This window comes from Kocuria rosea subsp. polaris (assembly GCF_001483755.1).
Classification (GTDB): Bacteria; Actinomycetota; Actinomycetes; order Actinomycetales; family Micrococcaceae; genus Kocuria; species Kocuria cellulosilytica.
On record NZ_LQBK01000004.1, the window covers coordinates 224453 to 337966 of the forward strand.

At 73.1% G+C, this 113514-nt stretch carries 100 protein-coding genes and 1 tRNA gene (2 of these 101 only partly in view); 57 read left to right on the forward strand and 44 right to left on the reverse strand.

The genetic code is table 11. From position 1 onward, the window contains the following. Positions 1–642 carry the 5' portion of an urea carboxylase-associated family protein gene (locus tag AVL61_RS03465; RefSeq protein ID WP_058872952.1) on the reverse strand. Its footprint begins 213 nt before the window's first position, so the window shows 642 of its 855 coding nt (coding positions 1–642); it begins with the start codon at positions 640–642; its stop codon lies beyond the left edge, outside the window. Positions 643–810: 168 nt separating this feature from the next. Between AVL61_RS03465 and AVL61_RS03470 the strand changes: the two genes are divergently transcribed. Next, positions 811–1653 (forward strand): creatininase family protein, encoded by an 843-nt coding sequence (locus AVL61_RS03470; RefSeq protein WP_058872953.1) that lies wholly within the window; start codon positions 811–813, stop codon positions 1651–1653. 127 nt (positions 1654–1780) lie between these two features. On the opposite strand, the gene AVL61_RS03475 is transcribed toward AVL61_RS03470, so the two are convergent. The 5 genes from AVL61_RS03475 to AVL61_RS03495 form a co-directional block, all read right to left on the reverse strand. Continuing rightward, positions 1781–2746: a 5-oxoprolinase subunit C family protein gene (locus AVL61_RS03475; protein ID WP_058872954.1), complete on the reverse strand. Its 966-nt coding sequence runs from the start codon at positions 2744–2746 to the stop codon at positions 1781–1783. Next, positions 2730–3638, reverse strand: a complete 909-nt coding sequence (locus AVL61_RS03480) for a 5-oxoprolinase subunit B family protein (protein WP_058872955.1) — start codon at positions 3636–3638, stop codon at positions 2730–2732. Before AVL61_RS03480 ends, AVL61_RS03475 begins: the two co-directional genes overlap by 17 nt. After that, positions 3635–5035 carry an acetyl-CoA carboxylase biotin carboxylase subunit gene (locus AVL61_RS03485; RefSeq protein WP_058872956.1) on the reverse strand — a complete coding sequence of 467 codons (1401 nt, stop codon included), beginning with the start codon at positions 5033–5035 and terminating at the stop codon, positions 3635–3637. The genes AVL61_RS03480 and AVL61_RS03485 overlap by 4 nt, the downstream gene beginning before the upstream one ends. Positions 5036–5038: 3 nt before the next feature. Next, positions 5039–5278, reverse strand: a complete 240-nt coding sequence (locus AVL61_RS03490) for an acetyl-CoA carboxylase (protein ID WP_058872957.1) — start codon at positions 5276–5278, stop codon at positions 5039–5041. 66 nt (positions 5279–5344) lie between these two features. After that, positions 5345–6100: a 5-oxoprolinase subunit PxpA gene (locus AVL61_RS03495; protein ID WP_058873221.1), complete on the reverse strand. Its 756-nt coding sequence runs from the start codon at positions 6098–6100 to the stop codon at positions 5345–5347. Between the two features lie 268 nt (positions 6101–6368). On the opposite strand from AVL61_RS03495, the gene cspE reads away from it, so the two are divergent. The 6 genes from cspE to AVL61_RS03525 all read left to right on the forward strand — a co-directional run bounded on the left by cspE (position 6369) and on the right by AVL61_RS03525 (position 10781). Further along, positions 6369–6575, forward strand: coding sequence for a transcription antiterminator/RNA stability regulator CspE (gene cspE / locus AVL61_RS03500; protein WP_058872958.1), 207 nt, complete (start codon positions 6369–6371; stop codon positions 6573–6575). A 250-nt stretch (positions 6576–6825) separates the two neighbouring features. After that, positions 6826–7737: a phosphotransferase gene (locus tag AVL61_RS03505; RefSeq protein WP_058872959.1), complete on the forward strand. Its 912-nt coding sequence runs from the start codon at positions 6826–6828 to the stop codon at positions 7735–7737. A gap of 68 nt (positions 7738–7805) precedes the next feature. Next, on the forward strand, positions 7806–8606 hold the full coding sequence (nagB, locus tag AVL61_RS03510) for a glucosamine-6-phosphate deaminase (protein ID WP_058872960.1): 801 nt from the start codon (positions 7806–7808) through the stop codon (positions 8604–8606). Between the two features lie 158 nt (positions 8607–8764). Continuing rightward, complete coding sequence (locus AVL61_RS03515; protein ID WP_157571277.1) at positions 8765–9274, forward strand: excalibur calcium-binding domain-containing protein; 510 nt, start codon at positions 8765–8767, stop codon at positions 9272–9274. A gap of 256 nt (positions 9275–9530) precedes the next feature. Continuing rightward, the gene (locus tag AVL61_RS03520; protein ID WP_231738267.1) at positions 9531–9989 is read left to right on the forward strand and encodes a class F sortase; all 459 of its coding nucleotides are present in this window, start codon (positions 9531–9533) and stop codon (positions 9987–9989) included. 204 nt (positions 9990–10193) lie between these two features. Continuing rightward, positions 10194–10781 (forward strand): hypothetical protein, encoded by a 588-nt coding sequence (locus tag AVL61_RS03525; protein ID WP_058872962.1) that lies wholly within the window; start codon positions 10194–10196, stop codon positions 10779–10781. Between the two features lie 192 nt (positions 10782–10973). Here AVL61_RS03525 and AVL61_RS03530 read toward each other — a convergent pair whose 3' ends face one another. The 5 genes from AVL61_RS03530 to AVL61_RS03550 form a co-directional block, all read right to left on the reverse strand. Beyond that, on the reverse strand, positions 10974–12491 hold the full coding sequence (locus AVL61_RS03530) for a tripartite tricarboxylate transporter permease (protein WP_058872963.1): 1518 nt from the start codon (positions 12489–12491) through the stop codon (positions 10974–10976). Positions 12492–12497: 6 nt separating this feature from the next. Next, positions 12498–13013, reverse strand: a complete 516-nt coding sequence (locus AVL61_RS03535) for a tripartite tricarboxylate transporter TctB family protein (RefSeq protein WP_058872964.1) — start codon at positions 13011–13013, stop codon at positions 12498–12500. Further along, a complete protein-coding gene (locus AVL61_RS03540; protein WP_058872965.1) occupies positions 13010–14032 on the reverse strand; it encodes a Bug family tripartite tricarboxylate transporter substrate binding protein in 1023 nt (340 codons plus the stop codon). Before AVL61_RS03540 ends, AVL61_RS03535 begins: the two co-directional genes overlap by 4 nt. 190 nt (positions 14033–14222) lie before the next feature. Then, complete coding sequence (locus AVL61_RS03545; RefSeq protein ID WP_058872966.1) at positions 14223–15428, reverse strand: CynX/NimT family MFS transporter; 1206 nt, start codon at positions 15426–15428, stop codon at positions 14223–14225. 121 nt (positions 15429–15549) lie between these two features. Further along, positions 15550–17055: a GntP family permease gene (locus AVL61_RS03550; RefSeq protein ID WP_058872967.1), complete on the reverse strand. Its 1506-nt coding sequence runs from the start codon at positions 17053–17055 to the stop codon at positions 15550–15552. A gap of 189 nt (positions 17056–17244) precedes the next feature. Here AVL61_RS03550 and AVL61_RS03555 point away from each other — a divergent pair, with 189 nt between their 5' ends. Both AVL61_RS03555 and AVL61_RS03560 read left to right on the forward strand, forming a co-directional pair. Beyond that, positions 17245–18030 carry a FadR/GntR family transcriptional regulator gene (locus AVL61_RS03555; protein WP_058872968.1) on the forward strand — a complete coding sequence of 262 codons (786 nt, stop codon included), beginning with the start codon at positions 17245–17247 and terminating at the stop codon, positions 18028–18030. 1 nt (position 18031) lies between these two features. Next, entirely contained in the window at positions 18032–18808 is a 777-nt protein-coding gene (locus tag AVL61_RS03560; RefSeq protein ID WP_058872969.1) for an SDR family NAD(P)-dependent oxidoreductase, read from the forward strand. On the opposite strand, the gene AVL61_RS03565 is transcribed toward AVL61_RS03560, so the two are convergent. The 5 genes from AVL61_RS03565 to AVL61_RS03580 all read right to left on the reverse strand — a co-directional run bounded on the left by AVL61_RS03565 (position 18783) and on the right by AVL61_RS03580 (position 22005). Further along, on the reverse strand, positions 18783–19004 hold the full coding sequence (locus tag AVL61_RS03565) for a hypothetical protein (protein ID WP_058872970.1): 222 nt from the start codon (positions 19002–19004) through the stop codon (positions 18783–18785). The two genes, AVL61_RS03560 and AVL61_RS03565, sit on opposite strands and share 26 nt — an antisense overlap. Next, positions 19001–19477 carry a MarR family winged helix-turn-helix transcriptional regulator gene (locus tag AVL61_RS03570; RefSeq protein WP_058872971.1) on the reverse strand — a complete coding sequence of 159 codons (477 nt, stop codon included), beginning with the start codon at positions 19475–19477 and terminating at the stop codon, positions 19001–19003. The genes AVL61_RS03565 and AVL61_RS03570 overlap by 4 nt, the downstream gene beginning before the upstream one ends. An 81-nt stretch (positions 19478–19558) precedes the next feature. Further along, on the reverse strand, positions 19559–20542 hold the full coding sequence (locus AVL61_RS03575; RefSeq protein WP_058872972.1) for an aldo/keto reductase: 984 nt from the start codon (positions 20540–20542) through the stop codon (positions 19559–19561). Positions 20543–20651: 109 nt separating this feature from the next. Further along, positions 20652–20786: a hypothetical protein gene (locus tag AVL61_RS18575; RefSeq protein ID WP_269433305.1), complete on the reverse strand. Its 135-nt coding sequence runs from the start codon at positions 20784–20786 to the stop codon at positions 20652–20654. Positions 20787–20793: 7 nt separating this feature from the next. Beyond that, the gene (locus tag AVL61_RS03580; protein WP_058872973.1) at positions 20794–22005 is read right to left on the reverse strand and encodes an alcohol dehydrogenase catalytic domain-containing protein; all 1212 of its coding nucleotides are present in this window, start codon (positions 22003–22005) and stop codon (positions 20794–20796) included. Between the two features lie 296 nt (positions 22006–22301). On the opposite strand from AVL61_RS03580, the gene AVL61_RS03585 reads away from it, so the two are divergent. Further along, positions 22302–22814: a hypothetical protein gene (locus tag AVL61_RS03585; RefSeq protein WP_058872974.1), complete on the forward strand. Its 513-nt coding sequence runs from the start codon at positions 22302–22304 to the stop codon at positions 22812–22814. 62 nt (positions 22815–22876) lie between these two features. On the opposite strand, the gene AVL61_RS03590 is transcribed toward AVL61_RS03585, so the two are convergent. Continuing rightward, positions 22877–23743, reverse strand: a complete 867-nt coding sequence (locus AVL61_RS03590; RefSeq protein WP_058872975.1) for an alpha/beta fold hydrolase — start codon at positions 23741–23743, stop codon at positions 22877–22879. Positions 23744–23924: 181 nt separating this feature from the next. Here AVL61_RS03590 and rocD point away from each other — a divergent pair, with 181 nt between their 5' ends. After that, positions 23925–25190, forward strand: coding sequence for an ornithine--oxo-acid transaminase (gene rocD, locus AVL61_RS03595; protein WP_197412629.1), 1266 nt, complete (start codon positions 23925–23927; stop codon positions 25188–25190). A gap of 28 nt (positions 25191–25218) precedes the next feature. On the opposite strand, the gene AVL61_RS03600 is transcribed toward rocD, so the two are convergent. Together AVL61_RS03600 and AVL61_RS03605 are read right to left on the reverse strand one after the other, a co-directional pair. Further along, positions 25219–25725, reverse strand: a complete 507-nt coding sequence (locus AVL61_RS03600) for a glutathione peroxidase (protein WP_058872976.1) — start codon at positions 25723–25725, stop codon at positions 25219–25221. Between the two features lie 185 nt (positions 25726–25910). Next, complete coding sequence (locus AVL61_RS03605; protein ID WP_058872977.1) at positions 25911–26633, reverse strand: GntR family transcriptional regulator; 723 nt, start codon at positions 26631–26633, stop codon at positions 25911–25913. 149 nt (positions 26634–26782) lie between these two features. Between AVL61_RS03605 and AVL61_RS03610 the strand changes: the two genes are divergently transcribed. The 12 genes from AVL61_RS03610 (at position 26783) to AVL61_RS03665 (ending at position 39709) form a co-directional block, all read left to right on the forward strand. After that, positions 26783–28111, forward strand: a complete 1329-nt coding sequence (locus AVL61_RS03610) for an ABC transporter substrate-binding protein (RefSeq protein WP_058872978.1) — start codon at positions 26783–26785, stop codon at positions 28109–28111. Positions 28112–28165: 54 nt separating this feature from the next. Continuing rightward, positions 28166–29140 (forward strand): carbohydrate ABC transporter permease, encoded by a 975-nt coding sequence (locus AVL61_RS03615; RefSeq protein WP_058872979.1) that lies wholly within the window; start codon positions 28166–28168, stop codon positions 29138–29140. 1 nt (position 29141) lies between these two features. Next, positions 29142–30008, forward strand: coding sequence for a carbohydrate ABC transporter permease (locus AVL61_RS03620; protein ID WP_058872980.1), 867 nt, complete (start codon positions 29142–29144; stop codon positions 30006–30008). Between the two features lie 50 nt (positions 30009–30058). Beyond that, a complete protein-coding gene (gene nagB / locus AVL61_RS03625; protein WP_058872981.1) occupies positions 30059–30847 on the forward strand; it encodes a glucosamine-6-phosphate deaminase in 789 nt (262 codons plus the stop codon). Then, positions 30844–31824 (forward strand): family 43 glycosylhydrolase, encoded by a 981-nt coding sequence (locus AVL61_RS03630; RefSeq protein ID WP_058872982.1) that lies wholly within the window; start codon positions 30844–30846, stop codon positions 31822–31824. The genes nagB (AVL61_RS03625) and AVL61_RS03630 overlap by 4 nt, the downstream gene beginning before the upstream one ends. Continuing rightward, complete coding sequence (locus tag AVL61_RS03635; protein WP_058872983.1) at positions 31821–32696, forward strand: endonuclease/exonuclease/phosphatase family protein; 876 nt, start codon at positions 31821–31823, stop codon at positions 32694–32696. The genes AVL61_RS03630 and AVL61_RS03635 overlap by 4 nt, the downstream gene beginning before the upstream one ends. A 39-nt stretch (positions 32697–32735) precedes the next feature. Next, positions 32736–34034, forward strand: a complete 1299-nt coding sequence (locus AVL61_RS03640; protein ID WP_475584058.1) for an amidohydrolase family protein — start codon at positions 32736–32738, stop codon at positions 34032–34034. Between the two features lie 159 nt (positions 34035–34193). Further along, positions 34194–34976, forward strand: a complete 783-nt coding sequence (locus AVL61_RS03645; RefSeq protein ID WP_058872984.1) for a VOC family protein — start codon at positions 34194–34196, stop codon at positions 34974–34976. Between the two features lie 139 nt (positions 34977–35115). Continuing rightward, positions 35116–36822 carry a carbon starvation CstA family protein gene (locus AVL61_RS03650; RefSeq protein WP_058872985.1) on the forward strand — a complete coding sequence of 569 codons (1707 nt, stop codon included), beginning with the start codon at positions 35116–35118 and terminating at the stop codon, positions 36820–36822. Positions 36823–36826: 4 nt separating this feature from the next. Next, positions 36827–37102 (forward strand): cory-CC-star protein, encoded by a 276-nt coding sequence (locus AVL61_RS03655; protein WP_058872986.1) that lies wholly within the window; start codon positions 36827–36829, stop codon positions 37100–37102. Continuing rightward, positions 37093–38133 carry an ArsA family ATPase gene (locus AVL61_RS03660; protein ID WP_058872987.1) on the forward strand — a complete coding sequence of 347 codons (1041 nt, stop codon included), beginning with the start codon at positions 37093–37095 and terminating at the stop codon, positions 38131–38133. The genes AVL61_RS03655 and AVL61_RS03660 overlap by 10 nt, the downstream gene beginning before the upstream one ends. Before the next feature lie 13 nt (positions 38134–38146). Further along, positions 38147–39709 (forward strand): molybdopterin-dependent oxidoreductase, encoded by a 1563-nt coding sequence (locus AVL61_RS03665; protein ID WP_082696932.1) that lies wholly within the window; start codon positions 38147–38149, stop codon positions 39707–39709. A gap of 147 nt (positions 39710–39856) precedes the next feature. Here AVL61_RS03665 and AVL61_RS03670 read toward each other — a convergent pair whose 3' ends face one another. Both AVL61_RS03670 and AVL61_RS03675 read right to left on the reverse strand, forming a co-directional pair. Beyond that, positions 39857–40918 (reverse strand): LacI family DNA-binding transcriptional regulator, encoded by a 1062-nt coding sequence (locus tag AVL61_RS03670; RefSeq protein WP_231738268.1) that lies wholly within the window; start codon positions 40916–40918, stop codon positions 39857–39859. Next, positions 40879–42606, reverse strand: coding sequence for a glycoside hydrolase family 13 protein (locus tag AVL61_RS03675; RefSeq protein ID WP_058872989.1), 1728 nt, complete (start codon positions 42604–42606; stop codon positions 40879–40881). Before AVL61_RS03675 ends, AVL61_RS03670 begins: the two co-directional genes overlap by 40 nt. Before the next feature lie 239 nt (positions 42607–42845). On the opposite strand from AVL61_RS03675, the gene AVL61_RS03680 reads away from it, so the two are divergent. The 5 genes from AVL61_RS03680 to AVL61_RS03700 all read left to right on the forward strand — a co-directional run bounded on the left by AVL61_RS03680 (position 42846) and on the right by AVL61_RS03700 (position 49167). Next, complete coding sequence (locus AVL61_RS03680; RefSeq protein WP_058872990.1) at positions 42846–43982, forward strand: ABC transporter ATP-binding protein; 1137 nt, start codon at positions 42846–42848, stop codon at positions 43980–43982. A gap of 58 nt (positions 43983–44040) precedes the next feature. Next, positions 44041–45261 (forward strand): sugar ABC transporter substrate-binding protein, encoded by a 1221-nt coding sequence (locus AVL61_RS03685; protein ID WP_082696933.1) that lies wholly within the window; start codon positions 44041–44043, stop codon positions 45259–45261. Continuing rightward, a complete protein-coding gene (locus tag AVL61_RS03690; RefSeq protein WP_058872992.1) occupies positions 45261–46895 on the forward strand; it encodes an ABC transporter permease subunit in 1635 nt (544 codons plus the stop codon). Before AVL61_RS03685 ends, AVL61_RS03690 begins: the two co-directional genes overlap by 1 nt. 1 nt (position 46896) lies before the next feature. Next, positions 46897–47919, forward strand: coding sequence for a sugar ABC transporter permease (locus tag AVL61_RS03695; protein WP_197412630.1), 1023 nt, complete (start codon positions 46897–46899; stop codon positions 47917–47919). A 231-nt stretch (positions 47920–48150) separates the two neighbouring features. Continuing rightward, positions 48151–49167, forward strand: a complete 1017-nt coding sequence (locus AVL61_RS03700) for a magnesium and cobalt transport protein CorA (RefSeq protein WP_058872993.1) — start codon at positions 48151–48153, stop codon at positions 49165–49167. Between the two features lie 9 nt (positions 49168–49176). On the opposite strand, the gene AVL61_RS03705 is transcribed toward AVL61_RS03700, so the two are convergent. Both AVL61_RS03705 and AVL61_RS03710 read right to left on the reverse strand, forming a co-directional pair. Next, positions 49177–49998 (reverse strand): ABC transporter permease, encoded by an 822-nt coding sequence (locus tag AVL61_RS03705; protein WP_082696934.1) that lies wholly within the window; start codon positions 49996–49998, stop codon positions 49177–49179. Further along, on the reverse strand, positions 49995–51044 hold the full coding sequence (locus AVL61_RS03710; protein WP_197412631.1) for an ABC transporter ATP-binding protein: 1050 nt from the start codon (positions 51042–51044) through the stop codon (positions 49995–49997). The genes AVL61_RS03705 and AVL61_RS03710 overlap by 4 nt, the downstream gene beginning before the upstream one ends. 210 nt (positions 51045–51254) lie before the next feature. Here AVL61_RS03710 and AVL61_RS03715 point away from each other — a divergent pair, with 210 nt between their 5' ends. The 3 genes from AVL61_RS03715 to AVL61_RS03725 all read left to right on the forward strand — a co-directional run bounded on the left by AVL61_RS03715 (position 51255) and on the right by AVL61_RS03725 (position 55897). After that, positions 51255–52583, forward strand: a complete 1329-nt coding sequence (locus AVL61_RS03715; protein ID WP_058873228.1) for an MFS transporter — start codon at positions 51255–51257, stop codon at positions 52581–52583. A 445-nt stretch (positions 52584–53028) separates the two neighbouring features. Next, entirely contained in the window at positions 53029–54663 is a 1635-nt protein-coding gene (locus AVL61_RS03720) for an ATP-binding cassette domain-containing protein (protein WP_058872994.1), read from the forward strand. A gap of 118 nt (positions 54664–54781) precedes the next feature. Next, on the forward strand, positions 54782–55897 hold the full coding sequence (locus AVL61_RS03725) for an NAD(P)-dependent alcohol dehydrogenase (protein ID WP_058872995.1): 1116 nt from the start codon (positions 54782–54784) through the stop codon (positions 55895–55897). 49 nt (positions 55898–55946) lie between these two features. Here the strand turns inward: AVL61_RS03725 and AVL61_RS03730 are convergent, their stop codons facing one another. Beyond that, a complete protein-coding gene (locus tag AVL61_RS03730) occupies positions 55947–56621 on the reverse strand; it encodes an SDR family NAD(P)-dependent oxidoreductase (protein WP_058872996.1) in 675 nt (224 codons plus the stop codon). Positions 56622–56841: 220 nt separating this feature from the next. On the opposite strand from AVL61_RS03730, the gene AVL61_RS03735 reads away from it, so the two are divergent. Further along, positions 56842–57756, forward strand: a complete 915-nt coding sequence (locus tag AVL61_RS03735) for a hypothetical protein (protein ID WP_058872997.1) — start codon at positions 56842–56844, stop codon at positions 57754–57756. 131 nt (positions 57757–57887) lie between these two features. On the opposite strand, the gene AVL61_RS03740 is transcribed toward AVL61_RS03735, so the two are convergent. The 4 genes from AVL61_RS03740 to AVL61_RS03755 all read right to left on the reverse strand — a co-directional run bounded on the left by AVL61_RS03740 (position 57888) and on the right by AVL61_RS03755 (position 63204). Then, entirely contained in the window at positions 57888–58745 is an 858-nt protein-coding gene (locus AVL61_RS03740; RefSeq protein ID WP_231738269.1) for an IclR family transcriptional regulator, read from the reverse strand. A gap of 87 nt (positions 58746–58832) precedes the next feature. After that, positions 58833–60776, reverse strand: coding sequence for a BCCT family transporter (locus tag AVL61_RS03745; RefSeq protein WP_058872998.1), 1944 nt, complete (start codon positions 60774–60776; stop codon positions 58833–58835). Then, on the reverse strand, positions 60773–61936 hold the full coding sequence (locus tag AVL61_RS03750) for an aromatic ring-hydroxylating oxygenase subunit alpha (RefSeq protein WP_058872999.1): 1164 nt from the start codon (positions 61934–61936) through the stop codon (positions 60773–60775). The genes AVL61_RS03745 and AVL61_RS03750 overlap by 4 nt, the downstream gene beginning before the upstream one ends. Before the next feature lie 77 nt (positions 61937–62013). Further along, entirely contained in the window at positions 62014–63204 is a 1191-nt protein-coding gene (locus AVL61_RS03755) for an NAD(P)/FAD-dependent oxidoreductase (protein WP_058873000.1), read from the reverse strand. Positions 63205–63559: 355 nt separating this feature from the next. Here AVL61_RS03755 and AVL61_RS03760 point away from each other — a divergent pair, with 355 nt between their 5' ends. From AVL61_RS03760 to AVL61_RS03775, 4 genes are all read left to right on the forward strand, one after another. Beyond that, positions 63560–63922, forward strand: coding sequence for a bifunctional 3-phenylpropionate/cinnamic acid dioxygenase ferredoxin subunit (locus tag AVL61_RS03760; RefSeq protein WP_058873001.1), 363 nt, complete (start codon positions 63560–63562; stop codon positions 63920–63922). Positions 63923–63969: 47 nt separating this feature from the next. Beyond that, a complete protein-coding gene (locus AVL61_RS03765; RefSeq protein ID WP_058873002.1) occupies positions 63970–66438 on the forward strand; it encodes a GcvT family protein in 2469 nt (822 codons plus the stop codon). Between the two features lie 133 nt (positions 66439–66571). Next, a complete protein-coding gene (locus tag AVL61_RS03770) occupies positions 66572–67735 on the forward strand; it encodes an S-(hydroxymethyl)mycothiol dehydrogenase (protein WP_058873003.1) in 1164 nt (387 codons plus the stop codon). After that, on the forward strand, positions 67732–68412 hold the full coding sequence (locus AVL61_RS03775) for an MBL fold metallo-hydrolase (protein ID WP_058873004.1): 681 nt from the start codon (positions 67732–67734) through the stop codon (positions 68410–68412). The genes AVL61_RS03770 and AVL61_RS03775 overlap by 4 nt, the downstream gene beginning before the upstream one ends. Before the next feature lie 105 nt (positions 68413–68517). Here AVL61_RS03775 and purU read toward each other — a convergent pair whose 3' ends face one another. The 7 genes from purU to glyA are packed head-to-tail and all read right to left on the reverse strand — an operon-like array spanning position 68518 to position 77221. After that, the gene (gene purU, locus AVL61_RS03780; RefSeq protein ID WP_058873005.1) at positions 68518–69390 is read right to left on the reverse strand and encodes a formyltetrahydrofolate deformylase; all 873 of its coding nucleotides are present in this window, start codon (positions 69388–69390) and stop codon (positions 68518–68520) included. Between the two features lie 22 nt (positions 69391–69412). After that, entirely contained in the window at positions 69413–70813 is a 1401-nt protein-coding gene (locus AVL61_RS03785; protein ID WP_058873006.1) for an L-serine ammonia-lyase, read from the reverse strand. After that, positions 70813–71490 (reverse strand): sarcosine oxidase subunit gamma, encoded by a 678-nt coding sequence (locus AVL61_RS03790; protein WP_058873007.1) that lies wholly within the window; start codon positions 71488–71490, stop codon positions 70813–70815. The genes AVL61_RS03785 and AVL61_RS03790 overlap by 1 nt, the downstream gene beginning before the upstream one ends. Next, on the reverse strand, positions 71483–74398 hold the full coding sequence (locus AVL61_RS03795) for a sarcosine oxidase subunit alpha family protein (RefSeq protein ID WP_058873008.1): 2916 nt from the start codon (positions 74396–74398) through the stop codon (positions 71483–71485). Before AVL61_RS03795 ends, AVL61_RS03790 begins: the two co-directional genes overlap by 8 nt. Further along, positions 74395–74682 carry a sarcosine oxidase subunit delta gene (locus tag AVL61_RS03800; RefSeq protein ID WP_058873009.1) on the reverse strand — a complete coding sequence of 96 codons (288 nt, stop codon included), beginning with the start codon at positions 74680–74682 and terminating at the stop codon, positions 74395–74397. Before AVL61_RS03800 ends, AVL61_RS03795 begins: the two co-directional genes overlap by 4 nt. Positions 74683–74696: 14 nt before the next feature. Continuing rightward, positions 74697–75914: a sarcosine oxidase subunit beta family protein gene (locus AVL61_RS03805; RefSeq protein WP_058873010.1), complete on the reverse strand. Its 1218-nt coding sequence runs from the start codon at positions 75912–75914 to the stop codon at positions 74697–74699. Next, positions 75914–77221, reverse strand: a complete 1308-nt coding sequence (glyA, locus tag AVL61_RS03810) for a serine hydroxymethyltransferase (RefSeq protein ID WP_058873011.1) — start codon at positions 77219–77221, stop codon at positions 75914–75916. The genes AVL61_RS03805 and glyA overlap by 1 nt, the downstream gene beginning before the upstream one ends. A 152-nt stretch (positions 77222–77373) precedes the next feature. Between glyA and AVL61_RS03815 the strand changes: the two genes are divergently transcribed. From AVL61_RS03815 to AVL61_RS03835, 5 genes are all read left to right on the forward strand, one after another. After that, entirely contained in the window at positions 77374–78033 is a 660-nt protein-coding gene (locus tag AVL61_RS03815) for a GntR family transcriptional regulator (RefSeq protein ID WP_058873012.1), read from the forward strand. Between the two features lie 178 nt (positions 78034–78211). Further along, positions 78212–79477 carry a M24 family metallopeptidase gene (locus AVL61_RS03820; protein WP_058873013.1) on the forward strand — a complete coding sequence of 422 codons (1266 nt, stop codon included), beginning with the start codon at positions 78212–78214 and terminating at the stop codon, positions 79475–79477. 133 nt (positions 79478–79610) lie between these two features. Continuing rightward, a complete protein-coding gene (locus AVL61_RS03825; protein WP_058873014.1) occupies positions 79611–80387 on the forward strand; it encodes a creatininase in 777 nt (258 codons plus the stop codon). A 7-nt stretch (positions 80388–80394) separates the two neighbouring features. After that, positions 80395–82143, forward strand: a complete 1749-nt coding sequence (locus AVL61_RS03830) for a BCCT family transporter (RefSeq protein WP_058873015.1) — start codon at positions 80395–80397, stop codon at positions 82141–82143. Positions 82144–82299: 156 nt separating this feature from the next. After that, on the forward strand, positions 82300–83130 hold the full coding sequence (locus AVL61_RS03835; protein WP_082696936.1) for an IclR family transcriptional regulator: 831 nt from the start codon (positions 82300–82302) through the stop codon (positions 83128–83130). 12 nt (positions 83131–83142) lie between these two features. Here the strand turns inward: AVL61_RS03835 and AVL61_RS03840 are convergent, their stop codons facing one another. Both AVL61_RS03840 and AVL61_RS03845 read right to left on the reverse strand, forming a co-directional pair. Next, the gene (locus AVL61_RS03840) at positions 83143–84336 is read right to left on the reverse strand and encodes an acyl-CoA dehydrogenase family protein (RefSeq protein ID WP_058873017.1); all 1194 of its coding nucleotides are present in this window, start codon (positions 84334–84336) and stop codon (positions 83143–83145) included. Beyond that, entirely contained in the window at positions 84333–85007 is a 675-nt protein-coding gene (locus AVL61_RS03845) for a TetR/AcrR family transcriptional regulator (protein ID WP_231738270.1), read from the reverse strand. Before AVL61_RS03845 ends, AVL61_RS03840 begins: the two co-directional genes overlap by 4 nt. Positions 85008–85128: 121 nt before the next feature. Between AVL61_RS03845 and AVL61_RS03850 the strand changes: the two genes are divergently transcribed. The 7 genes from AVL61_RS03850 (at position 85129) to AVL61_RS03880 (ending at position 93563) form a co-directional block, all read left to right on the forward strand. Next, positions 85129–86736, forward strand: a complete 1608-nt coding sequence (locus AVL61_RS03850; RefSeq protein ID WP_058873019.1) for a carboxyl transferase domain-containing protein — start codon at positions 85129–85131, stop codon at positions 86734–86736. Beyond that, positions 86733–88787, forward strand: coding sequence for an ATP-binding protein (locus AVL61_RS03855; protein ID WP_157571278.1), 2055 nt, complete (start codon positions 86733–86735; stop codon positions 88785–88787). Before AVL61_RS03850 ends, AVL61_RS03855 begins: the two co-directional genes overlap by 4 nt. Continuing rightward, entirely contained in the window at positions 88784–89944 is a 1161-nt protein-coding gene (locus AVL61_RS03860) for an acyl-CoA dehydrogenase family protein (RefSeq protein WP_058873020.1), read from the forward strand. The genes AVL61_RS03855 and AVL61_RS03860 overlap by 4 nt, the downstream gene beginning before the upstream one ends. Before the next feature lie 10 nt (positions 89945–89954). Beyond that, positions 89955–90443, forward strand: a complete 489-nt coding sequence (locus AVL61_RS03865; RefSeq protein ID WP_058873021.1) for a MaoC family dehydratase — start codon at positions 89955–89957, stop codon at positions 90441–90443. An 88-nt stretch (positions 90444–90531) separates the two neighbouring features. After that, positions 90532–91353, forward strand: coding sequence for an HpcH/HpaI aldolase/citrate lyase family protein (locus AVL61_RS03870; protein ID WP_058873022.1), 822 nt, complete (start codon positions 90532–90534; stop codon positions 91351–91353). 169 nt (positions 91354–91522) lie between these two features. Further along, positions 91523–92347 (forward strand): electron transfer flavoprotein subunit beta/FixA family protein, encoded by an 825-nt coding sequence (locus AVL61_RS03875; RefSeq protein ID WP_197412632.1) that lies wholly within the window; start codon positions 91523–91525, stop codon positions 92345–92347. Positions 92348–92414: 67 nt separating this feature from the next. Then, positions 92415–93563, forward strand: coding sequence for an electron transfer flavoprotein subunit alpha/FixB family protein (locus AVL61_RS03880; RefSeq protein ID WP_058873023.1), 1149 nt, complete (start codon positions 92415–92417; stop codon positions 93561–93563). A 120-nt stretch (positions 93564–93683) separates the two neighbouring features. Here the strand turns inward: AVL61_RS03880 and selB are convergent, their stop codons facing one another. From selB to AVL61_RS03895, 3 genes are all read right to left on the reverse strand, one after another. Further along, positions 93684–95480 carry a selenocysteine-specific translation elongation factor gene (gene selB / locus AVL61_RS03885; protein WP_058873024.1) on the reverse strand — a complete coding sequence of 599 codons (1797 nt, stop codon included), beginning with the start codon at positions 95478–95480 and terminating at the stop codon, positions 93684–93686. Next, on the reverse strand, positions 95477–96823 hold the full coding sequence (gene selA / locus AVL61_RS03890) for an L-seryl-tRNA(Sec) selenium transferase (protein WP_082696937.1): 1347 nt from the start codon (positions 96821–96823) through the stop codon (positions 95477–95479). Before selA ends, selB begins: the two co-directional genes overlap by 4 nt. Before the next feature lie 44 nt (positions 96824–96867). Next, positions 96868–96962 (reverse strand) — tRNA-Sec (locus AVL61_RS03895). A 68-nt stretch (positions 96963–97030) separates the two neighbouring features. Between AVL61_RS03895 and selD the strand changes: the two genes are divergently transcribed. After that, complete coding sequence (gene selD, locus AVL61_RS03900) at positions 97031–98020, forward strand: selenide, water dikinase SelD (protein ID WP_408669408.1); 990 nt, start codon at positions 97031–97033, stop codon at positions 98018–98020. Positions 98021–98047: 27 nt separating this feature from the next. On the opposite strand, the gene nrfD is transcribed toward selD, so the two are convergent. The 4 genes from nrfD to AVL61_RS03925 form a co-directional block, all read right to left on the reverse strand. After that, complete coding sequence (gene nrfD / locus AVL61_RS03905) at positions 98048–99139, reverse strand: NrfD/PsrC family molybdoenzyme membrane anchor subunit (RefSeq protein ID WP_058873026.1); 1092 nt, start codon at positions 99137–99139, stop codon at positions 98048–98050. Then, positions 99136–100146, reverse strand: a complete 1011-nt coding sequence (locus AVL61_RS03910) for a 4Fe-4S dicluster domain-containing protein (protein ID WP_058873027.1) — start codon at positions 100144–100146, stop codon at positions 99136–99138. The genes nrfD and AVL61_RS03910 overlap by 4 nt, the downstream gene beginning before the upstream one ends. Next, positions 100147–103518: a formate dehydrogenase gene (gene fdh, locus AVL61_RS03915; RefSeq protein ID WP_231738271.1), complete on the reverse strand. Its 3372-nt coding sequence runs from the start codon at positions 103516–103518 to the stop codon at positions 100147–100149. It abuts the gene before it with no gap. A gap of 124 nt (positions 103519–103642) precedes the next feature. Beyond that, complete coding sequence (locus AVL61_RS03925; RefSeq protein WP_058873030.1) at positions 103643–104902, reverse strand: heparan-alpha-glucosaminide N-acetyltransferase domain-containing protein; 1260 nt, start codon at positions 104900–104902, stop codon at positions 103643–103645. A 439-nt stretch (positions 104903–105341) separates the two neighbouring features. On the opposite strand from AVL61_RS03925, the gene AVL61_RS03930 reads away from it, so the two are divergent. From AVL61_RS03930 to AVL61_RS03965, 8 genes are all read left to right on the forward strand, one after another. Further along, entirely contained in the window at positions 105342–105839 is a 498-nt protein-coding gene (locus tag AVL61_RS03930; protein ID WP_058873031.1) for a hypothetical protein, read from the forward strand. Between the two features lie 364 nt (positions 105840–106203). Continuing rightward, the gene (locus AVL61_RS03935; protein WP_058873032.1) at positions 106204–107838 is read left to right on the forward strand and encodes a peptide ABC transporter substrate-binding protein; all 1635 of its coding nucleotides are present in this window, start codon (positions 106204–106206) and stop codon (positions 107836–107838) included. A gap of 101 nt (positions 107839–107939) precedes the next feature. Beyond that, the gene (locus tag AVL61_RS03940) at positions 107940–108863 is read left to right on the forward strand and encodes an ABC transporter permease (protein ID WP_058873033.1); all 924 of its coding nucleotides are present in this window, start codon (positions 107940–107942) and stop codon (positions 108861–108863) included. Beyond that, complete coding sequence (locus AVL61_RS03945) at positions 108856–109833, forward strand: ABC transporter permease (RefSeq protein ID WP_082696939.1); 978 nt, start codon at positions 108856–108858, stop codon at positions 109831–109833. Before AVL61_RS03940 ends, AVL61_RS03945 begins: the two co-directional genes overlap by 8 nt. Next, complete coding sequence (locus AVL61_RS03950; RefSeq protein ID WP_058873034.1) at positions 109830–110888, forward strand: ABC transporter ATP-binding protein; 1059 nt, start codon at positions 109830–109832, stop codon at positions 110886–110888. Before AVL61_RS03945 ends, AVL61_RS03950 begins: the two co-directional genes overlap by 4 nt. Next, positions 110881–111927 (forward strand): ABC transporter ATP-binding protein, encoded by a 1047-nt coding sequence (locus tag AVL61_RS03955; protein ID WP_058873035.1) that lies wholly within the window; start codon positions 110881–110883, stop codon positions 111925–111927. Before AVL61_RS03950 ends, AVL61_RS03955 begins: the two co-directional genes overlap by 8 nt. A 214-nt stretch (positions 111928–112141) precedes the next feature. Then, positions 112142–113395, forward strand: coding sequence for an NRAMP family divalent metal transporter (locus AVL61_RS03960; RefSeq protein WP_197412633.1), 1254 nt, complete (start codon positions 112142–112144; stop codon positions 113393–113395). Next, a protein-coding gene (locus AVL61_RS03965; protein ID WP_058873235.1) for a putative hydro-lyase crosses the window boundary here: on the forward strand, positions 113392–113514 show its 5' portion. The gene runs 687 nt beyond the window's last position; only the first 123 of its 810 coding nucleotides appear in the window; the start codon lies at positions 113392–113394; the stop codon falls past the right edge of the window. The genes AVL61_RS03960 and AVL61_RS03965 overlap by 4 nt, the downstream gene beginning before the upstream one ends.

Genomic DNA, 113514 nt, shown 5'->3' on the forward strand with positions numbered 1-113514 from the left:
CTGCTCGGCGAAGAACTCGAAGTGGTCGCCGGGAGCGGCCGGGCAGGTCTTCATGAAGTACTGGTCGTCGGCGTTGAGCCCGGTGCACTGGAAGACGTTGAGCACGTCGTGGACGTCGAACTCGGTGAGGCCCCAGGGCAGCACGGCCCGGACGAGGTTGGAGTGGCAGTGGTAGTCGAAGTCCACGCCGTTGAGCATGCTCGAGACGTAGGGATCGCACCGGGTGCCGAGGGTGTCGTGCACGCGCCCGCCCTCGGCGTCGACCCCGTAGCCGGCCAGGGTGTCGCCCACGATCGTGGCCATCGGGCGCAGGAACGGCAGGGTGGACCACAGCCGGTCGAAGGTGCTCACGTGGGCGGCCTGCAGCTGCCGGGTGCGGGAGGCCCAGAACCGTTCCCGGGGGTCGTGCCGGTTCCAGAGATTCAGGTCCCCCACCTGGGGGCCCTCCACGGTGGCGATGCGGCACACGTGCCCGGCCGGCACCTCCCACGCCGCGCCCGAGCGGATGGGCACGGTCAGCTCCCGGACCAGGGTGCGCCGGTCCGTCTCGGCGCCGATGCGCCCGTAGAAGTCCCGGTCGACCTCGAGGGCCGCGCCCTGGTAGGCGGCCTGGGTGAGTCGCGGGTCGGGGTTCGGTGCCATGGGGTGTCCTTGCCTGCCGGGTGGGGATCGCCGGGGCGTGACGACGACGGCCGTGCTCGCCGGGGCGCTGTCCGTTCTGCTCCGACCCTAGCAACCGTGACCCCGGCGCCCGAGAGGCCTACAGTCGGCCCCAGGGGCACAGCGGTGCCCGCAGCGGAGGAGGCCACCATGACCGAGTCGTCGGAGACCGCCGGCGGACTGCCGTCCGTCTGGATGCAGGACCTCACCTGGGAGGAGGTCGCCGGCTACCTCGAGCGGGAGCGGATCGCGCTCGTGCCCGTGGGCAGCACCGAGCAGCACGGGCCCGCGGGCGTGCTGGGCGTCGACTCCTACGTGGCCATCACCCTGGCCGAGGACGTCGCCCAGCGCACCGGCGTCCTGTGCACGCCGCCGATCTGGTACGGGGACTCCACCCACCACGCCGGGTTCCCCGGGACGCTCAGCATCTCGGCCGGGACGCTCTCGCTGCTGGTCCGCGACATCTGCCGGAGCCTGGCCCGGCACGGGTTCGACCGGATCGTGCTGATCAACGGGCACAAGGGCTCCAACCTGCCCGCGCTGACCACCTCGCTGCGCGAGCTGCACGAGGAGCAGCTGCCCGGTGTGCTGTTCGCCGTGGCCGACCCGCTGCACCTGGCCCGCTCCGCCGCGCCCTCCATCAAGGAGGTGAACGAGCACCACGCCGGGGAGCTCGAGCTCTCCCACGTCCACCACCGGATCCCGGGCTCCGTGCGGACCGACCGGCTCACCGGCGCGGGCGTGGACTTCCAGCAGGTCTTCGGCGGCTTCGTGGGCGACGACCTGTTCGGGCCCGCCCCCGACGGGGTGGACATCATCTGGTCCGGCGACGAGCAGCGGCGCTTCACCCCGACCGGCAGCTTCAGCTCCTCCCTGGGCCTGGACGAGGACAAGGGGCGCCGCTACCACGACCACATCGTGGCCCGCCTCTGCGAGCTCGTCGACTGGCTGCGGAGCTACGACGGGCCCGTCGGCGCCGGCCCGGCCGCCTGACCGCTCTCGCCGCCGGGGCGGGCACCGGCCGGCGCCCACCCCGCTGAGCGGGAGCGGTCCGCTCCAGAACTTCCGGAGCAGCCCGCGAGTCCTTCCTCCGGGACGGCACGATCGGCCCGGAGAGCGGTCACAGCGCCCAGATCTCCTCCAGCCGTTCGGCCCGCTCCCGGCGCGCCTGCAGCGCCTCCTCCATCGGCACCGCCCGGAACCGGGTCACCGTGCCCGGGGCGGCCCGGGCCAGCAGGTCCATGTCCGCGGAGATCACGGTGCCCACCATGGCGTAGCCGCCGCCGGAGACCGCGTCCCGGTGCAGCACGATCGGCTGGGTGCCGCCGGGGACCTGGATGGAGCCCACGGCGTAGCCGGCGTCCACGATGTTGGAGGGGTCCGAGCCGGCGCCGAAGGGCTGCTCCCGCTGGATCCACTCCACGCCGGGGCCCTCGAAGCGCAGGCCCATGCGGTCGGCCACGGGGGTGAGCCGCCACTCCTCCTCGACCAGCCGGCGCCGGCCCTCCTCGGTGAGCAGGTGGTCGTAGAGGCCCCACATGATCCGCAGCTCCAACGACCTCCCGAAGGCGGGCCGGAGGCGCTCCGGGATCTCCTCGACCTCGGGCAGCAGACCGGTGGGCTCGCCCACGGGCACCACGTCCCCGGCCTCCAGCTTCCGGCCCTCCACCCCGCCCAGCCGCCCGATCGCGTAGGTGGAGCGTGAGCCGAGCACCTCCGGCACGTCGATGCCGCCGCGGACCGCCAGGTAGAAGCGGGCGCCGCCGCGGAGCACCCCGAACCGCACGGCGTCCCCCGCCACGAGCTCGAGCCGCCGCCACGCCGGGTGCTCCTCGCCGTTGACCAGCACGGGGACGTCCGCGCCGGTCACCGCGACCGTCGTCGGGGCGTCCACGGTGAAGGAGGGTCCCGTGTAGGTGCACTCGAGCACGGCCTCGGCCGCGGTGTTGCCGACCAGCTTGTTCGCCGCCTGCGCGGACTCCTGGTCCATGGCCCCGCCCTGCGGGATGCCCACGTGGTAGTACCCGATCCGCCCCTGGTCCTGGACGGTGGTCAGCAGTCCGGGCTGCTCAATCGTCAGCGCCATCGAGGGCCTCCAGGAGGGTGCGGTTGTAGCGGTCGGGATCGGCCAGCGCGGCCTCGACGTCGAGGGTCACGGGCGCCTGCCGGTACCGCCAGGTGCCGTCCTCGACCTGCTGCTGGATGGAGCGGTACTCGGCCTCGTCGACGGGCCGGAACTTCACGAGGTCCCCGGGTCTGAACAGGATGAGGAAGTCCCGGAAGTCGTGCAGGACCTGTCCGGGGTCGTAGATGGGGGCGGCGGCGATGCCGAACATCTGGTAGCCGCCGGCCCCGCGGACCGAGTAGATGCAGGCGAAGCAGCCGCCGTGCCCCACGGTCAGCGGAGGGGTGTCGGTGCGGGGGCTGAGGTACTTGGGCACCTCGAGCTGCCGGTCACGGGGCACGAGCTGGTACATGAACGGCAGCCCGGCCACGAACCCTACCATGGACACCAGCCACGGGGACTCGTGGTGGCGCCGGATGAACTCGGCGGCGTCCGCGAGCCCGTTCACCTTCGCGGCGTAGTCGAGGTCGGTGCCGGAGGGATCCTGGTGGTAGCCCTCCCGGAAGCGCGCCACGACCTCGGCGGTGTAGGGGTCCTGGTACCAGACGGGGACCTCGATGATCCGGGTCTCGACGGTGTACTGCGTGGACTCGCGGGCCCGGCCCTCGAGCTCCTGGGTGCGGCGCTTCAGGTCCGCGGCCTCGAGGACGTCCGGGTCGAAGCGCACCAGCAGGGACGCGTTGGCGGGGCAGACGTCCACCACGCCGGGCAGGTCCAGCGCGGTGAGCCCCTGCGCCACAGTGGTGGCCAGGTAGTTGGCGGTGAGGTTCATGGCTTCGTCGAACTCCACGAACAGGAACTCGTCACCGCCCCACGTGTACCGGGCGGTGGGCAGGTACAGGGTCTCGGTCATGGTGCGCTCCCCTCGTCGGGTGTGTCGCCGGGAACGCCGCTGGGCCGGTCGCCCAGCAGCTCGGTCTCGATCCAGGTGGTGTGGTGCGCCACGGCTGCGAACTCCGGGTCCAGGACGAGCCGCCGCAGCAGCGGCACCGTGGTCCTGATCCCCTCCACGTGCGTGGCGGCCAGGGCCGCGCCCATCCGCTGCACGGCCGTCTCCCGGTCCTCGGCGTGCACGATCAGCTTGGCCAGCAGGGAGTCGTAGTACGGGGCCACGACGTCCCCGGCGCGCACACCGGTGTCCACGCGGTACTCGGGTCCCTCCGGCCAGTCGAGGCGGCTGATGGTGCCCGGGCTCGGCATGAACTTCTTCTCCGGGTCCTCGGCGTTGATCCGGCACTCCACGGAGTGCCCGTCGAGGACGACGTCCTCCTGCCGCAGCCGCGTCCGCCCGGTGGAGGCGATCGTGAGCTGCTCGGCGACCAGGTCCACGCCCGTGACGAACTCGGTGACCGGGTGCTCCACCTGCAGGCGGGTGTTCATCTCGATGAACGCCGCCTCGTGCCGGACGGGGTCGTAGAGGTACTCGACCGTGCCCACCCCCGTGTAGGAGCAGAGCCGGGCCAGGTTCACGGCGGAGTCCCGGATGCGCTCGCGGACCTCGTCCGGCAGGTCCGGGGCGGGGGCCTCCTCCACGATCTTCTGGGAGCGGCGCTGCAGGGAGCAGTCGCGGTCGCCCAGGTGCAGGAACGTGTGCCCGTCGCCGAGGACCTGGACCTCCACGTGCCGGGCCCGCTCCACGAACCGCTCCAGGTACACCGTGGGGTCCCCGAAGCTCGCCCCGGCCTCGGAGCGGGCGGTGTCGACGGTCCGCAGCAGGTCCTCCTCGGCGCGGACCAGCCGGATGCCGCGCCCGCCACCGCCGGCCGAGGCCTTGACGACGAGCGGGTAGCCGACCTCCCGGGCCAGCGCCAGGACGGCGTCGTCGTCGCCCTCGAGGGGACCGTTCGAGCCGGCGAGGACGGGCACTCCGGCCGCGATCGCGGCCTCGAGCGCCCGGGTCTTGTGACCCATGAGGTCGATGACGTCGGGGGACGGGCCCACCCACGTCAGCCCGGCCTCCTGCACGCGCCGGGCGAAGGCGGCGTTCTCGGAGAGGAACCCGTAGCCGGGGTGCACCGCGTCGCAGCCGTGCTCCAGGGCGGCGGCCACGAGCGCCTCCGCGTCCAGGTAGGACTTCTGCGCCGGGGCGGGCCCCACCACGGCCACCTCGTCGGCGAGCTCCGCCGCCAGCGACTCCCGGTCCGCCTCGCTCACCGCCAGGACGGTGCGCAGGCCCAGCTCCCGGGCCGAGCGCAGGATCCGGACCGCGATCTCGCCCCGGTTGGGCACCAGGAGCGTGGCGATCGGCACGGCTCAGCTCTCCGTGACGACGGCGATGACGTCCCCCGGGTTCACCATGTCGCCGTCCTCCACCTCGAAGGCCCGGAGCGTGCCGGCGGTGTCCGCCTGGACCTCCGAGAACTGCTTCATCACCTCGATGAGGCCGATGACCTGCCCGGTCTCCACCGGGTCGCCGTCCCGTACGAACGGGTCCTTGTCGGGGGAGGGGCGGCGGTAGAAGACGCCGGGCAGCGGGGACTGGATCTCGGCCATGGTGCGGGTCCTTTCGGTCGGGTCGGGTGACGAGGGTCGGGGAGCAGCGGGTCCGGGCGGGTCGGGTCAGGCGCCCGGTGCCGGGTGGGCGTCGATCGCCTCGCGGACGGCGCGGGCCACCGCGGGCGCGCCCGGGGCGTCGGAGTGCACGCAGACGGACTCGAAGCGCATCGGCAGCTCCGTGCCGTCCTCGGCCCGCACCACCCCCTCGGTCAGGGCCTGCGTCACCCGGTCGGCGGCGGCGCGCGGATCGGTGGCGTGGGGCGTGCGCTGGATGATCAGCCCGCCCTCGGCGTTGTAGTCGAGGTCCACGTAGAGCTCGGCCACGAACGGCACGCCCCGCTCGGCGCACACGGACTCGTGCGCGGTGCCGGCCATCCCGAGCACGTCCACGCCGTAGTCGGCGGCCACCGCCGCGACCGCCTCCATCAGCGCCGGGTCCTTGGCGACCATCCCGTAGAGCGAGCCGTGCGGCTTGAGATGGTGCAGGTCCGCCCCGTGCTGGAGCAGGAAGCCGGTGAGGGCGCCCACCTGGTAGCGGACCAGCGACTCGACCTCCTCCGCCGTGAGCACCATGGCGCGGCGGCCGAAGCCCCACTGGTCCGGCAGGGAGGGGTGGGCGCCGATCGCGACGTCGTGGGCCACGGCGGCGGCCACGGTCGCGGACATGATGTCCGGGTCCCCGGCGTGGAAGCCGCAGGCGACGTTGGCGAGGTCCACGATCTGCAGCAGCTCCGGGTCGTTGCCGAAGCGGTGCAGGCCGATCCCCTCGCCCATGTCCGAGTTGACGGTGGGCCGGGTGCGGGTCTCTGGTGTGGCCATGGTCACAGCCTAGGGACGCGGGGCGCCGGAGGGAACGATTCCGGAGCGCTCCCGGTGCGGGCGCGGGGCACGTGGGGGCCGTCACTGTGCTTTTCACCGAACACCTGTACAGTCATGACCAGTTGTTGAAGTTTCGTTCTTGCAGTTCAAGCAGTTCGCCCGACTCCGGGCGCAGCAGTTTTTCTGAGAAGACGTTTTGGCAGGCATCGCAACGCCCGAGCACCCCGATCGCCGGGGACGCTCCGTTTCCCAGAAAGACAGGTTCCCCATGACTACTGGCACCGTGAAGTGGTTCAACGCCGACAAGGGCTTCGGCTTCATCACCCCCGAGGACGGCTCCAAGGACGTGTTCGCGCACTTCTCCGCGATCAACTCCGGCGGCTTCCGCTCCCTCGAGGAGAACCAGCGCGTCGAGTTCGAGACCCAGGACGGCCCCAAGGGCCCCCAGGCCGCGAACATCACCGTCATTGCGTGATGACGCCCTGATCTCCTCGTGAGATCTCCGGCACGGGGCTGAGCGCCCCGCCGCCGACCTGACATCGCCACCCGGCTCCGGCCGGGTGGCGATGTTGCTGTCCGCCCCGTTCCGGCGCCGGGCCCCGGTCCCGCGACGTGGTTCCCGCGACCCGTTCCGACGACCCGTTCCGGCGCTCGTTCCGGCTGCCCGTTCCGGCGCTCCGGAGTAGGGTGCGCTCGAGCCGACGCAGCCGGGAGGAGGGGCCAGCATGCCCGAGGTCGAGGTGCAGCCGACCGCTGCCCAGGTCCGCCGCCTGCTCGAGGCCCAGCTGCCGCAGGAGCTGCGCGGGCTCCTGGACCGGTCCCTGACGCCGGTGGCGCAGGGCTGGGACAACGCGCTGTTCCGGCTCGGCCCGGCGCACGCGGTGCGCCTGCCGGTGCGCCGTGCCGCCGTCCCGTGCCTGCTGCACGAGGCGCGGTGGACGGCCGTGGCGGGCGCGCCGCTGGCCGCGCTGGGGATCGCCGTGCCCCGGCCGGTGTTCCGCGGCCGGCCCGGGGCCGGGTACCCGTGGCCCTGGGCGGTGGTCCGCTGGATCGACGGCGAGGCCGTGGCCACCCTCCCGGTGGCGCGCCGCGGCCGGCTCGCGGCGGACCTGGCGCACGCCCTGGCCGCGGTGCACCGGCCGGCTCCGGCGGAAGCTCCGCGCAACCCCCACCGGGGCGTCCCGCTCGGCGCACGGCTCCGCACCGCGCCGCCACCGTGGCCGGCGGCGGCCGCAGCCCTCGGGGACCGGCGGACCGAACGGCTCCGCGGCTTCGTCGACGACGGCCTGCGCGCCGCCCCGTGGCCCGGGCCGCCGGTCTGGCTGCACGGTGATCCCCACCCGTGGAACCTCGTGCACCGGGACGGGCGGCTGGCAGGTCTGCTCGACTTCGGGGACGTCTGCGCCGGGGACCCCGCGTCCGACCTCGCCGGCGCGTGGCTGGCCTTCGACGCGCCCCAGCGCGCCGCCTTCCGCAGGATCGCCGACACGACCGGCCGGTACGACGACGACGTGTGGCGCCGCGCCGCCGCCTGGGCCGCCCTCTACACGGCGGCGGTGGCCGCGAACCCCGGCGCCGGCCCGGACTTCGGCGCCGTGGTCCGGCACGCGGTGTCCCAGCTGGACCCGGACGCCTGAACCCCGCTGGATCCCCGGGCAGGGGTCCGAGCAGAATGGACGTCCCAGCCCACAGGGGGAGGTGCTCGATGGACGTGGTCATCGTGCCGACCGCGGCGGACGTCGGCAGGCACGCTGCCGACGTCGTCGCCGCCCGGATCGCCGCGCAGCCGGACACCGTGCTGGGGGTGGCCACCGGCTCGTCGCCGGTCGGGATCTACCGCGAACTGGCCCGGCGGCGGGCGGAGGGCTCGCTCGAGCTGGGACGGCTCACGTGCTTCGCGCTCGACGAGTACGTCGGCCTGGCGCCCGGCCACCCGCGCAGCTACGCCGCCTACCTGGACCGGGAGATCGCCCGCCCCTGGGGCCTGCCGTCCTCGCGGGTGCGGGTGCCCGAGGCCTCCCGCCCGGACCTGGCGGAGGCCGCCGAGGAGTACGAGCAGGCCATCGCCGCGGCCGGCGGCATCGACCTCCAGATCCTCGGGATCGGCACCAACGGTCACATCGGGTTCAACGAGCCGATCTCGTCGCTGTCCTCCCGCACCCGCGTCACGGCCCTGTCCGCGCAGACGCGTGCCGACAACGCGCGCTTCTTCGACGGCCCCGACGCCGTGCCCACCCACTGCCTCACCCAGGGGCTGGGCACGATCCTCGACGCCCGCCGGGTGCTCCTGGTCGCCCAGGGCGAGCGCAAGGCGGCGGCCGTCGCCGCGGCCGTGGAGGGGCCGGTGGCCGCCCGGTGCCCGGCGTCGGTGCTGCAGTTCCACCCGCACGCCACGCTGGTCCTCGACGAGGCCGCCGCGAGCGCGCTGACGCTCCCGCACCACCACCGTCCTGTCCCGGACCGGGGGGATGGGGCCGTGCCGGGGAGTCCCGCGGCCGCGTCATGAAGCCGGCCGGCGGCGTCACGATGCCGCCGGCCGGCCCCGGACGGCCGGTACCTCGGCGGTTCGCCCGGGCGAACATCACGATTCGGCCACTGACGGCGCGGCCGTGCCCGGCCTACGATGCGCTTGCAAACCAGCACTTCCAGAATCGAGGGGACACCATGAAGCACAGTGCAGCGGGCGCGGCAGTGGCGACGGCGATCGGGCTCGCGGCCCTGACCGCAGCACCGGCGGCGGCCGCACCGGGTGATCCGATGGTCTTCACCGACTGCGCCACGGCGGCCGGCTACGGAGTCCACAACATCCCCGTCGGCTCGGTCAGCTACAGCGCGAGCCTCGTCGACGACGACGGGGACGGCATCGTGTGCGAGAGCGCCGAGTGGACCTACGACCCGACCCGCATCCCCGTGGAGAACGAGTCGGGGGGATACACCCACACCATCGTCGACTGGATCCCCGGCGCGGGCCCCGGACCGGACGCCCAGCCCGGCGAGGTGCCCGGGGCGGACCCGTACACCCAGGTGGGCGAGGTCCCCGTGGGCGGCGCCGACACCGGTGCCGCCGTGCAGGACGGCGCCGCGACCGGTGGTCCCGCCGCCGCCGGCCTCCTGGTCCTGGGGGCCGCCGGCGCGGCGGTGGCCGTGCGCCGGCGCCGCGCCGGCCGGGCGTAGGGCGGCGGGGCCGGTCCTCGTGACGGTTCCGACCGCCGGCCGTCGCAGGGACCGCCTGGTCCCTGCGGCGGCCGCCCTCCTGCTGCTCAGCGGCTGCGCGGGCGGGTCCCCCGCGCAGCCCGCCGCCCCGCCGTCGTCCGCGTCCTCGTCGGTGTCCGCCCCACCGACGCAGACGCCGGCGCCCGCCCCGACGGCCGCTCCCGGCACGGCGGCTCCCGGCCCGGACGCCGCTCCGGCGCCGGAGGCCCAGCCGCCGGTGCTCGCGCAATCCGCGCCCGTGGCGGTGCGGATCCCCGCCGTGGGCGCCTCCTCCGGGCTGCTGCACCTGGGCCTGCGTCCGGACGGCTCCCTGGAGGTGCCGCCCACCCATCCCGGGGCCCCGGCCTCCTGGTACACTTCGTCGCCCACGCCGGGGGAGCGGGGGCCGGCCGTGCTGCTCGGCCACGTCAACGCCACCGGGGGCGGGTCCGGCGTCTTCGCGGGGCTGCGCGGCCTCGTCCCCGGCGACACCGTGGAGATCGACCGGGAGGACGGCAGCACGGCGGTGTTCGTCGTCGAGCGCGGGGAGCAGTACGCCAAGAACGCCTTCCCCACCCGGGCCGTGTACGGCAACACGGCGGGAGCGGAGCTGCGCCTGATCACGTGCGATGGCTACGACCCCGCCACCGGCCTGTTCGACGACAACTACGTGGTCTACGCACGGCTCGCCGCCTGATCCTCCCTCGATCTTTTCCGCGAGATCGCACCTGTCGGCGACCGCGGGCACCGAGGTCGCCGACAGGTGCAATCTCGCGGGTCCGTGGGCCTCGGACGGGACACGCCTCGTCCTCCCGGCGGAGGTGCGATCGCACACCGTGGGAGAGGATGGGAGGGCGCTCCCTGTGCCCTGTCCGTACCCCTTTTCCCGAAGGAGATCTCCATGAGCAACCCGTATCCCCAGCAGCCCGAGGACCCCCGCGGCGGCCCGCCGCAGTACCAGGCGTCCGGCGACCAGTACGGAGCCGGCCAGTACGGCGGCGGCCAGTACGGCGGCGGGCGCCCCGGCGCCGCCCCGCCCGAGGTCAAGCGGCTCCTGACCCTGACCCTCGTCTCGGCCGCGATCTACCTGGTCAACCAGGTGCTGGGGCTGATCACGACCTCGAGCGCGGACATGTCCGCCACGTACGAGCAGTCGGGCCTGACCCCGGAACAGATCGCCCAGACCCAGAGCGTGGGGGTGATCTTCTCCGTGGTCGTCATCGTGGTCGCCCTGGCCCTCTACGCCCTGGTCTACGTGTTCCTCAAGAAGGGCAAGAACTGGGCGCGCGTGCTGGGCATCGTCCTGGCGATCCTCAGCACGCTCGGGGTGCTCCTCGGGCTGCTGACGACCGCCATGGTCGGCCTCAGCGGCACGGGGATCATCGGGGCGGTCCTCGGGCTGCTGCTGGTCGTGGTCAACGTGCTGTGGCTCGTCACCGCGTTCAAGGCCCCGGTCAAGCACTGGTTCGCGCCGCCGCGCATGGCCTGATCCGCCCCGGCGCCCGCCGGGCGCCCCGCAGGACCCACCGCCACGCCGCCCGGCCCTCGGGGCCGGGCGGCGTGGCGCCGTCCACCGTCGGTCGTCCCCGGGGCCTGCGGGGGACGCCCTCCAGCGGTGCCGTGGTCCTTCGGGGGCCGGAGCCGGTCGGCGAGGGGCGGAAGCAGCCGCGGAGCGTCAGACCTATTCCGCGCCCACCTCGTCGGCGTTGCGGCGCTTTCCCAGGATCTTGGGCAGCACCGAGGGCAGGACGAGGACCGCCAGGGCCACGAGCAGCAGACCCACGGTCAGCGGACGGGTGAAGAAGACGGAGAAGTCGTTCTGGCTGATCGACAGGGCCCGCCGCATCTGGGTCTCCATCATGGGTCCCAGGATGGAGCCGATGATCGCCGGGGCCACCGGGAAGTCGTACACCCGCATGAAGAACCCGGCCACCCCGATCACGCAGACGATGAGCACCTCGACCAGACTGCCGGAGATCGAGTAGACGCCCAGCACGCCGAAGACGAGGATCCCGGTGTACAGCAGGGTCTTCGGGATCGAGAGCAGCTTCACCCACAGCTTCACCAGCGGCAGGTTGATCGCCAGCAGCATGAGGTTGCCGATGAACAGGCTCGCGATCAGGGTCCACACCAGGTCCGGGGAGTTCTCGAACAGCTGTGGGCCGGGCTGGATGTTGTAGATCTGGAAGGCGCTCAGGATGATCGCCGCGGTGGCCGAGGTGGGAATGCCCAGGGTCAGCAGCGGCACCAGCACCCCGGAGAAGGAGGCGTTGTTCGCGGCCTCGGGGCCGGCGACGCCTTCGATGGCGCCCTTGCCGAACTCGTGGCGGTGCTTGGAGAGCCGCTTCTCCAGGTTGTAGGACAGGAACGTGGGAACCTCGGAGCCGCCGGTCGGCATCGAGCCGAAGACGAATCCGAGCAGACCGCCCCGGATCCACGGTTTCCAGACCCGCTTGCGCTCCCCCTTGTCCAGCCAGACGCGTCCGGAGAACTCGACGGCCGCCTCGGCCTTGGCCAGCCGCAGCTGGGCCAGCCCGTAGAGCGCCTCCCCGACGGCGAACAGGCCGATCACCACGATGACGATGTCCACCCCGCCCAGCAGCTCGGGCATGCCGAACGTGAAGCGCTGCTGGCCGGTGAGGAAGTCGAGGCCGATGAGGCCGATGAACAGCCCGGCGAAGAGGCTGACCATGCCACGGATGATCGAGTTGCCCACCAGGGCGGTGACCGAGACGAACGCCAGCACCATCAGGGCGAAGTAGTCGGTGGCCTGGAAGGACTTGGCCAGGTTGGCCACGAGCGGGGCCAGGAAGGTCAGGCCCAGCGTCGAGATGATCCCCGCGAAGAAGGAGCCCATGACGGCGGTGGCCAGGGCGGGCCCCGCGCGGCCGGCCTTGGCCATGGGGTAGCCGTCGATGGCCGTGGCCACGGACCCGGCCTCGCCCGGGGTGTTCAACAGGATCGAGGTGATCGCGCCGCCGTACAGGGAGCCGTAGTAGATGCCCGCGAAGATGATCAGCGCGCCGGTGGGGTCGAAGCCGTAGGTCAGCGGCAGCAGCAGGGCCAGCGCCAGGGCCGGACCGATGCCCGGCAGCACGCCCACCAGCGTGCCGATGGTGACGCCGACGGCCGCGAAGAGCAGGTACTGCGGCTCCAGCGCGTTGGCGAAGCCGTTGAGCAGTTCGGAGAAAGCGTCCATGGGTTCCTAGAGCACCGGTTCCAGCAGGCCGGCCGGCAGGCGCACGCCGAGCAGCTCGGTGAAACCGAAGTAGACGGCGGCGGAGAACAGCACGGCGACGACGACGTCGCGCAGCAGGTGGCGGCTGCCCGCCAACCGGGCGACGACCGCGAAGAAGGCCGCCGTGGCGATGACGTAGCCCAGCGGCTCGAGCAGGAAGGCGTAGACGACGAGCACGCCGATGACGGCCCACAGGGTCCGCCAGTGCGTGCGCGCGTGCTCCTCCGCGGCCTGCTCCAGCAGGGCGCGGTCCGGAGCCGCCGTGGCGCGCACCAGGAACGCGACCCCGAAGACCACCAGCCCGATCCCGACGATCAGCGGGAAGAAGCCGGGCTGCTGCGGGCCGAACCCGCCCGAGCTCGCGATGCGGATCGCGTCGACCAGGACCACCGCCGCGCCGAGCACGACGACGACGGCGGCGATCCTGGTCCCGAGCCTGCCCCCGGAGGGGCCGGCCTCGGCGCGCGCGGGCCTGGAGCTCACCCGACGATCCCGAGATCGGTCAGGGTCTGGGTGATGGCCGCGTCCTCCTCCTCGATGTAGTCCGCGAACTCCTCGCCGGTGAGCAGGTAGTCGTCCCAGTTGTTGGACTCCAGGGTCTGCTGCCACTCCTCGGTGCCGTGCATCTCCTCGACCATGCCCACGACTGCGTCGCGCTGCTCGTCACTGATCTCCGGCGGCGCCACGATCCCCCGCCAGTTGGCGATGGAGACGTCGTAGCCGGCGTCCATGATGGTCGGGGCGTCGATGCCCTCGATGGGCTCCTCGCTGGAGACCGCGAGCAGCCGCATCTCGCCGGCGTCGATCTGGTCCTGGAACTCCGCGAGCCCGGAGGCCGCCGCGGTCACGTCCCCGGAGAGGATGGCCGGGGTCAGCTCACCGCCGCCGGAGTAGGGGATGTAGTTGATCTCGGACGGTTCGATGCCGGCGGCCTCCGCCAGCTGGGCCACGAGGATCTGGTCCACGCCGCCGACCGAACCGCCGCCCCACGCGACGCCGCCCGGATCCGCCCGGAAGGCCTCCATGAGCTGCTCGAGGGTCTCGTACTCGGAGTCCGCGGGCACCACGATCGCGTCGTACTCGGCGGTGAGCCGGGCGATGGGGGTGGTGTCGGCCAGGGAGACCTGGGCGTCGGTCTGCTCGATGGCGCCGACCAGGATCTTGCCGATGACCATCAGCTGGTGCGGATCGCCGGCGTTCTCGCCGACGAACTGGGTCAGGCCGATGGTGCCCGAGCCGCCGGAGACGTTGTAGACCTCGGCGCCGGTGTCGATGACACCGCCCTCGGTCAGCGCCCTGCCGATCGACCGGGCCGTCTGGTCGTAGCCGCCGCCCGGGTCCGCCGGGGCCATGATCTGGATGGCCTCGCTCGGATAGTCGACGGCCTCGCCGCCGCCTCCGCCGCTGTCACCGCAGCCGGTCAGGGCCAGGAGCCCTGCCGCGAGCAGCGCACACCCTCGGGCCGTGCGCCGGGTTCGGGAGACGTTTCTCGGTGATCTCATGCGGACCGTCCTCAGCGGTAGGGCCGCGGCGTGCGTCCGCCGCGGGGAGCGGAACAGCGTCGGCCTCGTCGCCGATCGCAGAAGCAACCAGGTGCCTCGGAGTCGACCCTATCGTGATCCGCATCACTTGTGCGAAGTGTTCCGGTGAGTCCCGGGCCGCGTCGGAGCCGGTCGCCGATCCGGGCCGGCGTCAGCGGCCCTGCCCGATGACGCGGTCGCGGCCGGCGAGGAGGGCGACGGCGCACAGCGCCACCATGAGTCCCGCCATGAGCAGCAGCGGCGGTTCCCACCGCCCTCCGGCGTCGTAGAGGGCGCCGAAGACGGCGGGGGCGATCGCCGCCAGCGCGTAGCCCACCGACTGGGCCATCCCGGACAGGGCCGCCGCCTGGCGGTGGTCGGCGGAGCGGAGGCTGAACAGGGACAGCGCGACGACGATGAGGCTGCCGCAGCCGATCGACCCGAGCACGATCCACAGCAGCGTCAGCTCCGGCGCGGCGGCCAGCCCCACGAAGGTGGCCAGGGCCAGGGCGCCGCCCGCGAAGGCCACCGGCCGCTGGTCGCCGAGCCGGTGCATCAGCGCCCCGGTGCCCAGGCTGGAGCCCATCCCGATCAGCAGGAACAGTGCCATGTGCGTGCCGGCGGCGGCCGCCGGGACGCCGTGGCTGCGCTCGATGCTCGGCAGCCACGCCATGAGCACGTAGAACGCCACCGACTGCAGACCCATGAACAGGGTGACCTGCCAGCCCAGCGCCGACCGCCACGGGGACCGGTAGGGGCCCGCCTCCGCCACGGGGGCGCCGGTCCCGGGGGGATCGGACCGCAGGCCGGGGGAGAGCACCACCAGGGCCGCGACGGCGAGCACCGCCCACACCCCCAGGGCCAGGCGCCACCCGGCCGGACCGGCGTGGGCGATCGGGACCACCAGGGCGGAGCCGGCCGCGGCCACCGCGCCCTGGATCGAGGTGTACACGCCGGTCACCTGGCTCACGCGCAGGGGGAACTCCCGCTTCACCAGCGAGGGCAGCAGCACGTTGAGGAACGCGATGCCGATCCCGATCACCGCGGTGCCCACCCACACGGCGCCCTCGACCGGCGCGGAGCGGCCGCCGATCCCGGCCGCGAGCAGCAGCAGCGACAGCCACAGGGCCCGGTCCAGGCCCGTCCGGGCGGCCACGGCGGGGGCCACGGGGGAGAACAGGGCGAACATGGCCAGCGGCAGCCCGGTCAGCAGTCCGGCCTGGCCCGCCGAGATGCCGAGGTCGCGGCTGATCTCCTCGAGCAGCGGCCCCACGGTCACGAAGCCGACGCGCAGGTTCACGGCGATCAGCACCACGCCGAGGAAGCCGAAGCCGAGACGGGCCCGCCGGCCCGTGGCCGATGACGCGTTGGTGAGCACGGCACACCCTTTCCGGAGGACAGGACGGAGGATCTCCGGACAGCGTAGACGGGGCGGCGCGCCCTCCGGCGCGCCGCCCCGTTCCACCAGCTTCCGCGGCGCTGCCGCAGGAGTCCTGGAGTCAGCCGAGGATGAGGTTGAGCACGAACAGCAGGGGGATGGAGCCGGCCCAGACCGCGGTGGTGATGCCGGACCAGCCGCGCAGCGCGTCCAGGCCCTGCAGGCCCGTGAAGCGGGTGACCACCCAGAAGTAGGAGTCGTTGAAGTAGCTGAAGCACATCGAGCCGGCGGTGCACGCCAGGACGGCGACCACGGGGTCGATGCCCAGGCTGCCCACCAGCGGGGCGGTCACGGAGGCCGCGGTGATCATCGCGACCGTGCCGGAGCCCTGGGCGATGCGCACGAGGGTGGCGATGAGGAACGGGACCAGGAAGGCCGGGAGCGGCGTCGCGGCCACGGCCTCGGCGAGGGCGTCGCCCACGCCGGAGGTGCGCAGCACCTGGCCGAACGCGCCGCCGGCGCCGGTGATCAGCAGGATCAGACCGGCCGAGGCCGCCGCCTCGGCGAACCAGCCGTGCGCCTTGTTCCGCGGGCTCCACCGGGGCAGGAGCACGTAGAGGGCCAGGATCATGCCGATGACCAGGGCGACGACGGGGTTGCCGACGAAGGCGAAGGGCACGGCCCAGGCGGAGGGCTCGTACTCGTCCCCGCCGATCACGCCCTGGGCGTTCTGGTCGATGGCGCCGGTGACCGTGTTGGTGATGATCAGCAGCAGGGGAACGAGCAGCGGCAGGGACGCGGTGAACGCCCCGACCCGGTGCGGTGCGGCGCCCTCCGGCGGCCGGCCGAGATCCGCCGACGGGTCGGCGGCGGGGGACTGTCCCGCCTCGGCGTCGAGGTCGTCCCGGGGGCCCTCGTCGAGGGCCGTGCCCGCGGCGTGGGCGCCGCCGCCGCCGACGCCGGCGGTCGCGACGGTGCCGTAGACGGCCTCGCGCACGTGCTCCTCCACCTTGGGCTCGAGCGTGGGGCCGATCCACCGGGCGTAGAAGACCACGATCGGCAGCAGGAGCACGGTGAACACCAGGCCGGCGAGGATGACCGCACCGAGGTCCGCGCCGAGGATGCCGGTCACGGCCAGCGGGCCGGGCGTGGGCGGGACGAGGTGGTGGGTGAGCGTCATGCCGCAGCCCAGGGCGAGGGCGAGCGTCACGTAGCCGGCCCGTTCGACGCGGGCGATCGAGCGGGCGAGCGGGTTCATGATCACGTAGCCCGAGTCGCAGAACACGGGGATGGAGACCAGGGCGCCCACGCTGCCCAGGGCCCACGGTTCCCGGCCCTTGCCGAAGGCGCGCAGAAAGGCGTGCGCCAGGGAGTTGGCGGCGCCGGAGACCTCGAGGATCTTGCCGATCCCGACGCCGAGGCCGATCACGATGCCGATCGAGGCGAGGGTGTTGCCGAAGCCGGTCGTGATGGCGTCGACGATCTCGAGCGGGGCCTGACCGGCGACGGCGCCGGTCAGCAGGGCCGCGATGAGCAGCGCCACGAACGCGTCGAGCCGTGTGCGCAGCACCAGGACGATGATGGTGGCGATGCCCAGCAGGAGTGCCAGGAGTAGTTGCAGATCCACGGTGTACGGCTCCTCGGGGACGTGGGACGGCCGTGTGTGCGGCCCGGGCGCGGGAATTGACGAGATCGGCGCTGCATGTGAGGCTAGCCACACATATGACGTCTGACAAGAGGCAGGTACGGGCCGTGAACCCTGACCCCGACGTGCGCACCGTTCCGCCCGCGGGAACCGCTGTGGGACGCCGCGCCGATGGCTAGGAAGTCCCTGGTCGAGGCGGTCGCGGAGGAGCTGCTCGAGCGCATCCTCCAGGGCGAGGTGGGTCCGCACGAGGCGCTGCCCCCCGAGGCCGAGATCGCCCGGGAGTCCGACGTCAGCCGGCTCACCGTGCGCGAGGCCCTCAAGGCCCTCCAGGCGCAGAACATCGTCTACGTCCGGCGCGGGCTCGGGACCTATGTGAACCCGCCCGAGGCGTGGACCGGCCTCGAGGCGATCCTCAAGGCCGCCTCCCGGGGCACGGCCTCCCACCAGGTGGCGCTGCGGCTGCTGGAGGTCCGGCGCATGGTGGAGACCGGCTCCGCGGCGCTGGCCGCCGTGCACGTCACCCCGGAGGACCTCGCCGCGATGGAGGACGCCGTCCAGGACCTCGAGCGCGCGCACGGCGCGGGGGACCTGGACGAGGTCACCCGTGCCGACATGGCCTTCCACGACGCCGTGCTGCGGGGCTCGGGCAATCCGTTCGTCCCGGTGCTGCTGGCCCAGCTCTCCCAGCTGCTCTACGCCGAGCGCCGGGCGACCTCCGCGTTCCCCGAGGTCCAGCGGCACGCCATCGAGCACCACCGGCTGATCCTGGCGGCCATCGGCACCCGGGACCCCGAGACGGCGCGCAAGGCCATGGAGGCCCACATCGATCAGACCTACGCCGACTACGAGCACTACATCGGCTACGGGACCGCCGCCGGCGGCCCCGGCCCGGCGCAGGGCCGGGAACCCGGACCCGCACCCGGACACGCTCTCAACAGCACAGGAGATGACTGATATGACCGAGACCACTGCCTTCCCCGCCGAGCGCACCGCCGTGCTCACCGGCGCCGCCTCCGAGCGCGGCATCGGCCGCGCCACCGCGGACCTGCTCGCGAGCCAGGGCTGGAGCGTCGCCATCCTCGACATCGACGGCGACGCCGCCGCCGAGGCCGCGCGCGAGATCGCCGACCGGCACGGGGTGCAGGCCCTCGGGCTGCGCACGGACGTCTCCGACGACGGCTCCGTGGACGAGTCCGTGGCCCGCGTCGAGGCCGAGCTCCCCCCGATCGTGGCCCTGGTGAACTGCGCCGGGATCAGCTCGCCCACCGACTTCATGGACGAGACCCGCGAGACCTGGGACCGGGTCTTCGCCATCAACATGACCGGCACGTTCATGGTCACCCAGCGGGTGCTGACCGGGATGATCGAGCGGAGGCTGGGCCGCGTGGTGAGCATCTCCTCGATCTCCGCCCAGCGCGGCGGCGGCACCTACTCCAAGTCCGCCTACAGCGCCTCCAAGGCCGCGATCATCGGCTTCACCCGCGCGGTGGCGCGCGAGATGGGCGAGCACGGGATCACCGTGAACTGCATCGCCCCCGGCCCCGTGGACACCGACATCATGGGCGGCACCCTGAGCGACGAGCGCAAGGCGGACATGTCCAAGGACATCCTCGTCGGCCGGGTGGGCACCGTGCGGGACATGGCCGCGCTGCTGGCGTTCCTCGTCGGCGAGGACGCCGGGTTCATCACCGCCGCGACCTACGACATCAACGGCGGGCTGCAGATCTCCTGAGCCGCGTCCCGGGGTCCTCGACGACGGTGTGCCGGCGCTCGATGACGGCCGGCAGGGTCTGCGGGACCAGATCGGCCTGCACGGCCGCGAGGGTGTCCAGCTGGTCCTGGACGGCCGTCTCCAGCGCCCATCCGGTCCCGGCGTAGGACGACGACGCGACGGCGTGGCCCCGGCCGATCAGTTCCTGCACCGTCACAGGGCGAGCCGGCGCAGCAGGCGCGCCAGGTCCTCCCGGTCCTGCGGCGGGAGGGCGGCGAGCGACGTCTCGGCGGCGCGGTCGACGGCGGCCTTGGCGCGCGCGTAGAGCTCCCGCCCCGGGCCGGTGGGGACCACGGTCTTGGAGCGGCGATCCCGCGGATCGGTCCGGCGCTCCACCAGGCCGCGCCGCTCCAGCTCGTCGAGGATGGCCACGGTCTGGCTGGGTCTCATCCGCAGCAGGTCACCGAGCTCGCGCTGCGTCGGCCCCGTGCCGCTGCAGGCCACCGCCAGGATGGAGTAGCTGCGGACCTTCAGCCCGAGCGGCGCGAGCCCCTGGTTGGCGGTCGAGGAGCCCAGTGCCGCCGCCCGGACCATCAGGAAGACGGGCTCCGCGGCCAGGTCGATCCCCGTCAGCCGCGCGAGACCGTCGGGTGCGGGCTCGGGGTGGTCCGCGGTGGGGCTGGAGGTCATCGGGGCGGCTCGCTTTCACGGGTGGATCCGGACCATCCTACGAGCTGGAGCCGCCCCGGACGGGCCCTCCCGGGGCGGGGGTCACCAGCGGGGGTGGACGTCCTCCCGGAAGAAGGCGTCGTAGATCCTGCGGACCCCGGCGTCGATCTCGCGGCCCAGGTCCCCGGTGTCCGCCGCCGAGGCGTTGGCGCGGACCTGCTCCACGCTGCGCGCCCCGGGGATCACGGTGCTCACGCCGTCCTGGGCGATGATCCACGCGAGCGCGGCCTGGGCCGTGCTCACCCCGTCCGGGAGCAGCCCGGCGAACTCGCGGACGGCCTCGAGGCCGCGCTCGAAGTCCACCCCGGAGAAGGTCTCCCCGACGTCGAAGGCCTCACCGCCGCGGTTGTAGCTGCGGTGGTCGTCCGCGGCGAACCGGGTGTCCGGGGTGTACTTCCCGGACAGCAGCCCGGAGGCCAGCGGCACCCGGGCGATGATCCCCACCCCGGCCTCCTTCGCGGCCGGGAGCACGGCGTCCAGCGGCTTGAGCCGGAAGGCGTTGAGGATGATCTGGACGGTGGCGGTGCTGCCGCGGGCGATGGCCGCGAGCGCCTCGTCGGTGCGCTCCACGCTGACGCCGTAGTGGCGGACCGCGCCCTCCTCGACCAGGGTGTCCAGGGCGTCGTAGACCTCCTGGTCGCTGTAGACCGGCGTGGGCGGGCAGTGCAGCTGGACCAGGTCGAGGGTGTCGGTGCCCAGGTTCCGGCGCGAGCGGTCCACCCACTGCCGGAAGTTCGCGAGCGAGTAGTTCTCCGGGACCTGGTCCGCGCGGCGGCCCATCTTCGTGGCCACGGTGATGTCCAGGTCGGGCCGCTCGTGCAGGAATGCCCCGATGGTCTGCTCGCTGCGGCCGTCGCCGTAGACGTCGGCGGTGTCGAAGAACGTCACCCCCGACTCCACGGCGGCCTCCAGCACGGCGGTGGCCTCGGCGGGATCGACGTCCCCCCAGTCCGCGCCCAGCTGCCACGTGCCCAGGCCCACGGTGGAGACCTTCCGTCCGGTCCTGCCGAGTGTGCGTTGTTCCATGTGCTCCTCGTTCGTCTCGTGCTCGATGTAGCCCTCGGGCGCGCTGATGCCCTGGGCGTGCTGGTGTTCCGGTGCGCCGAGAACTCCCCCGGCGGTCCTCGACGGACGGCTAGCGGCCGCCGGCCTTCTTCTCGCGCCGCTTCGCCATGATGCGGCCGAAGACCGCGCTGCCGACCATGAAGAGGATCTTGCGCATGTGGTGCTCCTTTTGTTGGGTGGACTGCCGGGCTGCGGGATGAGTCACCGCCCGGCTACTCCGTGGTGAGGACCGTCTTGAGCCAGCCCTCGTCGCGGCGGTCGAAGCTGAGGTAGGCGTCGACCACGTCGTCGATGGGTTCGTGCTGGGTGATGAAGGGCGCGGGATCGAACAGGCCGGCGGCCACGAGGTCCAGCAGCGGCGGGGTCACCGAGCGGTGGTCGCAGTTGCCGGCGCGGATGGTGAGGTTCTTGTTGGTGGCGGCCCCGATCGGGAAGGACGTCAGGTCCGGGGAGAACACGCCGATCATGCCGATCCGCCCGTACTTCGCCACGGACTCCACGGCCCACTGGGCCGACAGCGACGGGGCGTTCCCCGGCACCCAGTTCTCACCCTGCACGTTGGTCTCCGGGGCGGTCTGGGCCACCTCGGCGTCGAACTGCTCGGCCTGGGCGGCGTACTTCTCGGCCGCGGGCCCGTCGGCCGGGCGCTGGGCGTCGACCCCGACGGCCTCGATCACGGCGTCCACGCCTACGCCCATGGTGGCGTCCATGATCGCCTCGACAGGGTCCTCGGCGTTGAAGTCGACGACCTCGGCGTTCTGCTCCAGGGCCTTGACCAGGCGCGTCTGCACGCCGTCGACCGCCCAGACCCGGCCCGCGCCCTGGCGGTAGGCGGAGGCGATCGCGAGCTGTCCCACGATCCCGGCGCCGTAGACGGCCACCGTGTCCCCGCGGCGGATGCCGGCCAGCTGGGCGCCGAACCAGGCGGTGGGGAAGATGTCGGAGAGCAGGATCGCGTCGTCGTCGGAGACGCCGTCCGGGATCGGGATCAGGGTGTTCGAGGCCCACGGGACGCGGGCGTACTCGGCCTGCAGCCCGTCCACGGGTCCGGTGGGTGCCGGTCCGCCGAAGAAGCAGGTGCCGGCCGCCGGGCCGTTGGGGTTCGCCATGTCGCACTGGGCGGTCTGGCCCATCCGGCAGTAGCGGCAGACACCGCAGGACATCGTGGAGCACACGATCACCCGGTCGCCCGGGGACAGGCCCCGCACCGCGGCGCCCACGTCCTCGACCACGCCGACGGCCTCGTGGCCCAGGATCGTGCCCTCGTGCATGCCGGCCATGGTGCCGCGGATGAAGTGCAGGTCCGTGCCGCAGATGGCGCTGCGCGTGATGCGCACGATCGCGTCGTTCGGGTCCCGGATCGAGGGATCGGCCACGTTGTCGAGGCGGATGTCGCCCTCGCCGTGCCACACCAGAGCCTTCATGGGTCGCGCTCCTCATCGGTCGGGGATGACGTGCCCGTCCCACGCTACGGGGTGCCGCGGCGAAAGGTAAGTGAGCTGAAGGAATTGACCGCGCTCCCTCGCGGTGGACACCGCGGCGGTCCGCCGGTGCCCGGACGGCAGTACTCCCGGGGATGGAGGCCGGAAGTACCTCCGGAGGTGGACTCGCAGCGCGGGACGGCCTGCCACGCTGTGGGCATGCCGAGAGCTCGACGGGGCGGTCGGACCGCCCCGGGTCGAACCGGCAGAGACCACATCCTCCGGAGGAGGGAACTGTCATGTCCCACAGCGCGATGCGATGGCGGAATGCCCGATCCGCCGCCGCCGTCTCCCTGATCGCCACGATCCTGGCCGCCCTGGCCATCGTCTTCGTCGGCACCACGGTGACCGCGGCACCGGCTCAGGCCCTGTGCGTCGGCCCCGACACCATCTCGGGCACCTGGCGCAACACCGATCCGAACACCCGGTCCGTCACCCGGGTGAACGTGAACTGGGGGTGCGCGGACCAGGTGCTGTGTCCGGTCGGCGGCAGCTGCGTCACCCCCGGGGGCTCCGTCCGGGTGTACGGCAAGTGCCACCCGACCGACTGCGACTGGGGAACGCGGACGATCTACGTGCAGAAGGACGGCTGGCGCAAGGCCACCTACCACCACAGCTGGGCGACCAAGCACGTGTGGCTCAAGCCCTACACGTTCTCCGGGCGCGAGTACCTGAGGGTGTGGGTGCACACCGACTTCACCCCGGCCGACGGGCGGCAGGACTACACGTCCGACCAGTGGATGCGGAAGTAGGTCCTCCGCGCGGTGATCGGGAGGCGCGACCGCGCCTCCCGATCACCGCGCCGGGGCCGCGGTCACGGCCGTGCCGCCCGCAGGTGCGCCAGGACCGCCGCGCCGACCTCCTCCGGCCGCTCCTCGGCGAGGAAGTGGCCAGCGTCCACGGCCCGGCCCTCGGCCCGCGGGAAGTGCCGCCGCCACAGCGCGAGCGGGTCCTCCCGGGCGCCGACCCGGCCCCGGGCGCCCCACAGGACGAGGGCTGGGAGGTCCCGCTGCTCGTGCTCGTCCGACTCGTCGATCGCCACGTCGGGGCCGGCGGCCGCGCGGTAGTCGCGGCACCAGGCGTCGACGACGGCGGGATCCCGGGCCGCCTCCTCGTAGGCGGCGACCGCGGCCGCGTCGAAGGGCACCGAGGTGCCGCTGAGCCCCTGGAGCGTCCGGCGCACGAAGTACGCGGGGTCGTGGCCGATCAGGGTCTGCGGCAGCCCCTCGCCCTGGGCGAGGAAGGACCAGTGGTAGTACTGCCGGGCCAGCCACGCGTCCATCGACCGCCACACCTCCAGGGTGGGCAGGATGTCGAGCAGCGCCACGGAGGCCACCGCACCGGGGGCGTCGAACGCCATCCGGTGGGCGGTCCGGGCGCCGCGGTCGTGCCCGACGACGGCGAACCGGTCGTGGCCCAGCGCCCGCCTGAGCTGCACCTGGTCGGCGGCCATCGCCCGGAAGGTGTAGTCCTCGCTGCTCGTGCGGGAGCGGCCGTAGCCGCGCAGGTCGGCCGCGACCATCGTGAACTCCTCCGCCAGCACGGGGGCGAGGAGGTGCCACATGGCGTGGGTCTGCGGGAAGCCGTGCAGCAGCAGCACGGGCGGGCCGTCGCCGCCCGTGCGGGCATGGACAGTGCCGTCGGCCACGGGGACGTCATGGGTGGTGAAGCCGGGGAACACGGTTCCTCCTGGGGATCGGGGTCGGGATCATGCTCGGGCTCGGGCTCGGGCCGGTGCAGGGGGCGGGAACGGGACGGGCCGCGCGGGGCCGGGACTGGAATGCGGGCCCCGCGGTGTTGTACGTGATGTGGTGGGACGCACACGTCCCAGACAACACCAGCGAGGAACCGGGAGAAACCCCATGAACCACGCCCCGACACAGTTCGCCGGCCCCGCGGCCGCGGCCGGCCACGACGCGAGCTCGCGGGAGCTGGTGGAGACCACCGAGCGGTACACCGCGCGCACCTACTCCCCGCTGGACGTGGTGGTGGCCCGCGCCCAGGGCACCACCGTGACGGACGTGGAGGGACGGGAGTACCTCGACTTCCTCGCCGGCTACTCGGCGCTGAACTTCGGCCACGGCCACCCGGCGGTCCTCGAGGCGGCCCGGACCCAGCTGGAGCGCGTGACGCTGACCAGCCGAGCGGTCCACAACGACCAGCTCGGCCCCTTCGCCCGGGAGCTGTGCGAGCTGCTCGGCCAGGACATGATGCTGCCGATGAACACCGGCGCCGAGGCCGTGGAGTCGGCGATCAAGGTGGCCCGGAAGTGGGGCTACGAGCGCAAGGGTGTGGCCCCGGACCGGGCGCAGATCGTCGTGGCGGCGGGGAACTTCCACGGCCGCACCACCACGGTCATCAGCTTCTCCGACGACGACGACGCGCACCGCAACTACGGCCCCTACACGCCGGGCTTCGTGACCGTCCCGTTCGGGGACCTCGCCGCCCTCGAGGCGGCCGTCACCGAGGACACGGTGGCGGTGCTGCTGGAGCCCATCCAGGGCGAGGCCGGCGTGATCGTGCCGCCTCCGGGGTACCTGCAGGGCGTGCGGCGGTGCACGGCCGAGCGCGGCGTCCTGCTCGTCGCGGACGAGATCCAGTCCGGCCTGGGCCGCACCGGCCGGACGCTGGCGTGCGAGCACGAGGACGTCGAGGCGGACCTCTACCTGCTGGGCAAGGCCCTGGGCGGGGGCGTCCTGCCGGTGTCCGCGGTGGTGGGCCGCGCGGACGTCCTCTCGGTGCTGCGGCCCGGCCAGCACGGCAGCACGTTCGGCGGGAATCCGCTGGCCGGCGCCGTCGGCCGCGCCGTCGTCGCCCTCCTCGCCACCGGGGAGCCCCAGGAGCGGGCCCGGGCCATGGGGGAGAAGCTGCACGCCGGCCTGGCGGAACTGGTGCCGCTGGGCCTGTCCGAGGTGCGCGGGCGCGGGCTGTGGGCCGGGATCGACATCGATCCGCGGCTCGGCACCGGCCGGGAGTGCTGCGAGCGGCTGGCGGCCCACGGGGTTCTCGCGAAGGACACCCACGGCTCCACCATCCGGCTGAGCCCGCCGCTGGTGATCACCGACCGGGAGCTGGAGCGCGGACTGTCCGCCCTCGCGGACGTGCTGCGGGAGATGGCGCGCGGCTGAGCCGTCCCCGGCACGCCCCCGGCCCGGCTCAGCTCGCCCCGGCGGGCGCTTCCCCGTGGGCCAGCGCGGACTCGATGCTGCCGGCGAGCTGCGCCGGGGCGGTCTTCGGGGCGAAGCGGCGGATCACCCGCCCGTCCCGGCCCACGAGGAACTTGGTGAAGTTCCACTTGACGGCGTCGCCCATGATCCCGCCCTTCTCCTCGCGCAGCCACGACCAGAGCGGGTGGGCGCCGGGGCCGTTGACGTCGACCTTCTCGAACATCGGGAACGTGACCCCGTAGTTGCGGCTGCAGAACTCGGCGATCTCCTCCTCCGTGCCCGGCTCCTGGCCCCCGAACTGGTCGCAGGGGAAGCCCAGGACCACGAGACCGTCCTGCCGGAAGTCCCGCCACAGCTGCTCGAGCCCCTCGTACTGCGGCGTGAACCCGCACTCGCTCGCGGTGTTGACCACGAGCACCACCTTCCCGGCGTACTCGGACAGCGGCTGCTCGCGCCCGTCGAGGGTCCTGGCGGTGAAGTCGTGCAGCGTGGTCATCGGGGCCTCCGGTTCGGTCGAGGAAAGGTGGTCTGCCCCCATTCTGCCGCCCGGACCCCCCGCCCGGCTCCCCGCCCAGGACGCCGAGATTGCGGCTGACGGCTACGCAGCCGCGCGCGGTGGCCGACGGCCGCAACCTCGCGGACCAGGGCTGGGGGCCCGCGGGTCAGGGCTGGGCCCGCGGGTCAGGGCTGCGGGCCCTTCATGCGGGCCAGGAAGCGGAACCGGTCCCCGCGGAACACCGACCGGGTCCACTCCACGGGCGAGTCGTCCGACGTGAACCCGAGCCGGTAAATCAGCAGCAGGGGCGCCCCCATCTCGATGCCCAGGAGCCGGACGTCCTCCGGGCCGGCGAGCCGGGTCTCCACGGTGTCCTCCGCCGCGACGATGTCGATGCCGTAGTCCTCCCGCAGCGCTGTGTACAGGGACCCGGTCCGATCCAGGTGCTCCGCGAGGTCGGACAGCGGTCCGGTGAGCAGGGCGACCTCGTGGGCCAGCGGCTCGCCGTTGATGAGCCGGATCCGCTCCACCCGCGCGAGCTCGGCCCCGGCGGGCACGCGCAGCCGCGCCGCGGTGTCGTCGTCGGCGGCCGTGCGGCCCACGTCGAGGACGGTGGAGGAGCTCGTGAGGCCCTGGGCGGCGGCGTCGTCGCTGAACGAGGTGAGCTGGCGGACGTAGGTGAACCGCGGCGGGGCCACGAAGGTGCCCCGGCCCTGGGCGCGTCCGAGCACTCCTTCCGCCACGAGCTCGCCGATGGCCTGGCGGACGGTGGTGCGGGAGGTGGAGTACTGCTCGGCGAGCGCGCGCTCCGTGGGGATGAGCGTGCCGGGGGCGGCGTCCCGCACGAGCGCCCGGAGCTGTTCCTTGAGCAGGTAGTACTTCGGGACGTTCCGCGGCTCCGCGCTCATCGGTCCAGCATATCGGCCGCCCCGTCCGGGCCGCCGGGGCCCGTCCGCCCGGCTGTGACCATTGACACACAAATTGGTCTAGTCCAAGCTGGGGGCAACGAAGGCAGTGACGATCGCGAACACTGCGGCGGAGAGAAGGGGAACTGCTCATGAGTGCACGAACGAGGCGCCGGTCCCGGGCCGCGGTGCTGGGAGCCGGCCTGTCGACGGCCGTGCTGCTGTCCGCCTGCGGCGGCGGGGAGAGCGCGAGCGCGGAGGGCGACGGCGTCGTGGAGGTCTGGGCGCACAGCGGCCAGGCGGCCGAGGCCGAGGCGCTCGAGGCCCTCGTCGCCGAGTACAACGACTCGCAGGAGGACGTCAGCGTCGAGCTGACCCTCATCCCGGAGGCCGACTACACCAGCACCGTCCAGGCGACCGCCGCGGAGGACCTGCCCGACGTGATGGAGATGGACGCCCCGACGATGGCGTCCTTCGTCTACGACCGCAAGCTCGTGCCCCTCGACGACGTGGTGTCGCAGGAGACCCTCGACAACCGGATCGAGGGCGTGCGGGAGAGCGGCACGTACCGGGACCAGACCTACGCCGTCGGCATGTTCGACGTCGGTCTGGGCCTGTGGGGCAACCAGCAGCTCCTCGACGCCGCCGGGGTGGAGGCCCCGGCCACCGCCGAGGAGGCGTGGACGGCGGAGGAGTTCGAGCAGAACCTGCAGAAGCTGGCGGAGGTCAGCCCGTCGGGCAACGCGATCGACCTGGGCGAGGCCAACGGCTTCGCCGCCGAGTGGGGCACCTTCACCACCACCCCGGTCCTGTGGTCCAACGGCGGCACGCTCCTCCGGGACGGCTCGGCGGAGGGGGTGCTCAACAGCGCCGAGAACGTCGAGGCGCTCGAGGAGTGGGCCTCGTGGAAGGAGCACACGGACCCGAACACCAGCGGCACCGCCTTTCCCGACGGCGACATCGCCCTGACCTGGACCGGCAACTGGATGTACCCCACGTTCAGCGAGGCCCTCGGCGAGGACCTGGTGCTCATGCCCCTGCCCGATCTCGGCAACGGCACCAAGGCGGGGCACGGCTCCTGGCAGTGGGGCGTGACGCCGGCGGCCGGAGGGGACGAGGCCGCGGCCGGCGCCTTCCTCGACTTCCTGCACTCCGACGAGAGCATCGCCCGGATGGTCGAGGCCAACGCGGCGGTGCCCGGCACCACGAGCGCGCTCGAGGGCAGCGAGCTCTACGGCGAGGGAGGCCCGCTGGAGCTGTTCGCGACCAACCTGGCCTCCGCCTGCGGCTCGGAGGACGTCACGCAGGAGTGCATCGCGGTGGCACGGCCCATCACCCCGGGCTACCCCACGGTCACGAGCTCCTACGGCAGCGCCCTCGCGGCGATCTGGGGCGGGGCGGACCCGCAGGCCGAGCTCGACACCGCGGCGCGGGCCATCGACGCCGACTTCGAGGACAACAACGGCTACCAGGACGAGTGACGGGCACGGCGGGACCGACCAGCGGTCCCGCCGCGCACCGGCGAGGAGTGCACCATGACCACCACCCCGGGCCTCGCGGCCCCCGCGTCCGCCCCGGAGGACGTGCCCGAGGCGCCGCCCCGGAGAGGGCTCCGGCGGGACAGCCTCGCCGGGCCCCTCATGGCGGCCCCCGCCGTGCTGCTGCTCGTGCTGTTCGTCGCGGTCCCGTTCTTCGCGGCCGTCGGCTTCTCCTTCTACAACGTCCGGCTCGGCGACCCGCGCGACCCCACCTTCATGGGGATCACCCAGTACGCCCGGATCTTCACCGACCCGGACGTGTCGAGCCGCTTCCTCAGCGCGCTGCTCCACAACCTGGTCTTCGCGGCCGTGGTGGTCCCGGTGCAGACCGCCCTCGCGCTCGCGCTGGCCATGCTGGTGCAGAAGAGCATCCCGGGGATCGGGATCTTCCGGTCCGTCTACTTCCTCCCCGTCGTCTTCCCCATCGCCCTGGTGGCCCTCATCTGGCGGCTGATCCTCGCCCGCGGGGACGACGGACTGCTCAACTCCCTGCTCGGCTTCTTCTCGGGCGGGAGCTTCGGGGCCCAGGACTGGCTGGGCTCCGAGCTCACGGCGCTGGCCTCGGTCATCGTCCTGTCGATCTGGCAGGGCGTCGGCTTCCAGATGGTCATCCTGCTGGCGGCCCTGCAGCAGGTGCCCGGCGACCTCTACGAGGCGGCCCGCCTGGACCGGGCCAACGCGTGGCAGCGCTTCGTGCACGTCACCCTGCCGGGGATCAACACCACCCTCGTCTTCGTGGCCCTGTACACGATGATCCTGTCGCTGCGCGTGTTCGACCAGATCTACGTCCTGGCGCGCTCCGGCGGAGGGCTCAACGAGGACGCCACCCGCACCGTGATGTTCGAGGCCGTGACGTCCGCCTTCGACGAGAACAACATCGGGCGCGCGAGCGCCATCTCCGTGGTGTTCTTCGTGATCGTGGTGGTCCTGTCCCTCATCCAGCGCCGCGCCACCCGCGAACGGGAGGACTGACATGACGCAGAACGGTTCCGCCGCCCCCACCGACCGCCGCCGGCGCAGGACGGACGCCCCCCGCTACGCGGTGCTCGTCGTCACGAGCATCCTGTTCTTCGCCCCGGTCGCCTATATGGCGGCCGCCTCCCTGGCCCCCGCCTCCCGCACGCTCGCCGGCTTCGAGGTCTTCGATCCGCGCGGGTGGGGCCTGCACAACTACACCGGGGTGGCCTCGAGCCTGTCCTCGGACAGCACCGGCCACCTGTGGCGGTTCTTCTTCGTGTCCGTCACCGTCACCGTCTCCGTGGTGGGGCTGGGGCTGATCGTGAACTCGATGGCGGCCTTCGCCCTGTCCCGGCTGCGCTGGCGCGGCAAGGAGCTGGTGCTCCTGGGGATCCTGCTGCTGCTCATCGTCCCGTTCGAGGCTGTGGCCGTACCCATGTTCTACCTCTACAACGACGCCCGGAACACGCTGTGGATCCAGATCGCGCCCTTCATCGGCAACGCCCTGTCGATCTTCCTCTTCTACTCGTTCTTCTCCGGCATCCCCCGCAGCATCGACGAGGCCGCCCGGATGGACGGCGCCGGACCGCTGCGGGTGTTCTGGCAGATCATCGCGCCCATGAGCAAACCCGTCTACGCGTCGGTGGCGGTGCTGACCTTCCTGACGCAGTGGGGCGCGTTCCTGTGGCCGGTCCTGATGATCTCCGAGCCGAACCTGCGCCCCCTGCCCCTCCAGATCAGCGTCTTCGCGGGCCAGCTCCCCCCGGCGTGGGGAGAGGTCATGGCCTTCGGGGTGCTGCTGGTCGTGCCCGTGGTCGTCGTGTTCCTCGTCTTCCAGCGCTGGTTCATCGAGGGCGTGGCGAGCTCGGCCGTCAAGGGCTGACCCCGCCCGCCCGGCGCTGTCCCGTTCCACCGACCGTCCGGAAGGACCCCATGGAAGTGCTCGTCCTGCCCACGGCCGACGACGTCGCCGCGCGCGCGGCCGACGTCGTCGGCGACCAGGTCTCGCGCCGGCAGGACACCGTGCTGGGCGTGGCCACGGGCTCCTCGCCCCTGGGCACGTACCGGGAGCTCGCCCGCCGGCAGGCCCACGGCCTGCTGGACCTCACGCGGCTCAGCTGCTTCGCCCTCGACGAGTACGTCGGGCTGCCCGCCGGCCACCCGGCCGGCTACGCCGCCGTCCTGGAGCGCGAGCTGGCCCGGCCCCTCGGCCTGCCGCCCTCGCGGGTGCGCGTGCCGGACGGCTCCCGGGAGGATCTCGAGGCGGCCTGCCACGACTACGAGGAGGACGTCGCCGGAGCCGGCGGCATCGACCTCCAGATCCTCGGGATCGGTGCCAACGGCCACATCGGCTTCAACGAGCCCGGGTCCTCGCTGTCCTCCCGCACGCGGGTCAAGGCGCTGGCCGCGAGGACGCGCGCCGACAACGCGCGGTTCTTCGAGACGCCCGACGACGTCCCCACCCACTGCGTCACCCAGGGACTGGGCACGATCCTCGACGCCCGACGCGTGCTCCTGGTCGCCCAGGGCGAGCGCAAGGCCACCGCCGTCGCGGCCGCCGTGGAGGGGCCCGTCTCCGCGATGTGCCCGGGATCCGTCCTGCAGTTCCACCGGTCGGTCACCGTCGTGGTGGACGAGGCGGCGGCGGGGCGGCTCGCCCTGACCGACTACTACCGGTTCGTGGCCGAGGCCGGGCACCGGCCGCCCCGGGAGCAGCGATGACGTTCCGCCTCGCGGACTCCTGGGTCTGGGACAGCTGGCTGGCCGACGACGGACAGGACTACCACCTGTTCTTCCTGCGGGCCAGCCGCGCCCTGCGGGACCCCGACAAGCGCCACCGCCGGGCCTCGATCGGGCACGCCGTCTCGTCCGACCTGGAGACCTGGACCCTGCTGCCGGACGCCCTCGTGGCCGGCGACGAACCGTCCTGGGACGACATGGCGACCTGGACGGGCAGCACCGTGCAGGGCCACGACGGCCGGTGGCACCTCTTCTACACCGGCATCAGCCGCGCCGAGGACGGTCTGCGGCAGCGCATCGGCTCGGCCGTCTCGGACGACCTGATCAGCTGGGAGCGCACGGGCGCGGGCCCGCTCGAGGCCGATCCCCGCTGGTACGAGAAGCTGGGGGAGGGCACCTGGGCCGACGAGGCGTGGCGGGACCCCTTCGTCTTCTACGACGACGACTCCCGGCAGTGGCAGATGCTCGTCACCGCGCGCGCCGCCGCCGGGGATCCGGCCGCCCGCGGCGTGGTCGGCCACGCCGTGAGCGACGACCTGGAGCACTGGACCGTCCGGCCCCCGCTGACCGCGCCGGCCGGCTTCGGGGAGATGGAGGTCGTCCAGGCGCAGGTCGTGGACGGCGCCGGGGTGCTGATCTTCTCCTGCCTCCCGCGGCTGGCCCCCGGCATCCCGTTCTCGGCGGCGAGCACCGGCACCTGGATCGCCCCCGGGGCCGGCCGGCTCGGCCCGTGGGAGCTCGAGCGGAGCGCCAGCTTCTTCGTGCCCGGCGTCTACGCCGCCCAGCTGTTCCGCAGGCGCGACGGCCAGTGGGTCGTGTTCGGCTTCCAGAACAGCGTGGACGGCCGCTTCATCGGTGAGATCGCGAGCCCCGTGCCGCTGACGGACCTGCTGACGGACGGCCGGCTCTTCCCCGTCCACGACCTACCACCCATCCCCACCCCCAGGAGCACCTCGTGAAAAAGACCCTGATGGTCGCCGCCTCCGCGGCCGCCCTGCTCGTGACCACCGGCGTGCTCGCCGCGGCCCCCGTCGCGGCGGCCCCGGAGCGCACCACCGACCTCCGCGTCATGTCCTTCAACATCCACCACGGCGCGGACGGGAACGACGTGCTGGACCTCGAGCGCACCGCCGCGGTGATCGAGGCGTCGGGGGCGGAGGTGATCGGCCTGCAGGAGGTCGACGACGCCTGGTCCTCGCGCAGCGACTTCGAGGACCAGGCCGCCCGTCTCGCGGAGCTCCTGGGGATGCACTACGTGTACGGCGCGAACCTGGACGTGGCGCCCGCCGAGGGCCGGACGGAGAACAGCCGGTACGGCAACGCGATCCTCAGCGAGCACCCGATCATCGACTCCGAGAACCACCTGCTGACCAGCATCGAGTACCCGGAGCGGCCCACCGAGCAGCGCGGCCTGCTGGAGGCGGTGATCAACGTGAAGGGTCACCACGTGGGGTTCTACAGCACCCACCTCGACCACCAGCGCGCCGAGCAGCGCGAGCTGCAGGCCCGGGAGATCGTGGAGATCACCGGTGAGAGCCGGCGCCCGGCAGTGGTCGTCGGGGACCTCAACGCCGAACCCGGCGCTCCGGAGCTGCAGGGTCTCCTCTCGGTGTTCACGGACACCTTCGCGGCCCTGGGCCAGGACGACGCCCACACCTTCGCCCCGGACGGCGCCCCGGTCCTGGACGCGAGCCTGCGCATCGACTACGTGCTGGTGTCCGAGGGCGTGCGGCCGCAGGAGGCGCACGTGGTGCGCACGTCGGCGTCGGACCACCTGCCGATCGTCGCCGACCTCGAGATCCCGCGGTCCCCGAACGGGCTGGTCCGGTAGTCCCGGACCGGTCCGACGCCCCGCACGACCAGTCAGGAGGTGAGACCCTTGGTCTCCGAGGACTCCCCGCGCAGGACGGTGCTCTCCGGCCGCGTGCACACCGGGTACGCCGAGCACCGGGACGGCCTGGTGGTCGTCGAGGGCGACCGCGTCCTCCACGCCGGGCCCCGGTCCGGGCATCCCGGCGGCGACCCGGGGGAGCACCTCGTCCTGGGCCCCGGCCAGATGATCCTGCCGGGGCTCGTGGACGTGCACTGCCACGGCGGCTTCGGCGCGGACTTCTCCTCCTCGGCGGAGGGACCGGTCCGGGCCACCCTCGACGCCTTCCACCGACAGGGCACGACGACGCTCGTGGCCAGCCTGGTCACCGCCTCGCGGGCGGACATGCTGGCCGCCGAGCCGCTGCTGGCGGCGCTCACCGAGGACGGGCTGGTCGCCGGGATCCACCTCGAGGGCCCGTTCCTGTCCACGGCACGGTGCGGGGCACAGGATCCCGCGGAGATGCGGGAGCCGGACCTCGGGCTGGCGTCCGAGCTCATCGCCGCCGCGGCGGGGACGCTCCGGACCATGACCTTCGCCCCGGAGCTGCCCGGCGCGCAGGAGCTGGCCGAGCTGCTCGTCGCCCACGGCGTGGTCCCCTCGCTGGGGCACACCGACGCGGACACCACGACGGTCGACACCGCGCTGCGCCGGGTGCAGGAGATGCTCCGCGACGCCGCCGTGGACGGTGCTCCCCGGCTGCCCACGGTGACGCACCTGTTCAACGCCATGCCCGCGATCCACCACCGCTCGCCCGGGCCGGTGCCGGCCTGCCTGCGCGCCGCGGCGCAGGGCCGGGCCGTCGTCGAGCTCATCGCGGACGGCACCCACCTGGATCCCGGCATCGTGCAGTGGGTGTTCGAGCTGGCGGGGGCGGACAGCATCGCGCTGGTCACCGACGGGATGGCCGCGACCGGGCTGACGGACGGCACCTACACGCTCGGCGCGGCGGAGGTCCGGGTGGAGGACGGAGTGGCCTCGCTGGTCTCCAACGGATCGATCGCCGGTGGCACGGCCACGATGCTGGAGGTCCTGCGCCGGACGGTCGCGGCGGGCGTTCCTCTCGGGGACGCGCTGCGCTCGGCCACCGTGGTCCCCGCCCGGGTCCTCGGCCTGGCGGGTGAGGCCGGGAGCTTGACGACGGGCGCGCTGGCGGACCTCCTGGTCGTGGGGGAGGACCTGCGGCCGGCCGCCGTGATGCGCCGGGGCCGGTGGATCTCCGGAACCCCTCCCCGCCCCCCGGAGCACCCCCTGGAGCATCCCTCGGAGCGCCCGCCGGGACGCCGAGGTTGCGGCTGACGGCTGCGCAACCCCGCGCGGTGGCCGACAGCCGCAATCTCGCGGAAGGGAGGAGCGGAAGGGAGGGAGCAGGGGGCACAGGTGGGTGACGATCCCCCGGGCCGGTCCTGCGGGGCGGGGAGGCGCGGCGTACGCTGGCCGTGTCGGAAGGAGCCCGTCATGACACAGCGCACCGAACCGTGGCCCGCCGGGACGCCCTGCTGGGCGGATCTCACCGTGTCCGATCCCGGCCGCACGCAGGAGTTCTACCGGACAGTGCTCGGGTGGGAGTACAGCGAGCCGCGGCCGGAGCACGGCGGATACCGCAACGCCCTGGTCGGCGGCGCCCCCGTGGCCGGGCTCTCCCCAGCGGCCCCGGACCTGGAGGGCGTGCCGCACGTGTGGCAGGTCTACCTCGCCACGGAGCGCCTCGACGTCTGCGCCGAGCGGGTGCACGCGGCCGGCGGCACGCAGCTGATGGAGCCGGTGGAGGTGGGCCGGTTCGGCTGGATGGGCGTCTGGCAGGACCCCACCGGGGCGGCCTTCGGGATGTGGCAGGCCGGGGAGCACATCGGGTTCGCGCTGGTCGACGTGCCCGGCAGCGTCGCCTGGTGCGACCTCATGACCCCCGACCACCACACCGCCCGCGACTTCTACGCCCACGTCTTCGGCTACCACTACGAGGACATCGGCGAGGAGGGCGTCTCCTACGCCACGTTCACGGTGCCGCACGGGGAGCGCCCGGCCGGCGGGATCGGCGGGACCGACCCCGGGGCCGAGAACGCCCCCGCGGTCTGGTCGGTCTGCTTCCAGGTGGACGACGTCGACGCCGCCGTCCAGCGCGTGCGCGAGGCCGGGGGATCGGTCGTGGAGAACCCGTTCGACTTCGCCTACGGGCGGCTCGCGGTCGTGGCCGGCCCGGACCGGGAGTCCTTCGCGATCATGACGCCCGCGGGCACGTAACCGGCTCCGTCCCCACTGCGCGCTGCGCTCTGCGCGGGGGCCGGGGCACGTGCCCGGTGCCCGTCGTGACGGCAGTCACCCGGCGGTAGCATGGTGACCCAGCGACCACCACCGCCACTTCCGCAGAGATCGGAGCAGCATGAACTCCATCGTCCTCGCCGTGGTCGGCGTCGCCATGATGATCCTCGGGTACGTCCTGTACTCGAAGTTCGTGGCCCGCCGGATCTACAAGCTCCAGGACTCCTTCGTCACCCCCGCCCACGAGATGGGGGACGGTGTGGACTACGTGCCCACCAACAAGTACGTGCTGTGGGGCCACCACTTCACCTCCGTGGCCGGCGCGGCCCCCATCGTGGGACCCGCCATCGCGGTCATCTGGGGCTGGCTCCCGGCGTTCCTCTGGGTGACTCTCGGCACCGTCTTCTTCGCCGGCGTCCACGACCTCGGCGCCCTGTGGGCGTCCAACCGGCACCAGGGGCGGTCCATCGGATCGCTGTCCGGGAAGTACATCGGCCACCGCGGCCGGAACCTCTTCCTGGTCGTGATCTTCCTCGTGCTGCTCATGGTCAACGCCGCGTTCGCCGTGGTGATCTCCAACCTGCTGGTCGGCACGCCCACCTCGGTCATCCCCACGTGGGGCGCCATCGTCGTCGCGCTGCTGATCGGCCAGGCGGTCTACCGCTACAAGTGGAACCTCGCCGTCGTCTCCGTCGTCGGCGTCGTGGCCCTCTACGCCCTCATCCTGCTGGGCGACCGCTTCCCGGTGGTCCTGCCGGAGACGGTCCTGGGCCTGCCGGCCAACGCGTTCTGGATCGTGGTGCTCTTCGTCTACGCGGGCATCGCGTCCGTGCTCCCCGTGTGGATGCTGCTGCAACCGCGCGACTACATCAACGGCCTGCAGCTGTTCATCGCCCTGGGCATCCTCTACGGCGCGGTCCTGATCTCCGCCCCGACCGTGGTGGCCCCCGCGTTCAACGACTCCGTGCCCGAGGGCACGCCGAGCCTCGTGCCGCTGCTGTTCGTGACCATCGCGTGCGGTGCGATCTCCGGGTTCCACGGGATCGTGGCCTCGGGGACGTCCTCCAAGCAGCTGGACAAGGAGACCGACGCCCGCTTCGTCGGCTACTTCGGCGCGGTCGGCGAGGGCCTGCTCGCGCTCGGCGCGATCATCGCCACGACCGCCGGCTTCCGCACCCTCGCCGACTGGGAGGCCGTGTACAGCGCGTTCGGCCAGGGCGGCGTGGGCGCGTTCGTCCAGGGCGGCGCCTCGGTGGTCAACTCCGGGCTGGGCATCCCCCCGTCGCTGAGCGCGACCATCCTCGCGACCATGGCAGTGCTCTTCGCGGCCACGACCATGGACACCGGCATCCGCCTGCAGCGCTTCGTGGTGCAGGAGGCCGGACACATCATGGGCGTCAACATCGGCAAGGCGATCGCCACGCTCATCGTGCTCGCGGTGGCCATGGGGCTGACCTTCAGCGCCGGCGCGGACGGCTCCGGCGGCATGCTCATCTGGCCGCTGTTCGGCACCTCGAACCAGTTGCTGGCCGGCCTGACGCTGTCGATGATCGCGGTGATCCTGCTGCGCAAGGGCCGCCCGGTGCTGCCCGTGCTGGTGCCCCTCGTGTTCCTGCTCCTGATGTCGGTCTACGCGCTGGTCGTCCAGCTGGGACAGTTCTGGGCCGCCGAGAACTGGTTCCTGCTCGTCCTCGACGTCATCATCCTGATCGCCGCCCTGTGGGTGATCGTCGAGTCCGTGTCGGCGATGACCGCGGCCCGGAAGAACCCGCCGGAGCTCGACGAGGAGCCGCTGCCCAGCACGGCCGGGGAGAAGCGCTCCCTGTGAGCCGGTGACGCTCCTCGACCGGCTGCGCACCGTGCAGGCCCGCCTCGGGGCGGGCCTGCACGAGTTCTACGTGGCGCCCTACCGGCGCACCTTCGCCCGCGCCCAGCGCGACGAGGAGGACCTGTTCATGATGCTGGTCCTCTCCGAGGCCCTGGGCGTGCCCAATCCCGCCAGCTACTACACCGTGGAGCTGCTGCCCGTGGTCTACGACCGGTTCCACGACTGGCACCGGCGGATGGGCATGGAGCGATCGCCCCTGGAGCACATCTCATGCTGCTAGAGCTCGCCGCCGCCCGCCGGGTCCTGTTCGTCGGCGGCAAGGGCGGCGTCGGCAAGACCGCCGTCGCCTCGGCCACCGCCCTCGCCCAGGCCCGCGCCGGCCGCCGGGTGCTGGTCGTCTCGACCGACCCGGCGCACAACCTCGGGCACCTGTGGGAGCGCCCGGTCGGGGACCGGATCACCCCGCTCGCCCGGGACCTGGACGGCCCCGGGCCGGGGGGCGGCCTCCTCGACGGCATCGAGGTGGACCCGGTCGCCACGACCGACGCCCACCTCGTCGCCGTGGGCGCCACGATCCGCCGGCTCATGCCCGAGCACCTCGCCGGCGAGGTCGACAAGCACATGGAGCTCGCCCGCGACTCCCCGGGAACCCACGAGTCGGCGGTGCTCGAGCGGATCGCCGAGCTCGTGGACACGGGCCTGCACGACTACGACCTCATCGTCTTCGACACCGCACCGTCCGGGCACACCGCCCGGCTCATGGCCCTGCCCGAGATCATGTCCGCCTGGACCGAGGGGCTGCTGCGCCGCCGCGGCAGGGCGGAGAAGTTCGGCGCCGCGCTGCGGGGCCTCGAGGACCGGGACGCCGCGGCCGAGAGCATCGTGGGCACCGAGCGGCCCCGGGACCCGCGCGAGGAGCGCGACCTCGAGATCCGGCGGATCCTGCTGCGCCGCCGCGAGCGCTTCGAGGCCCTGCGCGAGGTGCTGGTGGACGCCGGGCGCTGCAGCTTCGTCATCGTCCTCGCGGCCGAGCGGCTGCCCGTCCTCGAGACCGTCGAGCTGCACGGGCAGCTGGTCCGCGCCGGCGTGCACGTGGGGGCCCTCGTGATCAACAAGCGCTCCCCGGCGGACGCCGGGGACTTCCTCGCCGAGCGCCGCGCGCTGGAGGAGGTGCACGTCGCCACCCTGCGCGGCGCCCTCCCGGACGTCCCGCTGCTGCAGGTCCCCCTGCTGCCGGGGGACGTGGTGGGCCAGGAGGCGCTCGAGCGGTTCGGGGACGCGCTCGCCCAGGCTGATCTCAGGGCCACGTGACACGCTGACGCGCATGACCTCCACCGCGCACCGCCCGGACGCCGGGCGACGACGACGGACCCCCGCCGACCTCGGCCCGTGGATCCTCGCCGGTGTCGCCGCGACCGCCCTCGCCGTGGGCCTGGCCGAGCTCCTGGCCTGGGTGACCGGGCCCGTCGGCGCGCCGCTCACGGCGGTGGGCGGGGTGATCGTGGACGGGATCCCCGCCCCGGTCAAGGACGCGGCGATCGCCCTCTTCGGCACCGCGGACAAGCTCGTGCTGCTCCTCGTCATGGCCGCGGGACTCGTGGCGGTCGGCGCGGGGATCGGGGCGGCCCAGCGCGCCAACCCGCCGATGGGCACGGTGCTGCTCGGCGTGCTGGGTCTCCTCGGGCTGCTGGCGGTGCTGACGCGGGCGGGGCCGGCCGTGGCGGACACGGTCCCCGTCGTCGTCGGCACGGCGGCCGGGGCGCTGTTCCTGACGGTGCTCACCCGCCGGGCCGGTCCCTCCCCCCGGCCCGGGGCGGGGCTCGACCGCCGCGGCTTCGTCCGGGCCTCCGCGGCCGCCGCCGTGCTGGGCGCCGCCGCCGGCGTCGCGGGCCGCTGGGCCTCCGCCGCGGCCGCGCGGGTGCCCGCGGCGCGCGAGATGCTCCGGATCCCCCCGCCCGCGGTGCGCGACCCGATCCCGGCGGGCGCCGACCTCGGCATCGAGGGCGTGCAGCCCTGGCTCACCCCCGCCGACGACTTCTACCGCATCGACACCGCCCTGAGCGTGCCCCGCATCGACGTGGCGGACTGGCGGCTGCGGATCCACGGCATGGTGGACCGCGAGCTCGAGCTGAGCTTCGAGGACCTCGTGGCGCGCCCGCTCGCCGAGCACGTGGTGACGCTGGCCTGCGTGTCCAACACCGTGGGCGGGGACCTCGTGGGCAACGCCGTGTGGACGGGGGTGCCGATCCGGGAGCTGCTCGCCGAAGCCGGGGTGCAGGCGGACGCGGACATGGTGCTCTCGACCTCCGAGGACGGGTTCACCGCCGGCACGCCCCTCGACGCGCTGCTGGACCCGGGCCGCGACTCCCTGCTGGCGGTGACCATGAACGGGGAGCCGCTGCCGTTCGAGCACGGCTACCCGGTGCGCATGGTGGTGTCCGGGCTCTACGGCTACGTCTCCGCGACCAAGTGGCTGGTGGACCTGGAGGTCACGCGGTTCGACCGCGACGAGGGCTACTGGACCCCGCGCGGGTGGTCGGCGCTCGGGCCCGTCAAGACGGCGTCCCGGATCGAGGTCCCGCGCGCCGGGGGCCGCGTGGACGCCGGGGAGGTCGTGCTCGCGGGCACCGCGTGGGCCCAGGACACGGGGATCGCCGCGGTGCAGGTCAGCGTGGACGGGGGACCGTGGCAGGAGGCCGACCTCGGGGAGGTGCCCTCCGACGACACGTGGCGGCAGTGGGTGCTGCGCACCGAGCTCCCCGGCGGCCGGCACACGGCGCGGGTGCGGGCCGTCGACCGGGACGGGGCCGTCCAGACCGCCGAGCAGGCCCCGCCGGCCCCGGACGGTGCCTCCGGGTGGCACGAGCGCACGTTCACGGTGGCCTGACCGGCCTCTGCACGCGCCGCTCCCCGGCCCCTCCGCCGAACCCACCGGTTCCGCCCGGGACCACGGCACTGGTGTGCCGCTCTCGGGCGGAACCGGTGGGTTCACGGGGCGGTGACGCCGACGGGGCGGGGCAGGGTCAGGGGTGGGTCAGGTGCCGTGCGGGGCCGCGACCGGTCCGGTGGAGGACCGGACGACGAAGTGGGCCGGGAGCACCTCGTTCGACGGCTCGTCGGAGCCTCCGGACAGGTGCTCGAGGAGCCGCTCGACGGCACGGGTGCCCTGCTGCCGGGCGTGCTGGTCCAGAGTCGTCAGGCCGAAGGCCTCCCCGATGGGATGGGCGTCGATGCCGATGACGGACAGATCGCCGGGCACGGTGAGACCGAGGTCCCGCGCCGCGAGGATCGTGCCGGCCGCCATCTCGTCGGACGAGGCGAAGACCGCCGTCGGGCGGTGGAAGGGGTCCGCCAGGAGGTTCTTGGCCTGCTGGTAGGCGCCGGTGAAGGTGTAGTCCGCGATGAGCGACCACGCGGGGTCAACGGGCAGCCCGGCGCCCGCCATCGCCTGTTCCCAGCCGTCCCGGCGGTCGCTGGACATGGGGAAGTAGCGTCTGCCCTCCTCGGCCCCGCCGAGATGTGCGATCCGCCGGTGGCCCAGTCCGATCAGGTGCTGCGTGGCGCGGCGCCCGACGTCGAGGTCATCGATGCTGACGGTGGACGCGCCTACCAGCGGGCCCCCGACCCCGACGAGGGGGATACCGGCGGAGAACATCTGCTCCGTGTCGGCTGGGTCCAGGTGCAGGGACACCGCCACGGCCGCGTCCAGCCGCTTGCGCAGGAGGAAGTCCGTCAGCACGGTCTCCCGGTACCGGTCCCCCTCGAAGTTGTAGAGTGTCAGGTCGTACCCGGCCTCCACGAGTGCGGCGGCCACGCCCTCGAGGACGGTGGAGAAGTACCACCGGTCGACGTGGGGGAGGACCACCCCGATATTGCGGCTCCGACCGCTCGCCAGGCTCGACGCGTGGTAGGACACGACGAAGCCCAGTTCCTGCGCCGCCTCCTGGACCCGGGCCCGGGCGCGCGGCGAGACGGGCCCCTTTCCGCTGAGCGCCCGGGAGACGGTCGCGGTGGAGACTCCCGCCCGGGCGGCGACGTCCTGGAGCCGGGGTGGGTTCATCGTCCGGTGGTCCCGGGGTCCTCCGTCTGCAGCCATGCGCACTCCTCCGGGTCCAGGATATGCGGCGCGGAGACCGGGGACCCGCTGCGCAGCAGCACCGGCAGGTCCGGCAGCTCGACCGGGGCGGAGCCCGTGTTCAGCAGCACCAGGACGCCGTTGTTGACGAGGCCGAGGCAGTCGGGTCCGGTGCGGTCCTCCGCCCACGCGAGCGAGCCCGAGCCGAGCCCGTGCTCCCGCCGCAGCGCCAGCGCGGCGCGGTAGAGGGACAGCGTGGATGCCGGGTCGTGGCGCTGTGCCTCGCGCGAGAGCTCTGCCCAGCCCGGAGGCTGCGGGAGCCAGGCCTCGTCCGTGTCGCTGTAGCCCAGGGAGACCCCGGTGCTGGTCCAGGGCAGCGGCACGCGGCAGCCGTCACGGCCGAGCCGGTCCCCGCCGGTGCGGTGGTAGGTCGGGTCTTGGCGGACGTCGTGCGGGAGGGTTGTGTGGTCCGGCAGGCCCAGCTCCTCCCCCTGGTACAGGTACACGCCGCCCGGCAGGCCGAGCATGAGCAAGGACGCGGCGCGCGCCCGCCGCGTGCCCAGCACGTGGTCCGGCTGCTCGTCATCGGGCCCCCGGCCGTCGCCCGGGCGCGGGGACTCCGCCGTCAGCGCCAGGCGGGTCGCGTGCCGCACGACGTCGTGGTTGGACAGCACCCAGGTGGTCGGTGCCCCGACCGCGTCGAACGCTTCGAGGGAGGAGGTGATGATCCGGCGCAGCTCTGCGGCGTCCCACGGGGCGGCGAGGTAGGAGAAGTTGAAGGCCTGGTGCATCTGGTCGGGACGCACCCAGTCGGCCAGGCGGTCCAGCGGGTCCACGCTTGCCTCGGCGCAGAGGATCCGCTCGCCGTCGTACTCCGCGAGCACCTCGCGCCAGCGCCGGTAGATGTCGTGGATCTGCGGCTGCCCGAACATCGGGGCGTCCGTGAACGGGTAGCCCGGGACGCTCCCCCCGTCGGCGCGCCCGCCCCAGTCGGGGAGCCCCTCGGCCTTGACGAGGGCGTGCGCCACGTCCACCCGGAAGCCGGCGACGCCGCGGTCGAGCCAGAAGCGCAGCACGCGCTCGAACTCCTGGCGGACCAGCTCGTTGTCCCAGTTGAAGTCGGGCTGCGACGAGTCGAACAGGTGCAGGTACCACTGGCCGGGCTGCCCGTCGGGCTCGGTCACCCGGGTCCAGGCCGGGCCCCCGAAGTGGGACTGCCAGTTGTTGGGGGGCAGCTGCCCGGACGCGCCGCGGCCGTCCCGGAAGACGAACAGGTCGCGCTCCGGGGCGCCGGGACCCGCCGCGAGGGCCTGCCGGAACAGGAGATGCTCCTGCGAGCAGTGGTTGGGCACCAGGTCGATGATCACCCGGATCGACAGCGCGTCCGCGGCCGAGACCAGCGCGTCGAAGTCCGCGAGGGTGCCGAAGGCGGGGTCGACGTCGCAGTAGTCGCTCACGTCGTAGCCGCCGTCGCGCTGCGGGGAGGGGTAGAAGGGGGAGAGCCAGATCGCGTCGATTTCCAGCTCCGCCAGCTGTCCCAGCTCGGCAGTGATGCCGGCGAGGTCGCCGACGCCGTCCCCGTCGAGGTCCCGGAACGAGCGGGGATACACCTGGTAGATCACCGAGGAGCGCCACCACTTCGGCTCCTGGTCGCGGTCGTGGACGGGTGTGAGGCGCAGGGACTGCAGCGCGGGGGAGGTCGTGGACATGCGCTCCATCGTAGGTCGGATCGCCGCGTACTGGAAGCGCTATCACCATGCGATGACCAAAGCGCCTAGGTTCTCCTGGGGTATGGACAGTGTTTGTGATAGCACTTACAGTAGTGAGCCAACTCACCTCCCGGTGTATAGCCCTCCCGGCCGGACCGTCCGAGCTCCGGCCACGTTCTCCCTCTCCGGGTTCCGCCGGCGCGGGAGCGGCCGCGGGACCTTGAAAGGAATCACCCACCATGTCCTCTGTGCGCTACGCCAACGTGACCTGTCAGTACCCCGGGGCCGAGCGCCCCTCGGTCACCGACCTGAACCTGGACATCGCCGACGGGGAGTTCCTCGTCCTGGTGGGCCCCTCCGGGTGCGGGAAGTCCACCACCCTGCGGATGCTCGCCGGCCTCGAAGAGGTCACCGGCGGCAACATCTACATCGGCGACCGCGACGTCACCGACGTCCCCTCCCGGGACCGCGACATCGCCATGGTCTTCCAGAACTACGCCCTCTACCCGCACATGACCGTGGCCGAGAACATGGGCTTCGCCCTGAAGATCGCCAAGATCTCCGCCGAGGAGCGCCGCCGGCGCGTCGAGGACGCGGCCAAGATCCTGGATCTGACCGACTACCTGGACCGCAAGCCCAAGGCCCTGTCCGGCGGGCAGCGCCAGCGGGTGGCGATGGGGAGGGCCATCGTCCGGTCCCCGCAGGTGTTCCTGATGGACGAGCCGCTGTCGAACCTGGACGCGAAGCTGCGGGTGCAGACCCGCACCCAGATCGCGTCGCTGACCCGCCGGCTGGGGGTCACCACGGTCTACGTGACCCACGACCAGGTCGAGGCGATGACGATGGGCGACCGGGTGGCCGTGCTCAAGGACGGGCTGCTGATGCAGGTCGACACCCCGCGCAGGCTTTACGACCGGCCGGCCACGGAGTTCGTGGCCGGGTTCATCGGGTCGCCTGCGATGAACCTCTTCCGGGTGCCGCTCACCGAGGCCGGGGCCCAGTTGGGCACGGTGCGGATTCCGCTGACAGGCGCCCAGCGGTCGGCCGTGACCGGGTCCCAGGTGTCAGTGGGGATCCGCCCCGAGGACCTGCACCGGGCCAGTGAGGGCACCGGGCTGCCGATCGTCGCCGACGTCGTCGAGGAACTGGGAGCGGACGCCTTCGTCTACGGCCACCTGGCCCCGGTCACCGCCGCCAACACGATCGTGCCCGTGGACGCCACCACCGGGACCGCCGACGACCCCGCCACCCACGAGTTCATCGTCCGGGTCGAGGGCCGCACTCCGCCGCGGGCCGGGACCACCATCTGGGTCGCCCCGGACCTGGAGCACGTGCACCTCTTCGACGCCGCCACCGGCCGACGCCTGCCCGACTGACTCCGGATCCCACGCTCACGCCGCCGACTGACTACGGACAATGATGAGGAATCCCACCATGAAACAGACTCACCGGGCGGCCGGAGCCGTCGGTGCCGCGATCCTGCTCGCCGGCTGCGCGTCGGCACCCACGGCCGGCCTGGCCGGCGGACCGGGCAGCATCAAGATCCAGGCGGGCGAGGACGAGATCCCGGCCTTGGAGCAGGTCGCTGACAGCTTCACCGCCGACACCGGGGTGGAGGTGGAGTTCGTCCAGCGGGAGATCAACGCGCAGGCGATCTCCAACTTCATCTCCCAGTCCCCCACGGGGCAGGCCCCGGACATCATCGTCTCCCCGCACGACAACCTCGGCCAGCTCGCCGCCAACGGGGTGGTGGCCCCCGTGGAGATGGGAGACCGGGCGGAGGATTTCACCGAGAACGCCCGTGAGGCCGTCGTCTACAACGGGGTGAGCTACGGGGTGCCGTACGCGATCGAGAACGTGGCGATGCTGCGCAACAACGAGCTCACCGCCCAGGACCCCGCCACGTTCGACGAGCTGCGCGCGATCGGGCACCGGCTCATGGAGGAGCGGGGGATCGAGTACCCCTTCACGGTGAGCCAGTCGCCCGAGGCCGGCGACCCCTACCACCTCTACGCCCTGCAGACCTCCTTCGGGGCCGAGGTCTTCGAGCGCACCGCGGAAGGGGAGTACACCAGCAACCTCACCATGGGGGGCGAGGACGGCCACGAGTTCGCCCGCTACCTGCAGGACCTCGGACAGACCGGGGACCTGCAGACCTCCATGACCCCGGACATCGCCAAGGAGTCCTTCCTCAACGGCGAGTCCGCCTTCCACCTGGGCGGGCCGTGGGAGCTGACCGACGTCGAGGCCGCCGGGATGGACGTGAGCGTCCTGCCCGTGCCGCCGGCCGGGGACGAGGAAGCACGCCCGTTCGTGGGCGTCCAGGCGTTCTTCGTCAATGCCAACGCCCCCAACCCGGTCGCGGCCCAGGACTTCGCCGCCAACTACCTGACCCGCCCGGAGTCGCAGACGGCCATGTATGAGAGCACGGGCCGGCCCCCGGCCAGCCAGGTGGCGATCGACCGCATGCAGGGCGACCCGCTGCGCGCCGCCTACGCCGAGATCGCCGAGACCGGCCTGCCCATGCCGGCCATCCCCGAGATGGGCGCGGTGTGGAGCTTCTGGGGCACCACGGAGAACGCCATCATCAACGGCCGCGGAAACCCCGTGGAGCTGTGGGACCGCATGATCGACAACATCGAAGGACAGATCTGATGAGCACGCACATCACCGCACGGGGCACCACCGCCGCCCCCGGCGAGGCGGGGGGCGGTGCCGGGCTCGGCGCGCCCCTGGACCTGCGCAACTCGCACTCCCGGGGATTCGGCCTGGGCTTCGTGGTCAAGCTGGTCCTGATGGCGCTGATCAACGCGTTCGGCCTCTACGGCATCCTCGCGGCCTGGGCCGCCGGCAGCTGGGGCATCCTGGCCTTCCTGGCGTTGGCCCTGATCGTGGCCGACCTCGTCTACTTCCTGCCCGGCCGGAAGATCCTGCCCGCCAAGTACCTCTACCCGGGGCTGATCTTCCTGCTGATCTTCCAGATCTTCGTGGTGCTCTACACCGCCGCCACGGCGTTCACCAACTACGGTGACGGACACAACGCCACCAAGACGGCGGCGATCAGCCAGCTCACCACCACCTACGAGCAGCGGGTCGAGGGCTCCCAGGCGTACCCCGTCACGGTCCTCGAGGGCGATGACGGACTTGCGCTGGCCACCGTGCAGGACGACCAGGTGCTCGTGGGCGCCGCCGATCAGCCGCTGGCCCCGCTCGAGGACGCCACGGTCACGGACGGCCGCGTCGTCGAGGCGCCCGGCTACGAGGTGCTCGACTACGGCGGCGTCGTGGCGGCCGCCGACGAGCTGACCGACCTCCGGGTGCCCGTGAGCGGACAGGAGGCCGACGACGCCGCACTGCGCACCGACGACGGCCGGACCGCCTACGTGTACGAGTCCACGCTCGTCCACGACGAGGCGGCCGACGCGATGGTCGCCGACGACGGCACCGTGTACGCGAACAACGGGGAGGGCGCCTTCGTCGGACCCGAGGGCGAGGCCCTGCGGCCGGGCTGGCGGGTCTTCGTGGGACTGGACAACTTCGCGGCGATCTTCGACCCGGCGATCCTGGGCGGCCCGTTCGTCTCCGTGACCCTGTGGACCTTCGCTTTCGCCATCCTCTCGGTGGCCCTGACCTTCTTCCTGGGCCTGCTCCTGGCGATCCTGTTCAACGACGAGAAGCTGAGGTTCCGGAACGTCTACCGGGCCATCATCTTCCTGCCGTACGCCTTCCCCGCGTTCCTGTCCATCCTGATCTGGGCAGGTCTGCTCAACACCGACTACGGCTTCGTCAACGAGATCCTGCTGGGCGGCGCCGGAGTTCCCTGGCTGGACAACCCCTGGCTGGCCAGGATCTCGCTGCTGCTGGTCAACCTCTGGCTGGGCTTCCCGTACATGTTCCTCGTGACCACCGGCGCCCTGCAGTCGATCCCGAGCGAGATCTACGAGTCCTCCGAGATGGACGGGGCCGGACCGGTCCGCCAGTTCGGGTCGATCACCCTGCCCATGCTCATGGTGGCGGTCGGCCCGATGCTCATCGCGTCCTTCGCCATGAACTTCAACAACTTCAACGTGATCTACCTTCTCACCGGAGGCGGGCCCCAGGACGTGGAGTCCACCACCGGGGTGGGCGCCACGGACATCCTCATCTCGTTCGTCTACAAGATCGCGTTCGCCGGCGGCACCAATGACTACGGCCTGGCCTCGGCCCTGTCCATCCTCATCTTCATCATGGTGGCCGTCATCTCCGGACTGACGTTCCGCCGCAGCAAGGCTCTCGAGGAGATCAGCTGACATGTCCACTCCCACCACGCCCACCCCGGGCGACCGCCCCGGCTCCGATGGCGCCCACGACGCCCCGTGGGCCGCGGCCACGGCCGCTCCGTCCACCGGCACCTCGAACACCGTCCAGCCCACCGACACGCTGCGGCCCCCGGACGCCCCGACCGGGGCTCCCCGGCCCCGTCGGCGCCGTCGTTCCGCCCGCGGCGGATGGAAGCACCTCGCCGCGATCACCGCGTGCGTCTTTGCGCTCTTCCCGCTCGTCTATGCCCTCTCGGCGTCCCTGTCGGCCTCCGGGTCCCTCCTGGGATCCAACCGGCTCTTCTCCGACGTAACCGGTGCCAACTACACCAACCTGCTCAACGACCCGCAGAACCCGTACCTCACCTGGTTCGCCAACTCGATGTTCGTCTCCGTGACCACGGCCGTGGGCACCGTGCTCATGGGCGCGGCGGCGGCCTACGCCTTCTCCCGCTTCCGGTTCAAGTCCCGCAAGAGCGGGCTCATGTCCCTGCTGATCATCCAGATGTTCCCGCAGCTGCTGGCCTTCGTGGCGATCTTCCTGCTGCTGTTCGCGATCTCCGAGATCTATCCCTTCCTGGGCCTGAACTCCCGGCTCGGCCTCGTCGCCGTCTACCTGGGCGGGGCACTGGGGGCGAACACGTTCCTCATGTACGGCTTCTTCAACACCATCCCCAAGGACCTGGACGAAGCCGCGGAGATCGACGGCGCCTCGCACGCCCAGATCTACTGGACCATGATCCTGCCGCTGGTGACCCCCATCCTCGTGGTCGTCGGGATGCTGTCCTTCATCGCGTCCTTCTCGGACTTCCTGCTCGCCCAGATCGTGCTGCAGGACCCGGACAAGTACACGCTGGCCGTGGGGCTGTACCAGTTCGTCTCCGTGCAGTTCGGGGAGAACTGGGGCGTCTTCACGGCCGGGGCGATCCTGGCGGCGATCCCGGTGGTCGCGCTGTTCCTCTTCCTGCAGCGCTACATCGTCTCGGGCCTGACCGGCGGCGCGGTGAAGGGCTGACCGCCAGCCTGCCTGCCTGCACCACCGCCCGGCCACCTCTGCGCCCAACTCACCGGTTCCGCCCGGGACCAGAGCATCGATGCTCTGGTCCCGGGCGGAACCGGTGAGTTCACGAGGAGGCGAAGCGGGCACGTGCGGGAGGTGAGCGTGCGCGGGAAGGGGCCGGGCGGGCAGCGGGGCCTGTCATGATGGGGCGGAACGCACGACGGACCGGACGGGAGGTGGCACGCGGTGCCGCTGGTGGACAACGTGGTGTACGTGGAGGGCCGGCGCGCGTCGACCCCGGAGGACCTGGACGAGACCTACGCGGTGATGCGCGGGCACGGCGGGATGGCCTGGATCGGCCTCTACCGCCCCGAGCCGCCCGAGGTGCAGTCCGTGGCCGCGGAGTTCCGGCTGCACGATCTCGCGGTGGAGGACGCCCTGAAGGGGCACCAGCGCGCCAAGCTGGAGCGCTTCGGGGACACCCTCTTCGTGGTGCTGCGCCCGGCCCGGTACCTGGACGACGTCGAGAAGGTCGAGTTCGGGGAGCTGCACGTGTTCGTGGGCCGCGACTTCGTGGTGACGGTCCGCCACGCCGAGTCCCCCGACCTGGCCGCGGTCCGGCGCCGGCTGGAGGCCGCCCCGGAGCTGCTGGGCGCGGGCCCGCAGGCCGTGCTGTACGGGATCCTCGACGAGGTGGTCGACGGCTACGCCCCCGTGGTCGCCGGTCTCGAGAACGACATCGACGAGATCGAGGACCAGATCTTCGGCGCGGACCGGGACGTCTCCCGCCGGGTCTACGAGCTCTCCCGGGAGGTCATCGAGTTCCAGCGCGCCGTCCACCCGCTGGTGGCCATGCTGGAGGCCCTGCAGCTCGGGGCGGAGAAGCACGGACTGGGCGTCGAGCTGCAGCAGCGGCTGCGGGACGTGCAGGACCACGCCATCCGGGTGGGGGAGCGCGCCGACGCGTTCCGCGTGCTCCTGCAGAACGCCCTCACGGTGCACGCGACCCTGGTGGGGCAGCGGCAGAACGACGAGATGCAGCGGCTCACCGAGTCGGCCCTGGCGCAGAGCGAGGAGGTGAAGCGGATCTCCTCCTGGGCCGCGATCCTCTTTGCCCCGACCCTGGTGGGCACGGTGTACGGGATGAACTTCGAGCACATGCCCGAGCTCGCGTGGCCGCTGGGCTACCCGCTCGCGCTGCTGGCCATGCTCGGCATGGGGGTGGCCCTCTACGGGGTGTTCAAGTGGAAGCGGTGGCTCTGAGAGGCGGCCTCAGATGCTGTGGCGCATCGCGCGGATCCCCACGGCCAGGCCCAGGGCGGCCAGCAGGACCGCCGCGAGGGCGCCGGCGGCCACGGCCGGCTCGCCGAACTGGCCGTTGAACAGGGCCCGCTCCGCGTCGACCATGTAGGTGAGCGGGTTGAACCGCGAGAGCACCTGCATCCACCCCGGACCGGCCTCGAGCGGCAGGAGCATCCCGGACAGCAGCATGAGGGGGAACAGCAGCCCCTGCTGCACGGTCCAGAACATCCAGTCCCGGTTCCGGGAGACGATGGCCAGGGCGTAGCTCAGCGCCCCCAGCCCCACCCCGAAGACCGCGAGGATCGCCAGGCCCACCGCCATGCCGGGCAGGGACGGGCGGAAGCCGAAGAACGCGGCGACCCCGGAGATCACCAGGGCCTGCAGCACCAGCGGCACCATCTCCTTGCACGCGCGCCCCACCATGAGCGCCGAGCGGGACACCGGGGCCACGAGCATCCGCTCGTGCGCCCCGGACTGGATCTCGAACAGCAGGTTCGAGCCGGTCATGGCGGTGCCGAACAGCGCGATCATCACCACGATGCCCGGCACGAACCACTGGAACGCCTGGTCCAGGGGGAGCCCGGTCATCCCGCCCAGGAGCGGGCCGAAGAAGGCGAGGAACATCAGCGGCTGCATGAGCGAGAAGACCAGGCTGAAGGGGTCCCGGATCACCGGCCGCAGCTCGCGGACGAAGACGCTCACGGAGTCGTGCAGGATCCCCGCCGGGCGGGCCCGTTCGGTGCCGCCGGCGGTCCCGCCGGACGACTCGCGGGTGGTCGGAAGGGTCGTCATCGGGGTGCTCCCACGCTCGGGGCCTCGGCGGCCGGATCGGTCTCGGGGTCGTCCGTCTGCTCCTCGCGCAGGCTCCGCCCGGTGAGCCGGAGGAAGACGTCGTCGAGGGTCGGGCGGTCGAGCTCGGCGGTCCGCACCGTGTGGCCGTCCCGGTCGAGCTCGCGCAGCAGGGCGGGCAGCACGCGCTCGCCGTGGTCGACCGCGACGACGACGCGCGCGCCCTCCCCGGCGGGGGCCGCCTCCGGCTCGGCGCCGCCGGCCCCCGCTGCGGCGGCCGCGCGCCGGACGGCAGCCACGGCGGCCGCCGGGCCGGCGTCCAGGGTGAGGGCGATCCGGTCCCCGGCCAGGTCCGTCTTGAGCCGGGACGCGGTGTCGTCGGCGATGATCCGTCCCCGGTCCACGACCATGACCCGCTCGGCGAACTGGTCGGCCTCGTCGAGGTAGTGGGTGGTGAGGAACAGTGTGGTCCCGTAGCGCCGGCGCAGCCCGAGGATGTGCTCCCACAGGTTGGCCCGGGACTGCGGGTCCAGCCCGGTGGTGGGCTCGTCGAGGAAGAGCAGCTGCGGGCCGGGGATCAGGCCGAGGGCGATGTCCACGCGGCGGCGCTGGCCGCCGGAGAGCTTCATCGTGGGCCGGCGGACGAGGTCGCCGAGGCCGAGGGCCTCCACGAGCTCGTCCACGCGGCGCCGCGTCTCCGCGCGGCCCAGCCCGTACAGGGCGCCCTGACTGAGCAGTTCGTCGCGGACCCGCTGGTACTGCCCGGCCCCGTTCTTCTGCCCGATGTAGCCGATCCGGGCGCGCACCTCGGCCGGCTGCCGGGCGACGTCGAAGCCGCACACGGTGGCGGTGCCGCCCGTGGGCCGCAGCAGCGTGGTGAGCATGCGCAGCGAGGTCGACTTGCCCGCGCCGTTGGGACCGAGGAACGCGGTCAGCGTGCCCGGTGCCACGTCCATGGTCAGGTCGACCACCGCCTGGACGGTCCGGCCGCCGGGCCCGCGGAAGCTCTTGCTCAGCCCGCGGGCGCTGATGATGGGTGGGGTGCTCATGGGTCCACGGTAGAGCGCATCCGGGCCGGCGGCCGCCCGCGGGAGGACATGGATTGCGGGACGTGCCGGATCCGGTGCCGCGGGTGCCCCTGCCGGTGCGCGCAGGGGCCGGGCACGGCCGGTCCGCCGGCACCCCGGACGGGGCGCGGGCTCTCCGCATGCCGCGGGCCGGGCGCGGGGACGGGGCGGACCGGGCTTAGAGTCGTGGGCGTGAGCGTCCCCACCACCGCCCTCGATCCCGCACGGGTCCGGCGCGCCCGGATCGCGGTGTCCGCGTTCTTCCTCACCAACGGCGCCCTCTACGCCAACCTGCTGCCGCGCCTGCCGGAGGTCAAGGACGCGTTCGGGCTCTCCAACACCCTCTACGGCCTCGTGGTCGTGGCGTTCCCGCTCGGAGCGATCCTGGTGGGCGCCCTCCCCGCCCGGGCGATCCGCCGCTTCGGCTCCGGCCGGGTGGCGGCGCTGGGCACCGTCCTGCTCTCCGGATGCCTCGCGGCCGCCGGGGCCGGGGCGGGCCTGGGCGCCGGCACGGGGCTGGGCGTGGGCGTGTTCCTCGCGGCGATGTTCCTGGGTGGGGCGCTGGACGCCCACGTCGACACCGCCCAGAACGCCCAGGGGATGGAGGTCCAGCGCGCCCGCGGCCGCTCGATCATCAACTCCCTGCACGCCCTGTGGAGCCTGGGCGCCGTGGCCGGCGGGCTCATGGGCACCGCGGCGCTCGCCCTCGGCGTGCCCCTCGGATGGCACCTGCCGGCGAGCGGGATCGTGTGGAGCGCGGTCGCCCTCGTGGCGCTGCGCTCCGCGCTGAGCCCGGCGGAGGGCCGGGGGCTTCGCACGGTCGGCCCGGACGACCCGCTGCCGGACGACCTGCGCGCGGACGGCACACCCTCGGACGGCACGACGACGACGGACCCCGGCGCCGCCGGCTCCCGGCCGGACCCGGACCCCGGGCGCGGCGGGACGGGGCAGCGCTCGGCGGGGCGCATCGTCGTCGTCAGCCTTCTCCCCGTGGCCGTCATCGCGATGGCCGGGGTCATGGTCGAGGACGCCGGGCAGAACTGGTCGGCGGTGTACCTGAGCACCGAGCTCGGCGCTCCTCTGGCCGCCGCGGGACTCGGGCTCGTGGCGCTCATGGCGGCGCAGTTCGTGGGCCGGATGCTCGGCGACCCCATGACCGACCGCTGGGGGCGCGCCGCGGTGGCCCGCGCCGGTGCCGCGCTGAGCGCGGCCGGGATGCTGCTCGTGGTCCTGGCCCCGGTGCCGGCGGCGGCCGTGGCGGGCTTCGCGCTGGCCGGCTTCGGCTGCGCGACGCTCGTGCCCGCGGCCTTCCACGCCGCCGACGACATCCCCGGCCTGCGGACCGGGACCGGTCTGGCCCTGGTCAGCTGGCTGATGCGGATCAGCTTCCTCGGCCTGTCCCCGGCCATCGGCGTGCTCTCCGACGCCGTCGGGCTGCGGGCGGCACTGGTGGTGGTCCCCGTCTTCGCGGTCGTCGCGGCCCTGATGGCCGGCGTGCTGCGGGAGCGCCGGGCACCCTGACCTGGCCCCGGCCCCCGGCACGCCCGGTGTGCCGAGTCCCCACCCTCGGTGCGCCGGGTGCGCCGAGCCCCCATCCCTGGTCCGTTCGGTGCGCTGAGTCCCCACCCCTGGTGCGCCCGAGGTGCCGAATCCCCACCCCTGGTGCGCCCGGTGCGTCGAGTCCCCACGCCGGCGTCGGATCCCCATGGTTGAACGTGGGGATCCGGCGCAGACCTGGGGACTCGGCGAGGTGGGCCGCGCAGACGTGGGGGCTCGGGACCGGGCTCGGCGGGGCCTGCGGTCCGGGGCTATCCTGGAGCCACCATGTTCCACCACTTCTTCCTCTGACGGGCCCGGATCCCGCCGCGCAGCACGTCCGCCGCGGCGGATCTTTCCGTTGCCCACCCGTCCCCTCGCCAGGAGCCCCGGCCGTCCGCCGTGCGCCGCTCCGCACCCCGGAGGAAGCATGTCCACCGTTCCCGTCCACCGTCCCGCCGTGCCCGCGGGCGAGCACGCCCAGCTGACCGCCACCGGGATCCGCCTGGTCCGCGGTTCCCGCGCCGTCCTCGACGGCCTCGACCTCACGATCACGCCCACCACCCGCCTCGGGGTGGTGGGGGAGAACGGCCGCGGCAAGACCTCGTTGCTGGAGGTGCTCTCCGGCGCCCTCCTCCCGGACGCCGGCACCGTCCGCCGCACCGGCACGCTCGCCGTGGTCGACCAGGAGCTGCCCGTGCCGCCCGACGGCACGGTGGGGGACCTCCTGGACCTCGAACTCACCGCCGAGCACACCGCGGTGGCGCAGGTCGAGTCAGCGGCCCGCGCCCTCGCCACGGACGAGCCGGGCGCGGCGGAGGAGTACGCGCAGGCGCTCACGGTCGCCCAGGCCCTCGACGCCTGGGACGCCGACCGGCGGGTGGACCTCGCCCTGCAGGCCCTGCACGCCGTGACCGACCGCTCCCGGGTGCTCGGCACCCTCTCGGTGGGGCAGCGCTACCGGGTGCGCCTGGCCTGCCTGCTCGGGACCGTCCACGACCTCCTCCTGCTGGACGAGCCCACCAACCACCTCGACGCGGCGGGGCTGACCCACCTGGGCGCGGCACTGCGCGGCTTCCACGGCGGCGTGGTCCTGGTCAGCCACGACCGGCGGCTGCTGGGCCAGGTCGTCGACACCGTCCTGGACCTGGACCCCAGCCGGGACGGCCGCCCGCGGTGGTACGGCGGCGGGGTGGCGGGCTGGCGCGCCGGCCGGACCGCCGAGCGCTCCCGCTGGGTCCACGACCACCGGGAGCAGCAGGCCGAGCACGCCCGGCTGGCCGGCGACCTCGAGCGTGCGCGCTCCCGCCTGGTCGACGGATGGCGCCCGGACAAGGGCACCGGCAAGCACACCCGCGCCACCCGGGCGCCGGGGCTCGTCCGGTCGGTGCACCGCCGGCAGGAGGACCTCGACCGGCACCGTGTGGACGTCCCCGAGCCCCCGCTGGTGCCCGCGGTGCCGGAGCTGCCGGTGCTGCCCGGCGTCGAGCTGGTGCGGGCCGAGGGCGTCACGGTGCACGGTCGGCTGCTCCGGCCCGTCGACGTGGCACTGGAGTCCGGGGACCGGCTGGTGGTCACGGGCCCCAACGGGGCGGGCAAGTCCACCCTGCTGCAGGTGCTCGCCGGTGAGTCGGCTCCCGGCACGGGCCGGCGCACCACCGCACCCGGGGTGCGGATCGGCCACCTGCGGCAGGAGGGGCTCCCGCACGGTGCGCGCTCGGCCCAGGCGGTGTACGAGCAGGAGCTCGTCCGGCTCGTGCTCGCCGGCCGGCTGACCGAGCACGAGGTGGTGCCCCTGGCCGCCCTGGGCCTGCTGGCGGCGCGGGACCGTGAGCGCCCCGCGGCGGAGCTGTCCGCCGGGCAGCGGCGACGCCTCGAGCTCGCCGTGGTGCTGGCGTCCCGCCCGCACGTGCTGCTGCTGGACGAGCCGACCAACCACCTCTCGATCGCCCTCGTGGACGAGCTCACCGAGGCGCTCGCGGCCACGGCCGCGGCGGTGGTGCTGACCACCCACGACCGGCAGCTCCTGCGGGACACGAAGGGCTGGCCGCGGCTGGGGCTGTGACGGCCCGGAACCGGGTGGACGGCCGCCCGCGGGCCGGCCCTAGACTGCGGAGCAGAGGGCGGAGGGGACCGCCACCACGCGCCGGGGTCCGGCGTGCCGAGATGCCGAGGAGAACACCGTGAAGATCCGCGCAGCCGTCGTCGAAGGGATCGACGCCCCGTTCGAGCTGGAGGACGTCGAGCTCGCCGAGCCGGGCCGGGGGGAGGTCCTGGTCCGCATCGTCGCGACCGGGGTCTGCCACACCGACGCCATCACCCGCGAGGGCGACATGCCGCTGCCGCTGCCCGGGATCCTGGGCCACGAGGGCGCGGGGATCGTGGAGCAGGTCGGCGAGGGCGTCACCGCCGTGGCGCCCGGTGACCGGGTGGTCATCGGCTGGCCCTCGTGCGGGGCGTGCCGCAACTGCCTGGACGGGCAGCCCCGGTACTGCCTCCGGACCGGGGAGGCGCTGGTCTCGGGCCGCCGCTTCCGGGGCGAGGACGCCGGGACCTCGGCGTACACCCGGGCCGACGGCTCGCAGCTCTCCGGGCACTTCTTCGGCCAGTCCTCCTTCGCGACCCACTCGATCGTCCTCGCCGACGCGCTGGTGAAGGCACCCGACGACGTGCCGCTCGAGCTGCTCGGTCCCCTGGCCTGCGGGCTGGGCACCGGCGCCGGCGCGGTGCTCAACGAGGCCCGCCCGGAGCCGGGCTCCTCCCTGGTGGTCTTCGGTGCCGGGGCCGTGGGACTCGCCGCGATCATGGCGGCGCGCTGCACCGCCGCCACCACGGTCATCGCCGTGGACCTGCACGACTCCCGTCTCGAGCTGGCCACCCGGTACGGAGCCACCCACGTCATCAACTCCCGCGACACGGACGTGGTCGCGGAGGTCGCCCGGATCACCGGCGGAGCCGCCGACTACGCCTTCGAGTGCACCGGGGTGGTCCCGGTCGTGGAACAGGCCGCGGAGTGCGTGGGCATGCTGGGCACGCTCCTGCTCATCGGCGGGGCGCCCGCCCAGGCGCGCTTCAGCGTGGACCACCTGCGCACGCTGTGGGGCAAGCGGATCCTGGGCGTGCTGGGCGGCGGCAGCCGCACCGGCAGGTTCATCCCCGCCCTGATCGACCTGCACCGGCAGGGCCGGTTCCCGTTCGACGAGCTGGTGCGCTTCTACGAGTTCGAGGAGATCGAGCAGGCCCTCGCCGACAGCCGGTCCGGTGCCGTGGTCAAGCCGGTCCTGCGGATGCCGCGCTGACCCGGCGGTCCCGTTCCCGTGCCGGGTCCGGGGGCGCAGCGCAGACGGTTCAGTCGATCCGCAGCTCGTGGACGCCGCGCTCGAGACCGAGCTCCACCGCGGCGATGACGTCGTCCACGTTGTGCCCGGGCGGCAGCCGGGGCGGCAGGCCGGTGAGGGCGCGGTCCACAAGCCCGGTGTCCATGTGGGGCAGCCGTGCGTCCACCACCGCGATCCGACGACGGCGCAGCTCCCGCCGCAGCGACCCCAGCCACGAGGCCATGGCCGCCTTGCTGGCGGCGTAGCCGGCCATGCCGGCCAGCGGCAGCTCCGCGACCACACCGGTGAGGACCGCGACCGCTCCGCCGTCCGCGACGTGGGGCAGGGCCGCCCGGAGCACGGCCATGGGCCCGAGGGCATTGACCTCGAACAGCTCCTCCACGACGGCCTCGTCCTCGTCGACGGCCGGACCGAACGCGGCGACGCCGGTGGCGATCACCACGGCGTCGAGACCGCCGAGCTCCTCGGCCGCCCGGCGGACCACCGCCGCGGCCTCGTCGTGGTCCACGAGGTCCAGGGCGTGGGCCGCGCGCAGGCCGAGCCGGCGCCGCAGCTCCTCGGCGTCCGCGGCGGAGCGGCCGGTCACCACGATGTCGGTGGTGCGCTCGCACAGCCGTTCGCACAGCCGCTGTCCGAGGACGCCGGTCGCCCCCACCACGAGGATCCTCGCGCCGTTCAGGTCCATGATCCCACTCCTGCCCCCGGTGCGGCCCCGGGGCGGGGCCGTGCTCCGAGCGTACCCAGACGCTCCGACAGCGCCCAGTGCTGTGCAGTTCCACAACGATCGCCCGCGGCCCGTCGCCCACCGTTGTCGGATGCGAACCGACCGGCGTAGATTGCAGTCCTCGGGGCCGGGCCGGGCGGACGCCCGCGCGCTGGTGCTCCGCGATCGGGGGTCCATCCACATGTCACCGACCACGTCAGGTTCGGCCCGGGCGCTGGGCGCCGCGGCCGCGGCCCTGCTCTTCCTGGCCTCCTGTGCCGCCCCGACCGGCGGGGAGCCCTCGGGGGAGGGCACCGGCGCCACCGGTTCCCCGGCAGCCACGGCGGCCGAGTCCCCGACCGGCTCGGGACCGGCCACGGAGTCCCCGTCGCCGGCCTCGGCGAGCCCGACCGCCGATCCGACCGGGAGCCCGACGACCGGCCCCACCGCCAGCCCGACCGCCGGCCCCACCGGGACGCCGACGGCTGGGCCGACGGAGAGCCCGACCGCCACACCGACCCCGGGCCCCACGGGCTCACCGGCTCCCGCGGAGCGCGTGACGTACTCGGGCACGGCCGCCGACGCGGCCTTCGCCTTCGAGCTGCCCGCCACGTGGCGGGTGGACGGGGAGTTCTCGGGCGTCGGCGGCACGGTCACGGTCGTCGGCCCCGACGGCGCACCCCTCGGCTACCTGACGGTCCTCCAGGCGTGGGGCGCGGAGTGCGGGCCCGACTGCACCCAGCCGGCAGTGGTCCACCTGGGCGACGTCCCGGGCGAGGCGGCGCTGTCCAGCAGCGGCGAGTTCGTGGTGCGCTCCGTGGCCATGGACCTCACCTCCTCGCCCCGGCTGCGCAACGTCAACGGCTGGCAGGACAACGTGCGGCTCATGACGTCGCTGACCGACGCGGACACGCCGCCGCCCACCGCGATGCTGCCGCACGTCATGTACGGCCTGGGGCTGGTCGAGACGGGGGTGGTGGCGTCCAACGGCATCACCTACCGGACGGTCATCTTCAGTTCCGCGCACGACTTCCCGACCGTCGCGGCGGCCGAGGAGTACGTCGCGTCCGAGGAGCACCAGCAGATCCAGGCCATGATCGCCTCGTTCCGCGCCTGAGCCGCCTCGCTCCCGGCGTCGTCCCCGCCTCCCCTCGAAGTCACCGGTCCGACCCGGGACAGCGGCCTGTGTGCTCTGATCTCGGGCACATCCGGTGCGTTCGCGGACAATGCGAGAAGAGCGGGGGCGGGTCAGGCGGGGGTGTACCCCATCCGCCGGCTGACCCGCAGGCCGGCTTCCTTCAGGTCGTCGACGAGCTCGGCCATGTGCTGGTCCGTGAACCGGAACGCCGGGCCCGACACGCTGATCGAGGCGACGACCGTGCCGAGATGGTCGCGCACGGGCACGGCCAGGGAGTTCAACCCGATCTCGAACTCCTCGCACGCGATGGCGTAGCCCCGGGCGGCCACGTCGATCAGCTGCCGTTCCAGCTGCTTGCGCGAGGTGATCGTGCGGCCGGTCAGGGCCCGCAGTCCTTGGGAACGGAGAACGCGGGCCCTGTCCTCGGAAGGGAGCCCGGCGAGGAGCACCTTCCCGCTGGCGGTGGCGTGCAGAGGGGTCAGGCTGCCGATCCAGTCGTGCATGCTGAGCGCGGAGGGCCCCATCTCCTGGTCCACGTTGACGGCCTGGCCCTCCCGGAGGACCGCCAGATTGACCGTCTCGGAGTGGGTCCGAGCCAGCTCGCGGATCTCGTCGCGTGCCTCGGCCACCACGCTCAGCCGGCCGGGGATCGCGTGCGCCAGCCGCAGGATCCCGAAACCGAGCTGGTACGGGCTCCCGTCGCTCGGATGGTGCACCAGGCCGCGCAGCTCCAGGGCGCTGAGCAGGCGCGAAGCAGTGGACTTGTGCACTCCCAGCTCCGCGGCCACCTCGGTCACCGTCGAACCACCGGTCCGGGCGAGGACCTCGAGCACCGTGATCGCCCGGTCGACGGACTGGACGCCGCCCGGAGTCACCCCGTCGGAACCGTTCTGCTCCGTCCCGGCGTCGGAGGTCAGCAGAGGTCTGGGGGCTTGTGGGGACATGACCCCATGGTAGTCATCCGTCATGGTCGTGCTCCGTCCGCTCGGCTCGTGGGCGCCGGCCCCGGCGAGGCCGGCGCCGGGGGCGTGCTGCCGGGCCGGCAGCACGCCCCGTCATGAGAGGTCCGCCCCCTTCCGCCGGGAACGGCCGTTCTGCTGGGCATAGATCGGCTGGCCGGCGGCCGTGGCGTCCACGGCCCGGAACTCTGCTGTGTGCGGATCCGTGCTCTCCCGGGTGACCAGGGTGAACTTCTGGTGCCCGTACTCGTCGACGGCGTGGCGCACCGCGCGGTTCATCACGGACTCGGACAGGCGCTTGCGCAGCCACATCGGGTCCTGGCGCAGGTCCCGGGCCAGCGCGAAGCACAGCAGGAGCATCACCAGGATGAACGGCAGGGCGGAGACGATCGTCATCCGCTGCAGGCCGCCCAGGGCGGCGGCGGGGTCGTCGCCGCCGGCCAGGAGCATCACCGCGGCGACGCCGCCCATGAGCACACCCCAGAAGACGATGACGGGGCGGGAGGGCTCCAGGCTGCCGCGGGAGCTGAGCGAGCCGGTCACGATGGACGCCGAGTCGGCGCCCGTGACGAAGAAGATCCCGGTGAGCACCATGGCCAGCACGGCGAGGCCGACGGTGACCGCCTGCGGCAGGTCCAGGCCGGTGAACATGTCGTAGATCGCGCTGTCGAAGGAGATGGTCGGGGACCCGTCCACCACCGTGGCGATGCCGTCGCCCGGGTCCGGTGTGGCGTCGGCCCGGCGCTGGATGTCGATGGCCGTGCCGCCGAAGACGGCGAACCACAGCAGGGACACCAGCGAGGGCACCACGAGCACGCCCACCACGAACTGGCGGATGGTCCGGCCCCGGCTGATCCGGGCCACGAACATGCCCACGAAGGGAGTCCAGGACACCCACCAGGCCCAGTAGAAGATGGTCCACCCGGAGAGCCACTCGCGCATCCCCTCGTCGCCCACGGCCTCCGTGCGGGCGGACATCTCCGGCAGCATCTGCGCGTAGGAGCCGACCGCGGAGGGAATGAGGTTGAGGATGAAGACGCTGGGGCCCACCACGAAGATGATGACCGCCATGATCAGGGCCAGCACCATGTTGGTGTTCGAGAGGAACTGGATGCCGCGGGCGATGCCGGAGACGGCCGAGGCCACGAAGCAGAACGTCAGCACCGCGATGACGGCCACCAGCATCGGGGTGGTCACCTCGGCGACGACGCCGTTGAACTGCAGGCCGCTGCCGATCTGCAGGGCGCCCAGGCCGAGCGACGCGGCGGTGCCGAACACGGTTGCGAAGATGGCGAGCATGTTGATGATCTTCCCGCCGACGCCGTCCACGGCCCTGCGTCCGAAGATCGAGACGAACGCCTCGGAGAGCAGGTTCTTGCGGCCCAGGCGGAAGGTGCCGTAGGCGATGGCGATGCCGACCACCGCGTACATCGCCCACGGGTGCAGCGTCCAGTGGAACAGGGACGTCGCCATCGCCGCCTCGATGGCCTCGGCCGTCTGCGCGTCGGCCGTGGCCGGCGGCGGGGAGATGTAGTGGTAGAGCGGCTCGGCCACGCCGTAGAACATCAGGCCGATGCCCATGCCGCAGGCGAACATCATCGAGATCCACGACACCGTCCGGAACTCCGGGCGCTCGCCGTCCTGGCCCAGCGGGATGTTGCCGAACCGGCCGACGGCCAGCCAGAGGACGAAGACGACGAACAGGGAGGCCAGCAGCACGAAGAGCCACCCGGTGCTCTCCAGCACCCAGGCCAGCGCCACCGTCGAGGCGTTGGACAGGCTCTCCGTGCCGAGGAACCCCCAGAGCACGAACGCGACGACGAGAGCGCCGGTGACCACGAAGATGGTCCGGTCGAGGCCTTCCAGGCCGGTGCGGAAGGACTTGCGCCGCTCGGCGACCCCGTCCTTCAGCTCGTCGAGGATCGCGGCCTCCTCGGCCTCGGTCTCGTGCAGCAGGGTCGTGTCGTCCACGGGCGGTGTTGCGGACGGTGCCGCCGGCTCCTCGGCCTGCCCCGGGTCCGTGCGACAGTCGTCGCTCATCGGACCTTCTCCGGCCTCGTCGGGCGGGGGACGGGGACGACGTCGCCGACCTTGTCGGTGATCCAGTCGTGGAAGGCGCCGATGTGGTGCTCGGAGGGGACGAGGACGCCGCCGGTGGCGTAGATCTTGGAGTTCATGGCGGGCTGGCAGCGTTCGCAGGCGTCGAAGTCCTGCTGGTTGACGCGGTGGAAGAGTTCTACGGAGGCGGAGACGTCCTTGCCGGAGTCGACCACGGTGGGCAGGTAGAGCCAGTCGCACTCGACGACGGTGTGGTCGGGGGCCATGGGGAACATGCGGTGGATGATGACGTGGTCGGGGACGAGGTTGACGAACACGGTGGGCTTGACGGTGATCGCGTAGTAGCGGCGGTCGTGGTCGTCGTCGACGCCGGGGAGCTTGTCGAGGCCTGCGGAGCCGTCGACGGTGAAGCCGGCGACGTCGTTGCCGAACTCGGCGCCGTGGCCGACGAAGTACTGGGCGGCGAGTCCGTCGGCGAACTCGGGCAGGACCTCGGTGAGCTCGGGGTGGATGGTGGCGCAGTGGTAGCACTCCATGAAGTTCTCGATGATGAGCTTCCAGTTGGCGCGCACGTCGTAGGTGATCCGCCGGCCCAGGGCGAGGTTGGCGATGTCGTAGCCCTCGATGGCCTGGGTGTCGCCGAGGCGTTCCTGGATGTCGCCCATGACGTCCTCCTCGAAGGACGGAGGGTTCTCGGCCAGGCAGACCCAGACGTAGCCGAGGTACTCACGGACCGGGACGGTGACCAGGCCGTATTCCTGGCGGTCGATGTCGGGCATCTTGGTGAGGTTGGGGGCGGCGATGAGCTTGCCGTCGAAGTCGTAGGTCCAGGCGTGGTAGGGGCACTGGAAGGAGCGTGCGGCTTCGCCGGTGTCCTCCATGCACAGTTTCACGCCGCGGTGGCGGCAGATGTTGTAGAAGGCGCGGATGCCGTGCTTGCGGTTGCGGGTGATGATGATGGACTCCCGGCCGATCTGGACGGTGCGGTAGGCGCCGGGCTTGTCGAGGTCGGCGGCGCGCACGGCACAGAACCACATCTGCTCGAAGATGCGTTCCTGCTCGGCGCGGAAGACGGCCTGGTCCACGTAGGTGGAGCCGGGCAGGGTGGAGATCAGGGACTCCGAGACAATGTTGGTGGGCAACACGAACTCCTGGGGTCGGACAGCGCGCAGGGCGCGGGGTGGAATGGGGAGGAGGAAGGACGGTCGGGCGCGGGAGGTCAGGCCGCGACGGGCTGGGCCGCGCCGAGGGCAAGCTTCTCGAGGGTCTTGCGCCAGCGGCAGAAGAGCCTGGTCTGGTTCCAGGCGAGCACGGCGACCGGCTCGTTCCCGGAGTAGTAGACGGCCAGCAGGGAGTCCTGGTCCGGGCCGCCGTGCTCGTAGGCCACGCGGTCGGCGCGCGAGGCGTCGCCGGCGAACTGCAGCCGGGTGCCGTACTGGTCGGACCAGAAGTACGGTGGCTTGACCGCGGGCAGCCCGGCCCGGTCGACGCCCAGCAGGGCGCCCACGGCCACCGCCGGGCGCTCGGCGGCCCCGGTCCAGTGCTCCACCCGGTGGTGGCGGCCGGTGCGCGGATCCCACCACGCGGCGCAGTCCCCGACGGCGACGACCCCGGGGATGCTGGTGGCCCCGACGGCGTCGCAGAGCACGCCGTTGCCCAGCTCGATCCCGGAGCCCTCCAGCCAGGCGGTGTTCGGCACCGCGCCGATGCCCACGACCACCACGTCGGCGGGCAGCACCCGTCCGCCGGCCAGGCGCACCGCGCTGACCGACCCGCCGGTGAGCTCGAAGTCCTCGATGTCGACTCCGCAGACCAGTTCCACCCCGGCGCGTTCGTGCAGTCCGGCGACTGCTCCGCCCAGCTCGGTGCCCAGGGGCCCGCACAGCGGGGTGGGGGACTTCTCGAGCACCGTGACCTCCAGGCCGAGGGCGTGAGCGGTGGAGGCGACCTCCGCACCGATGAAGCCGGCGCCCACGACCACGAGCCGCCGTCCGTGAGCCAGCAGTCCGCGCAGCTTCTGCGCGTCGGCGAGGGTGCGCAGGCTCACCACGTTCGCGGCGCCGGCGATCTGCGGCAGCGACCGGGGCGAGGCACCGGTCGCGATCACCAGGCCGTCGGCGCGCACCGAGCGCCCGTCCTCCAGGTGCACCAGGCGGGTGGTCGCATCGAAGGACGCCGCCCGAGTCCCGAGGACCCACTCGGCCTCCAGGGCCTCGTCGTCGGTCTCCAGGGCGAGGTCCTCGATCCCGAGCCGGCCGGCGAGGAAGTCCTTGGACAGCGGCGGGCGGTCGTAGGGGCGCTGAGGATCATCCCCGATGATCACCAGCCGTCCGGCGAACCCGAGGCTCCGGGCGGCCCGGGCGGCCGACAGGCCTGCCAGTGACGCTCCGACAATGACGAGGGACTCCATGGGGGGACCCCTTTCCGATCTGTGGTCTCCAGTGAGCCGGAGCAACGACGACGGAGTTCTCGGTCTCCGCCCTTCTGTGCGTGTCGTGCAACACGGTTCACGATGTGAGGATCAGCGTGAACCTCGTCACCGGCTCCGTCAAGGGGTCCCGTCGGTTCGGCCCGAGAAATTCACACTGCGTCCCTTTGCGACTCGGCGCAGTGGTCCGGACGGCGCACATCTCTTGACAGCGTCGGGAACGTGTCCCCACGCTTGTTGCACATTGCAACGCCTGTTGCTCATGGTGAGCCAGTTCGGCCGGAGCGGATGCGCTCGGCACGGCAGGCCCGTCCTCCTCAGGAAAGGATCCGATCCGATGCACAAGGCCTGCCCCCTCAAGGACCTCGCACCCGGTGACGCCCTGCGCCTCGACACCGTCCCGCCCATCGCCGTGTTCCACACGGAGGAGGGCGAGCTGTTCGCCCTCGACGACACCTGCACCCACCAGGACGCCTCGCTCGCCGACGGCTGGGTGGAGGACTGCGAGGTCGAGTGCCCCTTGCACGCGTCCAAGTTCAACCTCCGCACCGGCGCGGTGGACGCACCCCCGGCCAAGCTGCCGGTCCGAACCCACAAGGTGGCCGTTGTGGACGGCGACATCATGGTCGAGGAGTCGAGTGAGGCACCGAACCTGCCTCCCGGGCTCACCGCCCACGGCCACGAGTCCCAGTCGAACTGAACCCCGGTCGACCCCCGCACGACACCCGCAGGTCAGGAGAACCATCCATGAGCACCACCCCTCGCGTCGTCATCATCGGCGCCGGCATCGTCGGCACGAACCTCGCCGACGAGCTCGTCCAGCGCGGCTGGACCGACGTCACCGTCATCGAGCAGGGCCCCCTGCCCCTGCCCGGCGGCTCGACGTCGCACGCGCCCGGCCTGGTCTACCAGACGAACCCGTCCCGGGCACTCACCCGCTTCGCGCAGTACACGGTGGAGAAGCTCGTCTCCCTGGGCTGCTTCAACCAGGTGGGCGGCCTCGAGGTGGCCACCACGCCGGAGCGGCTGGAGGAGCTCAAGCGCAAGGTGGGCTACGCGACGTCGTGGGGGCTCGAGGGCCGGCTGCTCACTCCCGAGGAGGTGCTCGAGCAGCACCCCCTGGTCAACCCCGAGATGGTCCTGGGCGGCTACCACGTCCCCACGGACGGGCTGGCCCTCGCGGCCAAGGCGGTGCAGGTGCTCGTCGAGCGCACCTCCCGCGCCGGCGTGACGTACTGCGCGGAGACGACCGTCACCGGCATCGAGCGGTCGAACGGCCGCGTGACCGGCGTGACCACGTCCGACGGGACCGTGCCGGCCGACATCGTCGTCTCCTGCGCCGGCTTCTGGGGCCCCGCGATCGGCGAGATGGCCGGCATGCCGTGCCCCATCCTGCCGCTGGCCCACCAGTACGTCTTCACCTCCGCGGTCCCGGAGCTGGTCGGCAAGCACGACGCCCCGAACGGCGCGACCCTGCCGATCCTCCGGCACCAGGACGCGGACCTCTACTACCGGGAGTGGGGGGACCGGATCGGCATCGGCTCCTACGCGCACCGACCGATGCCGGTGGATCTCTCCGACCTGCCGCACTACGCGCCCCGCGACATCGCCCACGACCGGATGCCCTCCCGCCTGGACTTCACGCCCGAGGACTTCACGGAGCAGTGGGCCGAGAGCCGGCGCTTCCTCCCCAGCCTGCGCGGCAGCGAGGTGGCCGAGGGCTTCAACGGCATCTTCTCCTTCACTCCGGACGGGGGGCCGCTCATCGGCGAGTCCCCGGACCTCGCCGGTTTCTTCGTGGCGGAGGCGGTGTGGGTCACCCACTCCTCGGGCGTGGCCAAGGCCATGGCCGAGCTGCTGGTGGACGGCGTCCCGGAGACGGACCTGCACGGCTGCGAGGCCACCCGGTTCGACGACGTGCAGCTCTCCCCGGAGTACGTCGAGGAGACTGGCCGGCAGAACTTCGTGGAGATCTACGACGTCCTGCACCCGCTCCAGCCACGGGAGTCGCCGCGCAACCTGCGGGTCAGCCCCTTCTATCCCCGGGAGCTGGAGCTCGGCGCGTTCTTCCTGGAGAGCCACGGCTGGGAGCGCCCGCACTGGTACGAGTCCAACGGCGCGCTCCTGGAGCAGCTGCCGGAGGAGTGGCGGGAGCCGGAGCGCGAGCCGTGGGCGGCCCGGTACCACTCGCCGATCGCGGCGGTCGAGGCGTGGAAGACCCGCACCGCCGTGGCGATGTACGACATGACCCCGCTCAAGCGCGTGACGGTCGAGGGGCCGGGCGCCGCCGCCCTGCTGCAGCGGCTCACCACCGGCAACATCCTGCGCAAGCCGGGCGCCGTGACGTACTGCCTGCTGCTGGACGAGAAGGCCGGGATCCGCAGCGACATCACCGTGGCCCGGCTCGATGAGAACCTGTTCCAGGCCGGCATCAACAGCAGCGTGGACGTGGCGTACCTGTCCGCCGAGGCGAGCGGGCAGAGCGCCGAGGACCCCGCCGCCTGGGTCGTGGTCCGGGACACCACGGCCGAGACCTGCTGCATCGGCCTGTGGGGGCCGAAGGCCCGGGAGGTCATGGCCAAGGTCTCCCGGGACGACCTGTCCAACGAGGGCCTGAAGTACTTCCGCACCAAGCAGATCCGGGTGGGCGGCCTCCGGGTCACCGCGATGCGCCTCTCCTACGTGGGGGAGCTCGGCTGGGAGCTGTACACCACCGCCGACCAGGGGCTGCGGCTGTGGGACCTGCTGCACGAGGCGGGCCAGGAGTTCGGCATCGTCCCCGCGGGGCGCGCCGCCTTCAACAGCCTGCGCGTGGAGAAGGGCTACCGGTCCTGGGGCACCGACATGACCACCGAGCACACCGCCCTGGAGGCCGGCCTGGACTTCGCCGTCAAGAAGGACAAGGGCGACTTCGTGGGCTCGGAGGCCGCGGCCTCCGACGGCCAGGTCCGCCGCCGGCTGCGCTGCCTGACCGTCGACGACGGCCGCTCCGTGGTCCTGGGCAAGGAGCCCGTGTACGTGGACGGCACCGCCGCCGGCTACGTCACCAGCGCGGTCTTCGGCCACACCGTGGGCCGGCCGGTCGCCTACGCCTGGCTCCCGCCGGAGCTCTCCGAGGGGGACGGCGTGGAGATCGAGTACCTCGGCGAGCGCGTCCCCGCCACGGTCAGCGCCGAGCCGCTCGTGGACCCCGGCATGGAGCGCATCCGCGGCTGAGGCCCCTGCCGCCGCGGCCGGCGCGTGCACCGCTCCGGCCGCGGCCCCTGGTCCCGACCTCGGGACTCCCCAGTACGACTTCTGTGATCGAGCACCGTTCCCGGTGCCGACGACGACGAAAGGCAGTTCCAGCATGCACAAGGTCAAAGGCGTGGTGTCGAAGGGCAAGAACCAGCCCGTCAGCGTGGAGACCATCCTGGTGCCCGACCCGGGTCCCGGGGAGGCGCTGGTGGACGTGCTCACCTGCGGGGTGTGCCAGACCGACCACCACTACGTCGAGGGCGGGGTCGGCGACGACTACCCGTTCCTGCTCGGCCACGAGTCCTCGGGCGTCGTCTCGGCGGTCGGTGAGGGCGTGACGGAGGTCGCCGTGGGCGACCACGTGATCCTGAACTGGCGCGCGGTGTGCGGGGAGTGCCGGGCCTGCCGCAAGGGCGAGCCCTGGTACTGCTTCGCCACCCACAACGCCACCCAGAAGATGACCCTGGAGGACGGCACCCCGCTGTCCCCGGCCCTGGGCATCGGCTCGTTCGCGGAGAAGACCCTGGTCGCGGCGGGTCAGTGCACCAAGATCGAGGCCGACCTCGAGCCGCACCAGTACGCGGCCGTCGGGCTGCTCGGATGCGGGGTGATGGCCGGAATCGGTGCCGTGCTCAACACGGGTGCCGTCCAGCGCGGGGAGTCCGTGGCCGTGATCGGCTGCGGGGGCGTCGGGGCGGCCGCGATCGCCGGGGCCGCCCTGGCCGGGGCGACCACGATCGTCGCCGTGGACCTCGACGACGAGAAGCTGGCCACCGCGCAGAAGTTCGGTGCCACCCACACCGTCAACTCCCGGAACTCCGACCCGGTGGAGGCGATCCGGGAGCTCACGGGCGGGTTCGGCGCCGATCTGGTGATCGACGCGGTGGGCATCGCGCCGACCTTCAAGCAGGCCTTCGAGGCCCGTGACCTGGCGGGGCGGATGGTCCTGGTGGGCGTGCCGGCCCCGGGGACCACGTGGGAGATCCCGCTGGACGAGGTGTTCGGCCGCGGCGGTTCGATCAAGTCCGCCTGGTACGGCGACACCCTGCCGTCGAGGGACTTCCCGATGCTGGTGGACCAGTACCGGCTGGGCCGGCTGGACCTGGACGGGTTCGTCACCGAGCGGATCGGCCTGGGCGACGTCGAGGAGGCCTTCGCGAAGATGAAGGCCGGCACCGTCCTGCGCTCCGTCGTGGAACTGGACCGTGCCGGGACCGGCGCGGAGGAGCGCGGCGCGGAGACCGGTGCGGCCGCACCGGCCGGAGCGGTCCGATGACCGCGCGGCAGGCCGCCCAGCAGCGCACCGACGCCTCGGGCCGGGTCCGGGTCGAGCATCTGGTGACCGCCGGGACGTTCTCCTTGGACGGCGGCACCTGGGAGGTCGAGAACAACGTCTGGATCGTGGGCGACGACGAGCAGTGCCTGGTCATCGACCCGGCCCACGACCCGCAGAAGGTCGTGGACGCCGTGGGCGGCCGGGCCGTGGCGGCCATCCTGCTCACCCACGGCCACGACGACCACATCCGCGCCGTCGCCGAGGTCGCCGAGCAGCTGCGGGCCCCGGTGCACCTGCACCCGGACGACACGATGCTCTGGGAACAGGTCCATCCGGCCCGTCGTTTCGACCGCATCATCCGCGACGGAGACGTCTGGACGGTGGGCGGGGTGCGCCTGACCGCACTGCACACCCCCGGCCACTCGCCCGGCTCGGTGTGCTTCTGGGCACCGGGCCTGGGGGAGGGCGGGGTGCTGTTCTCCGGGGACACCCTCTTCCAGGGCGGTCCCGGCGCCACCGGCCGCTCGTACTCGGACTTCCCCACGATCGTGGACTCCATCCGGGAGCGGCTGCTCGTCCTGCCGGAGTCCACGGAGGTGCTCACCGGCCACGGGGACCCCACCACGATCGGCGCGGAGGCGCCCCACCTGCAGGAGTGGATCGACCGCGGTCACTGAACAGGAGGAGGCCGGTCCGGGTGAGCGCCCGGAGCGGAACGACCGATCCCCCGCGGAGGCGAGAGCCTCCGCGGGGGATCGGTCGTCATCGGTCCCGGGGGCGGCTCAGCGCAGGACGACCGTCCGGTTGCCGTGCAGGATGACGCGGCCCTCGCAGTGCCACTTCACGGCGTTGGACAGGGCCTTGCACTCGGTGTCGCGGCCGGCGGCGACGAGGTCCTCCGGGCCGTGGGTGTGGTCCACGTCCACGAGCTGCTGGGCGATGATCGGGCCCTCGTCGAGCTCGGCGTTGACGTAGTGCGCCGTGGCGCCCACGGTCTTCACGCCGCGCTCGTAGGCCTGGTGGTACGGCTTGGCGCCCTTGAAGCTGGGCAGGAACGAGTGGTGGATGTTGATCACCCGGCCCTCCATCCGGGTGGCCAGCGAGTCGCTGAGCACCTGCATGTAGCGGGCCAGGACCACGAGGTCCACCTCGAAGCGGTCCACGAGCTCCAGCAGGCGCGCCTCGGCGGCCGGCTTGGTGTCCGGGGTGACGGGCACGTGGAAGAACGGGATGCCGTGCCACTCGACCAGTCGCTGGTGGTCCCGGTGGTTGGAGACCACCGCGACGATGTCCACCGGCAGGTCCCCCGTCCGGGCCCGGAAGAGCAGGTCGTTGAGGCAGTGGCCGAACTTCGAGACCATCACGAGCACGCGCCGCTTGGCCCCGTGCTCGTTGAGCTCCCAGCGCATGCCGAAGCGCTCGGCCACCGGGGCGAGGGCCGTCCGGAGGGCCTCCGGGTCCAGGCCATCGCCCGTGGCCGGGGCCACGTGCACGCGCATGAAGAAGTGCCCGAGCCGGCGGTCGTCGAACTGGGTCAGTTCCACGATGTTGGCGCCGTGCTCCAGCAGCACGCCGCTGACGGCGTGCACGATCCCCGGCTTCTCGGGGCAGTCGAGGGTCAGCACCAGTTCCGTCGTGGCGGGAACGGTGCGCACCGGCTCCGGCCGGAGTCGCTGGTCAGCATTCGATGACGTTGACGGCCAGTCCACCACGGGAGGTCTCCTTGTACTTGATCTTCATGTCGTTGCCGGTCTCCCGCATGGTCTTGATGACCTGGTCGAGGGAGACCCTGTGCTCGCCGTCGCCGTGCAGGGCCAGGCGGGCGGCGTTGACGGCCTTCGTGCTCGCGATGGCGTTGCGCTCGATGCAGGGGATCTGCACCAGCCCGCCCACCGGGTCGCAGGTCAGGCCGAGGTTGTGCTCCATGCCGATCTCGGCCGCGTTCTCCACCTGGTCGGGGGACCCGCCCAGCACCGCGCACAGTCCCGCGGCGGCCATGGAGCAGGCGGAGCCGACCTCGCCCTGGCAGCCCATCTCCGCGCCCGAGATGGAGGCGTTCTCCTTGATCAGGATACCGACGGCGGCCGCCGTCAGCAGGAACTCCACCACGCCGTTCTCGTCCGCGCCGGAGACGAACCGGGTGTAGAAGTGCAGGACGGCCGGGATGATGCCGGCGGCGCCGTTGGTCGGGGCGGTGACGATCCGTCCGCCGGAGGCGTTCTCCTCGTTGACCGCCAGGGCGTAGAGGTTGATCCACTCCATGGCGTGCAGCGGGTCGGGGACCGGCCGCCCCGTGGCCGTCGCGGTGGCCTCGGCCTCCCGGAGCCGGGCCCGCAGGTCCGGTGCCCGGCGGCGGACCTTCAGCCCGCCGGGCAGCCTGGCCTCGGTGCGGGTGCACCCGTTCTCCACGCACTGCTGCATCACGTCCCAGATGTGCAGCAGCGCCGCCCGGGTGTCCTCCTCGGAGCGCCAGGAGGACTCGTTGGCGAGCATGATCCCGGCGATCGACATGCCCTCCCGCCGGCAGTGCTCGAGGAGCTGGCCTCCGGTGGTGAACGGGTACGGCACCGTGGTGTCGTCGGCCACGACACGATCCGCGCCCGTGGCCTCACCGTCGACCACGAAACCGCCGCCCACCGAGTAGAAGGTCCGCTCCCGCAGCAGCTCGCCGGCCGCCCCGTGGGCGAAGAACGTCATGCCGTTCGGGTGCGCCGGCAGGGACCTGCGGCGGTGCATGACCACGTCCTTCGGCCGGTCGAAGGGGACCGGGTGGGTCCCCGCCAGGCACAGCTGCCCCCGCTCCGTGCTGACCCGCACCTGCTCGTCGGCCGTGTCGGTGTCCACGGTCTCCGGGTCCGCGCCCTGCAGCCCCAGGATCACGGCCTTGTCGGAGCCGTGACCGTGGCCGGTCGCGCCCAGGGAGCCGAACAGCTCGGCGCGCACCCGGGCCACGGACTCCAGGAGGCCGTCCCTCCTGAGGCCGTCGGCGAACAGCGCCGCCGCGCGCATCGGGCCCACCGTGTGGGAGGAGGAGGGCCCGATGCCCACGGAGAACAGGTCGAGGACGCTGAGCGCCATCAGGGCACCTCGGGAGCCGAGAACTCCGTCATCGCGTCGAGCAGCCACCGGGCGGTGTACTCGGCGAAGGAGGACCGCGGCATGATCCGCCAGGTCAGCTCCGCGGTCCGCCACAGCAGCACCTGCACCGGGCCCAGGGTCGTGGCCACGGCGGTGCCGACCGCGAAGGACCGCGGGTGCAGGTCCAGGTGGCAGCTCTTCTCGAGCACGGCGCGGGCCGAGGGCCCGGACAGCTCGAGCGTGGTGCGGTTGGCGGACAGGTCCACGGCCTGTCCGGGCTCGGTCCCGAGGGCCCGGGCCAGCCCGGCGGCGGTGCCGGCGTCGTCGGCGCCCGCCTCGCGGAGGTCGCTTCCCGCGGGGCCGATCTCCGCGGGCCCCACGCCCTCGGGGCCGACGAGCAGGAACTCGTCGGGGCCGATCCACAGGATCGCGGTGGCCTCGGCGGCGCCGCTGACCTGGCCGTGGCCGGCCGGCAGGGGCATCCCCGCCGCGGCCGCGACCGCCTCGGCGGCGGGGGTGCCCGGCGCCACCCGGATCCCGACCATGGTCAGGAAGGGGATCTCGCGCAGGGCCACGCCGCGCTCACCCGTCACGGTCTGCTCGTGCATCGGCTGCGCGAGGTGGGCCAGCGGGCTGCGGCGCAGGGCGGTGGTGTCGGTCAGGAGCTGCTCAGCCATCTCGGCGGTTCCCTTCGGGGTCGTAGAGCACGGGTTCTGCGATGACGACGTCCACGAGTTGCCCGTCGAGCGGGGCCTGGAGCGTCTCACCGATGCGGTTGCGGCCGTTCTCGACCAGGGCGAGACCGAAGGTCCGGTCCAGGGCGGCGCTGCGGTAGCTGGAGGTGACGTGCCCGACCATCGGCACGGGGCCCTCCTGCGGGGTGATGGGGGTGCCGTGGTCGACCAGCTGGGCGCCCTCCGGCAGCCGGAACGTCCGGTCCACCGGCAGGACCGCGACCAGCTGCTTGCGGTCGGGGCTGGTGGCGGACGGGCGGTCGTAGGAGCGCTTGCCGATGAAGTCCTTGGTCTTGGACACCACCCACTCCATCCCCAGGTCCTGGGGGGTGACCGTGCCGTCGGTGTCCTGCCCCACGATGGGGTAGGCCTTCTCCGCGCGCAGCACGTGCATGGTCTCGGTGCCGTAGGGGGTGATCCCGAACTCGGCGCCGGCCTCCGCGACGGCCTCCCAGACGGAGAGCCCGTACCAGGAGGAGACGTTGATCTCGAAGGCCAGCTCCCCGGAGAACGAGATCCGGCAGATCCGCGCGGGGACCCCGGAGGCCAGGACCGTCTCGCGGAAGGCCATGAACGGGAACGCCTCGTTGGACACGTCCAGGTCCGGGGCGAGCGCGGCGATGACGGCACGGGACTTCGGGCCGACGACGGCGACGGTGGTGTACTGCTCCGTCACGGACGTGAAGGTGACGTCCAGCTCCGGCCACTCGGTCTGGGACCACTCCTCGAGCCATTCCAGGACCTTGGCCGCACCGCCGGTGGTGGTGGTCATGAAGTACCGGTCCTCGTCCAGGCGCAGGGTCACGCCGTCGTCGAAGACCATGCCGTCGGGGGTGCACATGACCCCGTAGCGGCCCATGCCGGGCTTGAGCTTCTTGAAGGCGTTGGTGTAGACGCGGTTGAGGAACTCCCCGGCGTCCTGGCCCCGGATCTCGATCTTGCCCAGCGTGGTGGCGTCCATGAACCCCACCGATTCGCGGACGGCCGCGCACTCGCGCAGCACGGCCGCGTCCATGTCCTCCCCGGCCTGGGGGTAGTACCAGGGCCGCTTCCACTGCCCGACGTCCTCGAACAGGGCCCCGTGCGCCACGTGCCAGGGGTGGACCGAGGTCAGCCGCGCCGGGTCGAAGAGCTCACCCTGCCGCCGCCCCGCCAGGGCCTTGAAGGCCACGGGGGTGTAGGGGGCGCGGTAGGTGGTGGTGCCGATGCCGCCGACGTCGGTGCTGTTCAGCGCGGCCGCGATGACTCCGATGGCGTTGACCCCGGAGGTCTTGCCCTGGTCGTTGGCGGTGGAGATGGAGGTGTAGCGCTTGACGTGCTCCACCGACCGCATGCCGGCGCCGGTCGAGCGCAGCACCTCGGCGACCGTCTGGTCGCGCTGGAAGTCCACGAAGTGGCGGCTCCAGTCCGACGGCTCCCCGTCGGGCCCGGGCACCAGCCACAGCGGCCGGACCGGGGCGAAGGCCTCCGCGGCGGCGGCCGGCTCCTGGGCCGAGGTGTCGAACCCGGCGCGGCAGGCGGCCTCGGCGCCGGCGCGGGCGCCCTGGCCGAGGCATCCGGTCAGGTCCAGCACGCCGTTGACGGACCCCGCGGTCTGCTGGTCGCGCACCGGCAGGGCGGGGACGAAGGCGGCGAGGTCGTCGTTCCAGGTCAGCTTGCCCTGCCGCTGGCTGTGCAGGTGCACCACCGGGGTCCACCCGCCGGAGACCGCCAGCAGGTCGGCGTCCACGGTCGTGGTGGGACCGGTCAGCCGGCCGTCCTCGTCGATCCCGCTGAGCGTGACGGCGCTGACGCGCCCGTCCGCGCCGTCGCCGGCGGTCTCCACCACGGCGCTGCCGGTCCACACCTGCACTCCCGTGCGGGCGGCGGTGCGCTCGGCGGCAGCGGTGAGCTCGGGGCGCGAGTCGACCACGCCCGCGACGTCCACGCCGGCGGCGACCAGGTCGGCCACCACGGCGTAGACGGAGTCGTTGGTGGTGGCCGCCACGACCCGCGTGCCGGCGGCCACGGCGTAGCGGTTGAGGTAGGTGCGCACCGCGCCGGCGAGCATGACGCCGGGGCGGTCGTTGTCGGTGAACACGATCGGCCGCTCGTGCGCGCCGGTGGCGAGCACCACCTGGTCCGCCCGCACGTGCCAGATCCGCTCCCGCGACACCCCGGCGCCGGGGGCGGTGCCCAGGTGGTCGGTGCGCCGCTGGACGGCGACGACGTAGTTGCTGTCGTAGTTGCCGAAGGCCGTGGTGCGGTGCAGGACCGTGGTCTCGGGGGCCTCCCGGAGGGCGGCGAGGGTCTCGGCCACCCAGTCACGGGCGGGCATGCCGTCGACGGTCTCGTCGCGGCCGGACAGCAGGGACCCTCCGGCCTCCGGCTGCTCGTCCACGAGGATGACCCGGGCCCCCGACTTCGCGGCCTCCCGGGCCGCGGCGAGGCCCGCGGGCCCGGCGCCGACGACGAGGACGTCGGTGTGCACGTGCTTGTGGTCGTAGATCGCCTCGTCCTCGGCCGGGTCGAGCTGCCCGAGCCCGCGCAGGTAGGACGCCTCCAGCCCGTCGGTCAGCTCCACCGTGGTGGCCGGGAGCATGGACTCGGCCACGTCGGCCTCGGTGCGCGCGGCGACCTTGACCAGCGCGTTGGGCTCCTCCACGCCGGCGGACATGATCCCGCGCGGACGGCCCAGGTACATCGAGTCGCCGCAGCGGATGCGTCCCGCGGCCAGCAGGGCCGAGGCCAGGGTGTCACCGGCGTACCCGGTGAACTCCTGTCCGTCCACGGTGAAGCGCACCGTCGAGGTGCGGTCGATGCTGCCGGTCGCGCTCTGCTGCGCCGGCAGGCGGTGGGACTGAGTGCTCACTTGACGCCTCCGATCTCGGGCTTGGGCTCGCCGATCCTGTAGACGGCCTTGATCTCATAGGTCACGGTGTCGCGGACGACGTTGAACCAGCGGCGGCAGCCGACGGCGTGGGCCCACCGCTCCGCGATCAGGCCCTTGGGGTTGTTGCGGTAGAAGAGGTACTCCGCCCACTCCTTGTCGGAGAGCTGGGAGGGGTCCTCGGGATAGGCCACGTGGGCCTCCCCGCCGTACTGGTACTCGGTCTCGTCGCGCGGCCCGCAGTGGGGGCACTCGATCAGCAGCATGGTGTTCCGGCCTCCTAGTGGGCCACGGCGGCGGCGCCGTGCTCGTCGATGAGGACCCCGGTCTCGAAGCGCTCCAGGGCGAAGGGCTCGTTGAGGGGGTGGGGTTCGTCGTTGGCGATGGTGTGGGCGAAGGCGTAGCCGGCTCCGGGGGTTCCCTTGAAGCCGCCGGTGCCCCAGCCGCAGTTGACGTACATCTGGTCCACGGGCGTCTTGGAGACGATCGGCGAGGCGTCCAGGGTGACGTCCACGATCCCGCCCCAGGTGCGCAGGACGTGGGCGCGGGCGAAGATCGGGAAGAGCTCCACCGCGGCCGCCATCTGGTCCTCGATGACGTGGAAGGCGCCCCGCTGGCCGTAGCCGTTGTAGGCGTCCACGCCGGCGCCCATGACCAGCTCGCCCTTGTGGGCCTGCGAGACGTAGACGTGCACGTGGTTGGACATCACCACGGTCGGGTGCACGGGCTCGTGCAGCTCCGAGACCAGGGCCTGCAGCGGGTGGGACTGGATCGGCAGCCGGAACCCGGCGAGCTCCGCCAGGACGGAGCTGTGCCCGGCCCCGCAGAGGCCGACCTTGCCGGCGTTGATCCGCCCGCGGGAGGTCTCCACGCCCACCACCCGGTCGCCGTCCATGACGAAGCCGTTGACCTCGCAGTTCTGGATGATGTCCACGCCCATCTCGTCGCACTTGCGGGCGAAGGCCCACGCCACGTGGTCGTGCTTGGCGATGCCGGCGCGCGGCTGGTAGGTCGCCCCCATCACCGGGTAGCGGATGTCGTCCCCGATGTTGATGATCGGGCACAGCTCCTTGACCTGCTCCGGGCTGATCCACTCCGCGTCGATGCCGTTGAGCTTGTTCGCGTTGACCCGGCGCACGGACTCCCGGACGTCGCCCAGGGTGTGCGCCAGGTTCATCACCCCGCGCTGGGAGAAGAGGAAGTCGTACTCCAGCTCCTCGGGCAGGATCTCCCAGAGCTTCAGGGAGTGCTCGTACATCGCCGCGGACTCGTCCCACAGGTAGTTGGAGCGGATGATCGTGGTGTTCCGGGCCATGTTCCCGCCGGCCAGCCAGCCGCGCTCCAGCACGGCGATGTTGGTCATGCCGTGGTTCTTGGCCAGGTAGTAGGCGGTCGCGAGCCCGTGCCCGCCGCCGCCGACGATCACGGCGTCGTAGGAGGACTTCGGGTCCGGGTTGTGCCACAGGAAGTCCGGGTGCTCCGGCAGAAGATCAGCCATCAGAGGGCTCCGTTCAGGACGGGGGCGGACAGGTTCGGGTAGAGCGGGAACCGCTCGGCCAGAGCCGTGACGCGGTCGCGCAGAGCGCTCAGGTCCGCGTCGGGGGCGGCGATGAGGGCCTCGGCGATGATGTCGGCCACCTCGGTGAACTCGGCGGCGCCGAAGCCGCGGGTGGCGAGGGCCGGGGTGCCGATGCGCAGCCCGGACGAGACCATCGGCGGGCGCGGGTCGAAGGGGACGGCGTTGCGGTTGACCGTGATCCCGATGCGGTGCAGCCGGTCCTCGCCCTGCCGGCCGTCGAGCTCGGAGTTCCGCAGGTCCACCAGCACCAGGTGCACGTCGGTGCCGCCGCTGACGAGATCGATCCCGGTGGCCATGACATCGGGGGACAGCAGCCGGTGGGCCAGGATCTTCGCGCCCTCCAGGGTGCGCACCTGGCGGTCGGCGAACTCCTCGGTCGCGGCGTGCTTGAAGGCCACGGCCTTGGCGGCGATCACGTGCTCGAGCGGGCCGCCCTGCTGGCCGGGGAAGACGGCGGAGTTGATCTTCTTCGCCAGCTCCTGCCGGCACAGGATCACCCCGCCGCGCGGGCCGCCGAGGGTCTTGTGGGTGGTGGAGGTCACCACATCGGCGTGGGGCACGGGGTTCGGGTGCAGCCCGGCGGCCACCAGTCCGGCGAAGTGGGCCATGTCCACCATCAGGTAGGCCCCGACCTCGTCGGCGATGCGGCGGAACGCGGCGAAGTCCAGCTGCCGGGGATAGGCGGACCAGCCGGCGACGATGAGCCGGGGCCGGTGCTCGAGCGCGAGGCGCTCGACCTCGGCCATGTCGATGCGGTGGTCCTGCTCGGAGACGCCGTAGGCGGCGACCTTGTAGAGCTTGCCGGAGAAGTTGAGCTTCATCCCGTGCGTGAGGTGCCCGCCGTGGGCGAGGTCCAGGCCCAGGATGGTGTCCCCGGGGTCCAGGAGCGCGGACATGGCGGCGGCGTTGGCCTGCGCCCCGGAGTGGGGCTGGACGTTGGCGTGCTCGGCGCCGAACAGCGCCTTGAGCCGGTCGATGGCCAGCTGCTCGACGACGTCGACGTGCTCGCAGCCGCCGTAGTAGCGCCGGCCGGGGTAGCCCTCGGCGTACTTGTTGGTGAGCACCGAGCCCTGGGCCTCCATGACCGCGGCGGGCGCGAAGTTCTCGGAGGCGATCATCTCCAACGTGGACTGCTGGCGCCGCAGCTCGGCGTCGACGGCCGCGGCGACCTCGGGGTCGCTCTCGGCCAACGGCTGGTACAGAGGGGAGTCCTCGTGCACGGTCATGTGCCCTCCTGGAACGTCTTGTGTGTGCAACTGATATATCAGTTGTTCAGGCCTAGTATGTGACAGGGGCCACGTCTGGTCAAGCATGACTTTTCCTGTCGTCGTCATCCGCCGCTCGGGCCCCGCCACGCACGCCGCAGGAAGGGCCCCACATGCTGCAGCACACCGACGAGACCGCGGGAAGCGGACGCTCCCTGGCCGACCAGGCCTTCCTCCGGCTGCAGGACCGGCTGATCCTGCTGGACATCCCGCCCGGCAGTCCGCTCAACGAGGCCCGGCTGAGCGAGGACCTGGGGGTGGGGCGCACCCCGCTGCGCGAGGCGCTCAAGCGGCTGGAGTCGGAGCACCTCGTGGTGACCTATCCGCGCCGGGGCACGTTCGCGACCACCGTGGACATCACTGCGCTGTCCGAGATCTCCCAGGTGCGCGAGGTGCTCGAGCCGCTGGCTGCCCGCCTGGCCGCCGAGCGACGCGGAGGTGCGGCCCGCGAACGACTGGAGCGGCTGCGGGAGCAGCTCGAGGAGCCGGCGGCGGAGGACCGCGAGGACACCCTGCGCTGGGACGTGGCCATCCACCGGGCCGTCTACGCCGCCGCCGGGAACGCGCACCTGGAGACGACCTTGACCCGCTACGGCAATCTGGCCACCCGCATCTGGTGCGTGGCCGCCGACCGGATCCCGCAGCTGCAGGAGCACATCTCCGTCCACACGGCCCTGCTCACCGCGGTGCTGGACGGCCGCGAGCAGGAGGCCGCCGCGATCATGCTCGAGCACATCCGCGACTTCGAGGAGCAGGTGCGGAAGGTCCTCTGAGGCGGCCCTCCACGGTTTCGGTGGCGACTGGTTGCGTTGAACGCAACATTGCGGCGCGTGACGACATGGGTTCAGCGAGAAAAAGGGTGAACCATTGACGGCCGTTGTGATCCTCCTTACATTGAGGCAACAGCGTTGCAAGAAACGCAACTCGTTGAACCTCGGGAGAAGAAGACACATGACCACCTCGCCCACCGCCACCGCCCCGAACGCGACCAGCGTCGCCGAGCTCGAGCGCCTGAAGACCCTGCACAACGGAGTCAAGGAGCAGCTGACCTTCTCCGACGCCGAGTTCGAGCGCCGCCTGTCCGGGCTGCGCCGAATCATGGCCGCCAAGGACCTCGACGCCGTCATCCTGACCAGCTACCACGGCATCAAGTACTACTCGGACTTCCTCTACACCACCTTCGGGCGCAACTACGCCCTGGTCGTCACCGCCGAGGACTCCGTGACGGTCACCGCCAACATCGACGCCGGCATGCCCTGGCGCACCAGCTACGGCGACAACATCGTCTACACCGACTGGCGCCGCGACAACTTCTACTACGGCCTCCAGGAGGCCCTGCGCCGGGGCGGGGTCACCGCCCGCCGGATCGGGGTGGAGGACGACGCCCTGCCGCTGCTGACCCGCCAGCGCATCCAGGCCGCCTTCGAGGGCGCCGAGCTCACCGACGTCTCCCAGGACGCCATGCGCCAGCGCATGATCAAGTCGCCCGAGGAGATCGAGGTCATCAAGCACGGCGCCCGCATCGGCGACCTGGGCGGGGAGGCCATCCGCAACGCGATCCGGGAGGGCGTCACCGAGTACGAGGTCGCCCTGGCCGGCACCGAGGCCATGGTCCACGAGATCGCCCGCACCTTCCCGCACCGCGAGGTGCGCGACACCTGGGTGTGGTTCCAGTCCGGGATCAACACCGACGGCGCCCACAACTGGGCCACCACCCGCCAGCTGCGCCGCGGGGACATCCTGTCGCTGAACTGCTTCCCGATGACCTCCGGCTACTACACGGCCCTGGAGCGCACCCTGTTCCTGGGCGAGCCCGACGCCCGCTCCCGCGAACTGTGGGAGATCAACGTGAAGGTCCACGAGCGCGGCCTGGAACTGATCAAGCCCGGTGCGGTGTGCCAGGACATCGCCGCGGAGCTCAACGAGATCTTCATCTCCCACGGGCTGCTCGCCAACCGCACCTTCGGCTACGGCCACTCCTTCGGGGTCCTCTCCCACTACTACGGCCGCGAGGCCGGCCTGGAGCTGCGCGAGGACATCGACACCGTCCTGGAGCCGGGCATGGTCGTGTCCATGGAACCGATGATCACGATCCCCGAGGGCGAGCCCGGCGCCGGCGGCTACCGCGAGCACGACATCCTCGTCATCGGTCAGGACACCGTGGAGAACATCACTAAGTTCCCCTACGGCCCCGAGCACAACATCATCTCCGCCTGACCCGGACGGTCCCGGTGGCGCCGCCGGAGGGCGGCGCCACCGGGACCCCGGCCGGGTGCGGCCGCCCGGACCCGGGCGGTCGCACCCGGCACCGCCGCCAGTCCCACGCACCCAGGCACACGGAAGGAACCCTGTGGCCAGCACCCGTTTCCTCGAAGACCTCGACGCGCACAGCTACGAGGACTACACGTCCACCGGCCAGGGGCTGGTGCTCATCCCGACCGGGGCCACGGAGCAGCACGGGCCCCACATGCCGCTGGGCGTGGACGCCATGCTCTCCCGTGCCATCTCCGCCGCCGCGGCGGAGGACCTCGACGCCCTGGTCGCGCCGGTCTTCGCCTACGGCTACAAGTCCCAGCCCCGCTCCGGCGGCGGCAACCACCGCACCGGCACCACCAGCCTCTCGGCGCAGGCCCTCATCGCGCAGACCAAGGACGTCGTGCTGGAGCTCTTCCGCCACGGCATCCGCCGGGTCGTGGTCGTCAACGGCCACTTCGAGAACTACCAGTTCCTCTACGAGGGCCTCGACCTCGCGGTGCGGGAGGCCCGGGCCGACGGCCTCGACGGCAGCCGGGCCATGCTGCTCTCGTACTGGGACTTCGTCGACGACGCCACCCTGGAGGCCGTCTTCCCGGACGGCTTCCTCGGCTGGGACATCGAGCACGGAGGAGTGCTCGAGACGTCCCTGATGCTCCACCTGCACCCCGAGAAGGTCGACATGTCACGGGCTCCCGACCATCCCCCCGCTGAACTGACCGCCTACGACGTGTTCCCCGAGGACCCGGCCCGGACCCCCGGCTCGGGATGCCTCTCCTCTCCGGCAGGCGCCACCGCAGAGCGGGGCGAGCTGCTGCTCTCCACCGTCCGTTCCGGGATCGTCCGGGCGGTCACCAGCGAGTTCGGGAAGTGAGATCCACATGAAGAAGTCAGACCCCTCGGCGACGGCCGCCACGGAACCCGTGACCGTGCCGCGGTTCCGCGGGCGGAACCTGCCCGCCCTGGACCGGGCCGTCATCACGGTCCTGCCGCCCCTGCTCATCATCGCCGTGCTGGTGGTGGTCACCCTGGACCCGGGCGGCGCCGCCGAGGCCATCGCCACGGCGCGCACGTTCGTCACCGGGAACTTCACGTGGCTGTTCATCCTCTACTCGCTGGTGGCGGTCGCCGTCTGCGTGTGGCTGGTCTTCAGCCGCATCGGCAAGGTGCGCCTCGGCGGCCCGGACGCCCGCCCGGAGCACGGCAAGTTCGCCTGGTACTCGATGCTCTTCGCCTGCGGGCAGGGCATCGGCCTGATCTTCTGGTCGGTCGCCGAACCGATCCTGCTCCGGGACGACAACCCCGTGGTCCCCGCCGGGCAGGACGGCGCGGCCGAGGGCGCCATGGTGTGGTCCTACTTCCACTGGGGGTTCACGGCCTGGGCCATGTACTGCGTGGTGGCCGTGTGCCTCGCCTACTCCCACCACAACCTCGGCAAGACCCTCACCTTCCGCGAGGCCACGGTGGACATCCTGCCGAAGTGGTCGCAGCGCGGGGCCGGCGTGGTCGTGGAGCTGCTCGCCATCATCGCCACCGTCCTGGGCCTGGCCACGTCCTTCGGCTTCGCCGCCATGCAGTTCAGCTCGGGCCTCTCGTCCTTCACCGGGATCTCCCCGAGCTCGGGCGTCTGGCTGCTCGTGATCCTGGGCCTGGGCGGGCTCACCGCCGTCTCCGCGTTCTTCGGCATCAACAAGGGCATGAAGCGGATCAGTGAGCTCAACTCGGTGCTGAGCATCGTGCTGCTCGTGGCCGTGTTCGTCTTCGGCCCCACGATCTTCCTCATCTCCAACATCACCCAGACCTTCGGCTCCTTCTTCGCCAACTTCGCGGCGATGAGCTTCTGGACCGACGCCGGCACCGCCGGTCAGGGCATCTCGACCTGGCAGGACAGCTGGAACGGCTGGTGGACCGTGTTCATCTGGTGCTGGGTCATCGCCTTCAGCCCGTTCGTGGCCGGCTTCATCGCCCGCATCTCCCGCGGCCGCACCATCCGCGAGTTCGTCATCGGGGTCACCGTGGTGCCCTCGCTGATCGTGATGGCGTGGATCGGGGTGATCGGCTCCGCCGCCCTGCACTACGACGACGCGAGTGAGCGCGGGATCTCCGCGGCCGTCGCGGCCGACACCTCCAGCGGGCTGTTCGTGATGCTCGAGTCCGTGCCGGTCATCGGCTCGCTGCTGCTCGTCGTCGCGACCGTCCTCGTCGCCACCTACTACGTCACCTCCCTGGACTCCGGCGCCCACGCCCTGGCCGAGTTCGTCTCCGCGCCCCGCCGGGCCGGTCCGGTCTTCCGCGTGGTGCTGGTCGCCAGCATCGCCGCCGTGGCGGTCACGCTGCTCACCCTCGGCGGCACCGCGGTGGTCGACACGGTCCAGACCGGCACCATCATCGGCGCCTTCCCCTTCTCCTTCGTCATCCTGTTGATGATCGCGAACCTGGTCCGCCGGCTGCTGACCCGCACCCCGGACACCGTGCGCCTGGAGCGGGAGGTCAACGACCCCTCGCCGGACCCGGACACCGGTGTCCCCGGCAGCGGCACGGTGGAGCGGACCGCGCCGGTGCCCCCGGCGCGGCGGCCCGGGGCGGGTCCCGCACGGGAACCGGTCCCGGAGGCGCTCGCACGGCCGTGACCACCGTGCCGGCCCTCGCCCCCTCACGGCGTGGACGCCGTCAGGGGGCGAGGGCCGGCACAACGGGTCCGGGATGCGGGACCGTGGACCACGGTCCCGCATCCCGGACACACCACAGCGGCGGCACCGCCGCCGTGCAGGAGAATGAGAAGTCCTATGACTGAGTCACCCGCAAGTGCATCCTCGCGCGAAGCGCGCGCCGCGTCCGTCGTCTCCCACGCCCTGCACGTCCTGCGCTGCTTCTCCGCGGACGAGCCGACGCTCGGGGTGACCGAGATCGCCGCCCGCGTCGGCCTGCACAAGAGCACCGTCTCCCGGCTCCTGGTCACCCTGGAGCAGGAGGACGTGGTGGAGCGCGACCCGCAGACACGGCGCTACCGCCTCGGGCTCGGGCTCATCTCCGTGGCCGGGCCGCTGCTGGCGGAACTGGACGAGCGGCGGGTGGCATATCCCGTGCTGCTCGAGCTGACCGAGCAGACCGGCGAGACCAGCGCGCTGCTGGTCTGGAACGGCGACCAGGCGGTCTGCGTGGAGCAGATTCCCAGTCCGCGGCAGATCAAGCACACCACTCCGCTGGGCACCCGCTACAACACGGCCCTCAGCTCCTCGGTGCAGCTCTTCCTCGCGGAGCAGCCCCCGGAGCGGGCCCGGGCGCTGCTCCTGTCCGGCATGCTCGAGCTCCCCGACCCCACCGAGACGAGCATCGACGTCTACCTCGAGGCCCTGCGCCAGGTCGCCGACGACGGGGTGGCCGTCAACTACGGCAGGACCTCCCTGGACGAGGTCGGTGTCGCCGCCCCCGTCCGTGACCACCGGGACCAGGTGGTCGCCGCCGTCATGATCGCCGCTCCGCGCTACCGGGTCACGCCCGAGCAGGCCGAGCTGCTCGCGGCCGCGGCCGTGGCGGCGGCCCGGGAGGTGTCCCTGCGTCTCGGCGCCTCCCCGGTTTCCCGCCGGGCCGGGCGGGCGCCCCTGGAGGCGCGCTGACCCGGTACCTCCTCAGGCCCCGGCGGCCAGGTCCCGGCCGATCGTCTCCCGCAGGATCTCGCTGGTGCCCCCGAAGATCGTCAGCAGCCGGGAGGCGAGATACGCCTGCGCCACCGGGTAGTCGAGGATGTAGCCGTACCCGCCGTGCAGCTGGAGGCACCGGTCCGTGACGGACTTCGCCCGCTCCCCGGCCCAGTACTTGGCCTTGGACGCGCCGACCACGTCGAGCGCCCCCGCGTTGAACGCGTGCACCGCCCGCCGCACGTAGGCCTCGGTGACCTCCACCTCGACCGTCAGCTCCGCGAGCTCGAACCGGGTGTGCTGGAAGTCGAGCACCCGGGTGCCGAAGGCCGTGCGCTCGCCGGTGTACCGGAGCGTGCTCTCCAGGGTGGAGCGGGCCACGGCGCTCGCGGCCACGGCCACCGCCAGCCGCCCCTGGGGCAGCGCCTGCCGGATCTGCCGCAGCCCGCCGCCCTCGGTCCCCACCAGGTTCGCGGCGGGGACCCGGACGTCCTCGAAGAACAGCTCGACGGTGTCGGAGGCCCTGACCCCCATCTTGTCGAGCTGCCGGCCGGTCTCGTAGCCGGGGGAGTCCGCCTTGTGCACCAGGAACAGGCTGAAGCCGTCCTCCCCGGCCCGGCCGGTCCCGCCGTCCGTGCGCGCCAGGACCAGGGCGGCGTCCCCGCTCATCCCGTTGCCGATGAACGTCTTCTGGCCGGTGAGCACCCACTCCTCGCCGTCGCGCACGGCCCGGGTGCGCACCCCGCGCAGGTCGGAGCCCGCGCCCGGCTCGGTCCAGGCCACGGAGGTGACGAGCTCCCCCGTGAGCATCCGCGGCAGCCACCGCTGCTTCTGCTCGCCGGTGCCGTGGGCGAGCAGGTGGGGCAGCACCCAGTCGTCGTGCAGGTGCAGGGCCAGGGCCACGCCGAGGGCGCCCTGCCGGACCAGCTCCTCGTCGAGCACGGCGCGGAACCGGTAGTCGGTCAGGCCCATGCCCCCGAACTCCTCGGGCACCGCGAGGCCCAGCAGCCCCGCCTCGCCGGCGGCCGTCCACAGGCTGCGGGGCATCAGGTGCTGGGCGTCCCACTCGGCGTAGTGCGGAGCCACCTCGCGAGCCGTGAACGCACGGGCCACCTCGCGGAACTCCTCGTGCTCCTCCGCGTAGAACGGCTCGGGGAGCGGCTGGGCGGCCGGGGACTCGGTCACGGAGTGCCTCCTGGGGCGGTGGGGGCCGGCGCGAACGCGGTGCGCAGCGCGGCCCAGGTCATCTCCTCGAGGGCGGCCCGGGCGGTGTCGAGCCGCTCCGCCTCCGGCGGGGTGCGCAGCCGGTGCGCCGTCCGCAGGGAGTGGGGAGTCGAGTTGATGAGCCCGAAGGCGGCCTGGGCGCGCAGGGTGAGCTCCGCGACGTCGCGCGCGGGGGCCAGGTCCTGCAGGGCGTCCACCCACAGCGTCACGTAGCCGCGCTGCAGGGCCCGGACCGTGTGGCGGTCCTCCTCGGTGAGGTTCGGCAGCTCCCGGTCCTGCACCACGATCACGGCGGGCCGGTGCAGCGCGAACTCCACCTGGAAGGAGATCAGCGCCCGCAGCCGCCGGGCCGGATCGGGGGAGCGGGCCACGACCTCGCGACCCCGGTCCAGCAGGTCGTGGCTGACCTCGAGCAGGACCGCGCCGAGGACCGCCTGCTTGCTGGGGAAGTGCCGGTAGACCGCGGGGCCGCTGACCCCTGCGGCCGCGCCGATGTCGTCGATCGAGACGCCGGCGAAGCCCCGCTCGGCGAACAGCGCGGCGGCGGCGGTGAGCAGGTCCTCGCGCCGCTGGGCCTTCGCCCGTCCGCGCACGGTGGTGGGCGGACGGGGGGTGTGCTCGGTCTGCGTCACGGGTCCTGCTCTCGGTCGCGGATTCCTGGACATCCTAGTGAGTCGCCACTAACCTGAACTCCAAGTTAGTCGATATTAACCGAAATGGCACCCCAGGCCGCCGCCCGGACGGAGGGAACCGATGCGCGTGCTGAGCACCGAGGTCGATCCGGGCGGCGCGGAGTTCGCCGCCAACACGGCCGCCCAGCAGGAGCTGGTCGAGGAGCTGGCGCGGCGCCTCGATCGGGCGGCCCGGGGCGGCCCGGAGGCCTCCCGGCAGCGGCACGTGGGGCGCGGCAAGCTGCTGCCGCGCGAGCGGGTGGACCACCTCCTGGACACCGGCAGCCCGTTCCTGGAGATCGGTGCCCTCGCCGCGGAGGGGATGTACGACGACGAGTGCCCCGGGGCCGGCGTGATCGCCGGGATCGGCCTGGTCCACGGCCGGCAGGTGATGGTCGTGTGCAACGACGCCACGGTCAAGGGCGGCACCTACTACCCCATGACGGTCAAGAAGCACCTGCGCGCCCAGGAGATCGCCCTCGAGAACCGGCTGCCCTGCGTCTACCTCGTCGACTCGGGCGGGGCGTACCTGCCCCTGCAGGACGAGGTCTTCCCGGACCGGGAGCACTTCGGGCGGATCTTCTACCACCAGGCCAACCTCTCCGCGGCCGGGATCCCGCAGCTCGCGGCCGTGCTCGGCTCCTGCACCGCGGGCGGGGCCTACGTCCCGGCGATGAGCGACGAGACGGTGATCGTGCGCGAGCAGGGCACCATCTTCCTGGGCGGGCCGCCGCTGGTGAAGGCCGCCACCGGGGAGGAGGTCACCGCCGAGGAGCTCGGCGGCGGGGACCTGCACGCCCGCACGTCCGGGGTGGTCGACCACCTCGCGGAGAACGACGTGCACGCCCTGGGGATCCTCCGGGACATCGTGGCGACCCTCCCGCCAGCGGGTCCCCGCGCCTGGCCGGTGCTCGATCCGGTGCCCCCGGCCGTGGCCGAGGACGAGCTCGCCGGGGCCGTGCCGGTGGACCCCAACTCCGGCTACGACGTGCACGAGGTCATCGGCCGGCTCGTGGACGGCAGCCGCTTCGCCGAGTTCAAGGCCGAGTACGGCACCACGCTGGTCACCGGCTTCGCCCACGTGCACGGCCACCCCGTGGGGATCGTGGCCAACAACGGGGTGCTCTTCGGGGAGTCGGCGCTGAAGGGCGCGCACTTCGTGGAGCTGTGCGACCAGCGGGGGATCCCGCTGCTGTTCCTGCAGAACATCACCGGCTTCATGGTGGGCCGCGACTACGAGGCCGGCGGCATCGCCAAGCACGGCGCCAAGATGGTCACCGCCGTGGCCACCACCCGGGTGCCGAAGCTCACCGTGGTGATCGGCGGCTCCTTCGGGGCCGGCAACTACTCGATGTGCGGGCGGGCGTACTCACCGCGCTTCCTGTTCCTCTGGCCCCAGGCGAGGATCTCGGTGATGGGCGGGACCCAGGCCGCCTCGGTGCTGGCCACCGTGAAGGCCGACCAGCTGGCGGCCCGCGGGCAGGAGTGGGACCCGGCCGAGCGCGAGGCGTTCATGGCGCCCATCCGGGCCCGGTACGAGTCCCAGGGCAGCCCCTGGTACTCCACCGCCAGGCTCTGGGACGACGGCGTGATCGCCCCCGCCGACACCCGGGAGGTGCTCGGACTGGCCCTCGAGGTCTGCTCCCGGGTCCCGCTGCCCGAGCCCGCCCTCGGCCTCTTCAGGATGTGAGCACCGTGACTGCCGGCACGCCTCCCGCCCGCTTCGACGTCGTCCTCGTGGCCAACCGCGGCGAGATCGCCCGCCGGGTCCTCCGCACGCTCAGGGCGCTGGGCATCCGCTCGGTCGCCGTCTACAGCGAGGCCGACCGGGACGCGGTGCACGTGCGCGAGGCCGACGTGGCCGTGTGCGTGGGCCCCGCCGCCCCGGCGCAGAGCTATCTGCGCATCGACGCCGTGCTCGGGGCCGCGCGGGCCACCGGCGCGCAGGCCATCCACCCCGGCTACGGGTTCCTGTCCGAGAACGCCGCCTTCGCCCGGGCGTGCGCCGCCGCCGGGATCGTGTTCATCGGCCCCGGCACCGAGGCGCTCGAGACCATGGGCGACAAGATCCGCGCCAAGCAGCACGTCGCGGCCGCCGGGGTGCCCGTCGTCGCCGGGGTCTCGGAGCCCGGGCTCGACGACGACGCCCTGGTCGCCGCGGCCGCCGGGATGGACTATCCCGTCCTGATCAAGCCCTCGGCCGGCGGCGGCGGCAAGGGCATGCACGTGGCCCGCACCCCCGCCGAGCTGCCGGAGGCCCTGGCCACGGCCCGGCGGGTGGCCGCGGCCGCCTTCGGGGACGACACCCTCCTGCTGGAGCAGCTGATCGAGTCCCCCCGGCACATCGAGGTGCAGGTCCTCGCCGACGCCCACGGCGCCGTGGTGCACCTGGGGGAGCGGGAGTGCTCCCTGCAGCGACGGCACCAGAAGATCATCGAGGAGGCGCCCTCGCCGCTGCTGGACCCCGCCACCCGGGAACGGATCGGGGAGGCCGCCTGCACGGTGGCCCGCTCCGTCGGCTACACCGGTGCGGGCACCGTGGAGTTCCTGGTGCCGGCCGCGCAGCCCGAGACCTTCTTCTTCATGGAGATGAACACCCGCCTGCAGGTGGAGCACCCCGTCACCGAGCTGGTCACCGGCGTGGACCTCGTGGCCCAGCAGCTCCGCGTCGCCGCGGGAGAGCCGCTGGGCCTGGCGCAGGAGGACGTCGTGCTCACCGGCCACGCGGTCGAGGCCCGGCTCTACGCGGAGGACCCCGCGCGCGGCTTCCTGCCCACCGCCGGGACCGTGCTGGCGCTGGAGGAGGCCTCCGGCCCCGGGATCAGGGTGGACTCCTCGCTGGCGCCGGGTCTGCGGGTGGGCCCGGACTACGACCCGATGCTCGCCAAGGTCGTCGCGTGGGGCGCCGACCGGGCCCAGGCCCTCGACCGGCTGGACCTGGCCCTGGCCCGCACCGTGGTGCTCGGGGTCGGCACCAACACCGAGTACCTGCGCGCCCTGCTCGCCGATCCCGGCGTGCGCGCCGGGGACGTGGACACCACCCTCGTCGAGCGGCGCCTGCCCGAGCTGGAGTTCACGGCCCCCGACGAGACGCACCTCGCCGCCGCGGCCGCGTTCCTCGCCCGGCACCACCCCGCCGATCCGCGCCCCGCCGGAGACCTGAGCCCCTGGTCCCGCCCGGACGGCTGGCGGGCCACCGGGCGCGCCCGGCCCGCGGTGGTGCTGGCCCACGGGCTCGAGGAGCCCCGCCGGACCGTCGTGGACCCCGCCGTGCGCCTGAGCCCGCTGCCGGGCCGTCCGGCCGCGCACCTGCTCGAGGCCGGCGGCACGTCGCGGGTGGTCCACCTCGCCGCGGCCCCCGACGGGCTCAGCGTCTGGGTGGGCGAGGACGGCTTCGCCGTGCAGCTCGACGTCCTGTCCCGCGAGGCCCTGCTCGAGCGGGCGCTGGCCGCCCTGGAGCGCACGGCCGGGCCCGCCGCCCCGGAGCTGCACTCGCCCATGCCCGGCACCGTGGTCGCCGTGCCCGCGGCCACGGGGGAGCGGGTCGCCGAGGGCCGGACCGTGGTGGTGGTCGAGGCCATGAAGATGGAGCACCGGCTGACCGCGCCCACCGCCGGCACCGTCGAGGTCCTGGTCCGGCCGGGCGAGCAGGTGCGGCTGCACCAGCTGCTCGCCCGCGTGGTCCCCGACGCCTGTCAGCCGACCGAGCCCCTTCCGACCGACCAGGAGCAGAGCACATGAACTTCGAGCTCGACGAGGAGTACCAGGACCTCTCCGACACCGTCCGCGACTTCGCCGACGAGGTGATCGCCCCCGTCTCCGCGCGGTACGACGCGGCCCACGAGTTCCCCTACGACATCGTGGCGCAGATGGGGGAGATGGGCCTGTTCGGCCTGCCCTTCCCCGAGGAGTACGGAGGGATGGGCGGGGACAGTTTCGCCCTGTGCCTGGCGCTGGAGCAGATCGCCCGGGTCGACCAGTCCGTGGCCATCACCCTCGAGGCCGGGGTGTCGCTGGGCGCCATGCCGATCTTCCGCTTCGGCACCGAGGTGCAGAAGCAGCAGTGGCTCCCCGACCTCGCCGCGGGCCGGGCGCTCGCCGGGTTCGGTCTCACCGAGCCCGAGGCCGGCTCGGACGCCGGAGGCACCCGCACCACCGCGAAGCGCCAGGACGGGCAGTGGGTGCTCAACGGGGCCAAGGAGTTCATCACCAACTCCGGCACGGACATCACCCGCCTCGTGAACGTCACCGCGGTCACCAGCACCACGGAGCTGCCGGACGGGCGGGTCCGGAAGGACATCTCCACGATCATCGTCCCCACGGACACCCCCGGCTTCCGCGCCGAGAAGGCCTACGACAAGGTCGGCTGGAACGCCTCGGACACCCACCCGCTGTCCCTCCAGGACGTCCGGGTCCCCGAGGAGAACCTGCTGGGGGAGGAGGGCCGGGGCTACGCCAACTTCCTGTCCGTCCTGGACGAGGGCCGCATCGCCATCGCCGCCCTCGCCACGGGCGCGGCCCAGGGCTGCGTCGAGGAGTCCGTGCGCTATGCGCAGGAGCGGCAGTCCTTCGGGCGCCCCATCGGGGCGAACCAGGCCGTGTCCTTCAAGATCGCCCGCATGCAGGCCCGCGCGCACACCGCACGGCTGGCCTACTACGACGCCGCGTCCCGGATGCTCGCCGGCCGGCCGTTCAAGACGCAGGCCGCGATCGCCAAGCTCGTGGCCGGGGAGGCCGCGATGGACAACGCCCGGGACGCCACCCAGGTCTTCGGCGGCTACGGGTTCATCAACGAGTCCCGGGTGGCCCGCCACTACCGGGACGCCAAGATCCTCGAGGTCGGCGAGGGCACCACCGAGGTGCAGCTCATGCTCATCGCCCGCGAGCTGGGACTGTGAGGAGGCTGCCGTGACCGGGGAGCGCAAGGTGGTCCGCCAGCGCGGGCTGTGGTTCGAGGAGTTCGCGGTCGGCACGGTCTACGAGCACGCCCCGGGCCGGACCGTGACCGAGGCGGACAACGTGCTGTTCACGACCCTCACCATGAACACCCAGTCCCTGCACCTGGACGCCGCGTGGTCCGAGCGCCAGCCCTTCGGCCGGCGGCTCGTGAACTCCATGTTCACCCTCTCGACCCTCGTGGGGGCGTCCGTGGCCCAGCTGACCCAGGGCACCATCGTGGCGAACCTCGGCTTCGAGGAGGTCGCCTTCCCGCACCCGCTCTTCCACGGGGACACCCTGTACTCGTCCTCCGAGGTCCTCGGCGCGCGGGCCTCCTCCTCCCGGCCCGGGCAGGGAATCGTCCGGCTCCAGCACGTGGGCCGCAACCAGGACGGCGCCGTGGTCGCCCGGTGCACCCGCTCGGTGCTCGTGTGGTCCCGCGACGCCGCCCCGCAGTGACCGCCCGCCGCAACTTCCACGGCGATCCCCGCAACGACCCCGCCCGCAACGACCCCGCCCGCAGCGAGACCCCGGCGAAGGAGTCCCGATGACCGACCCGTTCCTCCTCGGACCGGCCCTGCTGTTCTGCCCGGCCGACCGCCCCGAGCGCTACGCCAAGGCGGCCCAGCGCGCCGACGCCGTGATCCTCGACCTCGAGGACGCCGTGGCGCCGTCCGCCAGGCCCGCCGCCCGGGACGCCCTCGTGGCCACGCCCCTGGACCCGGCCCGCACGATCGTGCGGATCAACGCCGAGGACACCGAGGACTTCGCCCACGACCTCGTCGCCCTCCGGCACACCGGGTACACCACCGTGATGCTGCCCAAGACGGCCTCCGCCGAACGGCTCGCCGTCGCCGCGGAACTGGGCCTGTACCGCGTGGTCGCCCTGTGCGAGACCGCCGAGGGCGTGGTCAACGCGGCCGAGATCGCCCGGTCCCCCAACGTGGTCGCCCTGATGTGGGGCGCCGAGGACCTCGTCGCCTCGCTCGGCGGCAGCTCGTCCCGGCGCGCGAACGGCACCTACCGGGACGTGGCCCGCCACGCCCGCTCCGCCGTCCTGCTCGCGGCCGGCGCCGCCGGCCGGCCGGCGATCGACGCGGTGCACCTCGACATCGCCGACCTCGACGGGCTGCGCGAGGAGGCCCTCGACGCCGTGGCCTCCGGCTTCACGGCCACCGCCTGCATCCACCCGGGGCAGGTCGAGACCGTCCGCGCCGCCTACCGGCCCGACGCCGCGGAGGTCGAGGCCGCCCGCGAGCTGCTCGACGCCGCCCGCCGCACCCCCGGGGTCTTCACGTTCCGCGGGCGGATGGTCGACGAGCCCCTGATCCGCCACGCCGAGCGCCTCGTGCGCCGCGCGGACGCCTGACGCTCCCGTGCCGTCCGGGCCCGAGCCGCCGGCCCCACCCGTCCGGCCCGGACCCGTCGAGTCCTGTCCCGTCCCGTCGAGCCCTGTTCCGTTCCGTCCCGTTCCGTTCCGTCCCGTTCCGTCCCGTTCCGTCCCGTTCTGTCCCGTCCCGTTCCGTCCGGAGGAGATCATGAGCCAGCCCCTGACGATCGTCGTCCCCGTCAAGCACGTCCCCGACGCCGCGGGCGACCGCGTCCTCGCCGGAAGCCCGCCCCTGCTCGATCGCTCGTCCGGGATCCTCTCCGAGCTCGACGAGTACGCGCTCGAGGCCGCACTGCAGATCGTGGGGATGCACGGCGGTCCGGGAGCCGGGCACCGCGTGCTCGCCCTGACCATGGGCCCGGCGGGCGCGACGGACGCGCTCAAGCGCGCCCTCCAGCTGGGCGCCGACGCCGGGTTCCACGTGCTCGACGACGCCCTCGTCGGCTCCGACGCGTGGGTCACCGCCCGCGTGCTCGCCGCCGCGGTCGAACGGATCGCCCGGGTCGAGGACCGCGCCGTGGACCTGGTGCTCACCGGCATGGCCGCCACCGACGGCGAGACGTCCCTGGTCCCGGGCCAGCTCGCCGAGCGGCTCGGCCTCGCCCACGTCGGCTTCGCGAGCTCCCTGGCGGTGGCCGAGGACGCCGCCTCGCTGACGGCCGTGCGGCACACGGAGACCGAGGCCCTGCAGGTCGTCGCGGACCTCCCGGCCCTCGTGGCCGTGACCGACCAGGCCAACACCCCGCGCTACCCCAACTTCAAGGCGATCATGGCGGCCAAGAAGAAGCCCGTGCAGACGTGGTCGGCCGCCGACCTCGGCCTGGACGCGGACGCCGTGGGGCTCGCGGGTTCGCTCACCGAGGTGCTCGACGCCGTGCCCCGCCCGCCCCGCGCGCACGGCGAGGTCGTGGTCGACGAGGGCGAGGGCGGCGTCCGCCTCGCCGAGTTCCTCGTGGCCCGGCAGCTCGTCTGAGCCCCCGGCCGCACCGCGCTGGACCCGCACCGCACGCGCCCGCCCGCCGGGCAGGAGGAGGACCACCATGACCACGACCACCACGACGACCACCGGCGAGGCCGCCGCCCTGGTGGTGCTGGCCGGCACGGACCGGCTGCGCCGCGCCGACCGGGAGCTGCTCGTGCTCGCGGGCACCCTGGGGCAGACGCACGTCGTCGTGCCGGCCGCGCCCGGCGACGCCCTGCTCGACGCGCTCGCCGCCCACGCGGTGCACACCGTGCACGCCCCGGAGGGCGGGCCCGGCGACCGGCTCAGCACGCCCGCGGTCGCGCTCGCGGAGGCCGCCGCCCGGGCGACCGGGGCCCGGGTGCTGCTGCTCGCCGGCACCCCCGAGGCCAAGGACGTCGCCGCACGCCTGGGCGTGCGGCTCGAGGCCGGGGTCGTCACCGACGTCGTGGCCCTCGACGCCGACCTCGTCGCCACCAAGTCCGTGCTCGCCGGGGGCTGGACCACCCGGTGCCGGGCCACGAGCCCCGTGCTGATCGCGACCGTCCGCCCGAACTCGGTCGAGCTCCCGGCGGAGTCCCCGGCGGAGAACCTGGGGGAGGTCCCAGCGGGGAACCCGGCGAAGGTCCCGGGGGAGGCCCCGGTGGAGAACCTGGCGGAGGTCCCGGGGGAGGACCCGGCGGAGGACGGCGCGGACGCTCCCGGCGGTCCTCCCGCGGCGGCCCCGGGCACCGGACCCGCCGCGGGGCAGCCCGGAGCGCGGCGCCCGCGGGTGCGCACGCACGCGCTCGAGGACACCGTGCCGGCGGCCCGGGTCGTGGGCCGGACCGAGCTGCCCGTCTCCGGGCGGCCCGCCCTGGGCGAGGCCCGCGTGGTCGTGGCCGGCGGCCGCGGCACGGGCGGGGACTTCGGTCCGCTCGAGGAGCTCGCGGACGCCCTCGGCGGGGCGGTCGGCGCCTCCCGCGCGGCGGTGGACGCCGGGTGGATCGGCCCCGAGGCGCAGGTGGGCCAGACCGGGCGCACCGTCTCCCCGCAGCTCTACGTCTCCTGCGGGATCTCCGGGGCCGTCCAGCAGCGCGCGGGCATGCAGACGGCGAGGACGATCGTGGCGGTGAACAAGGACGAGCAGGCCCCGGTCTTCGAGATCGCGGACCTCGGCATCGTGGGCGACCTCCGGACGGTGCTGCCCCAGGCCGTCGAGCACCTCCGGAAGCTGCGCGGGGAGTAGCGCGGGAGGCCGACCGCCGGGGGACGCCCCACCGGCCGGGGGCCCGGGCGCCGGCGGGGACGCCGCCACCGGCGGGGGCCCGGGCGCCGGCGGGAACCGCTTCCTGCGGGGACCTCCCGGTCAGCGGGCCACCGTGCGGTGGCCGGCGTCCAGCCGCCGGGTCCAGCCGCGGGCGTCGAGGTGCTCGAGCAGCGGGATCGCGACGCGCCGGGTGGTGCCGAGCGCCTGGCGCGCCTGGCTGGTGGTGAAGGGCTGCGGCAGGCCGGCGAGCTCGCGCATCGCCAGCGCGGGGGCGGTGGGGAGCAGCACGACACCGTCCCCCAGGCGGAGCAGCCGGCCGGTGCGCTCGGCCGCGGCCAGCTCACGGGCGCCGAGCCGCAGCGCCGTCAGGTCGTCGGCCTCCGGGCTGCGGAAGGGCTCGGCCGCGAGCCGCCGCTCCAGCTCGAGCACCGCGGTCTCGTGGGCGCCGAGGCCCCCGCGGTGGTGCGGGGAGCGGACGTGCCCGGCGTCCTGCTCCAGGCCGGCGCCGCGGACCACGGGATCGACCAGCGCGGCGTCCGGCAGCGCGAGCAGGTCGCGGGCGGCGCCCCGCGAGAGCCCCGCGGCCAGGGGGTCCCGGGCGTGCAGCTCGTCCACCGCGGTGCGCAGCCGCCGGGTCCAGGACTCGAGCAGGGGGGCGTGCACCCACCAGTCGCCGAGCACGCGCACGTCCCCGGGCGGGGTAGCGTCCGGGGCGGGCAGCAGCCCGAGGCGGTGCAGGTGCTGGGCCCGCACCGCGCCGCGGCGGGCCACCTCCCCGAGGACGTCCCCGCGGACGTCCGTGCCGGCGAGCCGGGCGGCCCGGCGCGCCCGGTCCCCGCGCCGCCGCAGCGCGGGGGGATCGGCGTCGAGGACCAGGGCGCCGCCGAGCACCGCGCGGCTGCCGGGGTCGCGGAGCACCAGGCGGTCCCCGAGGACCAGGGGCAGGGCCCGGTCGAGGACCAGCCGGGCGTGGTCGGCGTCGAACGGGCTCAGCCGGGCGGGCACCGCCGCGGTGCCGGCGTGGACCACGAGGTGCTCGGCCGTGGCCGTGAGGGCGGGCCCCGTGCTGCGGCGGACGTCGAGGACACCGGTGAGCGGCCACGTCCCCGGGGTGACCAGGGCGTCGCCGCGGTGCACGTCCTCGGCGGAGACCCCCCGCAGGTTCAGCGCCACGCGGGTGCACGGCTCCAGCGCCGTGTGCGGCTCGTTCCGGCTGTGCAGGCTCCGGACCACCGCCGGCCGGGCCCCGCCGGCGCCGAGAAGCTCCAGCCGGTCGCCCTGCCGGAGCGTGCCCGCCGTCAGCGTGCCGGTCACCACCGTGCCGGAACCGGTGATGGTGAAGGACCGGTCCACCCAGAGCCGCAGCCGCCCCTCGTCGGGTGCGGGCGCCGCCGCCAGGACGTCGTCGAGGGCGGCGCGCAGCTCGGCCAGGCCCGTGCCCTCGAGCGCCGAGACGGTGACCACGGGCGCGTCGCGCAGACCGGTCCCGGCCAGCTCCGCGCGCACCTGGGCGAGCACCTCGCCGATCCGCCCGGGTGCCCGGTCGGCGCGGGTGAGCACCACCACGCCGTGCTCGATGCCCAGGGCCGCGACGGCGTCGCGGTGGTCGCCGGACTGGGCCTGCCAGCCCTCGTCGGCCGCGACCACGAAGCAGACGACGGGAGCCGGCCCGAGCCCGGCGAGCATGTTGCCGAGGAAGCGCTCGTGGCCCGGCACGTCCACGAAGGCCACGTCCCGTCCGGACGGCAGCGTGGTCCAGGCGTAGCCCAGGTCGATGGTCAGCCCCCGGCAGCGCTCCTCCTCCCACCGGTCCGGCTCCATGCCGGTGAGGGCCCGCACCAGGGTGCTCTTGCCGTGGTCGACGTGCCCGGCCGTGGCGACGACGTGCGTGCTCACCGGGCCCGCCCGGCGACGTCGTCCGCCCGGTCCGCCACGCCCGGTGCGGCCAGGGCGGCCTGCACCGCCGCGCGCAGACGGTCGTCGTCGGACTCGGGCACGCAGCGCAGGTCGAGCAGGCACGCGCCGTCGTGCACCCGGGGCAGGACGGCGGGGCGGCCGGTGCGCAGCAGGGGGGCCGCCGCCTCGGGCAGCCGCACCGCCCACCCCGGCAGCGGCACGCCGGGCGCACCGCCGCCGCCGACCCGGCCGTCGTGGGCGACCACCGGGGCGCCGACGGCCGCGGCGAGCCGTTCGGCGCGCTCGCGGAGCCGCTCCGGGTCCGCGTGCAGCGCGCGCACGACCGGGACGGGCCCGCCGGCGAGCGTGGCCTCCAGCGCGGCGAGCGAGAGCTTGTCGGCACGGACGGCGCGGGCGAGGGGGTGGGCGGTCATCCGGGCGACGACGTCCGAGCCGCCGAGCACCAGCCCGGCCTGCGGGCCGCCGAGCAGCTTGTCGCCGCTGGCGATGACGATGTCGGCCCCGCCCTCGAGGGCGGTGGCGGCGTCGGGCTCGCCCGGCAGCTGCGGGTCGGGGGTCAGCAGCCCGCTGCCGAGGTCGGCCACGAGGGGCACGCCGTGGGTCCGGGCCAGGGTCCGCAGCTCGTGGACCTCGACGGCCGCGGTGAAGCCCTCCAGCCGGAAGTTGCTCGGATGCACCTTGAGCAGGCACCCGGTCTCCGGGCCGATCGCCGCGGCGTAGTCGCGCAGATGGGTCCGGTTGGTCGTGCCGACCTCGCGCAGCCGGGCGCCGGTCGACTCGATCAGCTCCGGCAGCCGGAACCCGGCCCCGATCTCGACGAGCTCGCCGCGGCTGATCACCACCTCGCGGCCGGCGGCCAGGGCCGTGGTGGCCAGCACGAGGGCGGCCGCGCCGTTGTTGACCACCAGCGCGTCCTCGGCGGGCGGGCAGGCGGCGAGCAGGGCCGCCCGGGCCGCGGTGCCGCGGCGGGAGCGGGTGCCGGTGCCCAGGTCGAGCTCCACGTCGACGTACCCGGCGGCCGTGCGCAGCGCCTCGACCGCGGCCGCGGACAGCGGGGCGCGGCCCAGGTTGGTGTGCACGACCACGCCGGTGGCGTTGAGCACCGGCGTCAGGGTCGACGCGGAGCGGGTCCCCAGCGCGGCGAGCACCGCCGGCTCGACGTCCTCGGGGGCGAGCTCACCGCGCCGCGCCCGGTCCTGGGTCTCGCGCACCAGGGCGCGGAGCACGCCCTCGCTCAGCCGGTCGCGGGCGTCGCGGACGGGCGGCAGGGCCATGAGCTGGTCGGTGCGCGGGATCAGCCGGCGCGGGTCGTCCAGGGCCACGGGTCCTCCTCGTCGCGCGCGGCGCGGATGAGCGGTGCAGAGGTTGGCGGAGGCGGACGGGAATCGAACCCGCCAGGCCGAGATGCTCGGCCTCACCGGTTTTGAAGACCGGGGGGCCCACCAGGACCCGGACGCCTCCGCCGTCCAACCTAGCACCGCCACCAGTAGGCTGACGGCATGGAACAGACCCGGACGTCGACCCCACCCCTGTCCGCCGCCGGAGCGGTCCGGCTGACGGGCTTCGCCCACGGCGGCGGGTGCGCGTGCAAGATCCCTCCCGGCGAGCTCGAGGACGCGGTCCGGGGCCTGACCGGGCAGCCGGGGGCCGGCGTGCTGGTCGGACTCGACGACGGGGACGACGCCGCGGCCGTCCTGGTGCGCGAGGACCTCGCGGTGCTGTCCACCGCCGACTTCTTCACCCCGGTCGTCGACGACGCCTACGACTGGGGCCGGATCGCCGCCGCGAACGCGCTGTCGGACGTCTACGCCATGGGCGGGCGCCCGGTGATGGCGATCAACCTGGTCGGCTGGCCGCGGGAGAAGCTGCCGATGGAGCTGCTGACGGAGGTGCTCCGCGGCGGGCTGGCCGTCGCGTCCGAGGCGGGATGCCCCGTGATCGGGGGGCACTCCATCGACGACCCGGAGCCGAAGTACGGCATGGCCGTGACCGGCGTGGCCGACCCGGGCCGGCTGCTGCGCAACGACGCCGCCGCGCCGGGGCTGCCCCTCACCCTCACCAAGCCGATCGGCGTGGGGCTGCTCAACAACCGGCACAAGGCCACCGGCGAGGTGTTCGCCGAGGCGGTCGCCACGATGACCCGGCTGAACCGGGACGCGGCCGAGGCGGCGCTCGCGGCCGGGGCCCGGGCGGCCACGGACGTCACGGGCTTCGGCCTGCTCGGGCACCTGCACAAGATGTGCCGTGCCTCCGGCGTCGGCGCGGTGCTGGACCGGGCGGCCGTGCCCCTCGTCGAGGGGGCCGAGGAGGCGCTGCGGGACGGCTACGTCTCGGGCGGGACCCGCCGCAACCTCGACTGGGTGCGCCCCCACCTGCGCTCCGCCGCGGGCGTCGACGAGGACGACCTGCTGCTGCTCGCCGACGCGCAGACCTCCGGCGGGCTGCTCGTCGTCGGCGAGGTGCCCGGATACCCGGTGGTGGGCCACACCGTGGCGGGGTCCGGCATCGAGGTGCGCTGAGCGCCGTCGCGGGACGGCGCCGGGCGCTCAGCCGACGGTGGTGATCGAGTCGTCGGTGACCCCGGCGGCCCGCCGCGCCGCCAGCCGCGCCTTCTGCGGCTCGATCGTGTAGCGCGGGTCCACGGCGGAGTGCAGACCGGCCTCCATCACGCCGAACCGGGTCAGCGCCGAGGAGGCCAGCAGCGCCAGGCCCGAGAGCGCGGCGACGGCCCGGTGCCGCCCGCCCAGCAGCGTGCCGAGACCGCCGGCGACCGCGAGCCGCTCGCTCCAGGCGAGCATCGTCCCCGCCTGACCGTGGTGCAGCGGCTCGGCCGCGACAGGGTCCATCCGGCGCTCCATGAGCTTCGTGGCGACCAGCTCGCCCGCCACCCCCAGCACCGCCAGCCGCCGGGCGGGACCGGCCTCGCCCACGGACGTGGTGACCATCGCCAGGCCGCCCGCGGCGAGGCTCGCGGAGCTCACGAAGACGAACGCCAGGTCCTCGCGGGCCGCGTTCCAGGTGGGCGTCGCCGTGTCGGAGAGCAGGGCCGCGGTGTAGGCGGCGAGCGGACCGGCGAGGACCGCGGCCTCCACGCCGGCCGGTCCCTCCACGGCGCGCAGCACCGGGCGCAGCGGGCCCAGCGGGAGCCGGTCCCCGGTCATCCGGTCGACCTCGGAGGCGACCGCGGTCCCCATGCCGGCCCCGAACGCGCTGAGGATCCACGTGCCCATGCTCATCGGCGAGGTCGGCTTGAACGTGCGCAGCATGTGCAGGAACCGCTCGGGCCGGCCGAGGTCCGCGACGAGGGCCGCGCCGCCCAGACCGAGCGCGGTCACCGAGCCCAGCCGGGCGTTGCGCCGCAGCTCGTCCCGGCCGGTCAGCTGACCGCCGAGCGCGAGCAGCGCCGAGCCGCCGGCCACGCCGCCGAGGAACAGGTATGCAGCGACCTCGTGGCCCCAGGGCGCCGGCTTGACCACCGGGCGGCCGTAGTAGGAGCCGAACTCCGGCTCCGGGACCATCGGCATCTCCCGGGAGCCGTCGCCGCCGGCCTGGCCGGCGCCCCGCCGGCGCGCTCCGTCCCGCCGCCGGCGGCGCGGCGGCTCGGGCGGACGGTAGCTGTCGAACTCGGACAGGCTCACGAGCGGCCTCCCGCGAAGGCCAGGGCGGCGGCGGCGAGCATGCCCGCCGCGGCCAGGCCGGCCCGCTGGTACATCCGGGGCAGGTCCGCGGTGGGCACCCGCGGGTCCGGGGGCAGCCCGTAGACCTCCGGCTCGTCGAGCAGCAGGAACACCGAGCCGGTGCCGCCGACGCCGTCCAGCTCGTTGGCGCCGTAGAGCCGGGCCTCGGTGCGGCCCTCGGCGTGCAGCTCGGCGACCCGGTGCCGGGCCTGCTCGACCATGTCGTCGTGCTCGCCGTACTTGATGGAGGTCGTCGGGCACGTCTGCGCGCACGCCGGCGTCTGGTCGTCCACCATCCGGTCGTAGCACAGGGTGCACTTCTGGGCGACGCCCACGTTCTTCACCTCGGGCTTGCCGGGCTTGCCGGGCTTGCCCGGCTGCCCGTCCCGCTCCGTGCGGGGTGCGGCCGTGCCGTCGGTGCGCCGCTCGATCACGCCGAACGGGCAGCCGGCCACGCACGTGCCGCAGCCGTTGCACACGTCGTCCTGGACCACCACGGTGCCGTGCTCGGTGCGGAACAGCGCCCCGGTGGGGCACACGTCGAGGCACCCGGCGTGCGTGCAGTGCTTGCAGACGTCGGAGGACATCAGCCAGCGGAACTCCGGGGTGTCGGGCGGGGTCGTGTCCCCCGAGGGCTGCGGGCGCGCCTCGGGCGGGCCGACGCGCGGCATGCCCAGGCTCACGAGCTTGCGACCGGACTCCCGGGCCTCCTCGATGCGCTCGCTGTCCTGCTCCACGAACGCCACGTGCCGCCAGGTGCTGGCCCCCAGCGAGCCGGTGTTGTCGTAGGAGGACTCGAGCAGCTCGAGCTCCCCGTCCTGCGGGTTCTGGTTCCACTCCTTGCACGCCACCTCGCAGGCCTTGCAGCCGATGCAGATCGAGGTGTCCGTGAAGAAGCCCTTCCGCGCGTGCTGGTGCTCCCAGTGCGCGTCGGCCGTGGGATCGGTCGGTCCGGCCAGCTGGCCCATCTAGGTCTCCCTCGTCGGGTCGGTGGTCGTGTCGGTGGTCTCGCCGGCGGCCGGGTCCGGGCTCGGCTCGCCGCTCCGGCCGGGGTCCGGGATCCTGCCGGGCCGGTCGATCCGGGTGTTGCCGGTCGCCACCGTGGCGCCGGCGCGCTCCTGGTACTCCGCGACCAGGTCGAGCAGCTCGGCGCCCCGCGGCCGGCGGCCCGGGCGGATGTGGCACGAGCCCACCTTGGAGTCCTGGATCTGCACGTTGGGCTCGAGCGTGAGGCCCAGCAGGTCGTTGGCGGAGTCGCCGCTGACCACGGCGTCGTCGCCCACCCCCCAGTGGTACGGGAGCCCGATCTGGTGCACGGTGTGCCCGCGCACCGTCAGCGGGGTCATCCGCTCGGTGACCAGCACCCGCGCCTCGATCGCCGCCCGGGGGGAGACGATCGTGGCCCAGCCGTAGGGCTCCAGCCCGCACTCGGCGGCGAGCTCGGGGGAGACCTCGCAGAACATCTCGGGCTGCAGCTCGGAGAGGTACGGCAGCCAGCGGCTCATGCCGCCGGCCGTGTGGTGCTCGGTGAGCCGGTACGTGGTGAACACGTACGGGTACACGTCGGCCCCCGGGGTCCCGGCGCTCGGGGCGCTGAGGTTGTCCTGGCGCGCGAACAGCACCCGGGAGGGATTGCGCTGCTGCGAGTACAGGGCGTTGGCGACCGGCGACTCCTGCGGCTCGTAGTGCGTGGGCAGCGGCCCGTCCACCACGCCCTTGGGCGCGTACAGCCACCCTTTGCCGTCGCTCTGCATGATGAACGGGTCGTCACCGGCCAGCGCGGCCGCCCCTCCGGCGTCGGGCTCGGGGCGGGTGCCCGGGGCGAGGTGGAGCGGGAAGTCGGGAACGTCGTCCCCGACCCACCGGTTCTGCTCCTCGTCCCACCAGACGTATTTCTTGCGCTCGCTCCACGGCCGGCCCTCGGGGTCGGCCGAGGCCCGGTTGTAGAGGATCCGGCGGTTGGCGGGCCAGGCCCAGCCCCAGTCGGGGGCGACGGGACCCTGCTCCCGGCCCGGGGTGCGGGCGGCCGCACGGTTGACGCCGTCGGCGTAGACCCCGGAGTAGATCCAGCAGCCGCCGGAGGTCGAGCCGTCCGCGCGCATCTCGGTGTACGAGGACAGCGGCCGGCCGGCGTCCGGGCCGGTGAGGTGCCGGCCGTTGATCTCGGCGAGCACCGCCTCGGGGTCCGGCTCGCCGTGCTCGTCCACGGGGTAGTCCCAGGTGAGGTCGAGCAGCGGGCGGTCGCGCTCGTCCTCGGAACCGGCCAGCCGCTCCCGGATCCGCCGGCCCAGCTCGAAGAAGAACTGCAGCTCGCTGCGGCACTCGCCCGGCGGGGCCACGGCCTGGTGGCGCCACTGCAGCAGCCGCTGGGTCTGGGTGAAGGTGCCCGACTTCTCCACGTGCGTGGCCGCGGGCAGGAAGAAGACCTCGGTCTCGATGTCCTCGGTGCGCAGCTCGCCCGAGGCGATCTCCGGACCGTCCTTCCACCAGGTCGCCGACTCGATGAGGTTGAGGTCGCGCACCACCAGCCACTTCAGGTGGGACATGGCCATGCGCTGCATCCGGCCGTTGGAGGACCCCACCGCGGGGTTCTGGCCGAGCAGGAAGTAGCCCTCCACCTCGTCGTCGAGCATGCTCGTCAGCGTCTGGAACGTGCCGTGGGCCCCGGTGAGGCGCGGGAGGTAGTCGTAGGCCCAGTCGTTGTCGGCGGTGGCGGCGTCCCCCCACCAGGCCTTGAGCAGGCTCGTCGTGTAGGCGTCGGCCTCGGCCCAGTAGCCCTTCTGCTGCTTCGACGCGATCGCGTCCAGGTAGTCCTCGAACGTGTCGTGCGTGCCGGCCACCGGCATCGGCAGGTAGCCGGGCAGCAGGTTGAACAGCGTGGGGATGTCGGTCGAGCCCTGGATGCTGGCGTGCCCGCGCAGGGCCATGATCCCCCCGCCCGGGCGTCCCATGTTGCCCAGCAGCAGCTGCAGGATCGCGGCGGTGCGGATGTACTGCGCGCCCAGGCTGTGCTGGGTCCAGCCGACGGCGTAGGCGAAGCAGGTGGTCCGCTCGCGCCCCGAGTTCTCGGTGACGGAGCGCGCCAGGTACGCGAGGTCCTCGGGGGAGATCCCGCACACCTCCTGCACCATCTCGGGGGTGTAGCGCGCGTAGTGCCGCCGGAGGATCTGGAAGACCGTGCGCGGGTGCTGCAGGGTCTCGTCGCGCTCCACGCGGGCGTTCTCCATCGGGGCGCCGCCGCTGCCGAACTGCTGGCCGGCGGCCTCGGGCACGGACTCGGCACCGTGCTCGGGGTCCCCCTCGGGGCCCTGCACCCGGTCGTCGCCGCGCTCCTCGTAGGCCCACGTGGACATGTCGTACTGGCCGGTCTCCGGGTCGAAGCCGGAGAACAGCCCGTCGAGGTCCTCGGCGTCCCGGTAGTCCTCGTCCACGATCGTGGCCGCGTTGGTGTAGGCGCGGACGTACTCCTCGAACCACAGGTCATGGCCGAGCACGTGGTTGATCAGCGCCCCGAGCAGGACGATGTCCGAACCGGCCCGGATCGGGACGTGCCGGTCGGCGACCGCCGAGGTGCGGGTGAAGCGCGGGTCGACGTGGATGACCCGGGCGCCGCGGGCCTTGGCCTCCGTCACCCACTGGTAGCCCACGGGGTGGCACTCGGCCATGTTGGAGCCCTGGATGACGATGCAGTCGGCGTTGGCCATGTCCTGCAGGGACTGCGTCGCGCCACCGCGACCGAACGAGGCTCCCAGACTGGGAACCGTCGAGGAGTGTCAAATACGGGCCTGGTTCTCGATCTGGATCGCTCCGGCGGCGGTGAAGAGCTTCTTGATGAGGTAGTTCTCCTCGTTGTCCAGCGTCGCGCCGCCCAGGGAGGCGAAGCCCATGGTGCGGCGCAGCGGACGGCCCTGCTCGTCGGCGTCCTGCCATCCGTTGCGGCGGGCCTCGAGGACCCGGTCCGCCACCATCCCGACGGCGGTGTCGAGGTCCAGCCGCTGCCACTCGGTGGCCCGGGGCGCGCGGTAGAGCACCTCGGTCTGCCGGCCGGGCGCGTTGACGAGCTGCTCGCTGGCCGAGCCCTTGGGGCACAGCCGGCCGCGGGAGATCGGCGAGTCGGGGTCGCCCTCGATCTGGACGACCTTCTCGTCCTTGACGTAGACCCGCTGGCCGCAGCCGACCGCGCAGTACGGGCAGACGCTCTGCACGACCCGGTCGGCGGTGCTCGTGCGGGGAGCCGTCGTCCGGGTGCGCTCCGAGGTCACGGCCGGGCCGCGACCGAGCAGGTCGCCCGAGCGGATCTGACGGAGGACCGGCCACTCCAGTGGGCTGAATCGTGCCATGGCGAGAGCATAGTCCGCCGCGCGGCGATGTGTCAGGGGCCACACCGGCCGGCCGTGTCCGCGCGGCGTTCCCGGTGCACCGGACCGTCCGGACGCGCGGCGGTCCCGGCCCCGCCCGGCCGCTCTAGGCCGGCTCGGAACTCCGGGCCCGGGAGGGGCCCGCCGTCCCGACGGAGGCGCCGAGCACCAGCCGGCGGGTGCCGCGCACGGCGGCCGCGATCACCCGTTCGAGGGGACCCTGGCCGAGGGTTCTCTGCCACAGCACGGCGAAGGCCGCGGCCGCGGCCACGTGCACCGCGAACCAGAGCAGGCGGTCGTCGTCGTGGACGGCCGTGGCCAGTGCGAGCAGGTGGGCCGAGTACAGGGTCAGGGTGCGCCCGCCCATGGCGGCCAGCACGGTCCACAGCCGGTTCGGGCGAGCGAGGAGCAGGAAGAGCCCCAGCACGGCCAGGCCGGTGCCCAGGTCCATGAGCAGCGTCACCGGGGTGTTGCTGTGCGGGCCGGGGGTGAGCAGCCACCACCAGGTGGAGGTGGGCAGGTCGGGGCTCGGCCCCCAGACGATGATCTCGTCGATCTGGTCCTCGCTCAGCCACGGGGTGTGCTGCATCAGCCGGTCGTAGCCGCCGGTCTGCAGGACCAGCACCCAGTAGACGAACCACGCGCCGAGCGCGAGGACCGCACCGGTCACGGCGATCCGGACCCGCACCACGACCTCGTGCAGGTCGGTCCGGCCGAGGAGCAGGCCGGCGCAGAGGTAGGTCAGGTACGGCACGGCCGGATAGGTCCCGGTCAGCAGCACCTGGGCCAGGGCGGCGCCGGGATCCGCGAGCACGCTGCCGAGAGTGGGGTTGGCGACCTCGGGCCGGGGCAGGGCGGGGCCCAGCACGTGCACCAGCACGGGGCCCAGGACCGCGGCGCCCGCGGCGGCGGCGGCCAGGGCGCGGCGCCACAGGCCCAGCAGGGGAACGGCGAGCAGGAAGAACGCGCCGTAGTAGACCAGGATGCCCAGCGCGGGCGCCGGGGACGGCATGACCTGGTTGATCGCCAGTCCGACGGACGTGATGAGCAGCGCCCGGACCACCAGTCCGGCGCGGGTGGCGGTGAGGGCGCGGCCGCGGTGCGGTGTGCGCCCGCCCGAGGAGAACGCCAGGCTCAGCCCGGCCAGCAGCGCGAACAGCGCCGCGGCGCGCCCGCCGAACAGGCTCCACTGCAGGGTGGGCTCGAAGGTCTCGGGGTCGTGGACGGGCAGGACGTGGACCGCGATCATGCCGATCAGCGCCAGGCCGCGGGCGGCGTCCACGGCGATGAGGCGGGGCCTGCGGGCGGGTACCGCACCGCTCGTGCGGGCCGCGCCGGGGGCGGGGGCTTTGGTCGTTCGGCTCAAGGGGGTCTCCGGGGGGCGGGGGAGCGCACGGGGGCGTGACCGCTGCCGGCGGGGACCGGCGGGTCGTGCACGAGGGCGTGCGCGGGGGGTGTGCGCAGGGGGCGCGTGGACGGGTCGGCTCGCGGGGCTCCGGGCGGCCGGGTGGGGCGCCCGGCCGGACCCTGGGGCAGGAACGGCGCGGACGTCGGTGCCCCGGGGTGGGAAGCCCGGTGCGGCGGCGATCCCGGATCCCCTCGGGCCTCCTCGACCCTAGGAGCAGGAACGGCTCCTGTCCACTTTCCGGGAGGGCGTTGTCCCAGGTCGCACGAGGATTTGTGCGGTGTTCACCGGGATCTTCCTGGACCTTCGCCGGGGTGGCTGGTTCGATGGGAGCGAGGCCCCGCCCGGCTGCGGCAGGCGCCGGCGCGGGGCCGCAGCAGCAGTTCTCCAGGAAGGATCCATGATGAGCAAGGCGCTGTCCCCGCAGTCGACCCGGTCGGCCGACCTCGTGCACGTCCCGCTCCTCCCGGAGCCCGCCGTGCCGCCGGCGCCCCCGGAGGGTCCGGCCGGGTCCGGCTCCGACCGTCCCGGCGGCGACCTCCGCTTCCAGCACGCCGGGCTGCTCCAGCGGGTCCTCACCGCCGCGGGGGAGGCCGAGGCCGCGGAGTGGGCGCTCGACCAGGCCCTCGAGGCCGTCGCCTCGGGCGAGGAGGTGGGCATCGGTCTCGACGTCGCCCCCCTCGACGGCGCCCTGGAGTCGGCGCGCTGGTCCCTGGACCGGGCGGTGGAGGTCCTGCACGCCGAGATCCGCACCGCGGCGCGGCACGGCGTCCCGCTCGCCCGCCTCGCCGAGGCGTCCGGCGCGGAGACCGCGGAGCTGCAGTCGGTGCTGCGGCACCCCGCGGACGCCCCGTCGGACCCCGGGCTCGGGCCCGGCGGGCTGGCCGCCGCGGTCTGAGCCGAGCGCCGCTCCCGCGGAGGCCTCCTGCCCCCGGTCCTCTTCCGCACGGCCGGGCCCGGCCGTGCGGAGCCGTCCGGGCCGCGACCCGTCCGGTCGAGGTCCCGCCGTCCCCGACCCCGTGGTTACGAATGGGTAACTGATACCGGCAGTTCCTGTTTCTTCTGGCGTGTCTGCTCCCGTCCCGCGGCCGGAGACCATAGGTTTCTTCCTGGGCGCGGCGGACGGTGATCTCCGTCACGTCGGGCCCGGAGCCCTGTGCTCCACGACGTGCGAGCCCCGTGCTCGCCCCGGCGTGGCCCCGTCCCCCTCGGACTGCGAACCCAGCACTCCCGGCGGGCCCATATCGACCATGGAGGAAACGATGAGAACGAAGCGGATCGCGGGCACGGCAGTGGTGCTCTCCGGAGCCCTGCTGCTCACCGCGTGCGGTGGGGGAGGCGGCGGCGAGGCCGGTGCCGACGGCGGCGACGGCGGCGGCACCTTCAGCGCGTACATCGGCGAGCCCGAGAACCCGCTGATCCCCGGCAACACGAGCGAGACCGAGGGCGGCCAGGTCGTCGACGCGCTGTGGACCGGCCTCGTCGAGTACGACCGCGAGAGCAACGAGGCCGTCTACACCGGCGTCGCGGAGTCCGTGGAGTCCGAGGACCAGAAGACGTGGACCGTCAGCCTCAAGGACGGCTGGACCTTCCACGACGGCACCCCGGTGACCGCGCAGAGCTACGTCGACACCTGGAACTACGTGGCCAACAGCACGAACGCCCAGGGCAACTCCTACTTCTTCGCCAACGTGGAGGGCTACGAGGACCTGCAGGCCGAGGAGGGCCAGGAGCCCGCCGGGACGGAGATGTCCGGGCTCGAGGTCGTCGACGACACCACGTTCCGGGTGACCCTCACCGAGCCCTACGCGCAGTTCCCCACGACCCTCGGCTACACGGCGTTCTTCCCGCTGCCGCAGGCGTTCTTCGACGACCCCGACGGCTTCGGCGAGCAGCCGGTCGGCAACGGCCCCTTCAAGGCGGACGAGGCCTTCCAGGAGGGCCAGGGCATCACCCTGACCCGCTACGAGGAGTTCGGCGGCGAGGAGCCGGCCAAGGCCGCGGGCGTGGAGTTCCGCGTCTACACCGAGATCAACACCGCCTACAACGACCTGCAGGCCGGCTCCCTCGACGTGATCGACCAGATCCCGCCGGACGCCATCGCCTCCGCCGAGGACCAGTTCGGCGAGCGGTTCAAGACCACCCCGCGCGGCGACATCACCTCGCTGGGCTTCCCGACCTACGACGAGCGCTTCGCCGACCCGCAGGTCCGCCGGGCGTTCTCCATGGCGATCGACCGGCAGGCGATCACCGACGCGATCTTCCAGGGCTCCCGCACCCCGGCCGCGTCCTTCGTCTCGCCCGTGATCGACGGGCACCGCGAGGACGCCTGCGACGCCTGCGAGCTGAACGTCGAGGAGGCCAACCGCCTCCTCGAGGAGGCCGGCTTCGACAAGTCCGAGCCCGTGGACCTGTGGTTCAACGCCGGCGCCGGGCACGAGGAGTGGATGCAGGCCGTGGGCAACCAGCTGCGCGAGAACCTCGGGGTCGAGTACCAGCTGCGCGGCGACCTCCAGTTCGCCGAGTACCTGCCCAAGCAGGACGAGAAGGGCATGACCGGCCCGTTCCGCTCCGGCTGGATCATGGACTACCCGGTCATGGAGAACATGCTCGGCCCGACCTACTCCACCGCGGCCCTGCCGCCGGCCGGCTCGAACGTGACCTTCTACTCGAACGAGGAGTTCGACGCCAAGCTGCAGGAGGGCAACGCCGCCGACTCGATCGACGCGGCGATCCAGGCCTACCAGGAGGCCGAGGACCTGCTCCTGGCCGACATGCCGGCCGCCCCGCTGTTCTTCGGGCTGGTCCAGTACGCCCACTCGGAGAACGTCAGCGACGTGTACGTCAACAGCTTCGGGCGCGTCGAGGTCGAGGACGTCGTCGTCGGCTCGGAGTGACCCGGCGCTGAGCCCGGGGCGCCCCCGATCGGGGCGCCCCGGGCCCGCGCGTGCGACCGAGCGCTCCGACCGAGCGCTCCGACCGTGAACGAAGGAGACCCATGGGGCGGTACGTCATCCGCCGTCTGCTGCTGACCATCCCGGTGCTGCTGGGGGCATCCCTGCTCATCTTCTCGATGGTCTACGCGCTGCCCGGCGACCCCATCCGAGCCCTGGGCGGGGACCGCCCGCTCTCCGAGGCGGTGCAGGCGCAGCTGCGCGCCGAGTACAACCTCGACGACCCGCTGCTGATCCAGTACCTGAAGTACCTCGCCGGGCTCGTGCAGGGCGACTTCGGCACCGACTTCTCCGGCCGGCCCGTGCTGGACACGATCCTGGACCGGCTGCCCGTGACCGCGCGCCTGGCCCTCGTGGCCGTGGCCTTCGAGATCCTCATCGGCATCGCGGCCGGCGTCCTGGCGGGACTGCGCCGGGGGTCGTTCTTCGACAACCTGGTGCTCGTCTCGACCACGGTGGTGGTCTCGATCCCCGTGTTCGTCCTCGGCTTCCTCGCCCAGTACGTCCTCGGGGTGCGGCTGGGCTGGTTCCCGATCGCGGGCATCTCCCAGGGCTGGTACAGCTACGTCCTGCCGGGCCTGGTGCTCGCGGCGCTCTCCCTGGCCTACGTGGCGCGGCTGACCCGCACGAGCCTCGCGGAGAACCTGCAGAGCGACTACGTGCGCACCGCCCGCGCCAAGGGCCTGAGCGAGGCCAGCGTGGTCGGCAAGCACACCCTGCGCAACAGCCTCATCCCCGTGATCACCTTCATCGGCGCCGACCTGGGCGCGCTGATGGGCGGGGCCATCGTCACCGAGTCGGTGTTCAACATCCCCGGCCTGGGCCGGGCGGTCTATGACGCGGTGCTGCGGCAGGAGGGCGCCGTCGTCGTCGGGATCGTGACCCTGTTCGTGTTCTTCTACATCTTCTTCAACCTGGTGGTCGACGTCCTCTACGCCGCCCTCGACCCGAGGATCCGCTATGAATGACCCCCGCACGGACGCCCTCGAGGACCAGGCCCACCCGGAGGGCCTGCACCGGGAGAGCTACGCCGACCGGGTGGACGACCGCGCCGACGAGCTGGCCTCGGCGGCCGCGGCCGGGGACATCGAGCAGACCAGCCTGTGGCAGGACGCCTGGCGGCAGCTGCGCCGCAACCCGTTCTTCCTCGTGGGCGCGCTGCTGTTCCTCGTCTTCGCGACCATGGCGGTGGCCCCGGGGCTGTTCACCTCGACCGACCCGCGGTCCTGCGACCTCGCCCGCTCCGGGGACGGCCCGCAGGCCGGGGCCCCGTTCGGCTTCGACGTCCAGGGCTGCGACTACTACGCCAACGTGGTGCACGGGGCCGGGGTGTCCCTCGCGATCGGCTTCCTCTCCGTGCTCGGCGTGCTCGCCATCGGCGTGGTCGTGGGCGCGCTGGCCGGCTACTACGGCGGGTGGATCGACTCGCTGCTGGCCCGCGTGACCGACATCTTCTACGGCCTGCCGCTGATCCTGGGGGCGATCATCCTGCTCTCCGTGCTGCCCGAGCGCGGGGTGCTCGAGGTCTCCCTCGCGCTGATCGCCTTCGGCTGGATGACCGCGATGCGCCTGGTGCGCTCCAACGTCATCGGGGTCAAGCAGTCCGATTACGTCCAGGCCGCCCGCGCGCTGGGGGCCCGGACCGGGCGAATCATCGTCCGGCACATCCTGCCCAACGCCGTGGCCCCCGTGCTCGTCTACGCCACGATCGCGGTGGGGACGATCATCGCCTCCGAGGCGACGCTGACCTTCCTGGGCGTGGGCCTGCAGCTGCCCGAGATCTCCTGGGGCCTGCAGATCAACGCCGCCCAGAACCGGCTGCGCGACGCCCCGCACCTGATCCTGTTCCCCTCGCTCTTCCTGTCCCTGACCGTGCTCGCGTTCATCCTCATGGGGGATGCGCTGCGCGACGCCCTCGACCCGAAACTGCGCCGATGAACCCCTCGCACCCCGTCCCCGCCCCGGCGGACCCGCAGCAGCGGGACGCGGAGCCGCCCGTCCTCGAGGTCGAGGACCTCGCGGTCGAGTTCCGCTCCCGCCGCCGCACCGTCCGGGCCGTCAACGGCATCTCCTACGCGGTCCGCCCCGGGGAGACCCTCGCGATCGTCGGGGAGTCCGGCTCGGGCAAGTCCGTCTCCGCCCAGGCGGTCATGGGCATCCTCGACGTCCCCCCGGCGCGCATCACCCGCGGCGCCATCCGCTTCCGCGGCCAGGACCTGCTGACGATGACCCGCAAGGAGCAGCGGGCCGTGCGCGGGCCGGGCATCGCGATGGTCTTCCAGGACGCGCTGTCCGCGCTCAACCCCGTCTTCACGGTCGGCCACCAGATCGGGGAGCTGTTCCGCGTCCACCGCGGCGCCTCCCGCGCCGAGGCCCGGGAGAAGGCGGTCGAGCTCATGGAGCGGGTCGGCATCCCCGCGGCCCGCGAGCGCGTCGACGCCTTTCCGCACCAGTTCTCCGGCGGGATGCGCCAGCGCGTGATGATCGCGATGGCCATCGCCCTGGACCCCGACCTGCTCATCGCCGACGAGCCCACGACCGCGCTCGACGTCACCGTGCAGGCCCAGATCATGGACCTGCTCACCGAGCTGCAGGAGCAGACGGGGATGGGGATGATCCTCATCACCCACGACCTCGGGGTGGTCAACGAGGTCGCCGACCGGGTGGCCGTGATGTACGCCGGCGCCATCGTGGAGAACGGCACGGTCGACGAGGTGCTGGCCGCCCCGCTGCATCCCTACACCAAGGGGCTGATGGCCTCGATGCCGAGCCTCGAGTCGCAGGGCGAGCGGCTGCACCCGGTCACCGGCACCCCGCCCGACCTCTCGGCCATCCCCTCCGGGTGCGCCTTCCACCCGCGCTGCCCGATGGCCCGCTCCGGGTCCGCGGCCGTCCCGGGCGGGGACTGCGCCGGCGACGTCCCGGCGCTGCGCGAGATCGTCCCGGGCCGCACGGCGGCCTGCCACTACAGCGAGGAGCTCGCCCATGGCTGAGACGGCACCGGTCCCCGAGGGGACGACGACGGGGCAGGCGCCGCTGCTCGAGGTGCGCGGGCTGACCAAGCACTTCCCGCTCACACAGGGGATCGTCCTGCGGCGCACGATCGGGCAGGTGCGGGCGGTCGAGGGCGTGGACCTCACCGTGGGCGCCGGCGAGACGCTGGGGCTGGTCGGCGAGTCCGGCTCGGGCAAGTCCACGGTCGCGAAGCTCGTGATGGCCCTCGAGCGGCCCACTGCCGGGCAGGTGCTCTACAAGGGCCGGGACGTCGCGGCGATGTCCGCCCGCGAGCTGCGCGAGTACCGGCGCAACGTGCAGATCATCTTCCAGGACCCGTACTCCTCGCTGAACCCGCGGATGACGGTGGGCGACATCGTGGCCGAGGCCTGGGACGTGCACCCCAACACCCTCGACCGGAAGGACCGCGGGGCGCGGGTGCGGGACCTGCTCGAGCGCGTGGGGCTGCGCGCCGACTACGCCAACCGCTACCCGCACCAGTTCTCGGGCGGGCAGCGCCAGCGCATCGGGATCGCCCGCGCCCTGGCGCTGCGACCCGAGCTGATCGTCTGCGACGAGCCCGTCTCCGCCCTCGACGTGTCCGTCCAGGCCCAGGTGATCAACCTGCTCCAGGACCTGCAGGACGAGTTCGGGCTGTCCTTCCTGTTCATCGCCCACGACCTCTCGGTCGTGCGCCACCTCAGCGACCGGGTCGCCGTGATGTACCTCGGCGGCGTGGTGGAGACCGGGGACCGGGACGCGATCTACGAGCGGGCCGCGCACCCGTACACGCAGGCCCTGCTCTCGGCGGTGCCGGTGCACGAGCCCGCGCTGCGCGGGTCGCGGGAGCGGATCATGCTCAGCGGCGACCTGCCCAGCCCGGCGGACCCGCCCTCGGGCTGCCGCTTCCGCACGCGCTGCTGGAAGGCCCAGGACGTCTGCGCCGAGGAGGTCCCGGCACTCGTCGACCGGGGACAGGGGCACCCCTCGGCCTGCCACTTCGCCGAGATCCGCGACCTGGCGGCCGGCACGGCCTGACCGGCCGCAGCCCCCGGAGGGCCTCGTCCGCGGACAGCGGCCGGGGCCCTCGTCGTGGTCCTCCGCCGCCGCTGCCCGCCCGGACGGAAAGTTCTCCGCCCACCCTGTGCAGATTGTTCAACAATCACTACACTGGCAGGACAGTGACCGCGGCCACATCCAGGGTGGCCGGCGCCGGGCCCCGGTGCAGGTCGCCCCGTCCCGAGGAGACCGCATGTCCAGCTCCGCCCCCGTCCCGCCCGCCCCGGAGGGCCGCAGCGCGGTCGGCAGTCCCGCGGCGATGCGGGCCGTGAACCGCTCCGCCCTGCTCGGCGCCCTCTTCCTGATGGCCACCAGCGCCATCGGTCCCGGGTTCATCACCCAGACCGCGAACTTCACCGTCCGGCTGGGCGCCGCCTTCGCGTTCGCCATCGTCATCTCGATCGTCGTCGACATCGCCGTGCAGCTGAACGTCTGGCGGATCATCGGCGTCTCCGGGCTCAAGGCCCACGAGCTCGGCAACCGTGTGCTCCCGGGCCTCGGCTGGTTCATCGCCGCGCTGGTGGCCACCGGGGGGCTCGTCTTCAACGTGGGCAACACCGCCGGCGGCGGGCTCGGCCTGGACGCCCTGCTGGGGCTCGACCCCACCTGGGGAGGCCTCATCACCGCGCTGATCGCGGTGGGCGTGTTCGTCAGCAAGCGCGCCGGCGTGGCCCTGGACCGCATCGTGGTGGTCCTCGGCGTGCTCATGCTCATCGTCACCACCTATGTCGCGATCGTCTCGCGCCCCCCGGTGGGGGAGGCGCTGCGCAACGTGGTGCTGCCCGAGAACGTGGACTTCCTGGTCATCACGACCCTCATCGGCGGGACCGTGGGCGGGTACATCACCTACGCGGGGGCCCACCGCATCGTCGACGCCGGGATCACGGGGGTGGAGAGCGTCAAGCAGATCTCCCGCGGCTCCGTGGTGAGCATCGTGCTCACCGGCGTGATGCGCTTCCTGCTGTTCCTGGCGATCCTCGGCGTGGTGGCCGGCGGGGCCCAGCTCTCGGGCGAGAACCTGGCCGCCCAGGCGTTCCTCTCGGCCGCCGGCGAGGTCGGTCTGCGCCTGTTCGGCGTCATCCTGTGGGCGGCGTCCATCTCCTCGGTCATCGGCGCCGCCTACACCTCGGTGTCCTTCCTCACGACCTCGCGGACGGCGCCCCGCACCCGGAACCTGATGACCGTCGCGTTCATCGTGGTCTCGGCCACCGTGTTCGCCCTGCTCGGGCAGGCGCCCTCCACGCTGCTCATCGTGGCGGGCGCCGTGAACGGGCTCATCCTGCCGCTGGGCTTCGCGGTGCTGCTGTGGGTGGCCTGGCGGCGGCAGGACCTGCTGGGCGGCTACCGGTATCCCACCTGGCTCGCGCTGATCGGCACCGTGGTGTGGCTGCTCACCATCTACCTGGGATACCAGTCCCTCAGCGGCATCGCCGCGCTGTGGGCATGAGCGCGGTGGGAGCGCCGGAGCGCCGGGAGCGTGCCGTCCTGGCCCCGGCCGCCGCCCGGGCGATGTTCCGCAGCGGCCTGGTCACGCCCACGTCGGGCTGGTGCGACGGCTTCGCGCAG

Excerpts from the sequence above, each read along its gene's own strand:
- AVL61_RS03615 (WP_058872979.1), top strand. The coding sequence starts at position 28,166 with ATGACCACCACCCCGGGCCTCGCGGCCCCCGCGTCCGCCCCGGAGGAC.
- AVL61_RS03580 (WP_058872973.1), bottom strand. The coding sequence starts at position 22,005 with ATGAAGGCTCTGGTGTGGCACGGCGAGGGCGACATCCGCCTCGACAAC.
- AVL61_RS03475 (WP_058872954.1), bottom strand. The coding sequence starts at position 2,746 with ATGGCGCTGACGATTGAGCAGCCCGGACTGCTGACCACCGTCCAGGAC.
- AVL61_RS03820 (WP_058873013.1), top strand. The coding sequence starts at position 78,212 with ATGACCACCTCGCCCACCGCCACCGCCCCGAACGCGACCAGCGTCGCC.
- rocD (WP_197412629.1), top strand. The coding sequence starts at position 23,925 with ATGAACCACGCCCCGACACAGTTCGCCGGCCCCGCGGCCGCGGCCGGC.
- AVL61_RS03710 (WP_197412631.1), bottom strand. The coding sequence starts at position 51,044 with ATGAGCACCCCACCCATCATCAGCGCCCGCGGGCTGAGCAAGAGCTTC.
- AVL61_RS03645 (WP_058872984.1), top strand. The coding sequence starts at position 34,194 with ATGACACAGCGCACCGAACCGTGGCCCGCCGGGACGCCCTGCTGGGCG.
- AVL61_RS03495 (WP_058873221.1), bottom strand. The coding sequence starts at position 6,100 with ATGGCCACACCAGAGACCCGCACCCGGCCCACCGTCAACTCGGACATG.
- AVL61_RS03555 (WP_058872968.1), top strand. The coding sequence starts at position 17,245 with ATGGCTAGGAAGTCCCTGGTCGAGGCGGTCGCGGAGGAGCTGCTCGAG.
- AVL61_RS03490 (WP_058872957.1), bottom strand. The coding sequence starts at position 5,278 with ATGGCCGAGATCCAGTCCCCGCTGCCCGGCGTCTTCTACCGCCGCCCC.
- AVL61_RS03690 (WP_058872992.1), top strand. The coding sequence starts at position 45,261 with ATGAGCACGCACATCACCGCACGGGGCACCACCGCCGCCCCCGGCGAG.
- AVL61_RS03940 (WP_058873033.1), top strand. The coding sequence starts at position 107,940 with ATGGGGCGGTACGTCATCCGCCGTCTGCTGCTGACCATCCCGGTGCTG.
- AVL61_RS03960 (WP_197412633.1), top strand. The coding sequence starts at position 112,142 with ATGTCCAGCTCCGCCCCCGTCCCGCCCGCCCCGGAGGGCCGCAGCGCG.
- AVL61_RS03775 (WP_058873004.1), top strand. The coding sequence starts at position 67,732 with ATGACCGCGCGGCAGGCCGCCCAGCAGCGCACCGACGCCTCGGGCCGG.
- AVL61_RS03935 (WP_058873032.1), top strand. The coding sequence starts at position 106,204 with ATGAGAACGAAGCGGATCGCGGGCACGGCAGTGGTGCTCTCCGGAGCC.
- AVL61_RS03620 (WP_058872980.1), top strand. The coding sequence starts at position 29,142 with ATGACGCAGAACGGTTCCGCCGCCCCCACCGACCGCCGCCGGCGCAGG.
- AVL61_RS03785 (WP_058873006.1), bottom strand. The coding sequence starts at position 70,813 with ATGGCGCTCAGCGTCCTCGACCTGTTCTCCGTGGGCATCGGGCCCTCC.
- AVL61_RS03680 (WP_058872990.1), top strand. The coding sequence starts at position 42,846 with ATGTCCTCTGTGCGCTACGCCAACGTGACCTGTCAGTACCCCGGGGCC.
- AVL61_RS03600 (WP_058872976.1), bottom strand. The coding sequence starts at position 25,725 with ATGACCACGCTGCACGACTTCACCGCCAGGACCCTCGACGGGCGCGAG.
- AVL61_RS03730 (WP_058872996.1), bottom strand. The coding sequence starts at position 56,621 with ATGGACCTGAACGGCGCGAGGATCCTCGTGGTGGGGGCGACCGGCGTC.
- AVL61_RS03800 (WP_058873009.1), bottom strand. The coding sequence starts at position 74,682 with ATGCTGCTGATCGAGTGCCCCCACTGCGGGCCGCGCGACGAGACCGAG.
- AVL61_RS03720 (WP_058872994.1), top strand. The coding sequence starts at position 53,029 with ATGTCCACCGTTCCCGTCCACCGTCCCGCCGTGCCCGCGGGCGAGCAC.
- AVL61_RS03930 (WP_058873031.1), top strand. The coding sequence starts at position 105,342 with ATGATGAGCAAGGCGCTGTCCCCGCAGTCGACCCGGTCGGCCGACCTC.
- AVL61_RS03755 (WP_058873000.1), bottom strand. The coding sequence starts at position 63,204 with ATGGAGTCCCTCGTCATTGTCGGAGCGTCACTGGCAGGCCTGTCGGCC.
- AVL61_RS03515 (WP_157571277.1), top strand. The coding sequence starts at position 8,765 with ATGAAGCACAGTGCAGCGGGCGCGGCAGTGGCGACGGCGATCGGGCTC.
- AVL61_RS03585 (WP_058872974.1), top strand. The coding sequence starts at position 22,302 with ATGTCCCACAGCGCGATGCGATGGCGGAATGCCCGATCCGCCGCCGCC.
- AVL61_RS03740 (WP_231738269.1), bottom strand. The coding sequence starts at position 58,745 with ATGACGGATGACTACCATGGGGTCATGTCCCCACAAGCCCCCAGACCT.
- AVL61_RS03530 (WP_058872963.1), bottom strand. The coding sequence starts at position 12,491 with ATGGACGCTTTCTCCGAACTGCTCAACGGCTTCGCCAACGCGCTGGAG.
- AVL61_RS03705 (WP_082696934.1), bottom strand. The coding sequence starts at position 49,998 with ATGACGACCCTTCCGACCACCCGCGAGTCGTCCGGCGGGACCGCCGGC.
- AVL61_RS03675 (WP_058872989.1), bottom strand. The coding sequence starts at position 42,606 with ATGTCCACGACCTCCCCCGCGCTGCAGTCCCTGCGCCTCACACCCGTC.
- AVL61_RS03665 (WP_082696932.1), top strand. The coding sequence starts at position 38,147 with ATGACCTCCACCGCGCACCGCCCGGACGCCGGGCGACGACGACGGACC.
- AVL61_RS03575 (WP_058872972.1), bottom strand. The coding sequence starts at position 20,542 with ATGGAACAACGCACACTCGGCAGGACCGGACGGAAGGTCTCCACCGTG.
- AVL61_RS03765 (WP_058873002.1), top strand. The coding sequence starts at position 63,970 with ATGAGCACCACCCCTCGCGTCGTCATCATCGGCGCCGGCATCGTCGGC.
- AVL61_RS03540 (WP_058872965.1), bottom strand. The coding sequence starts at position 14,032 with ATGAGATCACCGAGAAACGTCTCCCGAACCCGGCGCACGGCCCGAGGG.
- glyA (WP_058873011.1), bottom strand. The coding sequence starts at position 77,221 with ATGACCGTGCACGAGGACTCCCCTCTGTACCAGCCGTTGGCCGAGAGC.
- AVL61_RS03735 (WP_058872997.1), top strand. The coding sequence starts at position 56,842 with ATGTCACCGACCACGTCAGGTTCGGCCCGGGCGCTGGGCGCCGCGGCC.
- AVL61_RS03870 (WP_058873022.1), top strand. The coding sequence starts at position 90,532 with ATGACCGACCCGTTCCTCCTCGGACCGGCCCTGCTGTTCTGCCCGGCC.
- AVL61_RS03525 (WP_058872962.1), top strand. The coding sequence starts at position 10,194 with ATGAGCAACCCGTATCCCCAGCAGCCCGAGGACCCCCGCGGCGGCCCG.
- AVL61_RS03650 (WP_058872985.1), top strand. The coding sequence starts at position 35,116 with ATGAACTCCATCGTCCTCGCCGTGGTCGGCGTCGCCATGATGATCCTC.
- AVL61_RS03950 (WP_058873034.1), top strand. The coding sequence starts at position 109,830 with ATGAACCCCTCGCACCCCGTCCCCGCCCCGGCGGACCCGCAGCAGCGG.
- AVL61_RS03760 (WP_058873001.1), top strand. The coding sequence starts at position 63,560 with ATGCACAAGGCCTGCCCCCTCAAGGACCTCGCACCCGGTGACGCCCTG.
- AVL61_RS03695 (WP_197412630.1), top strand. The coding sequence starts at position 46,897 with ATGTCCACTCCCACCACGCCCACCCCGGGCGACCGCCCCGGCTCCGAT.
- AVL61_RS03790 (WP_058873007.1), bottom strand. The coding sequence starts at position 71,490 with ATGGCTGAGCAGCTCCTGACCGACACCACCGCCCTGCGCCGCAGCCCG.
- AVL61_RS03480 (WP_058872955.1), bottom strand. The coding sequence starts at position 3,638 with ATGACCGAGACCCTGTACCTGCCCACCGCCCGGTACACGTGGGGCGGT.
- AVL61_RS03880 (WP_058873023.1), top strand. The coding sequence starts at position 92,415 with ATGACCACGACCACCACGACGACCACCGGCGAGGCCGCCGCCCTGGTG.
- AVL61_RS03875 (WP_197412632.1), top strand. The coding sequence starts at position 91,523 with ATGAGCCAGCCCCTGACGATCGTCGTCCCCGTCAAGCACGTCCCCGAC.
- AVL61_RS03670 (WP_231738268.1), bottom strand. The coding sequence starts at position 40,918 with ATGGCTGCAGACGGAGGACCCCGGGACCACCGGACGATGAACCCACCC.
- AVL61_RS03610 (WP_058872978.1), top strand. The coding sequence starts at position 26,783 with ATGAGTGCACGAACGAGGCGCCGGTCCCGGGCCGCGGTGCTGGGAGCC.
- AVL61_RS03685 (WP_082696933.1), top strand. The coding sequence starts at position 44,041 with ATGAAACAGACTCACCGGGCGGCCGGAGCCGTCGGTGCCGCGATCCTG.
- AVL61_RS03955 (WP_058873035.1), top strand. The coding sequence starts at position 110,881 with ATGGCTGAGACGGCACCGGTCCCCGAGGGGACGACGACGGGGCAGGCG.
- AVL61_RS03805 (WP_058873010.1), bottom strand. The coding sequence starts at position 75,914 with ATGGCTGATCTTCTGCCGGAGCACCCGGACTTCCTGTGGCACAACCCG.
- AVL61_RS03830 (WP_058873015.1), top strand. The coding sequence starts at position 80,395 with ATGAAGAAGTCAGACCCCTCGGCGACGGCCGCCACGGAACCCGTGACC.
- AVL61_RS03945 (WP_082696939.1), top strand. The coding sequence starts at position 108,856 with ATGAATGACCCCCGCACGGACGCCCTCGAGGACCAGGCCCACCCGGAG.
- AVL61_RS03770 (WP_058873003.1), top strand. The coding sequence starts at position 66,572 with ATGCACAAGGTCAAAGGCGTGGTGTCGAAGGGCAAGAACCAGCCCGTC.
- AVL61_RS03815 (WP_058873012.1), top strand. The coding sequence starts at position 77,374 with ATGCTGCAGCACACCGACGAGACCGCGGGAAGCGGACGCTCCCTGGCC.
- nagB (WP_058872981.1), top strand. The coding sequence starts at position 30,059 with ATGGAAGTGCTCGTCCTGCCCACGGCCGACGACGTCGCCGCGCGCGCG.
- AVL61_RS03835 (WP_082696936.1), top strand. The coding sequence starts at position 82,300 with ATGACTGAGTCACCCGCAAGTGCATCCTCGCGCGAAGCGCGCGCCGCG.
- AVL61_RS03660 (WP_058872987.1), top strand. The coding sequence starts at position 37,093 with ATGCTGCTAGAGCTCGCCGCCGCCCGCCGGGTCCTGTTCGTCGGCGGC.
- AVL61_RS03470 (WP_058872953.1), top strand. The coding sequence starts at position 811 with ATGACCGAGTCGTCGGAGACCGCCGGCGGACTGCCGTCCGTCTGGATG.
- AVL61_RS03850 (WP_058873019.1), top strand. The coding sequence starts at position 85,129 with ATGCGCGTGCTGAGCACCGAGGTCGATCCGGGCGGCGCGGAGTTCGCC.
- AVL61_RS03560 (WP_058872969.1), top strand. The coding sequence starts at position 18,032 with ATGACCGAGACCACTGCCTTCCCCGCCGAGCGCACCGCCGTGCTCACC.
- AVL61_RS03605 (WP_058872977.1), bottom strand. The coding sequence starts at position 26,633 with ATGAGCGCGGAGCCGCGGAACGTCCCGAAGTACTACCTGCTCAAGGAA.
- cspE (WP_058872958.1), top strand. The coding sequence starts at position 6,369 with ATGACTACTGGCACCGTGAAGTGGTTCAACGCCGACAAGGGCTTCGGC.
- AVL61_RS03630 (WP_058872982.1), top strand. The coding sequence starts at position 30,844 with ATGACGTTCCGCCTCGCGGACTCCTGGGTCTGGGACAGCTGGCTGGCC.
- AVL61_RS03910 (WP_058873027.1), bottom strand. The coding sequence starts at position 100,146 with ATGGGCCAGCTGGCCGGACCGACCGATCCCACGGCCGACGCGCACTGG.
- AVL61_RS03570 (WP_058872971.1), bottom strand. The coding sequence starts at position 19,477 with ATGACCTCCAGCCCCACCGCGGACCACCCCGAGCCCGCACCCGACGGT.
- AVL61_RS03745 (WP_058872998.1), bottom strand. The coding sequence starts at position 60,776 with ATGAGCGACGACTGTCGCACGGACCCGGGGCAGGCCGAGGAGCCGGCG.
- AVL61_RS03860 (WP_058873020.1), top strand. The coding sequence starts at position 88,784 with ATGAACTTCGAGCTCGACGAGGAGTACCAGGACCTCTCCGACACCGTC.
- AVL61_RS03505 (WP_058872959.1), top strand. The coding sequence starts at position 6,826 with ATGCCCGAGGTCGAGGTGCAGCCGACCGCTGCCCAGGTCCGCCGCCTG.
- nagB (WP_058872960.1), top strand. The coding sequence starts at position 7,806 with ATGGACGTGGTCATCGTGCCGACCGCGGCGGACGTCGGCAGGCACGCT.